The sequence below is a fragment of the Variovorax sp. GW821-FHT09D05 genome (assembly GCF_059416325.1).
The window spans coordinates 1-113927 of sequence record NZ_JBWKOZ010000001.1 but is presented as its reverse complement, the minus strand read 5'-3'; the positions used below and the strand labels follow the sequence as shown (position 1 = coordinate 113927).

The following is a 113927-nucleotide window of genomic DNA, read 5'->3' as shown; positions in this document are numbered from 1 at the left end:
CGCATGGCCCACGCCGGCGCTGAGAGCTCTCTTCCCCGACCCAAGGCAACGGAAGCCGCGAAAGCCGCAAACCCAGCAACAGATCGAGAAACACGAACGCGCATTGGCCGCGCAACGCAGCAGCAAGCCCAGGAGCTGGATCGACCCGGTGCTCGAATGGCTGGCCGTGGCGCTCGCCGCGGGCGCCACGCTGGGCACCTATGCGTTCACGCGGTCGGTCTGGCTCGCGTTGCTGGTTTTTCTCTGCGCGGCTCTGGCGCTGGGCTTCGGGGTCGCCAAGCTGCGCGGCCCGCGGTCGTGATGACGGCAAGAGAAACTATCGGGGCCCACCGCAGTCCCAGGCTGTTCAAGGAGCCCATCGACACCATGCGCAAATTCGCCGCGAGCACCCTCTTCCTTTCTCTTTTCGCTCTCGCGCACACCGGCAGCGCATCGGCCCAATCGCTGAGCTGCAACGGCTCGCTCTCGGGCGTCGGCGACTCCAAGTTCTCTGTGGTGCAGAAGTGCGGCGAGCCGATGTCGAAGGAGTTCGTCTGTGTGCCCCGCCCGCAGGTGGCGTGGGTGCTGTCGCCCTACCCCGGTGGCCCCGCGCAGCAAGTGATAACGCAGCAGTGCGTGCCGATGGAAGACTGGGTCTACCACCGCGGCCAGGGCAACTTCCTGGGCATCGTTCGCTTCTACAACGGCGCGGTGGAGTCGGTGCGCGACGGAGACCGGGTGCGGTAGCTCAGGGTGGCAGCAGCAGCGGCCCGCAGTTCTCTTCCGCCACGAACACCGCCACCAGCTTCGCAGGTTTCACCGGATCGGGGTTCTCCGCGAACAGATGCAGCGTGCGCGGCGGCTCGAAGAAGGTCTCGCCGGGCCTGTAGTCGCCTACCGGACCGCCGGCCAACTGCGAGCGCACCGTGCCTTCGAGAATGATGGCGGTCACCGAACCCGGATGCCTGTGGGCCGGCGAGTAGGCCATCGGCGGAAAGTCGACGAGGACGGTGGTGACTGACTTGCCCGGCACGTTGGGCAGCGCCTCGCAGGAGATCACCTTGGTCGAGGTCTGCGGTCGCGCCGCGGCGGCTGAGCCTTCCGGGGCCGGCGCCGATGCGAACATCGGTCGGCTCACGGCGCTGCAGATGTCGTCGATGAACTGCACGGTCGATTGCCTGCTCGCGTGCGGCAGCAATGCCCAACCCATGGCTGCAACAGTCAGCGCCGCAAGCCCGGCGCGCGCACGGTGGCGCAGGAAGAGAGACATCGCGTTCATGGCATGGCTCCTTGAGACAGCCGCGCATCGGCACGCCAGCCCAGCGTGCGCTTCGCCTTCTCGGTGCTGACCTCGGCGCCGTCTTCGGCGATGTTGAAGATGCCGCCGGTCGAACGCTGCAATGCCAGCAACGCAGCCCGCGCCGCGGCCGCGACGTGCAACGGGCTCGGGCCTTTGGGTGTATCGGTCGAAGTGTTCGGACCGTAGAGCTGCCCATAGCGCAGCACAGTGGCAGTCATGCCCTGCGCAGCCATCACGCATTTCTCCAGCGCAACCACGCCGTCGACGCTGATGCGGCGCACACCTTCCGCCTCCGTATCGAGCGGCTGCTCTTCCGTAAATGGCTTGGGGCCGGGTGCATAGGCCCAGGCGATGCTCTGCGCCACCAGCCGCTTCACACCCGAAGCCTGCGCGGCGGCCACGAGGTTGCGTGTGCCCTCGGTGCGCACACGCGCATTGAGGACCGCGGCGGCGGCCATTCGACTCGGGTCCAGGTCTTTGGGCAGGTCGGTGAGCTGATGGATCACGCCCCACGGCGCGATGCGCACCAGCGCGGCCCGCAGCGCCGCCGCATCGAACACGTCGACGACGACCGGATGCACGCCCTGCGCCTCCAGCACGCCCGCACGGTCAGCGCGACGCGTGCTGCCATGCACGGTATAGCCCGCTTCGATAAGCAACGGAACCAGCGCGGCGCCGACCGCTCCGGTGGCACCTGCCAAAAATACCTTCTCGCTCATTGCGCTTCTTCCTTCCAGGCTGTTTGGAAGGTCGATCATGGATTTACGATGCCCCATCGAAAAGAGCCAAGAATCTTGAAAATGACCAGGCCATGACGCCAAAGCTCGACCGCGCGAAAGAAACGCCACTGTTCCGCCAGATCTACGAGCGCTACCGAAGCGCCATCGAACAAGGCGCGCTGCGCCCCGGCGACCGCGTGGCATCGGCGCGCAGCCTGGCCGGTGAGCTCGGCGTGGCGCGCGGCACCGTCGAGACGGCCTACAACCAGCTGATGGGCGAAGGCTATTTTTCTTCGCGCGGGCAGGCGGGCACCGTGGTCTCGCCGTCGCTGCCGCTGCATCGGGCAGCACGGCGGGAGCCCCGGCGCACGGATGCACGGGCGTCCGGCGATGCTCTCAAACAGCCGGGCGAGCCGCCACCCATGCAGTTGGGCATTCCGGCGCTCGACGCGTTCCCGCGCAAGCTGTGGTCGCGCCTCACGGCCCGCCGTGCGCGGGCCACGAACGCGGCCGACATGTTCTACGGTGACCCTTGCGGCTACCCGCCGCTGCGCGAAGCCATCGCGGCCTATCTGCTGGTGTCGCGCGGCGTGTCGTGCCACGCCTCTCAGGTGCTGGTGACGGGCGGCTACCGCGCATCGCTCGCGCTCGTCGCGCGCACGCTGCTGAAGAAAGACGACCGCGTGTGGATCGAAGACCCGGGCTTTCCGCCGACGCAGGAAGTGCTACGCGCCGCCAGCCAGCGCACGGTGCCCGTGCCGGTGGACGAAGACGGCCTCGTCGTCGCGCGCGGCCTGCGCAAGGCACCGAAGGCACGCATGGCCGTCGTCACGCCCTCGCACCAGGCGCCGCTGGGCGTGTCGATGACGCTCGCGCGCCGGCTGCAGCTGCTCGAATGGGCCTCGCAGGCGAACGCATGGATCGTCGAGGACGATTACGACGGCGAGTACCGCTATGCCGGAGCGCCGCTGCCGGCGCTCAAGAGCCTCGACGGCCACGACCGCGTGCTGTACGCGGGCAGCTTCTCGAAGGTGCTCTACCCCGGGCTGGCGCTGGGCTACCTGGTCGTTCCCGAATCGCTGCGCGCGCGCTTCGAGGAAGCCGCGCGCACATGGTCGAACGGCAGTCCGCAGATCACGCAAGCCGTGGCGGCGGATTTCATGCGCGAGGGGCACTTCTCGCGCCACCTGAAGAAGATGCGCCTGCTCTATGCACGGCGGCGCGCAATGCTCGTGGCCGGCTTGCTGAAGGCCTTCGGCGACACGGTGCGCGTGGACCTGCGCAGTGGCGGCATGCACCTGATCGCGCGATTCGACGGGCGCCGTGAAGGCGATGTGGCGCTGGCCCGCCGCGCACAGCAGGCGGGGCTGAACTGCCAGCCGCTGTCGGCACGCGGCGTTGCGGGGCCTGCCGACCAGGGCCTGCTGATGGGCTTCACCAACATCGCCACCGCCGCTGAAGCGAACCGGCTCGCGGCGAAGCTGCGCGCGGCTTTCGGTTCTTCGGGTTGACTGGCGCTCAGGCCGTTTCGTCGTCGAGGACCGCGCTTCGATCCTTGATGCGCGTGACCTGCGACAGCACTGCGTCTGCAGGCGTCATGTCCGGCCGCTGGCCCTTGTAGACGGGCTGCTCGAACTTGCCGCCCGCATAGCGGTAGAGATAGCGCACCTCGACCAGCATGCCCACGGCCGGCAGCGCCTCGTTGGGCGGCACGGTCACGTTGCCCAGGTCGATCATCACGCCCGCCTCGTCGCGCAGCCCCACGGCCACCGAGCGCTGGGCGTTGACGCGGATCACCTCACAGGTCGCGCTCTGGTTGAACTTGAACTTCAGGCTGGTGGTGCTGCGGCCCGCGGAGAACGGCGCGTCGAGCGCCTTGAGCACGTAGCCTTCGCCATGCGCGGCCAGCAACTCGGCGGCGCGGCGGCGCTTGCCCTCGGCGGTAAGTTCGAGTTCGAGCACGGTCATCCACGAAACAAGCTCAGCGATCTTGCGTAGATGTCCGAAGCGCTCGATGAACGGCGCGGCGCGCAGGTCTTGCCCACCAAGTTCCAGCAGGTCGAAAGCCATGAAGGCATCGCCCACGTGCTCGCCGGCAACCACGGTGCGCCCCGCGGGCGCATCTGCAACGCCGATCCAGGCCTGCGGAATGTCGACGAACAGTCCGCGCCGGTTGGTGCCGCGCACCGCCTCGCCCTCGATCAGCAGGATGCGGTTCTCGCCATCGGCCTTTTCCTGCAGGCCCCAGCCCGGGTCGTCGAAGTAGCGCGCGGCCTGCTCTTCGAGGATCAGCGTGGGCAATTGCGGCAGCTCGCCGCTCATGCGGCCGGCTAGGTCGGTCGAGGTGTAGAGCGCGCCGGACTGGTCGGGCGTGTAGCCTTTCGACGTCTTTTCCCTCACGACCTTGTCGTAGATCTTCAGCGCCGCCTCGTAGGCGACCGGGCTGCTGGTCTTGGTGCCAGTGGAGAGCGTGCCGCCGCGCCGGCCGTTGCCGTAGTCGACCACCCAGCCATCGTCCTTGGGGCGCAGGTGCACCTGGTAGACCTTGTCCGAGCCCTGGCCCGTGAAGTAGAGAAAGCTCGACTGAGGGGTCTGTTCTGCATTCGGCATGAGAAAGATGTGCGGGGGTGAATCTCAGGCCGCGATGCTACACACGCGCAAATTGGCACGCATGGCCGCTAAGATGCGCAGCGAAACAAAAAGCACAAGCACCCAACCGAAGGCAGGGAGGCCTCCGCGTGAAGCGCATTCGCTCCGAGAAATTGATCCGCACGAAGCCGGGCACGACAGGCGCCGCAGGCTTCAGCACCGTGGAACTGTTCGCCCTGCCGGAAGCGCCGGGCCACGTGGTGCATGTGAGCACCAGCCGCGACGGGCTGCAGTGGAAGGAGACGGTCTACACGCCGTCGCCGCTGCCGCTGGAGGCCGCCAACGCCGCCTTCGAACGCGCCGTGGCAGCGCAGATCGCGCAGGGCTATGCGATCGAAGGGGCGGTCGCCAAGGCCGTCATCACCACCACTGCAACCGCCGTGCTCGCACACCCCGGCGACGCCGTGCTGCTGGCCAGCATCCGCCCCGATGCATGGCGCCTGCTGGCCCCTGTGCGCAGAAGCCGCGTGGTGTGGCGCATCGGCGAGCGCCGGCTGGCTGCAGCCGTGCCGCAACTTATCGACCACATCGAAACCGGCGAGCCGCTGCTCGACTACTGCATCGCCTGGGCCATCGGCCGCTGCGGCGACGGCGGTGCGTTCGAGGCGATGCGCGAACTCTCCCGGCGCGGCCGCACGCCCGTAGTCGCCCGCGCTGCGCGCTGGGCCGCGCTGAACCTTTGGCCTGCCGAACAACGCGCGGCCGAAACGGCGCGCATCGTGGACGACTGGCCCGCGCCGCTGCGCCGCGCCTGGGCCACCATGAGCGAGCTGCCCGTTGAACAAGCCATGCCGCTGCTTCGGCAGCACCTGGCCGACCCCGCGCTCTGGAATGGTCTGAAGTACGCGGCCTGGGTCGAGCAGCTGTTCGATCTCGCGCTGCTCGAAGGCCCGGCAACCGATGGACTCGCGCGCACGGCCCTGATGGAAATCGCACCGACGCTGCAACTCGCAGCCGGCAGCTTCCGCGCATGGCGCCGGCTGTACAAGGGCGCGGAGTTCGCGGGCGACTACGCCCTGCTCGGCGTGCTGCACCAGCGCCTCGAAACGCAGCGCGCGGCCTTCCGCACGGGTGGCCGCTGGGCGCAGGTCAATGGCCGCTATGTCGAGATAGCGAAGGAAATCGTGCGGCCCGACAGCCGCCTCGCCTACAGCCAGCGCACACGCGACTACCTGCGCCGCCGCACCTGGCGCAGCCTGCGCCGGCTGGCTCTGGCCGGCACGGCCGACGAGGCAAGCTGGCTGCAGCTGGCCATGGGCGTGCTGCTCGCGGCCGACGATGCCGAAGCCGGCACCGCCGGCCAGCAGCGCGAAACCCGCTGGACACCCGAGCCCCGCAGCTGGCACACCGGCCCCTACAGCCGCTGGCTGGTGCTGATGCAGCTGCTGCACCGCCATGACGCCGAATGGGAAGCCCAGCGCGGCGGCCTGCGCTGGCGCCGCAACACACCGCTGCCCGCGCAGCGCCTGAACCGCACCGAAGCCTGGCCCGCGCGCTGGGACCGCCATCCACGGGCCCTGCTGCAATTGATGCAGCAAGGCCGCTGCGGCGCAGTGCATGCCTTTGCGGCGCGCGCGCTGCAGGACAACAAGCCCTTCTGCGAGGCGCTCGAGGCGCCCGCCGTCTGGCGCCTGCTGGGCAGTACCTGGGACGACACCGCGCGCTTCGCCCTCGCCATCGCGCGCCAGCGCATCGCGACGGGTGCGCCGGCCCTGCCCTGGCTACCAGCCCTACTGAGCTCGCCGCTGGCCGAGGCCCGCGCCCTTGCGCTCGAATGCATCACGCAGGACCCGGGCCTCTACAGCCAGCAGGTCGACCTTCTGCTGATGCTGCTGACCTCGGCCGATGCCGAAGTGCGCCGCGCGTCGCGCCTGCTTCTGCAGGCCGCCGCCCCGAACCCGTCGACGCTCGATGCCCTGTGCGGCAGCCTGCTCGCATGGCTTTCGGCCTGCGATGCCGGGCAACCCGAGCTCGACGCCATCTGCGAGAACCTGCAGTGGGCCTTGCAAGGCCTGCTGCGCAACCCGGCCGCCAAGGCGCCGCTGCCCGAACTGCTCGCGCTCTTCGATCATGCAAGCCCTGACGTGGTGCGCACCGCCGCCGAATGGCTGCTGCTGCACCCGGCGTCGGTTCAGGGCCTGCCGGTGGGCGTGCTCACGCGCCTGCTGCAGTCCGACGACGAGCGTTTGCGCGGTGCCGGCGTGCGGCTGTTCACGGCCCTGCCCGACGCCACGCTGGTTACCCAGCCCGAGCTGTTCGCCGCCTTCTGCAGCAGCCCGATGCCGGCCGTGCGCGCAGCTGTCGCGCCCCGGCTCGCGCAGTTGCTGCCCACGCACCCGGACTTCGGTGCCGCGCTGATGCCGTTGCTGCGCGACGAACTGTTCCGCGCCGAAGCCGCCGAGGGCGTGTTCGATGCGCTGCTGCAATGGCTGTGCGGCCCGCTGGCCGAGCACACGCGCCGCGGCGAGCCCGCCGTCACGCTGCGCCTGCTCGAAGCGCGCAGCAAGGGCGCACAGCGCCTCGGCGCATGGCTGCTTCCCCAGCAAGACCCACAAGGCTTCGACGTACTGCAGACCGCCAGCCTCGGCCTCGTCGACACCGCCGCCGCACGCCGCTGGGCCATGGACCAGCTGGCCGCGAACCCTGAACGCACGCTGGCGCAGCTAGGCGATGCCCTGCGCATGTTCGACAGCCGCTGGGACGACGCGCGCGACTGGGCCCGCCAATGGTTCGGCGCGCAAAGCGGCGCGAGCCAGTGGACGCCGGCACTGCTGGTGCGCCTGTGCGACCACAAGGACGCAGGCGCCCAGCGCCTGGGCCGCGAACTGCTCACCACGCATTTCGACGTGACCGACGTCACCACCTACATGCTGCAGCTGAGCCAGCATCCCTCGCCCGGCATGCAGTTGTTCGTCACCAACTGGCTGGCCTCGGCCGCGAGCCAGAAGCCCGACGTGCTCGCGCGACTGGAGCCCTACTTTCTGAGCGTGCTGTCGCAGGCCAACCGGGGCCGGTTGGCCAAGGCACGAGTCATGCAGTTCCTGGCCGCGCAGGCGATGCATTCGGAAGACATCGCACGCATCGTCGCGCGCGTGTTCGCACGGCAGGCTGTCACTGGCGCCATCACCGAGCGCGCCCAGTACGTGGCCGGCCTGCGCAGCATCCAGGCCGCCTTCCCCGGGCTGGACAACCCATTGCAGACCGCTCCGGTGCGCAGCGTTGCGCCGCGCCGTGCACCGCCTGCAGCCCCCACCGGAGGGCCCGCCGCATGAGATTCCAGTACCGCTACTTCGGCCACTCGGGCGCACAGCACACCGCGAACAGCACGGCGCTGCAGTTCGCGCCCGACACGCTGCGCGCGCCGGTTCACTTCGTCGCCGACATCAACCGGCACCTGCCGTTTCGCGAAGGTATGTCGGCGCTGCACGACGTGGTGGTGGGCGACCTGCGATTCAAGCCGCGCGACAAGAGCGCGTACCTCGAATGGCTGGCCGGGCAAGAGAACGAATTGCTCGCGCAGTTCATGGCGCGCAGCGACCAGCTCAAGGCGCAGATGGCGCCCATCAGCAACGAGCTGGCCGAGCTGCGCAAGAGCAAGCGGGCCGTGCTGCAGCCCTTCATGAACGCGCAGCAGCGCTACTTCGACCACATCTACAAGGTCAACCGCGAAGCCTGGTTCGTGCTCGACCCGGTGATCACGGTGCACCCCGACCGCGTGTTCTTCGAGTGCTTCAGCCAGGACGAGTCGAGCTACGGCATGTTCTCGTGCAGCCACGACATCTTCGACCGCGTGAGCGACCATGCCTTCGGCACCACCAACGTCGACTACTCCGAATCGCTGTACGACGAGTTCCAGAAGATCCGCGACTACAAGACCACCCGCCTGGCCATCGACCCCGGCGGCTTCCAGGTGCAGAGCGACAACGACCCGGCCTTCCACGAGCCGAAGATCGACGTGCCCGACAGCTGGGTGCGCGGCTTCCTGCAGGTGAGCAGCGCGATGCTGCTGCCCGCGCAGCGGCTGCAGCTGCACCCGATGGACGTGCACAACATCTGCCTCGTGCTGCGCCGGCGCAAGGAGCGCGTGGGCCCGCGCTCCTTGCGCTTCATCCTGCGGCCGGGGCAGCCGGTGCGCATCCTGTTCGAGCCCTGGGGCCACGAGCTGGTGTGCCCGCGCTCCACGCACAGTGCCACCTCCGACATCGACATCCGCGTGTGGGGCCGGCGCCGCCTGCTGCAGCTCGAACGCCTCGTGCCGGTGGCGCAGGGCTTCACGGTGCACCTGCTGGGCACGGGCATGCCGAGCTTCTGGGTAGCGCAACTGCCCGATATGGAATTCACGCTCGGCCTCTCGGGCTGGACCGCCAACGACTGGTCGCGCAACGGCCACTTCGAGCTGCTGCAGCCGCGCCACACGGTCGACCAAGACAGCCAACTGCGCGTGTTCGCGGCGCTGGGCGAACGCTGGCGCGCCACTACGGCCGAGCTGGCAGCGGCCACCGGCCTGTCGACCCTCACGGTCGATGCAGCCCTCGGCGGCTATGTGCAGGCCGGACGCGTGGTGTACGACCTTGCGCACGGCGTGTGGCGGCTGCGCGAGCTGAGCCGCGAGCCGCTGCCCATGGACAAGCTGCGCTACGCCAGCCCCGAGGAAGAGGCAGCGGCCGAACTGGTGCAGGCGCGCCGCATCGCCAACGTGAAGACGCTGGCTCGCCCCGACGGCGGCCTCACGCTGAGCGGCAAGTGCAAGGGCGCTTCGGGGCAGCGCGAATACCTCATGAGCCTGCAGCTCGACGCCGACCAGCGCGTGGCCTCGGGCGACTGCCAGTGCTCCCACTTCATCCGCCACCGCATGACCAAGGGCCCGTGCGAGCACATGCTCGCGCTGCGACTGTCGGCCAATCCGGCAGCAACATCGACCGATCAGGAAAGGACCACCGCACACATCGGCTGATACACTGTTTTTTGCGAACGGAGCGGGAAGGCTCTTGCAATCCGGACGGCGTATCGCCGTCCTCGTACACAGCACTTCCCAAGCGTCACTGGACGTCTCTTCACTGTGCCGTATGGCCATGGTGACGCGATAACAGTGCGGCTTCCTCGAAGCTCATCGGCGTCACCATGGCCATACGGCGTCGAGTGGAGCCCTCCAGTCCCGAGGCTCTTCGACGAGATTCCCGCTTCGTTCGCAATTTTTCTGATTCATCATCAGCAGTGCATCGGCCAGTGGCGCAGCGCCATGACCATGCAGTCTCCCGCCTCCTCTTCTTCCATTCCCGACTCGGCACTCACGCGCGAGGAGCTGTACGAGCGCATCCGCAAAGGCTCCAAGCAGGAAGTCGTCCTCGAGGAAATGCAGCGCCTCGGCTTCTGGCCGCAGGACGCGGCGCAGCCGACGGTCGAAGCCCAGTTGATCCGCCGCGAAAGCGAACTGCAGACGGCGCTCTCCAAGCTCGGCGACGAACTGCGCGGCATCGAGGACCGTGACAGGGCCCTGAAGACGATGCGCCAAGAACGCATGGCCAAGGCCCGCGAACGCCGCGAGGAAACCCGCCAGCGCCTCGCACAAGGCCGCCATGCGCGAGCCGTGGCGTGGCATGAGCGGCGTCAGCGCGAGCTGCTCTACGTGGGCGACGGCGTTTCGGGCGGCCTCAACGAAGCGCACAGCGACAGCCAGGCACTGGCCCGCAACGCCCTGCCCGCGCTGGACCACGCAGGCGACCTGGCGCAGGCGATGGGCATCGGCCTCGGCGAGCTGCGTTTTCTCGCCTGGCACCGCGACGTGGCGAGCGTGAGCCACTACCAGCGCTTCACCATCGCCAAGAAGAGCGGCGGCGAGCGCCACATCTCCGCGCCCATGCCGCGCATGAAGCGTGCGCAGTACTGGGTGCTCGACAACATCCTCGCGAAGATGCCGGTTCACGAGGCCGTGCACGGCTTTCTGCCGGGTCGCTCGATCCTCACCAATGCCGCGCCGCACGTGGGCCAGGATGTGGTGATCAATCTCGATCTGAAGGACTTTTTTCCCTCCATCGGCATGCGCCGCGTGCGCGGCGTGTTCCGCCAGCTCGGCTATTCGTCGCAGGTGGCGAGCCTGCTGGCGCTGGTGTGCACCGAGGCGCCGACCGACGAAGTGCAGCTCGACGGCCGGCGCTACTTCGTCGCGCGCGGCGAACGCGTGCTACCGCAGGGCGCACCCACCAGCCCGATGCTGACCAACCTGCTGTGCCGCCGCCTCGACGCGCGGTTGGCCGCGAGTGCCGCCAAACTGGGCTTTCGCTACACACGCTATGCGGATGACCTGAGCTTCTCGGCCGACCCCGAGCACAGCCGCGACACCGGCAAGCTGCTGTGGCGCGTGAAGCAGATCGTGGCCAGCGAAGGCCTCACGGTGCACCCGGACAAGCAGCAGGTCATGCGCAAGCACCAGCAGCAGCATGTGACGGGCATCGTGGTGAACGACAAGCTCTCGATCGACCGCGACACCCTGCGGCGTTTTCGCGCCGTGCTGCACCAGGCGGAGCGGCACGGACCGCAGGGCCTGCAATGGAACGGCAACAGCGACGTGATCGGCGCGCTGCGCGGCTACGCGAACTTCATCGCGATGACCGACCCGGCGCGTGGCGAGCCGTACCTGCAGCGCGTGCGTGCGCTGGCTGCCAAGCACCAACGAAGCGGTACAGCGACACCTGCAGTCCCGCAGGCCTCTCAACGCAAGCTCCCTGCAGGTGAGTTCCGCAAGCAATCCGCCGTAGGCAAGGCGCCCTGGCCCGCATGGTGGCAGCCGACAGAGGCGCCCGCACCGGTGCTGGAAAAAACCGCCGAGCAACTGGCGGAAGAGAAAAAAGCACAGCGCGAAGCGGCACGGCCCCAGCCAGCCAAGCCCGCAACACCTGCAACGGCCCGCACGACCACCGCGGCACCGCCGCCCGGGCAAGCCGCCGCGCAGGTGCCAAGCCTCGCCTCCCAACTCGGCTGGATCTTCAGCGTGATGCTGCAGGCTCTCTACGTTGTCAGCGTCTTCCTCGCGGGCACCAGCCCGCTGATCTGGCTGCTGACGGGCGGCGTGGCGATCAGCAACTTCGTGCAGCGCAAGCCCGGCTGGCTGCGCTTCATCGCGGCCGTCTTCGTGTCTTCGTTGCTGGCGTCGATCGTGCACGGCATGAAGAACTGACGCGTTGCATGCGCCAAAACCACACGCCACTTCACAGCACGCGGCAAGCCCGCTACATTCGCTCCTTCGACAACCACACAGAAAGCGGAGGTGCGCGATGGAAGACGCTGTAATTCATGCCCCCATGCACGTGCGGTTTGTCGGGCCTCATCTGAACAGCTGATCGTTCACGCGTCTATCGCGTAGCCAGTCTGCCCCGCGCGGCCTCCCAGCCGTCGCGACGCCCCCAAGCCGCCCCGATTCAAACGCCGCCACCGGCACGCATGTGCCGGCGGCGCCCCGTTCATTTGTCGAATCAAGGCCAACGACCATGCTCGAAACCCGTGCCGCATCCGCGCGGCATACCGTGACCACTGTTTTCGATCCCCAGTGCGCGAGCGAAGCCGACTGGGGCAACTTCCTCGCGTACTGGCGCCTGCGCGCCGAAGAAGACTTTCCCGGCGACCCCATCGCTCCCGATGCCGACACCCGGTACAACGTGCAGCAGCCCAACCCGCTGTATGTCTTTCATCGCGTGCTGGCCGTCGGCGAGCACGGCGAATTCATCGGCAGCCTGAGCGCGAGTTTTCGCCGCGAAGGCACGCCGGAGTACGAGGCGTTCGTGCCGTTCCTCGAAGCCTGGGGCGGCGTGCTGCGTCCGCACCGGCGCCGCGGCGTGGCAAGCGCACTGCTTCGCACATTGCTGGCGCTGATGGAGGCGCACGGCAAGTCCGTTGCGACGATCAAGGCGCACCTGCCCGAAGGCCACGCCTTCCTGCAGGCCATCGGCGCTGTCGAGAAGCACCGCATCGTCGAGAATCGCATGGCCTTCGCCGGCCTCGACTGGCAGGCGCTCGCGCGCTGGCGTGCCGAAGGCTTCGCACCCGCCCACGGTCTGCGCGCCGAGGTGCACGCCGGCCGCGTGCCCTTCGAACGGCTCGCGACGCTGATGGCGCCGCTGTCCGTGCTGCTGAACGACGCGCCCACTACCAACCTCGAACGGCCGCCGATGCGCTACGACCTGGAAGACTTCCCTCCCTGGTACGCCGACATGGACCGCCGAGGCGGCGATCACTTTCTCGTGCTGCTGCTCGACGGCGACGAAGTGGTCGCGGTGTGCGACGCCGCCTGGAACCAGCGCTTCCCCGACCGCATGCACCAGCGGCTCACAGCCGTGGCGCGGCGCTGGCGTGGCAAGGGCCTGGCCAAGGGCGTGAAGGCCGCCATGCTGCAGCTCGTGCGCGAGCACCATCCCGAGGTCGCGATGGCCTTTACCCACAACGCCGAGGTCAACGAGCCCATGCTCTCCATCAACCATCGGCTCGGCTATGCCGCGCACAGGCATGATGGGCTCTACCAGATCGGCACGGAAAGCCTGAGAACCTTCCTCCAGGAGACACGTTCATGAAAGCACCCCAGCGACTGCAGGCACTGATCGACGAAGGCCTGATCGACACCGTGGTGCGCCAGCTCATGAGCGGCAAGGAAGCCATGGTCTACGTCGTGCGCTGCGGCGACGAGACGCGCTGCGCCAAGGTCTACAAGGAGGCCAACAAGCGCAGCTTCCGTCAGGCCGTCGATTACACCGAGAACCGCCGCGTCAAGAACACCCGCGAGGCGCGCGCCATGGCCAAGGGCACGCGCTTCGGCCGACAGGTGACCGAGGCCATCTGGCAGAGCGCCGAGGTCGATGCGCTCTACCGCCTGGCCGCCGCGGGCGTACGCGTGCCCACGCCGCACAACTTCCTCGAAGGCGTTCTGCTGATGGACCTGGTGACCGACGCCAACGGCGATGCCGCCCCGCGCCTGAACGACGTGGCCTTCTCGCCCGAAGACGCGATACGCCACCACGCCAGCCTGCTGAAGGAAGTGATGCGCATGCTGTGCGCCGGCATCGTGCACGGCGACCTCTCGGAGTTCAACGTGCTGCTGGCCGAAGACGGCCCCGTGATCATCGACCTGCCGCAGGCGGTGGACGCCGCGGGCAACAACCACGCGCGGCGCATGCTGCTGCGCGACGTCGGGAACCTGCGCGACTTCTTCGGCCAGTTCGCGCCCGCGCTGCTGCGTACGCACTACGGCGACGAGATCTGGCACCTCTACGAACGCGGCCTGCTGCGCCCCGAGACGGAGCTGACGGGCGCGTTCGTGCACGAGACCGGCCCGGTCGACCTGCGCAACGTGCTGCGCGAGGTGGACGACGCACGCGAGGAAGAAGCGGCGCGGCGCCTGCGCATGCAGACGCCGCGACAATAGCGGGCTCACGATGCCCGCCCGATGAACTCTTCCGCCCCGCGCCCGCCCCTTTCCACCACCACCGCGCGACAGATCGCCAAGGCCGCGGCCTTTGTGGCCCTGGGCCTCGGCCCGGCGGCGATGCACGCGCACGCAGCCGGCATCCGCCTCGAGGACGATCGCGGCACCACGCTCGAACTGCAGGCGCCGGCCAAACGCATCGTGTCGCTGATGCCCTCGCTGACCGAAACCGTCTGCGCACTCGAGGCCTGCGACCGGCTGGTGGGCATCGACCGCCACGCCAACTGGCCGGCGTCGGTCAAAGGGCTGCCGCAGGTGGGCGGCATCGATGACGCGAACATCGAGCGCATCGTCGCGCTCAAGCCCGACCTGGTGCTGCTGCGCCCGCGCAGCCGCGCCGCTGAGCCGCTGGAGCGCCTGGGCATCAAGGTGCTTGCGCTGGACGCCAAGACCCATGCCGACATGCGCCGCGTGATGGAAACCGTGGCCCGCGCCACCGGCCGTCCCGGGGCGGGTGAAGCCTTCTGGCGCAAGCTCGACGCGGGCTTGGACGCAGCCAAGGCGCGCGTGCCCGCCGGCTGGCAGGGCCGGCGCGTGTACTTCGAAGTGCACGGCGGCATGGCCGCGGCCAGCGAAAGCTCCTTCATCGGCGAGACGCTGGCCCGCCTGGGGCTCGGCAATGCGGTACCGGGCACGCTCGGCCCCTTCCCGAAGATGAGCCCCGAATTCGTCGTGCGCGCCAACCCCGACGTGCTGATGGTCTCGGCCCTCGGCGAAATCTCGGCCATGGCTTCGCGGCCCGGCTGGTCGGCCATGTCGGCCATCCAGCGCGGGCGCGTGTGCAGCTTTGCCTCGGCCCGCTTCGACCTGATGATGCGCCCCGGCCCGCGGCTGGACGAGGCGGCCGATGCGATCGTTGGCTGCCTGGCCTCGCTGGGCGAGCCCAGGCCTTGACTTCGCGGGCCCTGGCGTACCATTCCAGCACCTTGAACACGCCTGCCGCCCTCTTCGCGCCTGCCGCCGACGTCGACAGCGACGAGGCCATCGCGCGGGACGTGGCCGCCATCGGCCGCATCAGCGCCGTGCCCTCGCTGCTGAAGATCATCTGCCAGAACACCGGCATGGGCTTTGCCGCCGTGGCCCGCGTGACCGACGGCACCTGGACCGCCTGCGCGGTGGAAGACACCATCCAGTTCGGCCTGGAGCCCGGCGGCCAGCTCAAGGTGGAGACCACGCTGTGCAGCGAATCGCGCATGGCCCGCCAGCCCGTGGTGATCGACCACGCCAGCACCGACCCGGTCTACGCCAACCATCACACACCGCGCCTGTACAACATCGAGAGCTACATCTCGGTGCCCATCATCCACAGCAACGGCGACTACTTCGGCAACCTCTGCGCCATCGACCCGCGCCCAGCCATGGTGTCCGATGCCCGGGTGGTGACGATGTTCACCGCCTTTGCTGACCTGATCGCGCGCCAGCTCGAAACCGAAGCCCAGCAGGAGCGCACCGAAACAGCCCTGCAGTCGGCGCAGGACGCAGCCGAACTGCGCGAGCAGTTCATCGCCGTGCTGGGGCACGACCTGCGCAACCCGCTGTCATCGGTGGGCGTCGCGGCCGAACTGTTGATCCGGCGGCAGGCGGAGCCCGACCTCGTCAAGCTCGGAACCCGGCTCAAGGCCAGCACGCGCCGCATGTCGGCGCTGATCGACGACGTGCTCGACTTCGCGCGCGTGCGGCTCGGCTCGGGCATGGGCCTCGCAATCCGCGAAACCGAATTCCTGGCCTCGGGACTCAACGACGTGATCGACGAAGTGCGCGCCGCCCATCCCGCGCTCGACATCCGCGACGAACTCTCGGTCAGCGGCGTGGTGCGCTGCGACCAGGGCCGCATCCAGCAGGTGCTGTCCAACCTGCTCGGCAACGCGGTCGCGCACGGCGCGCCGGACCAGCCGATCGTGGTTCGCGCCGACGTGCGCAACGGCCAGCTCGTGCTGTCGGTGACGAACGGCGGCGACCCCATTCCTCCCTGCGACATCGCGAAGATCTTCCAGCCCTACTGGCGCCCCGAGAACAGCAAGCCCGGCGGCGGACTGGGACTCGGCCTCTACATCTGCTCGGAAATCGCCTCGGCCCACGGCGGCACGCTGGAGGTCACGTCCTGTGCGGACGAAGGCACCTGTTTCGTGGCGAAGCTGCCGATCACTTGATATCTCGACGCCCCCCATTTCCTTCTTTCCCCCATGAAGCATCGCAAGCAAACCTCGTCCACCCCTTTCGTCCGGGTGGGCCCCAGCGGCGTGCACGGCCTCGGCGCCTTTGCCACGCGCGACCTGCCGGCCGAAGCCTTTCTCGGCCTCTACGAAGGCCGCCGCTACACCAAGGCCGAAATCGCCACCAAGGTCTGGGACGACCAGCTCACCTACCTGTTCACGCTGACGAACCACGAGACCATCGACGGCTCCAAGGGCGGCAACGCCACGCGCCACCTGAATCACTCGTGCGAGCCGAACTGCGAAGCGGTGGAGGAATACGACGAGGGCGGCGAGCTGGTGCTCAAGTTCCAGACGCTGGTGGCGGTGGACGCGGGCGACGAGTTGTTCATCGACTACTCGCTGACGGCGGACGACGGCTCACCGCCGTCGAAGTACCCCTGCCATTGCGGCTCGCCGGGCTGTCGGGGGACGATGCTGGCGCCTGAAGAAACAGAGACGCCCGCTCCGTAAACGACCCGTCGTCCGAGGCGGCCCTGCCGTCAGGGCGACTCGTTCTTCAGCTTGCGCAGTTGCTCCTCGGTGCGATCGAGTTCCAGCCGAAGCGCCCGAGCCTCCTGCTCCAGCCTGTCGATGCGGGCTGCGCGGCTCTCGGCCGGCGGCGCGGTCTTGCTGCAACGCAGCTGCAGCGCGCTCAATGCCTCGGCAAGCTCTCGCCGCCGCAACATCTGGCCCCGGGAACGCGCAAGATCGATGTCGCGCTCGAGCAATGCCTCCTCCGCCTGGCAAGTCGCGCCGTCCGGCGGCACCGCGGGTTGCGCGAAAGCAGGCAGCGTCACGCTCAACGCAAGGGCCAGGAAGCAGGTTTTGACGCTCATGCCGCACGGTAACGCAACGGCGGTGCAAAAACCGCCGATCAGCCCTACACGATGAGGTAGCGCGCGTCCCACTGCGCGGCGAGCTGCTTGGCGCGATGCAGCGGCATTCGTGCCGCCTCGAAATCGATCACGCACGCAACATCGGCGGCCTCGGGCCGCAAGGGGCTTTCGCTGCTGCGGCCGTCGGTCAGCAGCCACAGCCAGCGCTGCCGCGTTTCGCTCTTGGCAAGTAACTGGCCGGAGCGCTGCACGCCCAGCGCGAGCGGCGTGCCGCCACCGGCGGCAATCGGCGCGATCCAGTCGTCGTTCCAGGCGCTGGCGCGGCGTGGCGGCAGACGCAGTTCGACCACCTCGCCGGCAAAGCACAGCAGCGCGACGTGGTCGCGACGCTGGTAGGCCTCCTGCATCAGCGCGAGCAGCAGGCCCTTCGCACGAGCGAGGTTGCCTTCATTGCGCATCGAGGCCGAGCAGTCGAGCAGGAAGCAATGGAGCGCGCCGCTGCGCGCTTCTTGCGGGCGATGGCGCAGGTGCCCGGCGCGCAGCCGGTCGGCGCCGCGTGCCACTAGAGTGCGCGGCCAGTCGAAGGCTGCGCCCTGCGGCGAGCGGCCCTGCCGTGCGTCCCTTTGCGAACCCTGCCTCCGGTCACCCTGGCGTGCGCCAGCGGGTGCGGCGTCCCGGAGGCTCAGGCTTTTTTTGAAGCGGCCTGCGTGCGGTCGATCAGCGGGCGCAGCGGCTTCACGCGCTCGATGCCGACGGGTTCAGGGGGCATGGCGCCCCAGTCTTCGTCGCCTGCGCTGTTTGCTTCATCTTTGCCGTTACTGCTCCCATCGGGCTTTGCGGCTCGGGGCGCGGGGGCCGGCGCCGCAGCCTCGGCTTCAGGCTTGCGCCGATGCAGCAGCACAGCCTCTGCCACACGCTGCACGTGGTCGGTGGTGATGGCAGCCGAGCCCTCCCATGCTGCAAGTGCCCGGGCCGAGCGCAGCATCACGAGATCGGCTCGCAAGCCATCGACGCCGGCCTCGATACACAGCGCGCCGACCGCCTCGTGCACCGCATCGCCGTACGGCAGCGCCGCTGCATCTCCCACGAGCGCCCGTGCGCGAACCAGCGCAGCAGCCAGTTCGGCCTCTTCCTGTGCGTGCTTCGCACGAAAGCCCTGCGGATCGGCATCGAAGGCCAGCCGCGCACGCACGATGGCCTGCCGCTCGGCCGCGCCCCCGATGTTGCGCAGTTGCACGCACAGGCCGAAGCGGTCGAGCAGTTGCGGGCGCAGCGTGCCCTCTTCCGGGTTCATGGTGCCGACCAGCACGAAGCGCGCGGCGTGCCGATGCGAGATTCCGTCGCGCTCCACCACGTTGACGCCGCTGGCCGCCGCGTCGAGCAGCGAGTCGATCAGCGCATCGGGCAGCAGGTTGATTTCGTCCACGTACAGCACGCCGCCATGCGCGCGCGCCAGCAGGCCGGGCGCGAACTTGAGCTCATGGCCGGCCAGCGCCTGCCCGAGGTCCAGCGTGCCGACGAGGCTTTCGAGGCTCGCGCCCAGCGGCAGCGTGACGAAGGGGGCACCCGGCAACAGCTCGGCCAGCGCACGGGCAGCCGTGGTCTTGGCAGTGCCGCGCGGCCCTTCGATCAGCACACCGCCCAGGCCGGGATCGACAGCGGCCAGCAGCAGTGCCTGGCGCAGATGCGGCTGGCCCGCTATCGCGGCAAAGGGAAAAGGCACCGGCATCGGGGCGGCAGTGGTCATCGCAGGCTTCCTTCCATCTGCTGCTCGTGGTCGAGCAGCAGGTTTTCCAATTGGTTCTTGTAGTTGCCGGGCGACTGCCACAAGCCGCGCTGCATGGCTTCGAGCAGGCGGCTGAGCATGTCGTGCAGCGCGCGCGGATTGTGTTCGCTCACGAAGTCACGCGTGGCTTCGTCGAGCACATAGGCGTCGGCCACCATCGCGTACTGGTGGTCGCCGACCACGCGCGCGGTGGCATCGAAGCCGAACAGGTAGTCGACCGTCGCGGCCATCTCGAAGGCGCCTTTGTAGCCATGCCGCTTCACGCCGTCGATCCACTTCGGATTGACCACGCGCGAGCGGATGACGCGGCTGATTTCTTCCTTCAGCGTGCGCACGCGCGGCGCCTGCGGGTTGCCATGGTCACCGTGGTACATCGCCGGCTGCCGGCCGCTCAAATGGCGCACGGCGGCGACCATGCCGCCCTGGAACTGGTAGTAGTCGTTGGAGTCGAGCAGGTCGTGCTCGCGGCTGTCCTGGTTCTGCATGACGACGTTCATGGCGCGCAGGCGGCGCACCAGCGCGTCGGCGGCGGGCACGCCGTCGCTGCCCTGGCCGTAGGCGTGGGCGCTGCCGCCGACGTAGGCCCTCGACAGGTCGTCGTCGGTCTGCCAGTCGCCATGGTCGAACAGCGGTTGCAGGCCCGAGCCGTAGCTGCCGGGCGCGGAGCCGAACACGCGCCAACCGGCCTGCTGGCGCGCTTCTTCCGGAGAAGCACCTTGCGCCTCCAGCGCGGCGGCCTCGCGGAGGATGCGTGCGCGAATCGGGTTGCGCTCGGCATCTTCGTCTTCCTGCCCGGCGACGGCCTGCACGGCTGCATCGAACATCTGCACGGCATTGGGAAAGGCGTCGCGGAAGAAGCCGGAGATGCGCAGCGTGACGTCGATGCGCGGACGGCCGAGGCCGACCGTGGGCAGCACCTCGAAGTCGACCACGCGCTGGCTGCCCGGCGCCCACTTGGGCCGCACGCCGATGAGCGCGAAGGCCTGCGCCAGATCGTCGCCGCCGGTGCGCATGGTGGCCGTGCCCCAGACCGACAGGCCCATGGCCACCGGATAGTCGCCGTGCTCCTGCATATGCCGCTCGACCAATTGCGCGGCTGACTTGAGGCCGAGCATCCAGGCGGTGGGGGTGGGAATGGCGCGCGTATCGACAGCGTAAAAGTTGCGGCCGGTAGGCAGCACGTCGGGCCGGCCGCGCGAAGGCGAACCGCTCGGGCCCGGCGGCACGAATCGGCCTTGCAAGGCGCGGGAGAGTTGCAGCAGTTCCTGCGCACCGCAGGCATCGAGCGCGGGCGCCAGGCTTTGCGCGATGCGGCCCATCACGGCGGCAGTCTTCGGCAGTTCGGACGGGCATGCGCCCTCTTCCAGCAGGCGCTGCGCCAGCAGTTCCAGCCGCTCGCGCGTGTCGCCCTGATGCCGCCACGCTTCAGTGCTCACCGATTGCAGCAGCGCGGGGCGCGCGCCCTGCCACGGCCGGGCCGCGTCGATGTCGAGCGGGTCGAAGGCATCGCCCGCCAGCAGGTCTTGCGACAGCGCGCCGAGCAGCCCGGCATTCGCGCCCGCACCATCGGCAGCCGGATAGCGCGCGAGCGCCAGCAGCGTGTCGCGCCGCAGCCGCTCGCGCGGCGATGCGCCGAACACATGCAGCCCGTCGCGGATCTGCGTTTCCTTCAGCTCGCACAGGTAGGCATCCACGCGTGCGAGCACCGCATCGTCTTCCGCGCCAGGCATGCCCAGTTCCTCGACCAGATGCTGCGCGCGCACCGCCGCGAGGATCTGCGCGCGCAGCACCTTGGCGCGGCGCGCATCGACCAGCAGTGCGTCGTAGTACTCATCGACCTGCCGTTCCAGGTCCTGCATCGGGCCGTGGTTCTCGGCGCGCGTGAGTGGCGGCATCAGGTGGTCGACGATGACCGCCTGCGTGCGCCGCTTGGCCTGCGCACCCTCGCCCGGGTCGTTGACGATGAACGGGTACACGTTGGGCAGCGGTCCGAGGATGGCGTCGGGCCAGCAAGACTGCGACAGCGCGATGCTCTTGCCCGGCAGCCATTCGAGGTTGCCGTGCTTGCCGACATGCACCACCGCGTCGATGGCGAAGGCCTCGCGCAGCCAGAAATAGAAAGCGAGATAGCTGTGCGGCGGCACCAGCTCCGCGTCGTGATAGCTCGCGTAGTCGGCTGCGCCCAGCGTGCCCAGTGCGCGCGCAGGCTGGATGCCGACGAACACGCGGCCCAGCCGCAGGCCGGCGATCATGAAGCGGCTGTTCCGCACCATCGGGTCTTGTTCGGGCGGCCCCCAGCGTGCATCGATGGCCGCCGCCATGCCATCGGGCAGCTTTGCCAGGCATGCGCGGTATTCGGCCAGCCCGTAGCTCTGCCACGCCGGCCGCGCGGCCCATTGCGCGGGATCGTTTGCGATGCCTTCCTGCAGCCTGCGCATCAGCGCATCGCCATCGGCGGGCATTGCGCCGGGCTCACCCAGCGCATAACCCTCGGCCGCCATCGCGCGCAGGATCGCCATCACCGAGGCAGGAGTGTCGAGCCCCACGCCGCTGCCGATGCGCCCCTCGCTGCCCGGGTAGTTCGCGAGGATCAGCGCGATGCGCTTGTCGCCGACACGCAGGCTGCGCAGCCGGCACCAGCGGCGCGCCAGTTCGGCGACGAAAGCTATGCGATCAGGCTCGGGCTGGTAGTTCACCACCTCGGTCTGCGTGAGTTCGCAGCGATGCGACAGGCCCTTGAAGCTCACGGCGCGCGTGATGATGCGGCCGTCCATCTCTGGCAGCGCGATCTGCATGGCAATGTCGCGCGGGCGCAGGCCCTGGCTGTCGGCCAGCCAGTCTTCGCGGTTGCCGCCGCTCACGATCACCTGCAGCACGGGTGCGTCGCCGGCCAGCGCGATGCCTTCGCCCTCTTCGTTCTGCGCGCCCTGCCCCAACGCGGCGAAAGCCGTGGTGTTGAGCACGAGCTGCACGTCATGCTCGGTGCACAGCTCGCGCAGTGTGGACAGGCAAAGCGGGTCTTTGAGTGAATCGAGCGCAACCGGCAGCGGGTTCAGCCCTTCTGCGCTCAATGCGGCGGCGAGCGCATCGAAAGCCACCGTGTTGCCCGACAGCAGATGCGAGCGATAGAACACCAGCGCCACCACCGGCGCACCCGCATGCCACCCGGCGCGCAGGTCGTCGATGCCGGCCACGGTGTGCGCAGCGTCAATGCCGCGCGGCACATGCAGCGCAACCTGCGGCAGGCTGCGTGGCGGCAGCGGCGCTTCGCCGTGGCCCAGCCCATGGAAGGCCACCGCGCGCAAAAACTGCATCGCATTGCCCGCCCCGCCGCTGCGCATGTACTGCCAGAGCTGGCGGCTCACAGCGCGCGGCGCCGTGCTGCGCGCAAGCAGGTCTTCGTCTTCCTGCAGGTCGCCGGAGAACATGGCGAGCTGCTGGCCCTTGCGCTTCGCGAGCTTTTCGAGCTGCTGGAGCCCGTAGGCCCAGGCCGATTCCGCACCCAGGTGATCGACCACCACCACGCGCGCATGCTGCAGCACTTCGTCGATGTACAGGTCGAGCGACGCAGGCTGGCGCAGGTGCATCAGGTTGGCCAGCCGCAGCGACGGATAGCCAGGGTCGGCGACCGCCAGCGCGGTGCGCGCCGCGGCGAGCAGCGCGAGCGTGGTGTCGGCCGAGCTGAGCACCACGATGTCGCCCGGCGTCTGGTCGAGCCGGGTGACGACGCTGTCGTCTTCGACGAAGCGTCCGGGCTGGGTGCTCAGCAGGTGCATGCGTTCAGGCCGTCAGGCTGCGACCACGCTCACCTCTTCCAGCGCCTTGCGCAGCACCGCCTCGTCGAGGTCTTCACCGATGAACACGAGCCGCGTGCGCTGCGCCTCGCCATCGCGCCAGCGGCGGTCGAAGTGATGGTCGAAGCGGCGGCCCACGCCCTGCACCAGCAGGCGCATCGGCTTGCCCGGAATGGCGACGAAGCCCTTCACGCGGTAGATGGTGTGCTGCTCGACCAGCCTGCCGAGCACGGCGAGCAGGCCGTCGCGATCCACGGGCGGCAACTCGATCACGAGCGAGTCGAACTCGTCGTGGTCGTGGTCTTCCTCGTGGTCGTGGTGGCTTTCGCGCAGGTGAATGGTGGCCTCGGCCGCGCGGCCCTGCCCCAGCAGCAGCGCGAGCGGCAGCCGGCCTTCGGTGGCAGCCACGATCTTGACTTCGGGCGGCAGCTCTTCGCGCACCAGCGCCTCGACCTTCGCTCGCGCGGCGTCGTCCATCAGGTCGGTCTTGTTGAGCACCACGAGGTCGGCGGCCGAGAGCTGGTCTTCGAACAGCTCGTGCAGCGGCGACTCGTGGTCGAGGTTGGGGTCGGCGCGGCGGGCTTCGTCGACAGCCTCGGGGTTCTCGGCGAACTGGCCCGAGGCGGCGGCCGGGCCGTCGACCACCGTCACCACCGAGTCCACGGTGAAGATGTTGGCGATGTCCGGCCACTGGAAGGCCTGCACCAGCGGTTTGGGCAGCGCAAGGCCCGAGGTTTCGATGATCACCGCATCGATGTCGCCGCGGCGCTCTGCCAGTTGCAACATCACGGGCAGGAACTCTTCCTGCACGGTGCAGCAGACGCAGCCGTTGGCCAGCTCGTACAGCGCGCCTTCGCGCTCGTTGCCCTCATCGTCGCAGCCGATGCCGCAGCCACGAAGAATCTCGCCGTCGATGCCGAGTTCGCCGAACTCATTGACGATCACCGCGATGCGGCGGCCTTCGGCATTGCCGAGGATGTGGCGCAGCAGCGTGGTCTTGCCGCTGCCGAGGAAGCCCGTGACGATGGTGACGGGGATCTTGGCGTTGCTTGCTTGTGTCATGGGAGATGTTCTTTCAGGCGCGCAAGCGCCCGTGCCGCTCCCCGAGGCAGCACCTCGTGAGCGCGGCGATGCATTGGTTGAATCAGATGGCGCTGTACAGGCGGCGCTCGACGAAGGCCGTGCCCTGCAGACGACGCCAGGCCTTTGCGGCGGCCAACACACCCAGGTCGACCAGCGGCTCGACAAGCACGACCGTCATGTAGGCAGCGCCGAAGCTGGCGATCTGGCTCAGGTTCTCGAGCCCGGTGCCGCGTCCGTAGAGCGCCCAGAAGCCGACCCAGACCACGATGCCGCCCTGGTAGGCCACCGACAGCTTGAATGCCTGCTGGTAGCTGATGTCCACGTAGGCCACGTTCTGGGGAATGATCCGACGTGCCAGCGCGGCCGTTGCGAACAAGGGCACCAGCAAGGTGGTGACGTTCATGCCGAACTGCGGCACATCCTGCGGTTCGAAGAACAGGCCCTGGATGAGCAACCCGCCCGCCAGGCCAATGGCCGCAGGCGCCAGGCCGAACACCAGCAGCAGGGTCGTGCCCAGAATCAGGTGCACCTCGGACACGCCCACCGGGTGATGCGGCAACACCTCGAAGAAGCAGAACACCAGCGCAACGGCAATGGCCGAGCGCAGCGCCAGGGCGGCAAGGCCGTCCTTCACGGCCGTATCGAAGGCCACCTTGCCTGTGTAGGCGAGAGCAGCTGCCGCCGTGGCGTAGCTGAGGAAGATCTTGGATCCGTCGACGAGACCTGGTTCGATGTGCATCGAGCACCTCCTGAAATGCACCGCAGTGCGAAAGTTGATTGTTGGTTCATGGGCCTGCTTGCGCAAGCCCCTTCGATATGACCAATGGTCGAGGCTTGCGCCGCAGCCGTCGCCAGCCGATCACGACGCCGCTGGCCGAGGCCACGGTGCCGACGATGGAAAGCAGCCACACCACGAGGTCCCAGGCCGGCCGGTACTGGATGAGCCAGGGAAAGTCGAGGCTGTGCGCCGCATTGAAGAGCCAGCGTCGCAGCCTCGAATTGCTGTCGTTGCTGCCGGCGACCTGCCCGCTGGCCGGGTCGATGTAGATCCAGCTGTGCGCGGGGTCGTCGAACTGCAGCCGCCACACGGGCACGGTGCGCTCGCGGTGGTGGCCGTACCAGTGGAAGTCTTCGCGGGTCTGCAGCGTGGCCTGGGTGATGGCGCCGGGCCGCAGGCGGGCGGCGGCGCGCAGGATGTCGCTCTCGCCGATGACGGCGGGGCCACCCGTGGCCGCATCGACCACCCGCACGCGCGCCTTCGCGTCGCGCAGCTGCAGCAGCGGCTTGCCGTCGAACCACAGCTGCACGGCCTCGCGCGGTGCGGCCTCGCCCTCGCCTGACGGCAACACCGCAGGCGGCCAGGGGAACGGCGACTTACCGGCACCCGTGTAGCGCGCCATCGCAGCCGCGTCGCCCGGCCCGCGCTGGAACCAGCCATTGGGGTTCATCGACAGCCAGCCGCTGATGATCCACGTCAGCACGAAGAAGCCGCCGATCAGCCCCGCGATGTGGTGCCAGGCCATCCATCCGTTGTACGGCGTGACCGCGCCATTGCGGAACCTGCGCCGCAGGCGCACCCGCAGGATGCCGATGACGATGCCCGTCACGGCCGAAACGATGCATGCCGCCGACAGCCACACCACCACGTCGTGCCACAGCGGCGGATCGGCGCGCAGCGGCGTGAAGTAGATCCAGTGCGGCACGGAGCCCAGCCAGTTCCAGAAGCGCTCCGAGCGTGTGGTGTCGCGCACCACTTCGCCGTTGCGCGAAGACACGTACAGCTCCGTGCCGGCCGCGTCGCCGACTTCGATGCGGTGCAGCGGGCGCAGCGGGTTCAGGCCCTGCGGCACGGTCCACTGGTCGCGCTCCAGTGTCTCGGCCCAGTGCGCACTCGCATGGCCCGAGAAGGCCCGTGCGATGGTTTCGGCCTGCGCGGCATCGACCGGGCCGGGCACATGGCCGTCGCGCGCCGAGACCGTGTGCCGGCCTCCGCTCGCATCGACGATGCGCCATACGGGCTCGGCGTTGATGCCGCCCTGCATCTCCAGCACCATGCGCCGCGGCTGCACGCGGGCCGCCTGCGGCAGCGCGTCGAGTGCAGCGGTTGGCGACACCGCCGCCTGCTCGAAACGCAGCGGCGCCAGCCCCGCAAGCCGCTCTTCGTCCGTGAGGTTGGGATACCCCACGTACATCATCACGACGCCCGAGACGAACCACATGACGAACAGCAGGCAGCCGCCAATGCCCAGCCACCGGTGCGTCCAGTAGAGCCAGTGCCGGATGCCCGGCCAAGCGCGGCGCCATGCGGAAGTCATGGGAGCGCCGCTCAGAAGTTGACCAGAGCCGACAGCTCGAACGAACGCGGGCGGCCCAGCAACCACTGGTTGCCGCCGTTCGAGAACGACACCGCATAGCGGCGGTCGGCCAGGTTGTAGGCGCGCAGCGCAAGCTTCAGCGAAGGATTCGCCTGCCAGCTCACGCCCGCATCGGCCACCGTGTAGGAGCCGATCTTGCGCGAGTTGGCCGAGTCGACCTGGCGCGGTCCGACGTAGCGCACGCCGAAGTCAGCCTCCCACTGCGGCAGGAAGCGCCAGTTGAGCCAGAGATTCGCGGCCTCTTCTGGCACGCCAGTGGGCGTGTTGCCCGCGCGCGAGACAAGGCGCCCGCTGACGACTTCGTTGAAGTCGTCATAGCGCGCGCGCAGCTTGGCCACGTTGGCTTCGAGCCGCAGCGTCGAGGTGAGCGCCAGGTCGAGCGTGGCCTCGATGCCTTCGGACGACTGCTTGCCGATCTGCTGGGTGGTGGTCGGATCGGTCGCGTCGCGCGAGAGCAGCTTGGTCTTCTCGATGCGATAGGCCGCCACGGTCCAGGCCCCGCGGTTGTCGGCCAGCTGGCGCTTGTAGCCAACCTCGACCTGCCGGCCGGTGCTGAGCTCGAACGGCACCTGCGTGGCCGAGGTGGAGATGAGCGAGGTCAGCGGGTCTGCCGCGCGCGCCACCTGCGCGTAGAACGACTGCGACACATCGGGCGCATACACCACGCCGAGGCGGCCGGTGGCGTACTCGAAGGTCTTGCCGAGGTTGTTGGCCGCGTTCTGCAGGTCGGTGCGCGCCACCTTGGCGTGGTCCCAGCGCAGGCTGCCCACCACCGACCACTGCTCGTTGAAGGCCAGCTTGTCTTCGGTGAAGAAGGCGTAGGTGTCGGTCTTGGTCCGGTAGCGCTGTGTGTAGGCCACCGGCGACACGTAGTAGCCGGGATTGAAGTTGAACGGGTCGACCACCGAACGACCGCCGTAGGGCGTGTCGCTCGAATTCAGGAAGTTGATGTGATTCGCGTCGAAGCCCACCAGCACCTGGTTGGCCAGGCCGAACAGGCTGTGCTTGAAGGTCGCGTCGGTGCGGTTGCCGATCTGCTCCTGGTCGTGGCCGATTTCCAGGTAGTCGCCGCGCGTCACGCGCCGCGTGGTGGCGTTGTAGGTGTAGGTCTCGCTGTCGCGCCAGTGGCGCTTGCTCTCCAGCCGGTAGAGCTGGTTGCGCACGGTGACGGCGCTGTTGGGCGTCCACTGGGCGTCGAGCCGGGTCCACTTGTCGCGGTACTTGATTTCCGAATCGTCGACGTTGTAGTTCTGGCGCAGCGTCTGGCTGCTCAGGCGGCCGTCGATCAGCGGCACGCCGAAGTAGCGCTGCGGCGACTGCCGGCCCTCGTCGTGCGACAGCGTGAACTGCAGCTGCGGCGACACGTCGAGCCGCACGGCCGCGCCCACGGCCAGGCTCTCGGCCTGCCCGCGCTGCATGAAGCCGTCGGTCTGGCGGTGGCTGATGTCGAAGCGGTAGGAGAGCTTGTCGTTGATCGCCCCGCCGCTGCCAAAGGCCACCTGGCGGGTGGCGTCGGAGCCCATCGTGACCAGCGCCTCGTTCTGGATCGGGCCGCGCGTGGGCTTCTTGGGTACCACGTTGATGGCGCCGCCGATGGCGCCCTCGCCGTACATCACCGAGGCCGCGCCGCGCAGCACCTCGATGCGGTCGACAGACCAGGTGTCGAACGGGAAGGTGACGGTGCCCGCGCCTGCGTAGAGGCGCGTGCCGTCGAACAGCTGCATCACCGAGCCGTGGCCCGAGAAGCCGCGCGCCACCATCGCGGTGCCGCCGTTGCCGGGGCCGGGCGTGCCGGTGATGCCGGTGGCGCGGGTGGCGGCATCGATCACCGAGACGTCGCCGCGTGCGCGGACGGTGTCGCCCGTCAGCACCTCGATGCTGGCCGGCGTTTCCAGCGGCGTGAGGCCGAGGCGGCTGCCGGTGTGCGAGGGCTCGTCGATGGCTAGCGGGGTATGCCGTTCGGCCTCGACCTGCACCGGCTTGAGGGTCTGGCCCGCATTCGCCACTTCACCCGACGACTGCGCGAAGACCGCGGAAGGCCCGAAAACCAGCCCCAGACCCAGTGAAAGACCCGAAAGGCGCGTCCAACGCAGCGGCGCGCCCGTGCGATCGCGCGCTGGCGATGCATGACCCATGTGACTTCTCCTCCGACCTGCGTCCCCGCAGGCTCCTGACCGATAGAGGACGCGGCGGAAGAGGCGAAGGGACTGCGACGGTACGCGCGAGCGCGAAGCGGTGGCAGGCCCGGACACGCACTCCCGCAGCGTCCGAAGGCGGTTGCGAAGGCCGGTATCCGGGCTTGCGGAGCGCCGCGGCGTGCCAATCAATCAATGAATGGATGCACACCGCGGCCGAAACCCTCGCCTTCCCACGCCGAAGCGCAGTGGCTGCCCGTGCCGTCTGGGAGGCATGAGCGTGAGGGTTTCCAGATCCGCTGACCGTTGCGGGGGCAGCGCAGGAGTTGCAGCGTCAATCAATCAAGAATGAACGACGCGGCGCACCTGCTTCCCGTTTAACCCCGTGGCCATGAGATGGCGTGCGGGGCACCTTCGAACCGTGTTGCCTGGCGGGATTAATAAGAATTAACGCACCAGAACGGCGGGATTATAGGGAGAGGCCTTCCGCCGAAGGCCTCTGATGGGCCTCAGGCAGGCCTTCCGTCGGGTCCGAACAGCCGCCGCATCACGGCCACGCCCGCCACCAGCGCGTTCGAATAGGTGGCATAGGGATCGTGGGCTGCCTCCAGCGGCACATAGACGTGGGAGGTCTCGCCAGGCGTGTCGTCGACCGCCTCCATCAGCACCCAATAGAACTCGCCCGCCTCCAGTTCATGGACGGTGAGCGCGATGTTTCTCGATGAGGGCATGTAGGTAAGAGTGGCTGACAAGGTTGTCGGTTCTTTTTTGAATGGGCGGGGTACGCACGCGGTTGACAGTGCTTTCGGGTTTCTCCTACAGAGCCCGGTGCCGGTGCGGCCTAATGTTGTAGTCAGGGACCTTTCAGAAGCCTTTCCAAGAACAGGAGGCAGCATGAAGCATTTCACTCTTGAACCGGGCATGCGATCGAGCATCGGCGGGGCCTTTTACCCGACCGGCTACTCGATGGTGATGTTTCCGAGTGCGGAAGACGCCGACCGCATCGGCCACCGCCTGATCGAAAAAGGCATGAGTGGCGACGAGGTCTATCTGCTGCCCGCGCAAACGGTGCTGGCCGAAATCGCCCCGACCGCGAAGACATCCGACAACCCCCTGCCCTCCGCCGGCACCGACGCCGCGACGGTACGCGCCTATACCGAGTTGGCGCGCGACGGCCACACGGGCCTGCTGGTGAGGACAAGAGACGGCGCTGCCGCCGAACGCCTGATGGAACTGGTGCGCACCGTGCCCTATTCCATCGCCCAGCGCTACCGCACGCTGGTCATCGAAGACCTCTGAGAAGAAGAGGAAAGCGGGCGTCTTCAAGCCGGCACGGCCATCGACACGGCGCGCTGGACCACATCACGGGCCATGGCCTGGGCGAGTTCGTGCTCGCCGAGGAACACGGTGGCAGAGGTTTCCTGCGTGAGCAGCCGGGCCTCCTGCTCGTTGTGGCTGCGGATCACGGTCTGGATGGTGGGGTTGAGCGTGCGCGCCGTCTCCATCATCTGGCGCACGTTCATGGCGTCGGGCGTGGCCACCACCAGCACGCGGGCGCGCGCGATGTGCGCCTGGATCAGCACCGCCGGGTCGGCCGCGTCGCCCCACACGGCTGGCGTGCCGGCCTCGCGCAGCTTTTCGACAAGCTCGCGGTTCTGCTCGGCCACCACGTAGGGAATGTCGTGCGCGTCGAGTTCGGCCGCAATGCGGCGCCCCACGCGGCCGTAGCCCACCAGCACCACTTGCCGCGAGAGGTACTTGGCCTCGGTGGTCATGGGCAGTTCGGCCAGCGGGTCGTCGCGCGATTCGAGCCCGCGCGCGAAGGACGAACGGGCATGGAGCCACTTCTGCATCGGCCCGATCAGGCTGAACCACAACGGGTTGGTGGCAATGGAAATCAGCGCACCCGCCAGCACCAGGCTCTGGCCCTCCACCGGCAGCAGGCCCAGCGACACGCCCAGCCCGGCCAGGATGAACGAGAACTCGCCGATCTGCGCCAGGCTGGCGCTCACCGTGAGCGCCGTGCCCAGCGGGTAGCGGAACACCAGCACCAGCGCGCAGGCCGCGAGCGACTTGCCCAGCACGATGACCAGCACCACCGCCAGTACCTGCAGCGGCCGCTCGATCAGCACCGACGGGTCGAACAGCATGCCGACCGACACGAAGAACAGCACCGCGAAGGCGTCGCGCAGCGGCAGCGACTCTTGCGCGGCGCGGTGGGCGAACTGCGACTCGCGCATGACCATGCCGGCGAAGAAAGCGCCCAGCGCAAACGACACGCCGAACAGCGCCGCCGAGGCAAAGGCGATGCTCACGGCCGCGGCCACCACGCACAGCGTGAACAGCTCGCGCGAGCCGGTCCGCGTGACCTGCCAGAGGATCCACGGGAACACGCGCCGCCCCACCACCAGCATCAGCGCCACGAAGCCGCCGACCTGCAGCAGCGTGAGGCCCAGCGTCTGCCAGAGCGGATCGGCCGGGCCGGCGTGTTCACTTTTTCCGCCCAACGTGCCCGCCAACGGCGGCAACAGCACGAGCACCAGCACCATCGCCAGGTCTTCGACCACGAGCCAGCCGACGGCGATGCGGCCAGTGAACGAATCGAGGATGCCCAGGCTTTCGAGCGCACGCAGCAGCACGACCGTGCTGGCCACCGACAGCGCGAGCCCGAACACCAATGCCGCGCCGGGGCTCCAGCCCCACCACAGGGCCAACCCACCGCCGAGCAGCGTGGCCACGCCGATCTGCGCGATCGCGCCGGGCAGTGCGATCTTGCGTACGGCCAGCAGGTCGTCGAGGGAAAAATGAAGGCCTACGCCGAACATCAGCAACATGACGCCGATTTCGGCAAGCTGGGCGGCGATTTCCGCGTCGGCCACGAAGCCCGGTGTGAACGGGCCGATGATCACGCCCGCCAACAGATAGCCGACCAGTGCGGGCAGCCGCAGCTTGGCTGCCAGGAATCCGAACACCAGCGCCAGCCCCAAGCCGGCGGCAATCGTGTTGATGAGGGAAACGCTGTGGGGCATCGCTCCATTTTGCAGGAACGATGTCTGCCCTTTTATTTCACACGGCCATCTTGTCCAGGGCCCGGCTGTCGCGCCGAGCGATCAACCAACCATCTTGCTGGTGCGAGCGGCATCCAACGTCTCAGGCTCTTGCGCCTCTACCCAAGTCTCGTTGTTGAGCCCCGCCTGCAGCCGCGTCTCGTCAAGCTCGTTGGTCCACTTGGCAACCACGATGGTGGCGACGCCATTGCCGATCAGGTTGGTGAGCGCGCGCGCCTCCGACATGAAGCGGTCGATGCCCAGGATCAGTGCAAGCCCCGCCACCGGCACGTGGCCCACCGCCGACAGCGTGGCCGCCAGCACGATGAAGCCGCTGCCGGTGACACCCGCCGCGCCCTTCGAAGTGAGCAGCAGCACGGCCAGCAGCGTGATCTCCTGCGTGAGCGTCATCGGCGTGTTGGTCGCCTGGGCGATGAACACGGCCGCCATCGTCAGGTAGATCGAGGTGCCGTCGAGGTTGAACGAATAGCCCGTGGGAATCACGAGGCCGACGCAGGTCTTGTTCGCGCCCAGGTTCTCCATCTTCTCCATCATGCGCGGCAGCACCGATTCGCTCGACGAGGTGCCCAGCACGATCAGCAGTTCTTCCTTGATGTACTTGATGAACTTCCAGATGCTGAAGCCGTGGAACCTTGCAATGAGCCCCAGCACCACGAAGATGAACAGCAGGCAGGTCAGGTAGAACGTGCCCATCAGCTTGCCGAGCGAGAACAGGCTGCCCAGGCCGTACTTGCCGATGGTGAATGCCATCGCGCCGAAGGCACCGATGGGTGCCAGCTTCATGATGTAGTTGACGATGCCGAAGAGCACGTGCGAGCCCTTCTCGATCACGTCGAACACCAGCGTGCCGCGGCCGCCGAAGCGGTGCAGCGCAAAGCCGAACAGCACCGCGATCAGCAGCACCTGCAGGATCTCGCCCTTGGCGAACGCGTCGACGAGCGTGTTGGGGATGATGTTCAGAATGAAGTCGACCGTGCCGGTCATCTTGCCGGGGCCGGTGTAGGAGGCGATCGACTTGGTGTCGAGAGTGGCCGGGTCGACGTTCATGCCCGCACCGGGCTTGAGCACGTTGACCAGCACCAGCCCGACGATGAGCGCGATGCTGCTGACGACCTCGAAGTACAGCAGCGCCAGGCCGCCGGTCTTGCCGACCTTCTTCATGTCTTCCATGCCGGCGATGCCCACCACCACCGTGCAGAAGATGATCGGCGCGATGATCATCTTGATCAGCTTGATGAAGCCGTCGCCCAGCGGCTTCATCGCCTCGCCGGCCGCGGGATAGAAGTGGCCGAGCAGCACGCCGATGATCACCGCGGTGATCACCTGCACGTAGAGCGAACGGTAGAGCGGGAGCTTTCTGGCGGGTGTGCTTGTTGTGTTTTCCATTTTTGCCTCCGGAGGGTTGGACACTGTAGGACGCGTGTTGGCGGCTTTCTATCCGTGGAACCCGCATCGATCAAATGAAAAAACCCGCCGAAGCGGGTTTTGTCGATCAGGTGCAGGTCAGCATGCTTAATGCATGTGCAGGCCGCCGTTGACCGAGAAGTCGGCCCCGGTGCTGTAGCCGCCTTCGTCGGTGGCGAGCCACGCGATGATCGAGGCGATTTCGCTCGGCTCGCCCAGGCGCTTGACCGGGATGGTGGCCACGATCTTGTCGAGCACTTCCTGGCGGATGGCCTTGACCATGTCGGTGCCGATGTAGCCCGGGCTCACGGTGTTGACCGTCACGCCCTTGTTGGCCAGCTCCTGCGCCAGCGCCATGGTGAAGCCGTGCATGCCGGCCTTGGCCGCCGAGTAGTTGGTCTGGCCCGCCTGGCCCTTGGCGCCATTGACCGAGCTGATGTTGATGATGCGGCCCCAGCCCTTTTCGACCATGTCGCCCACCACCTGCTTGGTGACGTTGAACATGCTGTTGAGGTTGGTCTCGATCACCGCGCTCCAGTCTTCGGGCGTCATCTTCAGGAACATGCGGTCCCGCGTGATGCCGGCGTTGTTGACCAGCACATCGATGGCGCCATGCGCTGCCTTGGCGGCAGAGAAGGCCTCGACGGTGGATTGCCAGTCGCCGACATTGCCGACCGACGCGTGGAACTCGAAGCCTTCGGCTTTCTGTTCGGCCAGCCACTTGGCGTAGTCGCGCGTGGGGCCGCAACCGGCGATCACGGTGAACCCGTCCTTGTGCAGACGCTGGCAGATGGCTGTTCCGATGCCACCCATGCCCCCGGTGACATATGCAACTTTCTTGCTCATAAGATTTCCTTTGTGTACGTAGCAAAAGCCTGAACGGCCGCCTTCACTCTAGCGAGTTTCAAGCCCGCGTCCTCTGAGGAAAACACTGAGCCAAGCTTGCAACCAGCTGTCACGAAGAGCGGCCTTCGTGCCCAGCCTCTATCCTCGCACTGTCTGTTCTTGTGCAAGCCCGTGCAAGCGGCAACACCCAAGGAGTTCGAAAGTATGAATTTCGGGATCATCGTCTTCCCCGACGTCGAGGAACTCGACTTCGTCGGCCCTTGGGAAATGCTCACCATGTGGAGCAAGCTGGCCGCCGGTCCCGAGCACTGCCTGATCGTGGCCGAAAAGCGCGAACCGGTGGTCTGCGCCAAGGGCCTGTCCATCAACCCGCACGTGTCCTTTGCCGATTGCCCGCCCCTCGACTGCCTGCTCGTGCCCGGCGGCATGGGCACGCGCCGCGAGGTCGACAACCCCGCCATGACGCGCTTCCTGGCCGACCAGGCGCCGGGCTGCCAGACGCTGATGTCGGTGTGCACCGGCGCTTTCGTGCTGCACGCGGCCGGGCTGCTCTCGGGCAAGACCGCGACCACGCACTGGGGATCGCTGGACCGCCTGCGCGCGCTGGGCGACGTGAAGGTGGTCGAGCAGCGCTTCGTGCGTGACGGCAATGTCTGGACGTCGGCGGGGGTATCGGCCGGTACCGACCTGATGCTGGCCTTCATCGCCCATACCGCGGGCGAGGAAGCCGCAGCCCGGGTGCAGCTGCAGGCCGAGTACTACCCGGCGGACACGATCTACGGAGACACGGCGAGCCATGAGCGCGCGCCGGCGTACGTGAAACGGCCCGGCTCCCGTTTCCAGGCGCCATGACCGCCCCCTCGCTTCCCGAACCGCTACCGGTGCTCGCCGCGCGTATCGGCGAAACGCTGCGCGCACGGGGCCAGACGGTCTCGGTCGTCGAGTCTTCGGCAGGCGGCCTCGTGTCGGCTGCGCTGCTCGCAATTCCGGGCGCGTCGGCCTACTTCCGCGGCGGCGCCGTCGTCTATTCGCGGCGCGCCGGCCGGGCGCTGCTGGGCCTGACCGCGGAAGACATGACCGGCATGCGCGGCGAAACCGAGCCCTACGCCCTCCTCGTCGCCGGCCGGATGCGCGACACCCACCACACCACCTGGGGCATCGCCGAAAGCGGCGCGGCCGGCCCGTCAGGCAGCCCGTACGGCGATGCGCCGGGGCACGTGTGCATCGCCGTGGTCGGCGCGGTGACGGTAAGCCGCACCATCGAGACCGGCGACACCGACCGGCCGGCGAACATGGACGTGTTCGCGCGGCACCTGCTCGCTCTGTTCGACGAGACGCTGCGGGCTCAGCCGGAGCCGCCGCCCGCCTGAACAATCAATCCGCCTGGACACCCGCGGCGCGGATCACCTTGCCCCACTTCGCAACCTCTGCCGCGAGGTGCGTACGCAGGCTCTCCGGCGTCTGCTTGTCCAGCGGCACGATTTCCGAGCTGAGTTCGGCAAGCCGGTGCTTGACCATGTCGTCCTGCAGCGCGGCGCGCAGGGCGGCGTTGAGCTTCTCGATCACGGCGGGCGGCGTGCCCTTGGGCGCATACATGCCGTGCCACACCCGCACGTCGAAGCCCTTGAGGCCCTGCTCGTCCAGTGTCGGGATGCTGGGCATGCTCGACAGGCGCTGCGGCGTGGTCACTCCGAACACCTTCACGCGGTTGCCGTCCTTGATGACCGGCGCGGTCTGCGTGGTCTGGTCGCACAGCAGGTCGACCTGCCCGCCCATGAGATCGTTGAGCGCCGGGCCGGCGCCCTTGTACGGCACCGTCGTCAGCTGCACGCCGATCTGGTTCATGAACAGCAGGCCGCACAGCTGCGACACCGCGCCCACGCCCGCATTGGCCAGCGTGACCTTGTCCTTGTTGGCCTTCACGTAGGCCAGCAGTTCCTGGTAGTTGTTGGCCGGGAAGTCCTTGCGCGACAGCAGCGTCATCGGCACGTCCAGCACCTGGCCGATGTACTCGAAGTCTTTCAGCGGGTCGTAGTTGAGCTTCTTGTAGAGTGCGGGCGCGGTGGCCATGCCCATGTGGTGGATGAGGATGGTGTAGCCGTTGGGCGCCGCCCTGGCCACCCGCGTGGGTGCGATGGTACCGCCCGCGCCCACGGTGTTCTCGACGATCACGGTCTGGCCCAGCGACTTGCCCATGGGAATGGCCAGCATGCGCGCCACCACGTCGGTCGGGCCGCCGGCGGAGTACGGCACGACCATGGTGATGGGCTTGTCGGGCCACGCGGCTTGCGCGATGGCGGGCGATTGCAGGGCGAACAGGCAGGCGCCGGCCGAGGCCGCGAGCAGGGTCTTGAATTTCCAGGTCGTCTTTGTTGCTGTCACTTCTTTGTCTCCTATGGTTATGGGTGTTCCGTCAGGGCGCCGGTTGGTCTTCGAGCGCCAGCAGGCGTTCGGCCAGGCGCACCACGGGCGCGTCGACCATCCGCCCGTCGAGGCTGACCACGCCGCCACCCGATGCTCGGATGGCGTCGACCACGCGACGGGCCCACGCCAGTTCGTCGGCGCTGGGGCCGAGCGCGGCATGCACCGGCGCAACCTGATCGGGGTGAATGCACAGCTTGGCGCCGAAGCCGCCGCGCCGGGCGCGTGCGGTGTCGGTGGCCAGCCGCTGGGCGTCGCGCCAGTCTGGCGTCACGCCGTCGATGGGCGCGGGAAGGTTGGCGCGGCGCGAGGCGAGCAGCAATGCGAGGCGCACTGGCATCAGCTCGGCTTCGTCCGCGTCGCAGGCCAGGCCGATATCGGCCTGGAAATCGAGATTGCCGAACGCGAGCCGCAGCACCTGCGGGCCGGCCGCGAGTTCATCGACTGCCGCCAGGCCCGCGGCCGATTCGATCAGCGGCACCAGCACGCCCCGTGGACCGACGGCCCCGGCCAGCCGGGACAGATCGGCCGCACGCTCCGCCTTGGGTAGCACGACGCCCGCAATCAGGCCTTGCGCTACCAGCGCGCCGACCTGCGCGCAGTCATCGTCATGCCATGGCGTGCCGGCGGCATTGACGCGCACCAGCAGGCGTTGCCGGTCGGCGACGGGCAGCGCGGCGAACGAGGCGGCGAGCGCCTCGCGCGCCGCCGCCTTGCGTTCGGGCGCCACCGCATCCTCCAGATCGACGATCACGCCGCCCGCCCCGGTGGCCAGCGCGCGCGCATGGCGCTCGGGCCGGTCGGCAGGCACGAAGAGAAAGGCGCGTGCCAGGGCGAGCGCGCTCACACCGCCCTCGCCTCGCGCAGCGCCGCAATGTCCGCCTCGCTGCGCCCGAGGCCGCGCAGGATCGCTTCGGTGTGCTCACCGACCGCCGGAATCGGGTCCATGCGGTAGTCGAACGCACTCTGCCGACCAGCCGGCAGCAAGGCCGGAATCTCGCCCGCCGGCGAACCCACCTGCCGCCAGCGCTCGCGCGCCTGCAACTGCGGATGCGCCCATAGGCCGGCCATGTCGTTCATTCGGGCGTTGGCGATCTGCGCCGTGTCGAGCCGCTCCAGCACCTGTGCCGTGCTCAGCGCGCCGAAGGTCTCGACGATGATCGTGCGCAGGGCCTCGCGGTTTTCATTGCGCCGTGCGTTGCTGTCGAAGCGGGCATCGGTTGCGAGCCCTGCCTGCAGCAGCACCTTCTCGCAGAAGGTGCGCCACTCGCGCTCGTTCTGCAGGCCCAGCATCACAGTGCCGCCATCGCCGGCGGGGAACGGCCCGTAGGGATAGATGGTCGCGTGCGAAGCGGCGCTGCGCGGCGGCGGCGGCGCGCCTTCGTAGGCGTAGTACATCGGGTAGCCCATCCACTCCGCGAGCGATTCGAGCATCGACACATCGATGTGCGAGCCCTTGCCGGTCTTGCCGCGCTGGAGCAGCGCCGCGAGGATGCCGGTGTATGCGTACATGCCCGCCGCAATGTCTGCGATGGAATTGCCCGACTTGCACGGATCGTCCGGCGTGCCCGTGACCGACAGAAAGCCCGCCTCGCTCTGGATCAGCAGGTCGTAGGCCTTCTTGTCGCGGTACGGTCCGTCTTCGCCGTAGCCCGAGATGTCGCAGACGATGAGCCGCGGGTGCTTCGCCTGCAGCACCTGCGCACCGAGCCCCATGCGCGCGGCGGCGCCGGGCGCGAGGTTCTGCACCAGCACGTCGGCATCGGCCACCAGCTCCTGCAGCACGGCGAGCGCGGCGGGTTGCTTCAGGTCCAGCGTGAGGCTTTCCTTCGAGCGGTTCACCCACACGAAGTGCGAGGCCTCGCCGTGCACGCGGGCGTCGTAGGCCCGCGCGAAGTCGCCCACCTCGGGGCGCTCCACCTTGATGACGCGCGCGCCGAGGTCGGCCAGCTGGCGGGTGCAGAACGGCGCGGCAATCGCGTGCTCGAGCGAGATGACGGTGATGCCGTCCAGGGGTCTTGTCATGTGTCGGTTCTCCCCTCAGGCCAGCACGGCCGTGGCCTGCATCGTGAGCCAGCCGTCGGCGTCTTCGCCCCAAAGGCTGAATGTCTTTCCGTCGGCACCGGGCTTGCCGTGCACGCGGAACGGCGCGATGTCGAAAGTCGGGCGCACCGCGCGGAATTCGAAGCGCGCGAGCTGCGCGCCCGGCACGTTGCGGCGCAGCAGGTCGACCAGCAGCGTCGCTATCAGCGGGCCGTGCACGATCAGGCCCGGATAGCCCTCGACCTGCGTCACGTAGCGGCGGTCGTAGTGGATGCGGTGACCGTTGAAGGTGAGCGCTGAATAACGGAACAGCAGCACGTCGTCGGGCACGATGTCGCGGCTGAAGGCGGCGTCCTTCGGCGCGGGCGTGGGTGGCGGGCCCGCTTCACCTGGCTGCGCGGCGGCGCGGTAGACGATGTCGTGCTCCTCGGTCAGCGCGAGGCCGCGCTCGTTGCGCACCTCGTGGCGCACGAGCACGAAGACCAGTTCGCCGGTACGGCCCGCCTTGTGCGTGACCGATGCGATGGCCGAGGTGCGCTCGATCCTGTCGCCGACCTGCAGCGGGTTGCCGGGCTCCCAGGCAAGCCGCCCCCCGGCCCACATGCGGCGCGGCAACGGCACGGGCGGCAGGAAGCCGCCGCGCTTCGCATGGCCGTCTTCGCCGATTTCGGACTGGCGGTGGTGCGGCAGGAAGTAGAGCCAATGCCACAGCTCGGGCAGGCGTGTGCCGGCTTCGGGCAGGGCATCGTCACGATCGAGCGTGGCGGAGAGCGCGCGCACGGGCGCGGCGGTGATGTCGTCGGCCAGCGTCTCGCTGCGGCCTTGCCAGGCTTGCAGCTTCGCCAGTGCTTCGCTGTCGATCACGGAGGGTGTCGTGGGAGTTTCGTTGGGCATGTCTTGCTTCATTCAGTCGACTGCGGCACCGGAGGCCTTGACGATGCGCGCCCACTTGGCGAGGTCGTCCTGCAGCAGTTTCGAAAATTGATCGGGCGTGGTGGGCGCTGCAATTTCGACGCCCTGCTGGTCGAGCTTGTCGCGCAGGTCCTTCGAGGCCAGCGCCTTGCGCGTGGCGTCCTGCAATGTCGCCAGCACATCGGCCGGCACGCCCGCAGGCGCAAACAGGCCGATCCACAGCGTGCCGTTGTAGCCGGGCACCTCCTCGGCGATGGTGGGTACGTCGGGCAGCACGGCCGAGCGCTTGTCGCCGCTCACAGCCAGCGCGCGCAGCTTGCCGGCCTTGATGTGCGAAAGAGCCGAAGGCAGGCTCGCGAACACGATCGGCAGTTGCCCGCCCAGCACGTCGTTGAGCGCTGGTGCGACACCCTTGTACGGCACGTGCTGCAGCGAGATGCCCGCCATGCTGTTGAGCATTTCGCCCAGCAGGTGGTTGAGCGTGCCGTTGCCGGCCGAGGCGTACTGGTAGTTGGCGCCCTTCTGCCGCGCGAGCTTCAGGAACTCGGCGAAGTTCTTCGCCGGGAACGTGGGGTTGACCAGCAGCACATTGGGCACCGCGCCGACGAGGCCGACGGGCTTGAAGTCTTTCACCGGGTCGAAGCCCGGGTTCTTGTACAGCGCCGGGTTGATGGCCTGGCTGCTGCTGATGGTCATGAGCAGCGTGTACCCGTCCTTCGGCCCCTTGGCCACCAGCTGCGTGCCGATGTTGCCGCCAGCGCCGGGCCGGTTGTCGACCACCACGCTGGCGTTGTTCATTACTTCGCCGAGCTTCTGGCCCACGAGGCGACCGACGATGTCGTTGGTGCCGCCGGCGGCTTGCGGCACCACCAGCGTGACGGGGCGCGAGGGATAAGCCTCGGCGCGTGCCGGGCCGGCCTGGACCAGTGCCGCGGCGGCGGCTGCGAACGCCAGCAGTGCGAAGGCGCGAAATCTCATGATGTGTTGTGTCTCCATGGCCGCATGGTCGTTCGCCCTCCCCCTGCGCGCAATCTGCGATTTCGGAACCCAGCCTTCTGGAATTCCGAAGGCTTGGGGCCTAACATCGCTCGATGCTTTTCGACCTCACCGACCTGCGGCTGTTCGTGGCCACGGCCGAACTCGGCAACCTCACGCGGGCCGCCGAGCGCCAGCACCTGTCGCTGGCCGCCGCCAGCGCACGCATCAAGGCGCTGGAAACGCAGGCCGGCCTGCAGTTGCTGCAGCGCGAGGCCCGCGGCGTACGGCTGCTGCCTCCGGGAGAAGCCTTCCTGCATCACGCTCGCCTCGTGCTGCATCAAACGGAGCAACTGCGCGACGATTTGCTCGAATACGGCGGCGGCCTGCGCGGCCACCTGCGCGTGTTCGCCAACACCACAGCGGTGACCGACTTCCTGCCCGAGATCCTGCCGGGCTTCCTGGCGCACAACCCGCGCATCAACGTCGACCTTCAGGAAAAACCGAATGCTCAGATCCCGCGCGGCGTGCTCGACGGCCGCGCCGACATCGGCATCGTCGCCGGCCGCGTCGACACGCTGGGGCTGGAGGCGATCCACTTCAGCACCGACCGGCTGGTGCTCGTCACCTCGCGCAAGCACCGCTTCGCCAAGCGCCGGAAGATTTCATTCGCCGAGACGCTCGATGAAGACGCCATCGGCATGCAGCAGGGCAGCACGCTGCAGACCTTCCTGGCGCAGATCACCGACAACCTCGGCAAGCGGCAGAAGCTGCGCATCCAGCTCGGCAGCTTCGACGCCATGTGCCGGATGATCGGCAGCGGCGTGGGCATCGGAGTGGTGCCCGAATCGGCTGCGCGGCGCAACCAGGAAAGCATGCAGCTCGCGCTGATCGACCTCAGCGATGCGTGGTGCGTGCGGGAGCGGTATCTGCTGGTGCGAGACCGGGCGGCACTGCCGATTTATGCGCAGGCGCTGGTCGAAACCTTGTGCCGGCACTACGCCGGGCAACTGGCCGAAGAGAACTGAGCGCGGTGCCCAAAAACATCGACTTGCATGCGTTTGCTGAACAAGTCGATCCAGTCCCCATTTTCCGTGGACAACTTTGGGGGTAACTCATGAGGAGCCTTGTAAAACAGATTTAAGTCATTGTTTTACAAGGGTATTCCTTAGTTTGCTCAAAATTTGAGCGGTGAACAACCTTGGCGGGCAAAACAGGCCTCACGGGGCCAAAAGCGGACGCGAAGAGAACTTTTTCGCGATTTCCGGTGGGCAGAAAACGTCATTGAATCAGCAACTTGCACGCGATTGCGAAAAGTCTGATGTCGTCCCCATTTTCTGTGCACAACTTTGGGGGTAACTCATGCGGAGCCTTGTAAAAGGCATGCAAGCTGTTGTTTTATAAAGGGATTAATCACTTTGCCCAAAAAAACAGCGGTGAACAAGCTGCGCCGCCCAACCTGCCGCGAGCGTGCAGCTCAGTACGGCGGCGCCTTGCGCGCCCGCTGCGCCCGCGCGGCCTCGGTCCACCACGCCAGGTCGTCCGCAAACCGGCCGAACGAGCGCTCCAGCGATTCGCCCGCAGGCCCCGTCGGCTTGCCCGCCGCATCCAGCGTCTGCGAGATCGGCCCGACCGCGAGCGTGCTCGACACCACGACCATGCCCATCTCCGACAGGATCGAATGCCACACCGTGCCCGAACGCACGCCAGAAAAGCGCCCTGCCGAATAGCTCGCGACTGCCGCGGGCCGCCAGAACCACTCTTCGAGGAAGTGGTCGGTCAGGTTCTTCAAGCCGGGTTGCGGGCCCCAGTTGTATTCGCCGGTGACGAAGACGAAGGCGTCTGCCGTGCGGATCTTTTCGGCCAGGGCTTCCATGGCCGCGGGCGCGGTGCCCTTCGGATATTCCTTGTACATGCGGTCGAGCATGGGCAGGTCGACAGCCTTCGCGTCGATCAGCTCCGCATCGTCGCCACGTGCGCGAAGCCCGGCGACGATGTAATCCGCCAGGCGCACGCCCATGCGATCGGAGCGGTACGAGCCGTAGAAGACCAGGATCTTGTCGCTCATCGTTGTTGCTCCTGCGCTCAGGTCGGCGTTTCGAGCTTGTCTTGTGTGCGGGTCTCGAAGTCGCTGGCGTCGTGGCGCTCGTGCAGCTGGCTGTTCGGCTGGCCCCATGCGCGATTGACCATGCGGCCGCGCTGCACCGCTGGACGCTTCGCGATTTCATCGGCCCAGCGCAGCACGTTCTTGTACTCGCTCACCTGCAGGAACTCGCCCGATTCGTAGAGCTGCCCCTTGGCGAGCGCGCCGTACCAGGGCCAGACAGCCATGTCGGCGATGGTGTAGTCGTTGCCCGCGAGGTAGCGGCTCTCGGCCAGCCGGCGGTCGAGCACGTCGAGCTGGCGCTTCGTCTCCATGGCGAAGCGGTCGATCGCATATTCGATCTTCGTGGGCGCGTAGGCATAGAAGTGGCCGAAGCCGCCGCCCAGGTACGGCGCGCTGCCCATCTGCCAGAACAGCCACGACAGGCATTCGGCGCGGGCCGCGCGCTCGGTCGGCAGGAAGGCGCCGCCAAACTTCTCGGCCAGGTACTGCAGGATCGCACCCGACTCGAACACGCGAATGGGCGTGTCGCCGCTGCGGTCCATCAGCGCGGGAATCTTGGAGTTCGGGTTCACCGCCACGAAGCCGCTGCCGAACTGGTCGCCATCGCTGATGCGGATCAGCCAGGCGTCGTATTCAGCGCCGGTATGGCCCAGCGCCAGCAGTTCTTCCAGCATCACCGTGACCTTCACGCCGTTGGGCGTCGCCAGCGAATAGAGTTGCAGCGGATGCTTCCCCACCGGCAAATCCTTCTCATGGGTGGCACCCGCGATCGGGCGATTGATGTTCGCGAAGCGGCCGCCGCTTTCCTTGTTCCAGGACCAGACGGTGGGCGGCGTGTAGGCTGTCGTGCCATTCATGCGATGAGTTCCAGGAGTTGGACGGACGATGATCATTCTCTACGACTGCGCCACAGCACCCAGCCCGCGGCGCGCGCGCATCCTGCTTGCCGAGAAGGGCATTGCCCATGAGACCGTGCAGGTAGACCTCGCCCGTGGTGAGCAAATGGGCGATGCCTACCGCGCGATCAACCCGCAATGCACGGTACCGGCACTACGCACCGATGACGGTCTGCTGCTGACCGACAACGCCGCCATCGCTGCCTGGCTGGAGGCCCGCTACCCGCAGCCGCCGCTGATGGGCAGCACGCCAAAGGAAAAAGCCGAGATCGCCAGCTGGAACTGGCGCATCGAATTCGAAGGCCTGCTGGCCATTGCCGAAACACTGCGCAACGGCTCGCCAGCCATGGCCGACCGGGCGCTGCCCGGGCCGGTGAACTACGCCCAGATTCCCGAACTGGCGCAGCGCGGACTGGCACGGGTGCATCAGTTCTTCGAGACGCTGAATGAGCGGCTGGCCGGTCGCGACTTCATCGCCGCCGACCAGTTCAGCATTGCCGACATCACCGCCGTGGTGGCGGTGGACTTCGCCCGCGTGGTGCGGGTCAAGCCCGGGGAACAGCACCCCGAGTTGCTGCGCTGGCGCGCGGCGATGGCGCAGCGGCCGTCGATGTCGCGCTGAGCGACGGGCCGTGGGGCCCGTCGGCAGAGAAGGTGTGAAGAAACCGTCGCGAGCGCCCCGAGGTCGCGTCGAGGACCGGAGCCGTACCCAGGTACGGTGAGGACCGCAGATGCGAGATCGGGGTGCGCAGCAGGTTTATTCGCGCCTTCTCAGCGCTCGATGGTCAGCGCAACGCCCATGCCGCCGCCGATGCACAGCGAGGCAATGCCCTTCTTGGCGTTCTGGCGCTGCATTTCGTGCAGCAGCGTCACCAGGATGCGGCAGCCCGACGCGCCGATCGGGTGGCCGATGGCGATGGCGCCGCCGTTGACGTTCACCTTGTTCACGTCCCAGCCCATTTCGCGGTTCACGGCGCAGGCCTGTGCTGCGAAGGCTTCATTGATCTCGAGCAGGTCGAGGTCGGCGGCCTTCCAGCCGGCGCGTTGCAGCGCCTTGGTCGATGCGGGCACCGGGCCCATGCCCATGATGGCGGGGTCGAGGCCGGCGGTGGCGTAGCTGGCGATGCGGCCAAGCGGCTTCAGGCCGAGGGCGGCGGCCTTCTTGGCCGTCATCACCATCACGGCTGCTGCGCCGTCGTTCAGGCCCGAGGCATTGCCCGCCGTCACGCCGCCGGCCTTGTCGAAGGCGGGGCGCAGGCCGGCCAGGCCTTCGGCGCTGGTCTTGCGGTTGATGAACTCGTCCTGGTTGAAGACGATGGGGTCGCCCTTCTTCTGCGGAATGCTCACGCCGACGATTTCGTCCTTGAACTTGCCGGCATCCTGAGCGGCGGCGGCCTTGGTCTGGCTGCCGAGTGCCAGTTCGTCTTGAGCCGCACGGTCGATGCCGAACTTCTTGGCCACGTTCTCGGCGGTGATGCCCATGTGGTACTGGTTGTAGACGTCCCACAGGCCGTCCACGATCATGGTGTCGACCAGCTTCCAGTCGCCCATGCGCTGGCCGTTGCGCGAGTTGGGCAGCACGTGCGGCGCGGCGCTCATGTTTTCCTGGCCGCCGGCAATGACGATTTCGCTGTCGCCCGTGGCCACGGCCTGCGCCGCCAGCATCACGGCCTTCAGGCCCGAGCCGCACACGGCATTGATGGTGAGCGCCGGGGTTTCCTTGGCGCCGCCGCTCTTGAGCCATGCCTGGCGCGCGGGGTTCTGGCCCGCGCCGGCCGCGAGCACCTGGCCCATGATGGCCTCGCCGACCTGCTCGGCCGTGAGGTTGGCGCGTGCAATCACTTCCTTGATCACGATCGCACCCAGCTCCGTGGCCGAGATGCCGGCGAGCGAGCCGCCGAACTTGCCGACCGCCGTGCGTGCTGCCGAAACGATGACGATGTCTTCCATGAGGTTCTCCGTTGAAGTGATTTGAAATCGAGGTGTAGCGAAGCGAAGGTCAGGCGCGAGCCTTGACGTAGCGTCCCGGCGCCGGTTCGATGGCTTTGTAAGCCTTGCCGTTGCCGTACGCCTTGGGCGCGGGGACCTGTTTGCCCGCGTGCCCCTTGAGCCATTGTGCCCAGTCGGTCCACCAGCTGCCGGGATGCTCCTGCGCGCCGGAGAGCCATTCGGCCTGCGTCTTCGGGAACTTGCCGTCGTCGCGGATCCAATGGCTGCGCTTGTTCTTGACCGGAGGGTTGATCACGCCGGCGATGTGGCCCGACGCGCCCATGACGAAGCGCTTCTTGCCCGGCAGCAGTTGCGTGGAGGCATACGCGCCGCCGATGGGCACGATGTGGTCCTCGCGCGAGCCGTAGATGTAGGCCGGAATGTCGATGTTGCCCAGGTCGATCTTCTCGCCACATACGGTGAGTGCATTCGGCTTGGCGAGCTTGTTCTCGTGGTACGTGTTGCGCAGGTACCAGGCGTAGAACGGACCCGGCAGGTTGGTGGCGTCGCTGTTCCAGTACAGCAGGTCGAAGGGCGGCGGGGTCTCGCCCTTGAGGTAGTTGCCGACCACGTAGTTCCACACAAGATCGTTGGGACGCAGGAAGCTGAAGGTCGAGGCCAGGTCGCCGCCGGGCAGCAGGCCGCCCTTGCCGAGCTGCATTTCGCGGTACGCCACCATCGTCTCGTCCACGAAGATGTCGAGGATGCCGGTGTCGCTGAAGTCGAGGAAGGTGGTCAGCAGCGTGACCGATGCCGCAGGCTTCTCGCCGCGCGCTGCGAGCACCGCGAGCGCGGTGCTCAGGATGGTGCCGCCCACGCAGAAGCCGAGCGTGTTGATCTGCTTGCTGCCGCTGATCTCCTGCACCGTATGAATCGCCTTGATGGCGGCGTTCTCGATGTAGTCGTCCCAGGTGGCCTTGTCCATCGATTCATCAGGGTTGCGCCAGCTCACCACGAACACGCGGTGGCCCTGGTCGTTCGCATAGCGGATCAGCGAGTTCTCCGGCTGCAGGTCGAGGATGTAGAACTTGTTGATGCACGGCGGCACCAGCAGGAACGGCCGCTCGTACACCTTGGGCGTGAGCGGCTTGTATTCGAGCAGCTGGAAGAACTCGTTCTCGAACACCACGGCGCCTTCGGTGGTGGCCACGTTGCGCCCAACTTCGAAGGCGCTCTCGTCGGTCATGCTGAGGTGGCCCTGCTTCACGTCGTGCAGCAGGTTCTGGATGCCCTTGGCAATGCTCTCGCCCTGCGTGTCGATGGCCTTCTTCTGCGCTTCGGCGTTGAAGGCCAGCGAGTTGCTGGGCGCCGAGGCGGCCATCCATTGCTCGACTGCGAAGCGCATGCGCGCCTTGGTCTTTTCGTCGGCGTCGATGGCCTCTGCCATGCCGAGCATGGTGCGGCCGTTGAGCAGGTAGACGGCCGCCGAGAAGGCCGACAGCGGGTTGTTGCCCCAGGCATCGCCGGCAAAGCGCTTGTCGCCTTCAGGCTTGGCGGCGAAGCCCTGGCGCCAGAGCTCGGTGGCTTCCGCCAGGTACTGCTGCTGGATGGACTGGAGTTTTTCGGGGTCGATGGAGAACTTGGGCAGCTCGGGCATCTTTGCGCCCTGCGGCAATTGCCATAGCGGCGTCCCGCCGACGTTGAAGGCCGAAGCCCCCGGTACGGTGCCCTGTGCGACGGACTGCTGGAACGACTCCAGCGCCTTGCTCCATCCCTCTGAAAGTGCCTGCTGAAAGGGCGCGAACGCATCGGCCCCCGTGGCTTGTTGCTTCATCATGTCTCCTGGTCCTCGCCTGAAACGATACGGATGGCTTGCGTGTTTTGAGTATCCTGCATTCACAAGGCACTCACAACGCCGCCCCCTTTGCTTACCAACTGAAACTTCTCGTGTTTATCCATCTGATCGTCATCGGTTGGTTGTATGTCGCCGTGATGATGGCGGTGGCCGAAGCCACCAACACCAACGGCACGGTGCTGGGCGCCATCTTCACATTTCTTTTGTACGGATTGGCGCCGGTGGCACTGGTGGTTTACCTGATGGGCACGCCTGCGCGGCGCCGCGCGATCAAACAGCGCGAGGTCGAAGCGCAGGAAGCCGCCCGGCGTGCCGCGGCCGAAGAGGCCGCATCGCAAGGCGCGGGCTCAGACCTTCCAGGCCAGGGCGGCGAAGCGGCCGCTGACGCCGTCGCGCCGGTGCGAAAAGAACCGTGACGGGTTGCCGACGGTGCACCAGCCGTCGCTGCCGTCATTGCCGTAGACGGCTTCGATGCCCACCGCGCGCAGCCGCTGGCGCGCCAACGCGGGCAGGTCGGCCAGCCATTTGCCGGTCGCCGGCGCAGGCCTGAAGCAGGATGCCGCTTCGGGCGCATGCGCTTCGAAGACTGCCTTGACCTCCGGGCCGACCTCGAACGCCTTGGGGCCGATGCAGGGGCCCAGCCAGGCGATGACCCGGGCCGCGCCATCCGCCTTGAAAGCCTTGGCGGTCTGTTCGAGCACCCCGCCCGCAAGCCCGCGCCACCCGGCGTGCGCAGCCGCCACGCGGCGGCCTTCTTCATCGGTGAAGAGCACGGGCAGGCAGTCGGCCACCATGATCGTGCAGGCCAGACCGGTCGCCGTAGCCGTGCAGGCATCGGCAGCAGTACCGTCGCGTACCACGTCCTGTGCGGCATCGAGTGCCACGACGCCAGTGCCGTGCACCTGCTGCAGGAATACGGGGCGCGCGCCGATGGCCATGCGCAAACGGTTCCGGTTCTCTGCCACGAGCGCGAGTTCATCGCCCACGTGATCGCCGAGATTCAGGCTCTCATAGCGCCCCCGCGAAACCCCGCCATCGCGCGTGGTGCACACGGCCCGCACGTTCGGCGGCGCAGGCCAGTCGGGCACGAGCCAGCGCTCGTTCATGAGGCTCAGGCCTCCGCGTCGGGCGCCTGCGAGGGCTGCGCGCGCTGGAAGGCGTCGAGCTCCATGCAGGCCTCGAAGGCGGCCATGGTGCGCGGCAGGCCGCTGAAGTCGCAGTCGAAGCGGCGGCCGTTGAAGATCTGCGGCACCAGGCAGCAGTCGGCCATGGTGGGGGTGTTGCCCCAGCAGTAGATGCCGGCGGGGTACTGCGCGAGCTGGCGTTCGAAGGCCAGCATGCCGTCGCGCACCCAGTGGCGGTACCAGGCGTTCTTGGCCTCGTCGTCGAGCTTCAGGTCTTTCACCAGGTACTTGAGCACGCGCAGGTTGTTGAGCGGGTGGATCTCGCAGGCGATCGACTGCGACAGCGCGCGCACGTGGGCGCGACCCACCGGGTCGCTCGGCAGCAGCGCCGGCTCGGGGTGCACTTCGTCGAGGTATTCCATGATGGCCATCGATTGCGAGAAGCGCTCGCCCTCGTCTTCGAGCAGCGGCACCAGCCTGTCGGCCGAGATGGCGGAATAAGGACCGGTGCGATGGTCGCCGCGCGCGATGTGCACGGGAACGTAATCGAAATCGAGGCCCTTCAGGTTGAGGGCGATGCGCACGCGGAACGAGGCGGAGGAGCGGAAATAGTTATGCAGCTTCATGATTTCTCAAGCATAGCGCTCCCTCAGGAGCGGGGCGTGGCCGCCAGCACGCAGCGGAAGTCGTGCAGCGTGGCCTTGGGTGATGTGGTGGAGATGACGTTGCGCCATTCGTCGAGGATGCGACGCGCGGCCGCCTCCTCGCGCGCGGCGATGCCGATGCGCCATGGCCCCAGCGTGCCCGGCTCCTCGCCAGCCGCGTGGTTGTGCTGGCCTTCGCCGAAGGGGCGGCCTTCGGAGCAGGCGCGGCAGAGCATCTGCATGCTGGTGGTCCAGTTCTCGGCGCTGGCGCCGGCGGCCTCGAAGCGCTGGACGAGCGCGTCGATGTCTTCCCTGGTCGCGTCCTCGACGGTGGCCTCGTAGGTCGAATAGTCCGACGGCGCAATCAGTTCGAGCGCGTCGAACACCGGCACCTCGCGGTCGCCGCGCAGGCGGTAGCCGTTGGCCGCGCCGTCGTGCAGCACGAGGTCGCCGTAGCGATGGCCGCAGTCCGGCGTGGGCACGTTGCGCAGGATGGCGCGAGCCGGATCGATGCGGTCGGCCCACACCACTTCGCTGGCCTCGTCGCCGTGCACGCGAATGGGCGTGAGTCCGATGAAAAGATCGACCGGGCCTTCGCCGTCCGCCACCTCGATGCCGTACTGCCGCCAGGCGCTGCGCGCCGTCGCCCAGTCGCCCAACGCCGTGGCGGCGATGCCCAGGTTCCATATCGCGCCTTCGTTGCGCGGCTCGCATTGCACGGCCCGGGCGTTGGCCTGCAGCGAGGCGGCCCAGTCGCCGCGGTACTTGTGGATGAGGCCGGCGTTGTACCAGGGGGCCGACCAGTACGGATGCACGGCGCTGGCCTGGGCATAGGCTTGCAGCGCGCCGTCCTGGTCGCCCTCCTCGTCGCGTTGGCGGCCGAGTTCGTTGAGGGCGTTGGCTTTGCCGGCTTTGCCGATTCGGATGGGCATGGTCGAAATGAACGGATGCGGGAAGGCACGGGGCCATAAGGGAGGCGCCTATTGTGAGCCTCCCGCCTCTGGCACACTGCCGGTCTCCCGCTTAGGTTTCGCTGAAAAAGGACACGTCGAAATGGCTTCCGAGTTTGTCTTCGCCCCGCCCGCCACCGTTTCGGTGCCGGTGGCCGGCCAGCCCGCCCGCTTTCCGGTGCACCGCATCTACTGCGTGGGCCGCAACTACGAAGATCACGCCAAGGAAATGGGCTTCACCGGCCGCGAGCCGCCCTTCTTCTTCATGAAGCCGGCCGATGCGCTGGTGGCGGTCGATACGGGCCAGACCGGCACCATGGCCTACCCCACGCTCACGAAGAACCTGCACCACGAGATCGAACTCGTGGTTGCCATCGGCACCGGCGGCAAGAACATTTCGGCCGCCGATGCGCACAAGCACATCTACGGCTACGCAGTCGGCCTCGACATGACACGCCGCGACCTGCAGAACGACATGAAGAAACAGGGCCGCCCCTGGGACATCGGCAAGAGCTTCGAGCAGAGCGCGCCCATCGGGCCGATCGTGCCCGTGGCGCAGGCCGGCGACGCCGAAAAGGCCGAGATCTCGCTGCAGGTGAACGGCACCGACCGCCAACGCAGCAACGTGAGCAAGCTGATCTGGAACGTGGCCGAAACCATCGAGCACCTGTCGGCCGCGTGGGAGCTGCAGCCCGGCGACCTGATCTTCACGGGCACGCCCGAAGGCGTGGCCGCCGTGGTGGCAGGCGACACGCTCGTGGGCGAAGTCGCGGGCCTGCCGACGTTGACCGTCAAGGTCGTCTGAAGACGGCGGCCGGTTTCATGCTCCTGCGCGTACCCATCAAGCACTGCAAGAACTGTGGCACCGCGGTGGTCTACCGCGTGCCGGACGACGGCGACACCAAGCAGCGCGCCGTCTGCCCGGCCTGCCACACCATCCACTACGAGAACCCGTTGAACGTGGTCGGCACCATTCCGGTCCTGGGCAACAAGGTGTTGCTGTGCAAGCGCAACATCGAGCCGCGCTGGGGCAAGTGGACGCTGCCGGCCGGCTTCATGGAACTCGAGGAAACCACCGCCCAGGGCGCGGCTCGCGAGACCGACGAAGAGGCCGGCGCCAACTACGTGATGGAGGGGCTGTTCTCCGTCATCAGCGTGGTGCGCGTGGGCCAGGTGCACCTGTTCTATCGCGCCCGCCTGCTCGACGACAAGTTCGACCCGGGCCACGAGACCATCGAGGCGAAGCTCTTCACCGAAGAAGAAATCCCCTGGGACGAGATCGCCTTTCGCACCGTGCGCGAAACGCTCGAGCACTACTTCGAGGACCGGCGGCGAGGCAGCTTCGACCGCGTCCACACGATCGACATCGTTTGAAAAAACCGCACACACCCATGACGCTTCGCTCCACCCTGCTTCGCACCGCGCTCGGCTTCGGGTTCATCCTGGCCGCGACGGCACACGCGGAGACGGTGGGCGACGTCGACACCGCATTCAAGCTCATCGGGCCCGACCACAAGATCGTGATCGAGGCCTACGACGACCCCAAGGTCACTGGCGTTACCTGCTATGTCTCGCGCGCCAAGACCGGCGGGCTGGCCGGCGCCTTCGGCGTGGCCGAGGACAAGTCCGAAGCCTCCATTGCCTGCCGCCAGGTCGGCCCAGTGAGCATCACGCAGCCGCTGCCCAAGCGCGAGGAGGTCTACAGCGAACGGCTGTCGGTGCTCTTCAAGCGCCTGCGTGTGGTGCGCATGGTCGATGCAAAGCGCAACACGCTGGTCTACCTCACCTACTCCGACCTGCTGATCGACGGTTCGCCCAAGAACAGCGTGACGGCGGTGCCCATCGACCGCGGTACGCCGATCCCGCTGAAATAGCCTCGGGGCCGGCCTTCAATGGCCACTTCGCGCCGGGTTGCTCTTCGAGCGCCGACGCATGAGTTTGCTAGCATCTGCCGCTTGGCCCGCCCGGCGAGCCAGACCGCAGGAACCCTCCGCAACGAACCCGTTCCAACAGAGCGCCATGCACCTTCAGACTTTTGTTTTACGTACCGGCGCCGCAGCGTTGCTTGCCGCGAGCCTCGCGGCCTGCTCCACGGTCGACCTCAACACCCCGTGGCCGGCCCCGGCGGTCAAGCCGCCACCGGTCCAGCAACGCCCGGCAGCCCTGTTCATCCGCCCCGCGAACGGCGCGACCATCGCCCGCTTCGACGGCGACCGCGTCAAGGGCATCGACATCGCCGGCAACCTCGGCGACCCGGTCGTCGCCTCGGCCGATGGCCGCGTGGTGTACGTGGGCGGCGAACTGCCGGCCTACGGCAACATGGTCATCGTGAAACACAACGAGACCTTCCTTACCGCTTACGCGCACGTGCAGACCATCCTCGTGAAGGAAAACGCGGTGGTGCGCCAGGGCGACAAGATCGCCGAAATGGGCCGCAGCAACGCAGACCGCGTGAAACTGCGCTTCGAGATCCGCAAGAACGGCACGGCCGTCGACCCCGAGCCGTACCTCAGCGGACGACTGCAGCAGTAGCCTCCGCGCAGCAGCCCGCCTGCTGGCGCCGTACCCATGAAAAAGCCCCCTCACGGGGGCTTTCGGCTTTGAGGGGTGCCCCCGGGGCCTCAGTTCTGGTCGCGAAGCGCCAGTTCGCGCCAGTTGGCGTCGTACGTGCTGACGTACATATTCCTGAAGACGACGGAACCCTGTGCCGGCAGATTGAACGTCTTCGAAGCCGTACCCGCAGCCGACGGCGCGACGTCGGCCCGGTCCTCCGCGCCGGCGGAAGGGCCGGACGCCAGGTTCAGGAAGAACTCAGCGGCGAAGCCGGGGTTCAGGTCCGTGGCGCTGACGGCGAAGTCGCTGCCTCCTGCGTAGGACGCGAGGGCTGGCGTGGTCGAGAAGCCCGGGTAAGTTGCGGCTGCCGCCTCCGCCAGCGTCATCGGCCGGCCATGGAAGCGGTGCTTGTAGACGATGTCGAAACCACTGAACTTGGCCACCGTCGAGCCGTCGCTTTCGTAGGCCGTGAAGGTGTACTCGGGCGTGGCGGAAATCGCTGCGATCGCGCTGTCGCTCAGGCCGGCGGTCGACAGGCCGCTGCAGTTCGACGTCAGGTAGTAATAGTTGTTGTTGGGGGAGCCCTGGATCGGCCAATCGCCGCCGCCCGAAGGACGCATGTGGCGCAAGCCGCCCACGGGCAGCCCCGGCCCGGTAACGACAACCGAGGCGACGTTGCCGCTGTTGCCGGTGTTCGTGTCCTGGATCGCGAACTGCAGCGAACTGCTCACGCACCCCGTCGCCTTCTCCTTGGTGGCGTGGATGTGCGGGTTGATGTCCAGCACGCGCCCGTCGCCGCGCAGGCGCCACGTGCCGTCCGTGCCCTTGACAATCTGCATGCCCTGGTTGTTGCTGAAGGCGACGCCGTTCTTGTCCTTGTGCGTGAATTCGACATACGCGCGCGGGCTCGTGTTGTTCGCGTCGATGGTGTAGTTGATCCGCTGGATGACCACGTCCGTGAAGCTCGCGCCCACGAGGCTGGGGTCCGACGCCGCGTCGCCGGCGAACTGCGCCGCGTTCAGGTCGGAGGACCGGAAGCCATAGGTTCCGGTGGCAGGGTTGCTGCCATCGGTCATGAGGGGCAGCAATTCGGCCGGCGCGGGCAGTCCGTTCGCGAACTTGCCCACGAAGTCCGACAGCACCTTGCGGATCAACGTGATGTCGTCCGCCGCCGTGCCCATGCCGTCGCCGCTAAGCGGCGTCGTTGAGGTCTCGGCCGCAGCCTTCACTGCCAGGTCGTCGGCAATCTGCTGCTGCGTGACGATGTTGGTGATGGTTGCCACGTTGGTGGCCGGGTCCACGCTCACGCGCAGCACGTCGAGCGCCTTGTCCAGCGCGCTCGACAGCGGCGTGAAGGCTGTGCGCAACAGGTCGATGCTCGCATCCACGCCCAGCGCCAGCAGCACCGGCAGCAGCTTGGCCTTCAGGCCGTCGGACTCGGCCTTGAGTTCATCGGCCGTGAGCGAGGCGAACTCGCCGCCGTCGAAATACTGCTCGGCCAGCCGGCCGGCGATGTTGGCCACCACGAGGTCGGTCAGCGGCGTGATGTTGATGGTGCCGTTGGCATCCGCGGCGGTCGCGGCCGAATGGATCACCGTGCGCTCGCCGCCCACCGTGCCTTCGGCGCGAAAGACGAAAGGCGCCGTCATGCCGCTCACGTCGATGTTGTAGTTGCCGTCGACCAGTGCCACGGTCTTGGTGACGCCCTTGGCGTCCTTGACGGTGACGGTACCCACCAGGGGCAGGCCGGAGGCTGCGGTGCCCGAAAACGTAACCGGCGTGGATGCGGCCGGCGGATCGCTGGCCGGCGGGTTGCCGCCGCCCGCGGCCGGGAAGCCGGCGAACCCGCCGCCACCGCCGCCCCCACCCCCGCCGCAGGCTGCGAGCGAGATCAGGAGCGCCACTGCGCATGCGGAACGCGTCGTCTTGAAGAAAAGCGGGCTGGAAGCCTCGGCGGTCGCGAAGTTTGTTTTCATGGATGGTTTTTCAGGTGAAAGGGCAAACAAAAGAATCAACTCGTAACACGAGCGTTGCGATTCTTCTGTGCCCCTCCCTTCCTCACCATCCTCTGTTTTGAGGATGCGGGCCGATGCTGGCTAGAGCAGGCTCTCGGGTACCAGCGGCGCCAGCAGTTCCAGCTTCCAGCGCGACCAGAAATCCGTTTCGGGCTCCTGGTGCAGGATGGTGTCGGCCGCGTCCCCCGAGGCCGGGCTCACCCACTCGATGGCGCCCGTCGGCCCCAGTTGCAGCTGGTAGGCGCCGTCCAGCCGGAGAAAGCCGATCAGGCTGGTGAGCTGCTGAGCAATCTGCGGGCTGAAGATGAAGATGCCGACCTCGGTGTTGTGCAGCATCGAGCGCGGGTCGAAGTTCATCGAGCCGATGAACACGATCTTGCGATCGACCACCGCCGACTTGCCATGCAGCCGCCCGCTGGCCGAGCCGTACATGCCGAAGCGTTTGGTCTGCTCCACCCGCTTGGGGCTCAGCTCGTACAGCTCCACGCCCAGGCGCAGCATTTCGGGGCGGTAGCGGCGGTAGCCGATGTGCACCAGCGACTCATCGGTGGCCGCCAGCGAATTGGTGACGATGGTGTAGGGCACGCCGTTGCCGCGCACGAGGCGGATCGTCTCCATGCCGCCGCGGCCCGGAATCAGGTAGGGCGTGGTCTGCATGACCTCGTTCTCGGCGCCGCGCACATAGCGCCGCACGTTGTAGAGCACGCTGTCCTTCGACTCGTCGGCGGGAAGGCCACGCGCTTCTTCGGTCGGCCCGAGCGCCTTGGCAGGCGGGTCGGCGTATGCCTCGGCGCGGGCCCACACCAGCTTCAGCGCGCCCGCGTCCAGGTCCTTGGCCAGCGGATTGTTGCCCAGCAGGTCGGTGGAGTCGGGCTCTTCGGGGTGCAGCTGGTCGGGGCCGGAGGTCAGCCGGTCGAAGCGCTCGCGCAGCTGCCGCGGGGTTTCGCCGGTGGGCGGCACCAGCGACTCGATGGGATACACGTACGGGCTGTTCCAGTACATGTCGAACAGCGACGACAGCCTGGGCACCACGGCGCCTGCCACCAGCGTGTCGATGTCGATGAAGTTCGAGCCTCCGTCGCGCAGGAAGTACTCGTTGGCCATGTTGCGCCCGCCCATCACGCCAATGGTGTTGTCCACCACATAGAGCTTGTTGTGCATGCGGCGGTGCACGCGGTCGAAGTCGAGGATCGACCAGGCCCAGCGCGTGCCGAAGCGGCCACGCCCCGCGGGGAACGGATTGAAGAGCCGCACCTCGACGTTCGGATGCGAGGCGAAGCTGGCGAAGAGCGGGTCGGCGCCGGCAGTGTAGAGATCGTCCACCAGCAGCCGCACGCGCACGCCGCGGTCGGCCGCGTCGCGCAGGGCGCGCAGCAGGTAGCGGCCGGTCTCGTCGTTCTGCACGAGGTAGTACTGCACGTCGATGGAGCGCTGCGCGCGGCGCGCAAGTTCGATGCGCGCGTGCAGCGAGAACTGCGGCATCGGCAGCAGCCTGAACCCGCTCAGCGGCTCGCCGGGCGGAGCAGCCGCCTTCACAAGGCGGCCGAGCGTGGTATCCGCGCCGTCATTGATTGCGACGGAGGGTTTGCGCTGCACGTCGACGGGCAGTCCGGCGCAGCCGGCCATGCACAGCGCGACGATGCCGAGCAGCAGCCACGACAGCCACCGGGCGCGCGGTCTGTCAGCAGCCCGACAAGGAGAGTTCGGCATTGGAACGACGAGGCGTGGGTTGGAGCGTGGATCGAAAGGCTCGCGGTTTCTACCACGCGCCTGCCGACCTTGCTGTGCCGCCGCACGCGTTCAGTTCAATGCTCGCGCGCCGGCCCCCATTGCCTGACGAAATGGTCCGCCCGCAGCGTTGCCCGCTCGATCGCCGCGTCCCATGTCAGCTGCTGGGTAATCACCAGGGCGCAGCGCGGAATGCCGCGCAGACTCAACTCGCAAATGCCGGCATAGGTGCCGCTCGGCGTGCGCATGAGTTCGAACCAACCCGTCCAGCCTTCTGGAACGCTGAGGGGAAGTCGAGCGCTGTCCATGATGAGCACACCGTATTCCTTTTATTGCGCAGTTTCAAGAATTGAAACCCTAAGCACTACTTATGACTGGGGAGCCGAGGCTAAGTGCAACACCGCCAAACGACATCACCCGAACATGGGAGCTCCGGCGAATTGGGCCCCAGGCGGCTTTTCGGCAAAGATCGAGGGGCATGAACTCAACGACGAGCTCCCGAAATTCCAGCAGCGGCGGATCCGCCACCCTTTCACTGTTCGACGACCCGCCGCGCGAGGCGCTTGAACGGCTCGGCCCCGGCGCCTTCGTGCTGCCCGGTTTCGCCCTGCCCTTCGTCGACGCGCTCCTGCCGGCCATCGAAGGGCTGGCGGAACGCGCGCCGTTCCGCCACCTCGTCACACCGGGCGGCTTCACCATGTCCGTGGCGCTGACCAACTGCGGGGCGCTCGGCTGGACCAGCGACCGGCGCGGCTACCGCTACAGCGCCACCGACCCCGATAGCGGCAAGCCCTGGCCCGCCATGCCCGAGCCGTTCACGCGACTGGCTCGCGAGGCAGCCTCGACGGCCGGCTTCGACGGCTTCGACGGCTTCGCACCCGATGCCTGCCTGGTCAACCGTTACGCGCCGGGCGCGCGGCTGTCGCTGCATCAGGACAAGGACGAACACGACTACGGCGCACCCATCGTCTCGGTGTCGCTCGGCATGCCCGCCGTCTTTCTGTTCGGCGGGCATGCGCGCAGCGACAAGACGGTGCGCGTACCGCTGGTGCACGGCGACGTCGTGGTCTGGGGTGGCGAAGACCGGCTGCGCTACCACGGCGTGCTGCCCCTGAAAGACGAGCCGCACCCATTGCTGGGCGCGACGCGCATCAACCTCACATTCCGCAAGGCGGGCTGACACGCATGCAGGCCAGCGACAAGACGAACAAGAAGACCGGCCCCGGCAACGCCATCCGCGAGCTCTATGCCGCCCTGTGGCACTTTGCGGAAGGCGCGCGCGGACAGCTGCTGGCGGCCACTGCGCTGCTTGCAGCTTCGCAGCTGATCCGCCTCACGCTGCCGTACCTCGCGGGGCAGGCCATCAACGCACTGCAGCGCGGCGAGCTGAACACAGCCGGCCACTGGATCGCGGCACTGGTCGGGGTGGCCGTTGGCGCATGGGTGCTGCACGGCCCGGGCCGCATTCTCGAACGCAACGTCGGCGTGAAGGTGCGCGAGACACTCGCCGACCAGCTGTACGCACGCATCGCAGCCGCACCTCTCGCCTGGCACGATGACCACCACTCCGGCGAGCTGCAACACCGCGTGCATCAAGCCGGCCGCGCGCTGTCGGACTTCGCGCAAAACCAGTTCATCTGGCTCACCAACGCCGTCAACTTCGTCGGCCCGCTGGTCGCGCTGGCGCTGCTGTCGCGCACCAGTGGCGTGACGGCGCTCGCGGGGTATGTGCTGATCGGCCTCGTCATCGTGCGCATCGACCGCGCGCTGATGAAGCTCGCGCGCGCCGAGAACGATGCCGACCGGCGCTATGTGGCTGTGCTGCTCGACTTCCTGGGCAATGCCTCGACCGTGATCGGCCTGCGCCTGCAGGGTGCTTCGCGGCTGCTGTTGCGGCGACGCATGGCCGCGATCTCGCTGCCGCTGAAGCGCACCGTGGTCCTCAACGAAGGCAAGTGGTTCGCCGTCGACCTCATGGGGCTGGCGCTGACCTGGGGGCTGGTGGTCATCTATGTGTGGCAGGCGCGCGCGCCCGGACAGGCCGTGATGCTGGGCGCGGTGTTCATGATTTATCAATACGCGCAGCAGGCGGCCGGCGTCGTGACCTCGGTGGCGGCCAACTTCAGCTTCTTCGCGCGCATGCACACGGACTACAGCAGCGCCGAGCCGATCTGGCAGGCGCCATCGGGAAACGAAGCGATGGCCACGCCGCCCGAGCAGGTGCCCGAGCGAGAGCGGATAGAGGCCGATGCGCCGTGGCGGCAGTTGAGCATCCAGGCGCTGCAATGGCGCTATGCGCCCCGCGGTGCTTCGGCCGAAGAAGAGCCCGGGGTTGCCGAACCCGTGCGGAGTGGCCTGCACGACGTGGTGCTGACACTGCGCCGCGGCGAACGCGTCGCATTGGTCGGCCCAAGCGGAGGCGGCAAGAGCACCCTGCTGCGCGTGCTGGCCGGGCTCTATCCGCCCGACAGCGGCACGCTGCTACTCGACGGTCAGCCCGTCGATTGGGCACAACTGCGCCGGCTCGCCACGCTGATCCCGCAGGAAACAGAACTGTTCGAAGCCAGCGTGCGCGAGAACCTCGCCTTCGGCCAACCGCGCGACGACACGCTCCTGCAGGCCGCGCTGCACACAAGCACTTTTGACGAAGTGCTGAAGGCGAATCACGGCGACCTCGACACCGCCGTGTCGGAGCGAGGCTTCAATCTTTCAGGCGGGCAGAGACAGCGGCTGTGCCTTGCGCGCGGCGTGCTCGCGGCGCAAGGCAGCTCGCTGCTGCTGCTCGACGAGCCGACCAGTGCGCTTGATGCCAGCACAGAAGCCCGCGTGCTCGGGCGCATTGCCGATGCGTTTCCGGATGCCTGCCTGATCGCGTCGGTCCACCGGCTGAGTTTGCTCGAGCGATTCGACACCGTGGTGCTGATGGAGGCAGGGCATGTGCTTGACCATGGGCCGTGCGAGGCGGTGTTGGCGAGGCAGCCGCTGCTGCGGCGGATGACTACGGGCAGTACCTACTAAACAGGACACCCTTCATGCGTACAGAGCAAGAGCATGCGGCAATGGCGTTGGCCCTGCCGGATTCAGACAGAGGCGCATCGCCGTCTTTTTAGATCGGCTGTCTTCGATCCGTGAGAACGCTATTCCTGCTTTGGGAAATCGTTGCTCATCACCCGCCCGACGGTGGAGAACAGTTCCTGGCGCAGGCCCTCATATGCTGCCTTGTTTTCCTTCAGCACGGTGTCATAGGAGAAATAGCTGGGACTGCCCCGATTTGACGTGATGGAGTTCCACGTGATGGGCTGCAGCTTCTCGTCGCGCAGTGCGTACTCCACGGAAATGACGGGCCGGAAGTCCGATGTCAAACTCGGCGCTCCATAGCCGGCAGTGATGCGCAGCAGCATCACCTCATAGCCTGGGGTGGCCGTCAGACCGGCGAGTTCCATCTTGCGCGCAGCGCCGGTGGCGCGCTCGCTTGGTGTGAGCTTGACCTCGCGACCCGTTGCACGCATGGCTTCGGCCAGGCGTTCGGCGTATTCCCGGTGGAGCATCAGTTCGCCCTGGCCATCCTCTACCGCCTGGTGAAAGCGTTTGCTGCGGCTCGCGACCTGGTTGATCGAGTTGCTGCGGCTGGCAGCGTCCGCACCAATCGCCACCAGCACCCCCACTGGTCCGAACAAGCCGCCGAGCCCGACCGTCGGCGTGGCACCAGTATCCAGAACCACCAGTTCGGACTTGGCGTTGTAGACGATCTCTACCCGGGGATGCGACAGTGGTTCCGGTTCTTCATTGGTCGCCTGCTTGGGCCGGCCAGCGCACGCGACGAGCATGACTGCGATGGCGCAGATGGAAATGATGCGTTTCATTGAGTTCCCATAAGGTTCTGAAATTGTCTGAGGCCGATTGGCGACTTCTCAGGTGTGTGGTCGTCTGCTCCAGGCAACCGCGATCGTTTGCCCGGTCACTGGAACTCGAAGCACTGATCCTTCACCACTTGGTACTTGCCTCAGTGGAAGTTGCATATGCGGGCGACTTCCGCGCCGGCCTTGCTCTTGGGCAAGCGGCCACTAGTGATCTTCACGACCTTCTCGCATTGCTTGGACAACGAGCACTCGACGACCTGACGCGCGTCGACTTCACCACATGTCGCATGCGGAAATCATGTGGAGCTCATGCGCACAATGCGCGGCCCGAGCTTGTTGAGCACTTCGCGCGTCATGAACGCCTTGTCATCAAGCGATGCCGGAAGTTCTCGAAGCATTTGCACGCGCAGGATGGTGAGCTTGGAGACCTGTTTCTCGTCTGCGTCCCGCTGCGCTTGGCCTGGCGGGGTGATGTAGATCGGAACAGGGATGTACCTCGTTCCAGCGACCTTTTGCAGGGTTGCCGCATGGGCACCGTCCTCACGGTTTACCGCTAGCCTGCCGAGAGGCAACTCGGGGAACGAGTCGGACCATGAAAAGACTTCGGTACCGTCCAGAATGGAGCGATCCACTTCACCTTGGACGATCCTGAAAGCGGGCGCACCGTGTTCCTCTGCAAGCTCTGCCGCGCGATAGAAGGCGAACACCCTGGCGGTCCGTGAGGTCGTTGCCGGTGATCCATAGAAGTCGATCCGGTAGATGTCTCCTTCGATGTGCATGGTGCTGTATCCATACGTGCCATCGCCTGGAGGGGCGGCGCGGTAAGGCGTTGGCGGCAGGCTGCTACATCCCGGCAGCAGGATGCCTCCAGCAACAACTACAGCGAACAAAGGTCTAGTTGAAAAAATCATCGGCATATCAGAAGCTTGCGTTGAGATTGAAGCCCAGCGTGACCTTCGCAGTGCGATAGCCCTCGGGCTTGCTGATCGGCGCACCGACGAAGAAGTCGTAGCTCAGCTTGCTCCATTGGCCGCGCAGACCGAAGACTGCGCCGGCAAGGCTGCGGCCAAGAAGGTCAACCGTCGAACGTCCGCCCACATGGCCGTAGTCCATGCCTGTGTAGAGTTCCGCCCCACTCTGCCCCATTGCCCAGCCGATGTCGTTACGGATGAGCCAGCCGCGCTCACCCAGCAGACTCGTCTCTCCATCGAAGCCGCGCACCGTGTAGCGCCCACCGATGGCGAATCGGTCCTGCGGCGTCAGTGGCGTGCGGTTCCACTGCGCACGGATCAGGCCGGAGTAGCGCAGCTTCTGCTCACCAAACTTGAACGGCGCGTTGAGGGTTACATCGGCCGTGTACAGCTTCAGGCGCGAAGTGCCCTCGCCGAACTCCTCTTCCGGTGCAACGCGGGAACCGAAGCCACCGGTGCCGCGCTTGTAGGCCAGCGTGCCTTCGAGCGTCGCTTCGCCGATGAACTCCTTGTGGTTCAGGCTGAGCTCCCACCCGCCGACCACGCGGTGCTGCACGTCGACCTCGGTATCGTCCACGAAATTGCGCGACTCGCGGCGCCAGCCCTTGATAGCCGCCGTGGTCTTGCGGCTCTGGTCGCGGTAGAGCAAGCGCGAGAGCTTGACCTCGGCGTTGTTGGACTTGCCGGCGTAGACGTAGTCCTGGTTCAGGCCGGCCACGCTCTGGTGGTACTGGCTGTTGGAGGCGGTGAAGCCCAGGAGCCAGTAGCCGTAAGGCAGCGAGTAGTGGACGGTCTGGCCTTCGGTGCCCTTGGCCGGGTCGCTGAAGACGTGGTTGTTGATGTTGTGGTTGGCGCTGACGTAGAACAGGTCGTTCAGGCCGAAGGGGTTGTCGAGGGACAGGGTGGCGCCGACCTGGTAGCGGCCTGTGGCTTCGGTGCCGCTGTCGTCCAGGCTCAGGGTGACGCGCCACTTCTTGGCCTGGATGTACTTGACCACCAGATCGCTGTCGCCAGGGCGTGCATTGGCAGCGGAGGACGGTTCGATCTGGATGTCGGCTTCGGCCGTGGGTGCGCGCTTGAGGTTCTCCAGGCCCTGCTCGATGTCGCGCAGGTTCAGGAGATCGCCGGCACGCGCGGGAACGGCCGCGGCCAGCAAGGCGGAGCTGCCGAGCAGCGTGGAAGAAGAATCGGGCGTTGTCCGAATGGCTGCGATGCGGCCAGGCACCAGCGAGAGGGTCAGTGTGCCGACAGAGAGATCCTGCGGCGCAGCCAGCACGCGGGTGGTGACGTAGCCGCGTGCGATGACGGCTTGCTGCGCACGTGCAAGAACCACGTTGACGCCAGCCGTGCCGAGGCAGCGACCGACCGGGGAATCGTTGCCATCGGGCCCCGACAGATCAGCAACAGCCCACTGGAACGATTCCGACTGCTCACCGACCAACAGCACGCGGTCGATGCGGAAGCACGGGGACTCGGATTCGGGGATGCGTTGAGCCGGTGCTGGCGGCGCGGCCTGCAGACGCTGGTCGACGGTGCGTTCGTTCTGCTCACGCAAAGCGCGTTCGCGTTCTTGCTGGCGTTGCTGCTCGACGAAGGGTTGCGGCGTACTGGGGACCTGGGCATGCGCCAACAGTGGGCCGCCCAACAGCACGCCGGCCAGCATGGCACGCGAATTCATTTTCAAGTTCTCTCCCCGGTTGTTTCTTCTATCTGGATGCATTGCGCAGGCAACGCGCCCAGCGCTGAAAATCTAGTGGCTCGACTCTGCTAAAGCCTCAAGACCCCGCAGCCCGTGCAGCAGTTGGCGGAGCCTGCGCACGAATGTTCTGCACGATCTTTTTCGCTAGAGCATTGACCGCGTAGTCATAGCTCTCAGCGATCTGCTTCGGGTGCTCGAACATTTCATTGAAACTCGACCAGTGATGGTCAGGGTTTGCGGGCACGCTCCATGACGCTTCGCCGCTTGCATCGGCGCCGTAGTAAAGCGTCTCGCTGTAAAGGCTGTCTTCCGTCTGGCCTCGCGTCAGATAGGCGCTCAGATTGACGCGAGGCACATAGTCTTTCGAGAAACGCGCGGAATACATACCGACCTCGTTGAGCGAGATGCGCAGCACAGCATCGGTTGGAGGCAGCCTGCTTTCATCGACGCTCGATCCGGCTGGTTGTCCTGCCGTGCCGTCCGCCGCCTGCGCTTCATAGCCTTGCACAATCAGTTGCCGGACCAGCGCCGCCGTCAGTTTTGGTCCCATGTCCTTGCGTGCGGTCTCCATGCGCTCGTTGAAATCCGAACTCTTGATGCGATCAGCTATCGACTGCCACAAGACCCCGAGCGGAATTCCCTTGTTTTCCGTGTGCATCTTGTCGATGGGGGCGACAGGAACCACAACGATCCGTGTTACCGGCGCTTGCGGCGTAGGTGAGACAGGAGATCGGGCGCAGCCGACTAGCAGGCCGAAGGCAAGAAGAGAGGCAAAGAAGTTGATGCGCATGGAAAAAATGATCCGAAGTCAGCGGGCGTTCAGAATGCCGTCGCCCCGGTTGGATATATTTAGAGCGAATGGGCAAGCCTCAATATGCCCACAGAAATTCTCTTCCGCTGAAGGAAAACTCATTCGCTGATGTGAGCGACGGTTTGCTCCCATTGACCGGCCAATGGCAAGCCAAGCAAGTAGCGCTGTTTCAGGATCGCAAGCTCCAGTCGAAGCATCGTGATACTCCCAGTCAGGTTGCCACCTCTATCGTCCGTCGATGGTGCGGCATAGACGGGGTTGCGGTACATGTCGAACTTTCCTTGGAAGTGCTCGCGCATCGCAGGGTCGGTCAGCACGTGTGGCGGCTCGTCGGGAATCGCCATCACGAAAGCCTTGAGCCAGTCGAAATGCTGTTGTGTGTACGCGAACTTCTTGCGCGTCTTGAACATCGCCTTGGCCTCGGCAACTTCGCCGGCAATCAACAGCAGGTTGATCGCACGCATGTAGCCACTTTGCCCTTGAATCCAATAGCTGCCTGACTCCAGCTCAGTTTGCGCGATCTCACGCGCACCTTGAGCCAGCATCGCCGTGTCAGGCTCAGCGTTGTCCCTCATCCCTCGCGCAAGCGCCAAGGCCACCAGTACCTGACCGTGATTGCCAGGAAAAATGCCATCGATCTTCCAGCCTCGCACCTTGGGGTCGTCGGTCTCGAAACGCGGGTCGACCAGTGCTTTCTCCAGGCCTTCGATCGCCCAGTTCAAGAATTTCTGAACATAGGGGTGATTGAAGTTGCCAAGGGCTATTTCAATGGCGTATTGAAAGTCGCGACTCAACCCTTCAGGCATCGCCAGCTTAGACCAGTCGCCATAGGCGTAGAAGCCATCTGCATTTTTTCTCTCAACTACTTTTACGAAACCACCTTCTCTGTTGATTTCGTTTTCGATTTGAATACGCCATGCATCTTTGAATCCCATTCAATTAACCTCCATCCTATTCTTGTTGAAACTGAATAATCCGTGCCGGCCGACTTCCCATTCGACCAATCAAAACATCATCGATCTTCGCGGCGGTCTTGGCGGCATTTGTTGGCCCAACATACAACTCAACCTGATATGTCTTATTTTCAAGCTGTGTAAGTAAGGTTATTTTTACATCACTACCTAGAGTAGAAGACTCAATACTTTCTTGGAGCTTCGCCAAATTCTTTTTCAGCGTGAGTTCGCGATTCTCCCCCAATGCACTCAGTGCAGAATCTCCTGCCTTGGCCTCACCAATAACAAGCTGAGGCTTGCCGTTAACCATCTTGGCGTAGCCAAGATCGAAGCCATTGTCCGTATTCCCAATCTTGGTAGCAAAAGACCCAATGAAGTTAGCCCCATTTTCCTCTTTCACCAACTGCAAGGCAGAAGCTTCCAGGTTCCGGCCTGTAAGCTGGAAATTCGAGTCGCGCACATAGGCATACTTCGCATCCGCTTGGAAAGTGGGCATCTTGATGCCATCAAAGTCCGCCACAGCAGAGATCGGACTCAGTATCGGCCTCGTCGCCAAGCCGGTCCAACCCATCGCATTCAGCAATGATTTTGTGCCGATAGCCCCCAACGTGCCATCGAGCACCAACTGAGCTCGAATCTCGGTAGCTTTCGTTGTATTTCCTGCGGCTTCTGCGGCGTTTGCCTCATCGAGCTTTGCGTTTACAGCGGCGGGCAGGTCCGTGACAGTAACAGCGACCTTTTCAGCAATGTCTGCCAATGCGCTCCACGCCGAAGGATCCCCTGAGGCTGCACCTATGCTGAGCATGAGGAGGAACACTGGTGCGCCAGGAAGCCCTTCAACCGTATTCACTCCGGCGGTGAGGGCACCATATGTCTTCGGATAGGCCTGCGCAAAGGCGTATTCACGCAGATCCATCTGAATGCTCTCGCCTTCCGCGCGCACGGAAACAGGGACCAAGGGATTGCCGCGCGTCGGGTCATAAGAAGCGCTTGCGTTTTGCAGATCAGCATAGAGCCCCGCACAGGCGTCCTTGGTCGCAGGATTCGTGCAGGCTGTCTTGACATCACGGTCACGTGCTCGGTCCACGGCGTTCCAGGCGTTGATCTGAGCCTGCTTCTGATCGCGGCATTCCTGAGTCTTGCAGGCAGCCTTCTCCTGCATCAGACGATCCCGCATTGCTGCTTCATCGTGATAGAGATAGTTGTTGGCCGCCGCATTGCTCCCTGCTTGGCTACCAAGGTTGATTTGCGCTGCATCGCCTCCCGTCACGGCCACGGCGAGACCGGCGATCAAGGCTGCGAACTGCGTCGTATCCACCTGACGACCGTAGGCTTCTGCCGCGAGTTCGCCGATTGCCGCCCCCAAGGCGCCAGCGCCACAGCCAGCCGCGTTGTCGGCCCGAACGGCTCCGACCATGCAACCCGCAATCGCGTGCGCCACCTTGTTGGTGAAGTCGTCGAGGACGCCGTCCTTTTTGGTCAAGTCCCCAATCGCGTAGGCGGCTTGCGCAGCCACAGTGTCGAGGATGGCATTCTTCAGACTGTCTTTCAGGTTTTTCTCGAAACTCCCCCCGTTGATCGCCGTTCCAATCACCGCCCGTGCAGCCCCCGCTGTCAGGTTCTGCTGAAGTTGATTCATGAAGGGCTGGGCACCGCCTTGTAGTGTGGGGGCGCCCGTGGGATTGAGGTCCATGGCGCCGAGAACGCCACCCGTGACGATAGCCGTCAGCAGGTTCTTCACATTGGCGCTGCTACCCAGATCGTGCAGAGCCCCGGCGATATCGCCCTGGTTGTTGATCAGTGCAATGGATGCCTGGCTTGCAAGCGCAGTGATGCCGGCCGTGACAGCACCGCCCACCGCAGTGGAAATGGTCACCCCGCCGGCCGCGATGAATCCACCTTCCCCAAGGGCGGCGACGCCTCCCGTCACCGAAGTAGCAGCCGCATCGCCAACCGCTTGCCCAAGGCCTTGCGCGGTGCCCCAGGAGAGATAGGTCACGACCAGCGACACGATGGCCGCACCTTCTGGCGTCAGCCCCTGCTTATCGTAATTCCATGTCTTGTGGATCTCATCGACCTTCTGCCAATCGATCTTTCCGCTTAGCTTGGGGTCGTTCGCAAGTTGGTTCATCCAGCTCATGCCCGGCTGCTTGGACAGCCCTTCGATGCTGTCACGAGCGCCCAAGCCGGCTTGCACATGATTCGCCGTGACGGACAGGCTCCCTGCGTTGATCTGGTTGTAGTTCGTCGTCTGGTCAGTGCGACCGTTGTCCCTCACGACCTGATACACCATGTCGCGCCCTTGACTGGTCGTGCGCGTGGTCTGCTCCGCTGTCTGTGTTCCCATCAACAACGTGTCCGCGATCAAGCTCACCTTGCCCGGGGTATTGATCGTCGTACCCGCCAACGCCAGCGTATCGGCGGCAGCGATGCTGACGTTCGCGCCGTTGATGTTGGTACGGGTCAAGGTCGTGGTATCGACCTCTGTGGCGGTGGTCTCCCGGGCTTTAATTCCCTTGCCGACATCCTTGAGGATGGCCATGCTGCCGAAGTCATACCAAGCGCTCTTACTGCTAGTTTTCCCGGTCACAGATTGCTTGTCCGTGGCAGCTTGAATGACGACGTTGCCGCCCAGGATCGAGACATCCTTTGCCGCATCGACCTGCACGCCCTGAAGGAAAACACCGTTGTTGCCTTGCAGCAGGATGCCGCCGTTGTTGCTGGTGATAGTGCTCGGTGCAGCGGTATCGGACTTGATCTCAACGCCCGTGGTCGTTGCCTTGCCGGAGGGCATCACAAACCCCATGGCGGCGCCGAGCGCGCTGATGCCTCTCTTTTGTTGATCCAGTTCAACGCTGACGTTAGAGGTATTACGGCCCTCGACAATGTTGAGGTTACGCTCGGCCATCACGGCAACACCGTCCTTGCCGCTGATGCTGGAACCGATGATGTTGATGTCGTTCTTGGCGCCAAGAGCGACAACCCCACCAGAAAACTTGCTGCCCACACTCGTCGAATTGTCGAAATTACCCGAAAGCTTGTTGTCCGTGCGGCTGAAGGTTTTCTTGTCCGACCACTGGGCGGAGTAGTTGCCTAGAACCCTGGCCTCGCCCGCCTCGATATTGATGTCACGGTCCGCGTGCACGCTCAGCAGACCATTGCCTGCATCCACGGTAGCCTGACGCGCATTGACATCCCGGTCCGCTCGGAGCACGGTGGTGCCGTTCGTGGTGATGGTGCTTCCGAGCTCTTGCGAACTAGCCATCGCCATCGACGTGCTGGAGCTGACGCCCATCATCGCTCGGGTCTCGGTCACTGTGCCCAGGTTGATGTCGTTCTTCGCTGTGATCGACGTGTAGCTACCTACCCCCTGGTTGGAGATGATCCCGCCGATCAGATTCACGTCGCGGCCAGCGCTCGCAACCAATCGACCACCTGGGTTCGTCACATAGAGGCCCGCGATGCGGTCCACGTTCGTGTTGAATCCGTTGGTCTGGGTGGTGCTGCGAATGTTGACATCGCGGCCCGCATCGATCTTCAGGCTGTCGCGGGCGTCGATGGTCCCGCCGATGTTGTTCAGATCGGCCTTGGCATTCAGCGTTACGCCGCCACCGCTGATACGGCCACCCAGGTTGTTGATGTTGTCGGCGTTGATCTCGACCAGCGTGCGCCCAGCGATGGTGCCTGTGTTGACGAGGTCGCCGCTGCCCTTGATATTGATCCTGTCGGCACTGAGCACGGCGCCGTTGCCGTTGATGTCCCCGGGGCGCACACGAACGTAGACCTGCGGAACCAGAACCTGTTGAGTCGAGCCGTCCGGCAAGGTCACTGTCTGCTCAACCAGCCAAACGATGTCGCTGGTGAGCTGTGCCATCTGCGCCGGCGTGAGAGCGATGCCAGGGCGCAGGCCGTATTCCTTAGCGAAGGTCGCGCCGGCACCCATCAGTGCCGCGTACTGTTCTTCGTCGCTGTAGTAGCCATCGAGGAAACGATAGCCCGTCAACTGGGCCACCTGTTCACGAATCAGCTTCTGCTCGTAGAAGCCGTCACCCAGTCGCTTGAGGATGTTGTTCGGATCAAGGCCCAGGCTGTTCAGGAGGTAGTCGCTGCTGAGCCACTGCCGATAGTTTGCAAAGCGCGGGTCCGTCTCGATGAGGTACCGTCCCCCTGTGTTTACGCTGAACAGGCTGGCTTGAGGAACGGTGATGTTGGGCATGCTGGTGCGAACCACCATCGGCACAGTCTGGCTGCCGGCATTGCCTGCTCCATCGGCCCCCGCCGCTGCACCAGCACTGGACCCGCTCGTCTTAACAACGCCGTTCACGTTGGAAGGAACTTCGACGACGGCCCTCTGGCGCTCGCCAGTGGCGACGCCACCTGTGCCACCGGCTGTGCCATTAACGGTGGTATAGCCCGCGACGCCAGCGTTGTATCCCCTGGTGGCGTTCAGATGCTCTTGAGGCTGGTAGTCGGTGAGCTTGTACGTGTCGGTCGTCGTTGTCGGAGGAATGATGATCGGCGCCTCGGGCGGCTTGCCGGGGCGATTGGGGTTGTAGCCAATCCATACCGCGCTCGTGGAGGTATCGCGCTTACCGGGTGTCGCCTGGTTATCGACATCGGACGCATTCAGGTCCCCACCCGCCATGATCTGGCTGTCGCGGTTATAGACATGTCCATCAAGGGTCATGTTGCCGCCAGAGACGATGCGCGATGGATCGTCGGTCCCGGGCGCTACCGAGTCTTCCTTGACGGCGATGTTGGTGACGGCGTTGGTCCAGCCTTTGCCGATGACACTGACAGTGCCATCAGCGGCCTTGTGGTAGACCAAGCGCGTACTGGGATCGCCCCACGTGATGGGGTTGCCTTGCGCATCGAAAGGCTCCCAGGATTTCCCGTCCATCGTGATGATGCTGGCGACCGATACGGTGCTGCTGTTGGTCGCAACCTTCAGATGCGTGTCGACGTTGTTGATACTGCCCATGGCGATGGACATCTCACCCAGCGATTCGATGCTGGCGCTCTCGTTGTTGAGCACGCCGCCCTTGCCGGTGGCATGGCGCTTGGAATCCAGAGCGCCGCGGATGTACATGCCGCCAGAGCTGAAGATGAGCGCATTGTCTCGGTTGTTGATCGTATTGGCGCCAATGTCGAGGTCACCGCGCGCCGCGATGGTGGCCGCCTTGGTGGCACCGCCGACCGTCTCAGCATCGTTGTTGACCGTGCCCGCCGCGATGGAAACCGTATCGCCGTATATTCGGCCGGTGCCGATGTTGGTCAGCGTTCCCGCATTGATCTGCGTGTTTCCTTGACTATCGATCAGGCCACGGTTGGTCAACGTCTCGCTGACATTGACGATGGTGTCTGTGCCCGAGATCTCCGCGTTGACTTTGTTCTCGACATCGTTGCCGCTGGCCGTGACCGTGCCACCCGCGAGCAGCTTGCCATTGTTGGTCAGATTGCCGGTGGTCGCGTAGGTCAGATTGCGCCCGGCCTTGACGTCGACGCTGTTCGTCACGTCCTGCACTAGGGCGATGCTCAGGTCATTAACGCCCACGGTCGTGCCGTCGCCACTGAAGCCCTTCGCGTCGATGTCCAGCTTTCCGAAGGCTGCAGTCTGGACCTTGCCGTCCGTGCCAAGCACGGCGGCCGTACCTGCAACCAGAGTCCCGCCTGTGTTCACGACCCTCAGCGTCTTGGCGACGGGATTTGCGCGATTCGGGTCGACGATGCCTAGCGTGTTGCCAGCGGAGATCAGACCACCTGTTGTGTTGGTCAGCGTTCCACCGCTGGTGATGGTGGCGTCAACGTTAGCGCGAATGGCTCCGGAGGCATTGTTCAGATCGCCAACGCCGATGGCAACATTCTGGCCTTCGATGCCTTTGTCTGAAATCAGCGTGTCTGTATTGACGATGCTTGCAGCATTCAGCGTGGTGGTTGCAAGCGAGCGCACGAGGCCGCTGGCGTTCTGGATATCCCCGGCGTTGATCGAGAGATCACCCACCGCCCGAGTCTTTCCGCCGTTGTTGGTGTAGCTCGCGCCGTTGGTGTTGATCGTGACGCTGGACTGGCTGAACACTTCGCCGTCGTTGTCGTTGGAAAACGCTTGGGTCTTGGCGTCCAGCGCATTTTTCGAGGCGATAAAGCCAGCCGTATTGGTCACGGCCCCTACGTTCTTCAGGGTGAGTGTGTCGGCACTGGTGATGCCGCCCTGGTTCGTGGTGTAGCCCGCAGCATTGGTGTTGGTCAGCGCCTTGCCATTCGTGTCGATAGTCATGGCACCACCGGACTGAACCAGGCCCGTGTCGTTGTTCAGGAGGCCGGACGTCACATCGACCGTTGTGGTCGCAGCCAGCGTGCCTTTGGCGCTGTTGTCCAACACGTTGCTATGCGTGTCGACTGTCAGGCTGTTGCCGAAAACCTTACCGCCTTGATTGACCAGACCGCCATTGCTCAAGGTGGTGACGCCGCCAGCTTGCAGGGCGCCACCCGTATTGGTCGTCGTGCCTGTGGTCGTGACCGTCAGATTGCCATTGACGGCGCCTGTTGTCCCCGCGCTGTTGTCCAGGCTGGCGGCGGTGATCGCGGTGTTGCCGTTGGCCGCGAGGGTGCCGCCTGCATTCGTGGCCGCGCTGGCGATGGTGGCGTTGAGGTCGCCGACCGCGGTCGCACTGCCGGCGTTGTTGTTGAAGCTGCCCGCCGCAATGGTGGTGTTGCCGCCGGCGCCGATCACGCCCTTGTTGCTGTTGTCGAGCAGACCGCCCACGTTCAGGGCGAGGCTGGACGTTTCCGCAGTGCGGATGGAACCGCCTTGGTTCAACAAACTGCCGGCTGCGATGGTCGTGTTGCCATTGCTGGCAACGACACCCGCATTGCTGTTGTCCAATGCGCCAACGACGGTGATGCGCATGGCATCGGCGCCGGTCTGGACTATCCGGCCACTGCGACTGCTCAAGGAGCCGGCGTCGATGGTGATTTGCTTGGCACTGGTTGCGGCTTTGTCACCGTCCTGGTTGAAGGCCCCTGACATGGCGACGACCAACGCGTTGTTCGTCGTGATCTGGCCGTTGGCACCATTGAAGCTGCCGCCTGCGATGGTCAGGATGCCGGGGCCGGCATGCTCGATCTTGCCTCCATTGCTGGTGATGGCCGTAGCCTGCAGCGTGAAATCCTGGCCATTGCTGGCGATGCGGCTGCCGTCATTGTTCAGCGTGCCGCTGATGGCGATGGTCGTCGCACCCGTACCGGTTTGCACGATCTCGGCATTGTTCGTGTTCGCGAGATTCGAGACATTGACTTGCAATTGGCCGGCGCTGAGCTGGCCAGCGTCGTTGACGAGGGTTTGCGCGGCGTTGCTGTTGGCGGTGATCGCCAGAGTGTCGGGGGCAACCACTGTGGCCTTGCTGGTGGTGACATTGCCCTGTGTGGCTGTGACCGCGATGTTGGCTGCGCTGGTCTGGCTGGCCGAGAGATCGACGCTCGCGCCTTGCAGAGTGGTACTGCCGGCCGCGAGATTCGTGCCGTTGGCGACCAGTGCGCCGGTGGTGGTCACGCGCAGGTCGCCAGCCCCGCCAAGCTTGCCGTCGTTCTGGATGCCCGCACCGAGCACGCTGGGCGTCCCGCTCTGCACGCTGCCGGCGGTGATCGTGGCGTTGCGGCCTGCCGTGATGCTGCCGTCGCTGGTGAGTGCACTGCCAACCGCGATGTTGGCATCGTTGCCACCGCGCAGGCTGCCACCGTTGGCAAGCGAGCCGACCTGGATGCCCAGGTCGGTGGCCGCGTTGATGCTGCCGCCGCTGCCATTGGTCAAGGCGTTGGTCACCCCGAGCTGCACGCCGGCCTGTGCGGACTGAACGCTGCCGTTGGTGTTCTCCAGCGAGCTGGTGTTCAGCGTCAGCCCTTGATTGGAAGCCAGGGTGCCGGCGCTGTTTGTGGTCGCTCCGGTGACGTTGGCGGTCAGTGCGCCCGTCGCCGAGACCGTGCCCCGCGTGTTCTCGACCTTGCCGCCCACCGTGAGGTTGGCATCGGTGGCGCTCGTGAGCGTGCCGTCTGTATTGATCAGGTCGCCGCTGGTGGCGATGGTCAGGCTGCCTGCATTGAGCTTGCCGCCCGTGTTGTCGAAGCGCTCCACCTTGGCGCTGAAGCCGTTGCTGACGTTCAGTGTTCCTCCGTGGTTGTCGAATGTCGGCTGGTTGACCGCCATGCTCGCGACGCTGAGCGTGCCGCCCTTGTTGTTGATGTTGGCGCTCTGCAGCGTGATCGGACCACCGGCGTAGATCTTGCCGCCGTCGTTCAGGATGGCACCGGTCGCTGTGATGGCGCCGGGCGATGGTGGTACATACGCCGCAGGAGCGGTCGTGCCACCGGTACCCGAACCCGTGCTGGAACCACCGCTGGCCGTGGACGTGCTCGCAGTGCCGCCCGCGCTCGTGCGGCCGCCGGCCCCAATAGAGCCGCCCGTACCCGCCGTCGAGACCGGCGCGGGTTCGAGTCCAATCACGCCGCCATTGGTATTGCTCAACGCCGGTGCCGAGATATCCAGCGACGCGCTGCTCGTCTGGCGGATCGTCCCCCCGCGGTTGTCGATGTCACCCGCAGTACTGGCAAGCTGCACGCTCTGGCCTTCCAGCGTGCCGGTGTTCTCCAGCCGCCCCGATGCCGTGACGACCAGGTTCCCAGCGCTCGCGCCGATGCTGCCGGCATTGCGCCCCCCCAGACCGGCCTCAGTCCCAATCAGCGAAATCTTGTTCGCATACATGCCACCCAACGCCGCAACGTCGAGCGCAAAGGTCGGAGCAGCACCAGTGCCTGACGTCGGCGTGATCTGGCTGTGATCGGCACTGATCTCGTTCGCACCAGTCACCACCTTGAGCTCGCTCGCCCAGATACCAGCATTGACCTGCACGGCACGCGCCAGGATGGCCGCGTAGTCTGTCTTGCTCGCATCGAGCCCCGCACCATCGACGGTGACGGTGCCGCCGCGCACGAGGAAGCTATCAAGCCCCCCGATCGCATTGAACTGCGGCGTCCCTGTGGTGAGCGTAGCCCGCGAGGCGTTGATGAAGCCACCGCCGTCCACGCTGATGCCGGCCGGGTTCGCAATGATCACTTCGGCGCGCTGGCCACCCACTTCGATGTACCCGCGAAGCTGGCTCGGCGAGCCGCCGTTGACTTCATTCAGGATGATGCGCGCCGGCCCCGTTGCGAGGTAAGGATTGCCTTGAACGAACCCGCCCAGTTGGGTCTGCACGTTCACCCGGCTGTTGTTCAGGATCGCGCCGTTCGCGCCCACGTTGAACTGGTTGTAGACGTTGCGCGAAACGCCTGCGGCCGAAGGAGTCTGGATGTTGACCAGCGGCACGCCGTTGGGCGCCACCAGCACCGTCGGGCGAAGATTGCCCGGCACATTGGGCGCGCCGACGATCTGTGCATGTGCCGACGTTGCCATCAGCACGCCGGCGATGGCCATGGCGCCCGCTGCGGTCGTCGCCTTGCTCGCACCCTTGCCGGTACTGGTGGCCGTCTCCTGGACCACCATACGCATACCTCTGGCCGCATTGAAAACAACGCGGTGCAAGTGCCGATTCATGTTTAGCGCTCCCTCAAATCTTTGTTAATCCGCAACACATTTGTGTCTAGACACGCGTTGCAGGGGCGCGATTATGGGATAGCGTTACATCTCAGCAAGGCATTTAGTCACGCTTTGTAAGATTAAGTCGAAGGTTTTTCGGGCGATGTAATGCATATGAATTACTTGGCTGCGCCGCCACCGCGTGCCGGTGAAATTGCGCCCGGATGCCCGGCGTTTGCCCCGCCTTCGCGCAGCAGCCGTCGCCGCCGACCTACAGACAAGACTCTCCCGCCGCGCCATGGTGAAACCCATGACACACCCCATCGAACTCACCATCGAAGAACCGCTGCCGGGCGCCTTTGTCTGGCAGCTGCTCGAAACCGACGACAAGGGCACGCACCCGCGCGTGCTGCGCAAAGCGTATGACGCTGTGGAGAGCTATGAACTGGCGCTCTCGGCCGGCCAGCGTGCGCTGCAGAGCGAGATTCGTCACCGCGCGCCTGTCGGGCACGGTTGATTGAATCGCTCACGGCGCCTTCAAGCCTGGCGGCTCAGGCGTGCAGTGCGAAGTCGTCGATCGTGAGCGTGATGGACCGATGCGGCTCGGCTTGGTAGCGCGCGACGGCCACGGGCTCTATGACGTGAAAGTGCTGCCTGCATGTCTCCAGCAGGCTGTCGCCGACTTCGCGCGCGCCGAATTCGTCGTGCAGGGTTTCCTCGGAAATCTGCGCGACGACACGCGGGCCGCCGGGGCCTTCGGGGTAGAAGGCAAATCGCACGCTCGCGGTGTCGAAGCAATAGATGCCTTCGAAGTTCATCTCTCTTGTCTCCTTGTGAAGCGGCGGCGATTGGACGCGCACGCAGCAACGGCAAAGAGTAGAAAAATTCGCATGCGCGTGCAGGAAATGTCCTACAGACAACAAGGAGAGAACTTGTATCCGGAAACGGCTTCGGCTTCCATTGCGCAGCGCCGATCCGGCGAAGATCGCAGCTTCCAGATTTCCTGTACCCGGAGCCTTTCCGGAGCACCCGACTCGATGACCGAAACGATCACGCGCCCTGCCCGGCTCCGCCGCCGCGCAGCCGCATCCGGCCTCGCTGCCGCACTGCTTTTGTTGGGAGCATGCAGCGGCCCCACGGAAGCCCAGCGCCTGGCAACCGCCAGCACGCCGCCGCCCACCGACTGCACCGCCTGGGTCGGCACCGACCGCAACGCCATGATGAGCGGCTACCTGCTGCCGCAGGACCAGAAGAACAGCAAGGGCACCAAGGTCTGCGTGCCGGTGCTGATGACGGCCAACCCCACGCCTTCCGGCTATGCGGGCGGCGACTATCACATCGCCGAGTTCACCGACGACAAGCTCAAGGCCCGCTGGCGCGCCTGCAAGGAAGACCCGGCGTGCTTCAAGCGCATCGACGCGCAGATGCAGCGCTGGCTGCCGCCCAACAAGGAACGCGCCACGCGATCGACAGGCGTGGTCGACCCCTCCGGCAAGATCGATCCGGACGGCCAGGTCGACCTGAAGCAGATCCGCCGGCCCGCCTTCTTCGCCAAGGCGCCGTACCGCGAAGGCATCGCCAGGGCCGACGCCCGCACCTATGTGGTCGAGTTCACCGCGCCGCGCGACACCTTCGAGCGCATCGACCTGAAGATGACCGGCGACATCAAGCTGCGCGGCTGGTACATCGAAGGTGCGGGCGTGGACGGCGGCAAGGGCAAGAAGGTGCGCGCGCTGGTCATCATGGCGCCGGGAGGCGGCGGGCAGCTCACGGCCATCCAGCACCCCGACGAGGCGTCGTACCGCATCGACGAGAAGACCGGCAAGACCATTCCCATCAACTTTCCCAACGCGACCACCGAGACCATGGGCCAGCGCTGGTGGCGCGAGAACCTGTATGCGCTCAACCAGGCCGGCTTCGACGTGCTGGCCTACGACCGGCGCGGCGAAGGCTTGTCGGGCGGTTTCAGCGACACCAACACGCTGGAGCAAGGGGAAGACGTGTTCCGCGCGCTCACGGCGCTGGAAACCGGGCGCGGGCTGCGCATCCTCACGCCCCAGGGCGAAGTGCTCGAAGGCGAAGCCACCCGGGGCAAGCTGCTCGCAGGCATGCCATCGAGCGAGATCCCGCTGGTGCTCGGCGGCTACTCGCGCGGCTCGATGTCCACCGCCTGGGCCATGACAAGAAACTACGTGGCCCAGTGCAGCTTCGACATGCCCGAGCCCAACTGCACGCCACCCAAGGGCCTGCGGAACATTCGCGGTGCGATATTGCTGTCGTCGTTCGCCAGCGGCGCGGGCTATGTGGGCGACTCGCCCGACCTGGCCGACCGCAATCTGTTCCTGGGCGGGATGGCGGCCGATCACCACATCGTGTTCTATCCGAACTCCTCCACGCTCGCGGGCATGGACCGCTGGCCCGCCGCCTTCTTCGGCAAGGGCCTGTGGGACCGCGCGGAAACGCTCGAAGGCACCGTGGCCGCCTACAACCGCATCCGCGGCTTGAAAGAGATCGTGCTGGCGCGCGGGCCGCACTCGATCGAGACCTGGCCCGCATCCGACCAGGCCTATCTGCGCGAGCGCATGGTGGTGTTCGCGAAGTCGCTGATCGTCGGCGGGCGCACCATCCCGGGCGCGCGGCCGTGGAAGGACTTCAAGTCGCTGGTGGCGACCACGCCCGACTCGTGGGAACCGTCGTCGCGGCCGAAGGCGCCCTGAGCGACGAGGCGATCAGTACTTGCGCGGGTTGTCCGGCCGGCGGTCATAGCGATCGGGCACGCCGTCGCCATCACTGTCGCGGTTGCGTTCATAGCGGTCAGGAATGCCGTTGTGGTCGCGGTCACGATTGCGGCGGTGGTTGTCGTGGCCACAGCCGGCCGCAAGGCTGGCGACTGCAAGCAGAAGAATGAGGTGCTTCAAGCTGTGTTCCCCGTGCTGTCGGTGTAGTTCTTGGGAGCCCCAGTGTCCGGGCGGCTGCTGAAGAATCGCTGAGCCTCTGCTGAAGGCTTCATGAACGCCGGGCACTGAAACGATGGCCCTGCCGGCTTCCCGTGCCCGGGTTGAAAACCTCCGGCATGCCGCCATTTCCTCTGGGATCTGGCGACTGAAAAGAGGTGCTCCATGGGCGCGCGCGACGAATTCATTCTTGACTCCTACTCGGCCACCGTCACGCAGGTGGCGCACACCGCCAGCGCGGCGGTCGCCCACATCAAGGTCCGAAAGCAGGCACAGCGCGGCGGCGCGGGCGGCCAGGGCAGCGGCTCCGGCTTCCTGTTCACGCCCGATGGCTTCACGCTCACCAATGCCCACGTGGTCGAGGGCGCGAGCGAGCTGCGCGCCGCATTCGCAGACGGCACCGAAAGCGTCGCGCGCCTGGTCGGGCTGGACGCCTCGACCGACATCGCGGTGCTGCGCATCGAGTCGCACCCGAGCACCTTCCTGCCTCTGGGCAGTTCCGCCGCGCTGCAACCCGGCCAGCTGGCCGTGGCGGTCGGCAATCCGCTGGGCTTCGACTTCACCGTGACCGCCGGCATCGTGAGCGCGCTGGGCCGCAGCCTGCCCGCGCGGGGCGGCCGGATGATCGAGGACGTGATCCAGACCGACGTGGCCCTCAACCCCGGCAATTCGGGCGGCCCGCTGCTGGACAGCGCGGCGCAGGTCATCGGCGTGAACACGGCGGTGATCCCTTCGGCGCAAGGCCTGAGCTTCGCGGTGGCCATCGACACCGCGCGCTGGGTGGCCGGCGAGTTGATGCGTCATGGCGCGGTGCGCCGCGGCAAGCTGGGCGTGCAATGCGCGGCCGTGGCATTGCCCAGGCGTTGGGTGCGCGAGAACGAATGGCCCGTGGCCACCGGGGTGCGCGTGGTCGAGGTGGTGGCCGGCTCGGCCGCCGCGCGCGACGGGCTACGCAGCGGCGACATCCTCATTGGCTGCGACGGAGTGCCGCTGGCCCAGCTGTCCGACCTGCTCAAGCGGCTGGCGGGCGAAGGGTATGGACGCCCGTTGCTGCTCAAGCTGCTGCGGCCCGTGGCCGGGACTCTGACGCCCTTTTACCTGACGGTAACGCCCGCAGGCTGACCCCCTCCTGCCGGCGCAACGACAATAGGCGGCTGCAGTGAAGCACCTGTCCAGGAGAAAACCTTGTCCACCGTCACCATCACCCCTCAAGTCAACGCCAGCAACGAAGCCCCCTTCGTCCTCTTCGGCGGCGTCAACGTTCTCGAATCGAAGGACCTAGCCCTGCGCAGCGCCGAGGAGTACGTGCGCGTCACGCAGAAACTGGGCATTCCCTACGTCTTCAAGGGAAGCTTCGACAAGGCCAACCGCTCCTCCATCCACTCCTACCGCGGTCCCGGCCTGGACGAAGGCCTGAAGATCCTGCAGGCCGTGAAAGACGCCTTCGGCGTGCCCGTGCTGACCGACGTGCACGAAACCGCGCAGGCGGCCCCGGTTGCGGAAGTGGTCGACGTGCTCCAACTGCCCGCCTTTCTCGCACGCCAGACCGACCTCGTCGTGGCGCTGGCCAAGACGGGCCGCATCATCAACATCAAGAAGCCGCAGTTCCTCAGCCCCTCGCAGATGCTCAACATCGTCGAGAAGTTCAAGGAAGCGGGCAACGACAAGCTCATCCTGTGCGACCGCGGCACCTGCTTCGGTTACGACAACCTCGTGGTCGACATGCTGGGCTTCGGCGTCATGAAGAAGGTCACGCAGAACCTGCCCATCATCTTCGACGTGACCCACGCGCTGCAGCAGCGCGAAGCCGGCGCCGCCGCATCGGGCGGCCGCCGCGAGCAGGTGGCCGACCTGGCGCGTGCCGGCATGGCCGTCGGCCTGGCCGGCCTCTTCCTCGAAGCCCACCCTGATCCGGCGCAGGCCAAGTGCGACGGCCCGAGCGCACTGCCGCTGGACAAGCTGGAACCGTTCCTGACGCAGATCAAGGCGCTGGACGATCTGGTGAAGTCGTTCGCTCCCCTGAAGATCTGAAGCAGGGGCCCGAGGGCCCGGCGCGGCTCCATCCGTGGGCCATTTACTAAAGTTTTCAATTGGACTGCCGATATCCAGCCATTCCCCTGGATTCCGGAGTCCGAATATGTTTCTGAGCAACGTTTCAATTGGCAAGCGCCTGGCCATCGTGCTGGGCGCCATCCTGGCGCTCTTTCTCGCCACCAGCGTCGCCGCGGTGTGGAAGCTGCAGCAGCTCAGCCAGGAGATCGACGCCATGATCGAGGACAACGTCAAGACCGAGCGCGCCGGCTCCGACTGGCTGCGCCACACCACGTCGGGCGTGCAGCGGGCGGCGGCCATTGCCAAGAGCAGCGACGCCAGCCTGATCGACTACTTCGCGCCAGCCACGGCCAAGTCGATCAAGGACACCAACGAGCTGCAGAAGTTCATCGAAGGCAAGCTGGTCAAGCCCGAGGAGCGTGAGCTGCTCGAGAAGGTCGGCAACCTGCGAAAGGCCTACCTCGCCTCGCGCGAGGAAGTCAGCAAGTTCAAGCTGAAGGGCGACCTCGAAGGCGCCAACCGCATCTTCGACTCCCAGTTCCAGCCCACATCGGTCAGCTACATCGCGGGCGTGCAGCAAGTGGTGGACATGCAGCGCGAGCAGCTCGACGCTGCCGCCGCCCGCGCCAACAATCTGCGCGCACAGACCAGCACACTGCTGATCGTGTGTTCCGCCGTGAGCCTGGTGCTCGGCACCCTGCTGGCCTGGCTGCTGGCACGCAGCATCACGCGCCCGCTGCGCAGCGCCGAAACCATCGCGCAGTCGATCGCCGAGATGGACCTCACTGGTGCAGTCCAGCCCAGCTATGCCAAGGACGAAACCGGCCACCTGCTGCGCGCCCTCGACCAGATGCGCACCGCCTTGCAGGGCTCGCTGACGCAGGTGCATGGCGTGGTGATGAACGTGTCCACGGCCAGCTCGCAGATCGCCACGGGCAACCAGGACCTGTCGTCGCGCACCGAAGAGCAGGCCAGCTCGCTGGAGCAGACGGCGGCCTCCCTCGAGGAGCTGACCTCCACGGTGAAGCAGAACGCGGACAACGCACGCCAGGCCAATCAGCTGGCCACCTCCGCTTCTGAAGTGGCAGTCAAGGGCGGCAGCGTCGTGTTCCAGGTGGTGGAGACGATGGGCTCGATCAATGCGTCGTCGAAGAAGATCGTGGACATCATCAGCGTGATCGACGGCATCGCGTTCCAGACCAACATCCTGGCGCTCAATGCGGCCGTCGAGGCAGCGCGCGCTGGCGACCAGGGGCGTGGCTTCGCTGTGGTCGCCTCCGAAGTGCGCAGCCTGGCGCAGCGCTCGGCCGCGGCAGCGAAAGAAATCAAGACGCTGATCGGCGACTCCGTCGACAAGGTCGAGGAAGGCAGCCGGCAGGTGGCCGATGCCGGCCGCACCATGGAAGAGATCGTTGGCAGCGTGAAGCGCGTGACGGACATCATGGGCGAGATCAGCGCGGCAAGCCAGGAGCAGACCTCGGGCATCGAGCAGATCAACCAGGCCGTCACGCAGATGGACCAGGCGACGCAGCAGAACGCGGCGCTGGTCGAAGAGGCCTCGGCCGCAGCCCAATCGCTGCAGGAACAGGCAGGGAGCCTGTCGCGGATCGTCGGCAGGTTCAAGCTGGAGCGGCAGCACACTGCTGCGGCATCCGCGAGCACATCGTTGAGCACCTACGCACCCAACGCGCCACGCGCCTACCAGGAGCTGATCGCGTCCCACTAGGCGGAAGAAGCCGACAAAGGCCCTGCACGGAGGAATGAGGCGAAACTAGGCGGCACGTATCAGTCTTTCCTCCGGAGCCTACCTTGTCATCCAAAGTCTCCCGCATTGCCCTGTCGGCATCGGCTGCCGCCATTGGCAGCATCGCGGCGTACTGGACCCTGCTTGCCACGCGCCAGGGGCACATCCTCTTCAACGCCCGCAAACTGCCCGTCGTCCATCTGTCGGACGACTTCTCCACGTACTCCCACACCGTGCCGGGCGGCATGGTCCGCGGGTATGTCTATCACCCCCAGGGTGAAGACTCGCTGCGGGACCTGTTCGTCTACTTCGCCGGCCGCGGCGAAGACGTGCGCGCCACCGCGCAGATGCTGCACTGGCTGCCCGAGGGCTTCGGCTTTGCCGCGCTCAACTACCGCGGGGTGGCCGACTCGCAGGGGCGCCCTTCCGAGATCGCATCCGTCGAAGACGCGAGCCAGTTTGCCAACCATTTGCGCCGCGCCTTTCCGCATGCACGCCTGCACGTGGTCGGCCGCAGCCTGGGGACTGGCGTAGCCATCCAGCTCGTGGCGCGACAAGACTTCGAGAGCCTGCAACTCGTCACCCCCTACGACTCGATGCTGGAAGTAGCAAAGAAGCGCTTCCCGCTCGTGCCGCTGTCGCTGCTGCTGCGGCACCAGTTCAACTCGCTGGAGCACTGCAAGGAGGTCGCCGCGAAAACCCAGGTGCTGCTGGCCGAGCACGACGACGTCGTGCTGCCCGAGCGCTCGCAAAAACTCATCGCCGCATGGCCCACCCCGGTCAGCGTGCAGACGGTTCCCGCGTCGAACCATCACAGCATCATGGGCCTGGAAGAAACCTGGCTCTATCTCGTCGACTTTGCGTTGACGGCGGTCATTCCCGAGCCGAAGGCGGCATAGCCCGCTGGCTGGGCAATGCCATGGACTCCCTGATCGCCGCCTCCGCCCGCGCCCTGGCCGCTGGCGATGCGCTAGGTGCCCTCAAGCGGGTCGCCCTGCGCGACGACCCGCCTGCGCTGGCCTTGCGCGGCATCGCCATGGCCCAGCTCGGCGAGCACCCGCGCGCACGCGAACTCCTGCGGCGCGCCGCGCGCGACTTCGGCGCGCATGAAGTGCTGTCGCGCGCCCGCTGCATCGTGGCCGAGGCCGAGGTGGCGCTGGCCATGCGCGACCTTGGCGGCTCGCCGCGCACGCTAACGGCTGCGGCAGCCACGCTGGAGGCGCACGACGATCATGCCAACGCGCTGCAGGCGCGGCTGATCGCGGCGCGCCGGCTCCTGCTGCTGGGGCGTCTCACCGAAGCCGCGGCCGCACTGGAGCGCCTCGATGCGCGCGGCCTGCCGCCATCGCTGGCGGCGGTGGCCGAGCTGAGCGCGGCCGAACTGGCGCTGCGCTCGCTGCGCATCGGCCCGGCGCAGGCAGCGCTGGCCCGTGCGCACGAAGCGGCCGTGCGTGCGCGCGTGCCGGCACTGCTGGCAGAGGTGGCGGAGGCACGCGCAGCCTTCGAGCGCCCCGCCGCACGGCGCATCTTCGCGGGCGGCGAGCAGGCGCTGCGCCTGGATGAAGTCGCGGCGCTCCTGGCCTCCGACGCACTGGTGGTCGACGCCTGCCGCCGGGGCCTGGGCGCTGGTGACACGTGGCAGCCGCTGGCGCGCCGTCCGATCCTGTTCACGCTCGCGCGCTCGCTGGCCGAGGCATGGCCCGGCGATGTCGATCGCGAAGCATTGATCGCATCCGCATTCCGCACCCGCCACCCCGACGAGACGCATCGCGCGCGCCTGCGTGTCGAAATCGGTCGCCTGCGCGCGCTCGTCACCACACTGGCGAGCATCGAGGCCACGCCGCGCGGCTTCGTGCTCAAGCCGCACGGCGAACGCACCGTCGCCCTGCTGGCACCGCCCATCGACGGCGACCAGGCCTCGCTGGTGGCGCTGCTTTCCGACGGCGCGGCTTGGTCAACCTCGGCCCTGGCGCTGGCGCTCGGGGCCAGCCAACGCACGGTGCAGCGCGCGCTGGTCGAGCTGGAGGCCGAAGGCCGGGTGCGCTCCATCGGCCAGACGCGGTCGCGCCGCTGGCTGTCGCCGCCGCTGGCGGGATTCACGACGATCTTGTTACTCCCCGCCGCGCTGCCGTTTGAATAGAGTTGTCTCCAGGCGCCGATCCGAGGCGTTTCACAAGGAGCCAACGATGAGCAGCAACAACAAGACGAGCAAGAGCAGACCCCAGCCCACCGTGCGGCCGGCCGAGATCGTGCGCGAGTACGGCCCCTTTGCCGACGCCACCCAGGTGGCGGGCGTGACCTACGACGGCCAGCGCGTCTGGGCCGCCACCGGCGCCAGGCTGGTGGCCTTCGACCCCGCCAGCGGCGAGACCACGCGCACGCTGAACACCGCCTGCGACGCCGGCACCGCCTTCGACGGCAAATACCTCTACCAGATCGCCGAGTCGCGCATCGACAAGATCGACCCGGCCACGGGCAAGGTGCTGGCGTCGATTCCCTCGCCCGGCCATGGCAACGACTCGGGCCTCACCTGGGCCGAAGGCAGCCTGTGGGTGGGGCAGCACCGCGACCGCAAGATCCACCAGATCAACCCCGAAACCGGCGCCGTCGTGCGCACCATCGAGTCGAACCGCTTCGTCACCGGCGTGACCTGGGTCGACGGCGAGCTGTGGCACGGCACCTGGGAGGCTGAAGAAAGCGACATCCGCCGCATCGACCCGCAAAGCGGCGCCGTGCTCGAGCGGCTCGAAATGCCGCATGGCATCGGCGTCAGCGGGCTCGAATCCGACGGGGCCGATCTTTTCTATGCCGGCGGCGGCAAGAGCGGAAAGGTCCGCGCCGTGCGCCGTCCCCGCAACTCAACGGAGCATTGACATGACCGAAATCAATCACGCAGCAAACCACCCCGTCGTGTCCAGCGACCAATGGCTCGCCGAGCGCAAGGCACTGCTGGCGCGCGAGAAGGAGCTGATGCACCTGCACGACCAGATTGCCCGCGAGCGCCGTGCGCTGCCATGGGAACGTGTCGAGAAGAACTACGTCTTCGACACGCCCGAAGGCAAGCGCACGCTCGCCGAGCTGTTCGAGGGACGCCGCCAGCTGATGGTGCAGCACTTCATGCTCGGCCCGGGGTGGGAACAAGGCTGCCAGAGCTGCTCTTTCATGGCCGACCACACCGACGGCATGAACGTGCATCTGGCGCATCGAGACATCACGATGGTGGCCGTCTCGCGCGCACCGCTGGTCGAGATCGCGCGCTTTCGCGAGCGCATGGGCTGGCAGTTCAAGTGGGTGTCGGCGAACGGCAGCGACTTCAACCACGACTTCCACGTCAGCTTCACACCCGAGGAGCAGGCCGCCGGCAAGGTCTACTACAACTACGCCGTGCAGCCCTTCCCCCAGGAAGAGGCGCCAGGTGTCAGCGTGTTCTACAAGGACGACGCTGGCGAGGTGTTCCACACCTACTCGACCTTCGGTCGCGGCGTGGAAGTGATGATGGGCGCCTACTACATGATGGACCTCACGCCCAAAGGCCGCGACGAGCGCGAGGTGCCCTACAAGATGGAATGGGTGCGCCACCACGATCGCTACGAGCCGCAGGCAAAGACGGCGGGCGATTCGTGCTGCTCGGCACACGGCTGAAGCGCGAAGCATCATGACGAGCCTCTGGCCCTGGCTGGCGGTCGCGGGGATCGGCGCCCTTCACGGGCTGAACCCCGCCACCGGCTGGGCCTTCGCAGCCGCCTGGGGCGTGCGCTCGCGCGACCGGTCGCAGGCGCTGCGGGCCCTGGTGCCGATCGCGGTCGGGCACGCCGCATCGGTCGCACTGGTTGCCGCTGCTGTGGCGCTGGGCCTGTCGATGGATCGGATGGCGCTGCAGGTGCCGGCGGGTGGGCTGCTTGTCGCCGTCGTCGCGTATCACCTGTGGGGCCGCAGCTCGGGCAAGACGGCCGGGCATGCCGGGCTGGCACTCTGGTCTTTCATGATGTCCACCGCGCACGGCGCGGGGCTGATGCTGGTGCCGGCGCTGATCCCGCTGTGCATGGGCGACGCACCGGCAGTACGCGAGATCACCGCATCGGGCTCGCTGATGCTGGCGCTCGCGGCCGTCGGCGTTCACACAGCGGCGATGCTCGGCGTTACCGGCGTGATCGCTACCGGCGTGTGCCGCGGCTTCGACTTCAGGCGGAAGTCGCCCGCAACGCCACATTGAAGGCGATGCCCGGCCGCATCACTGCCGCCCTTTCGGCACGTGGAAATCCGGCGACCCGGCCACCACCTTGCGGATCTCGTCCATCAAGGCCCGCGCCCCCGGCGACGGAAACGCGCCCAGTCGCTGCGTCAAACCGATCTCGCGCCGTGTTTCCTCGAGCGGAAAGTCCAGCACCACCAGGCTGCCGTCGCGAATCTCGTAGCGCAGCTGGTGCGCCGAGATCGCGGTCAGCATGTCGCTTTCCAGCAGCAGGCCGCGCAGCACGGCAAGGTCGCCTGTCTCGACCGCAGGCAGCGGCGGCGCCTGCCGCGCATCAGAGAAGAAGCGCTCCAGCAGTTCGCGCGACGGCGAGCCATGCCGAGAGAGCGTCCAGCTCGCCTCGCGCAGCATCCTGAAGTCGATGCGCTTTGCGCGCGCGAGCGGATGACCGGCACGGGCGATCACCGAGATGCGGTCTTCGAACAGCGGCTCCTGCTGCAGGTCTTTCGCTTCACCTGCACTGCGCAGCGCGCCGAGGATGAAGTCGATGTCGCCGCTGCGCAGCGACGCGGCCAGCGCGTCGTACGGACTCTCGACCGTGGTGACGTGCAGCCCCGGGTGCCGCGCGAGCAATGAGGCAATCGCCAGCGGCAGGATCTGCGTGCGCCCGAGCGGCAGCGCACCGACGTTCACGCTGCCCTGCAAGGTGCCTTCGCTGGCCGCGATGTCTGGCCCGATGTGCCGCAGCTCCGACAGCACGCGCTTGAAGTAGAAGGCCACGATCTCGCCCGCCGGCGTCGCGGTGAGCCCGCGCGCATTCCGGTTGAAGAGCGTGACGCCGAGCCCGCTTTCCAAGTCTTTCAATGCGCTGCTGATGGCCGGTTGCGTGATGCCGAACTCGCGCGCGACGGCGGGCATGTTGCGCTTCTCGGCAAGGCTCGCAATCACGGCGAGGCGTCGGCCGTTCAGGATCGAAGTGAAGAGCGAATGCACGTCGGCGAAGCTGTCGATTCCGCCGCGCGCCGCCAGCTGCGTTCGCGCCTCCTCGAACTCGCGCTCGATGCGCAGGGCACGCGCCAGCACCAGTTCTCCGTATGCATTGAGCGCCACGCCACGCGAGCGCCGGTCGAACAGCGGCCTGCCGAGCGCGGCCTCCAGATCGAGGATCGAACGCGTCACCGCCGACGCCACGCGGAACAGCGCCTCGGCAGCCGCGGCAATGCTCCCGGCAGACGCCACGGCCGAGAACGCGCGCAGGTGGCGCAGGTTGATGCCGAGCGCCACGCTGTCGGCGTGCGCAATAACTTTGTGATGCTCGTTTTTTTTGTTCACGGGTGGAGGCGTCACTCTCGATCATGCATTTTCATGCTTAAGGGTAAACCCTTTATCGATAAAAAAGAATGATGGCAGCGCAACGCTAACTCACCCCACGCAAAGCAACCGCCGCGCAGACTTCTCTTCATGCTTGAAGCACCCCCTGCACACCTTCCGGAGCGTTGCGAATGATCATCGACTGTCACGGCCACTACACGACCGCACCCAAGGCCCTCGAGGCATGGCGCAACCGGCAGATTGCCGGCATCCAGGACCCGTCGGCCAGGCCCAAAGTCTCGGAGCTGAAGATCAGCGACGACGAGCTGCGCGAGTCCATCGAAGGCAACCAGCTGCGGCTGATGAAGGAGCGCGGCAGCGACCTGACCATCTTCAGCCCGCGCGCGAGCTTCATGGCGCATCACATCGGCGACTTCGAGGTCTCGTCCACCTGGGCGGCCATCTGCAACGAGCTGTGCCATCGCGTGAGCCAGCTCTTTCCCGATCACTTCATCGGCGCGGCCATGCTGCCGCAGTCGCCGGGTGTCGACCCCGCCAGCTGCATTCCCGAGCTGGAACGCTGCGTGAACGAATACGGCTTCGTGGGCATCAACCTCAACCCCGACCCCTCGGGCGGCCACTGGACCAGCCCGCCGCTGTCCGACCGACACTGGTATCCGCTCTACGAAAAGATGGTGGAGCTGGACATTCCCGCGATGGTGCACGTGAGCACGAGCTGCAACGCCTGCTTCCACACCACGGGCGCGCACTACCTGAACGCCGACACCACGGCCTTCATGCAGTGCCTCACCTCGGACCTGTTCACCGACTTTCCGACGCTGCGCTTCGTCATTCCGCACGGCGGCGGCGCGGTGCCCTACCACTGGGGGCGTTTTCGCGGCCTGGCGCAGGAGATGAAGAAGCCGCTGCTCAAAGACCTCCTGCTGAACAACATCTTTTTCGACACCTGCGTGTACCACCAGCCGGGCATCGACCTGCTCACGCGCGTGATCCCGGTCGACAACGTGCTCTTCGCCAGCGAAATGATCGGCGCGGTGCGCGGCATCGACCCCGAGACCGGCTTCTTCTACGACGACACGCGCCGCTACATCGACGCCACGCCCATGCTCGACGACAAGGCGCGCCACCAGATCTACGAAGGCAACGCGCGCCGCGTGTACCCGCGGCTGGACCGCGCACTCAAGCAAAAAGGACTTTGAACATGTCGACCACTCCCCTCCTCCAGGAACTCGGCGTCGTGCACCGCAACGTGGTGCGCGCCGATGCGGCCGCCGTCGAGAAGCTGTCGCGCTTCGGCGTATCCACGGTGCACGAGGCGCTGGGCCGCCTGGGCCTGATGGCGCCGCGCATCCGCCCCATCCATCCTGAAGCGCGCATTTGCGGCACCGCCATCACGGTGCTGCTGCAGCCCGGCGACAACTGGATGCTGCACGTCGCGGCCGAGCAGATACAGCCCGGCGACGTGGTCGTGGCCGCCTGCACCGCCGACAGCACCGACGGCTTCTTCGGCGACCTGCTCGCAACCTCGTTCAAGGCGCGCGGCTGCAAGGGCCTGGTGATCGACGGCGGCGTGCGCGACGTGCGCGACCTCATCGCCATGGACTTCCCCGTGTTCAGCCGCGCCATCCACTCGAAAGGCACGATCAAGTCCACGCTGGGTTCGGTCAACGTGCCGGTGGTGTGCGCCGGCGCGCTGGTGCAGCCGGGAGACGTGGTGGTGGCCGACGTCGACGGCGTGGTCGTCGTGCCGGCGCAGCTGGCCGCCCGCGTAGCCGATGCCGCCGAAGCCCGCGAAGCCAACGAGGCCGGCAAGCGCGCGCGCTTCGCGGCCGGCGAGCTGGGCCTGGACATGTACGCCATGCGCGAGCCGCTCGCCAAGGCCGGCCTGCGCTACATCGACTGAGCAAGGGACCGCACTGTGGCTCGCATCATCGGCGCCGTCGCCTGCTCGCACACGCCCACCATCGGCTTCGCCTTCGACAAGAACAAGCAGCAGGACCCGGTCTGGGCGCCCATCTTCGAGGCCTTCGCGCCGGTGCAGCAGTGGCTGGCCGACAAGAAGCCCGACGTGCTCTTCTTCATCTACAACGACCACGTCAGCTCGTTCTTCTTCGACCACTACTCGGCGTTCTCCCTGGGCGTGGGCGAGCGACACGAAGTGGCCGACGAAGGCGGCGGCGCGCGCGACCTGCCGGCTCTGGCGGGCCATCCGGCACTGGCGCGGCACATCGGCCACTCGCTGGTGGCCGACGAGTTCGACATGTCTTTCTTCCAGGACCGGGCGCTGGACCACGGCGTGTTCTCGCCGATGTCGCTGCTGTGCCCGCACGAGCCCGCGTGGCCGATACCGGTGGTGCCGCTGCAGGTCGGCGTGCTGCAGTCGCCGGTGCCGTCGGCACGGCGCTGCTACAAGCTCGGCCAGGCGCTGCGGCGCGCGATCGAGAGCTATCCGGACGACATCAAGGTGGCAATCGTCGCCACCGGCGGGCTCTCGCACCAGGTGCATGGCGAGCGCGCGGGCTTCAACAACACCGCCTGGGACGCCCAGTTTCTCGACCTGATCGAGAACGACCCGGTGCGGCTCACCGAGATGACGCAGGCCGAACTGGCAACGCTCGGCGGCATGGAAGGCGCCGAAGTCATCATGTGGCTGGTGATGCGCGGCGCCCTGTCGTCCAACGTGCGCAAGACGCACCAGAGCTACTACCTGCCCTCGATGACGGGCATTGCCACCGCCATTTACGAAAACCTGGCGAGCCCGCCCGTCGCCGGTGAAGTCGAGCGGCACCGCCGCCACATCGACAAGGAACTGGCGGGCGTGGAAGCGCTGCAGGGCACCTATCCGTTCACGCTCGAGACCAGCGTGCGCGCCTACCGCCTCAACAAGTTCCTGCACGGCATGACGCGCCCGGCGCACCGCGCGGCCTTTCTTGCCGACGAGGAGGCCGCGTTCGACGCTGCCGCGCTGACGGACAAGGAGCGCGACATGGTGCGCCGCCGCGACTGGCGCGGCCTGATCCAGTACGGCGTGATCTTCTTCATGCTGGAGAAGCTGGGTGCGGTGGTGGGCGTGTCGAACCTGCACATCTATGCCGCGATGCGCGGCCAATCGCTGGAAGAGTTCCAGCAGACCCGCAATGCGCCCGGCGCCCTGTATTCGGTGGCCGGCAAGGACGCCGCGCCGCAGGCGTGGGAACGCCGCTGAGCCGCACCTGATTTTTTGATTCTGGAGACAACACAAATGAAGCCCCTTTCCCGACGTCTCGCCCTTGGCGTTGCTGCACTGGTCGCGTTCGGCCAGCTCGGCATTGCCAGCGCGGCCGACGCCTTTCCGTCGAAGCCCGTGAAGATCCTCGTGGGCTACAGCGCTGGCGGCGCGGTTGATGCGATTGCGCGCTCGGTCGGCCTGCGGATGTCGGCCATCCTCGGCCAGCCGGTCATCGTCGAGAACAAGCCCGGCGCGGGCACGAACATCGCGGTGAAGTCCGTCATCACGAGCGCGCCCGACGGCTACACCTTGCTGCTGGCCGCCAACGCGCTGGCCGTGAATCCTTCGCTGTTCCAGCCAGCGCCCTACGACCTGGAGCGCGAGCTGACGCCGGTGGCCTCGGTCGGCCGGGTGCCCGTGGTGTTCACGGTGCGCGAAGAATCGGCCATCAAGACGCTGCCTCAACTGGTCGCTGCGGCCAAGGCCAAGCCGGGCAGCGTGACCGTCGCCACGCCAGGCAACGGATCGACACCGCACCTGGCCATGGAACTGTTCCAGCACACCGCCGGCCTGCAACTGCGGCATGTGCCGTACAAGGGCGGCGCGCAGGCGCTCACCGATGTGCTCGGCGGCCATGTGGACGTGGTTGCGGTCAATGCGCTCGAGGCACTGCCGCTTGCCAAGTCCGGCAAGCTGCGCGTGCTGGCGGTGATGAGCGCCGAACGCTCCGCCGTGCTGCCGGGCGTGCCGACCGTCGCCGAGTCGGGCTACCCGGGGTTCGAGGCCAGCGTGTGGTACGGCTTCGTCGGGCCGGCCGGGCTGCCGAAGCCCATCGTCGACAAGCTGCACGACGCCGTGCAGAAGGCAATCGACTCGCCCGAGGTGCGCTCCCAGCTCGCCGCGGCCGGCGGCGTTCCGCTGCCGGGGCCGACCGAGCAGTTCGACAAGCTGCTCAAGGCCGATGTGGCGCGCTACGGCAAGCTGATCCGCGAAGCCAACATCAAGCCCGATTGATCGCCATGACCACAACAGGCATCACCCGTCGCCACGCCTGCCTCGCGGCAGCAGCCGCCGCCCTGCTGCCGGCAAGCCGCGCCGCCATGGCGCAGCAGGCCTATCCGTCCAAGCCGATCCGCATGGTCATTCCCTTCCCGCCCGGCGGCTCCACCGACGTGCTCGGGCGGGCCATCGGCATCGAGCTGGGCCGCGCGTGGCACCAGCCCGTGGTGGTCGACAACCTCCCCGGCGCCGGTGGTTCCATCGGTGCCGACAAGGTCGCCAAGTCGCCCGCCGATGGCTACACGCTGCTGATGGGGCACATCGGCACGCTGGCGATCAACCCGTCGCTGTACCCCAAGCTCGACTACGACCCCGTGCGCAGCTTTGCGCCCGTGGCCTGGGTGGCGCGCGTGCCGAACGTGCTGGTGGTGCATTCCTCCGTTCCGGCGCGCACGCTGGCCGAACTGGTCGCGCTGGCCAAGGCACGGCCGGGCCAGCTGGCCTTTGGCTCCGGCGGCAACGGCAGCGCGGCGCACATCGCTACCGAATATCTGAAGCTGCAGACGGGCGCCTCTTTGCTGCACGTGCCTTACAGGGGCACGGCGCCGGCCGTCACCGATCTGCTCGCGGGCCAGCTGCAGCTGCTCTTCACCGGCGCGCCCGCTTTGCTGCCGCACATCAAGTCCGGCAAGCTGCGTGCGCTGGCGGTGTCGAGCCCGAAGCGCATCGCGCTGCTGCCCGACGTGCCGACGGTGGCTGAAAGCGGCGTGCCCGGCACCAAGGACTTCGAGGCCGACCAGTGGTACGGCGTGGTTGCCCCGGCCGGGACTCCCGCGGACATCGTCGCCATGCTCAACCGGCAGATCAACCAGTCGCTCAACACGGCGGACGTTCACGCGCGGCTGGCAGCCGAGGGCGCCGAGCCCACGCCCACGACGCCGCAGGCCTTCGGCCAGCTGATCGCGAGCGAAATGAAACGATGGGACCGCGTGATCAAGAGCGCCCACATCACCGTCGACTGAAGTTGGACAGGAACCCACCGGCCATGAAATCGCTCGCCCGTCTGCTGCTCGCCCTTGTCGTCGCGGCACTGCTCGCCGCCTGCGCGCAATCGCCCCAATCGCCGCCCTCCACGAGTGGTGGCAAGACCGAAGTGCTCTGGCTCGGCCAGTCGGCATTCCGCATCACCACGCCGGGCGGCAAGGTGATCGTGACCGACCCGTGGCTCAAGCTGAATCCGCTGACGCCCGCGGCATACAAGAACCTCGAAGCCCTCGGCAAGGTCGACGTGCTGCTGGTCACGCATGGTCACTTCGACCACTTCGCGGATGCGCCTGCGCTGGCGCTGCTCAACCAGGTGCCGATGTACGCGCCCGGCGACATGAACCAGACGGTGGGCGTGCTCGGCATCCTGCCGCCCAACCTGGTGCCGCGCTTCAACAAGAGCGGCACGATCAACCCGGTGCCGGGCATCAAGGTGACTGCCGTGCACGCTGAGCACTCCTCGGTCATCGTGTGGAAGAACCCGGCCACCGGCAAGGACGAAGTGCACCCCGGCGGCGAGCCCGTGGGTTACATCATCGAGCTGGAGAACGGATTCCGCATCTACCACATGGGTGACACGGGCCTGTTCGCCGACATGAAGTTCATCGCCGACTACTACAAGCCCGACCTCGTGCTGATGCCGATCGGCGGCCACTTCACGATGGACCCGGTGGACGCCGCCTACGCCACGCGCGAATGGCTCAAGCCGCGCGCGGTGATTCCGATGCACTATGGCGCCAACCCGCTCGGCAAGGGCACGCCCGACGAATACATCCGCGCGCTAGGCAGCACAAGCACGCGCGTGCTGGCGTTGAAGCCCGGCGAGAAGGCCATCTTCTGACAAGGACACACACGATCATGGGAACGACACTGGGCCTCATCGGCTACGGCGAAGTGGGCGGCATCTTCGGACGCGGGTTGCGCGGGCAAGGCGGCGTGGATGCCGTCTGGGTCTGGGACAAGCGCTTCGCCGATCCCGCGACGGGCGCGGCAGCGCGTACTGCGGCAGAAAGCGACGGGATGCACGTGGCGAGCGGCATGCAGGAGCTTTGCAGCCGCGCCGACCTGCTCATATCCGCCGTTACCGCCTCCAACACGCTGGCGGTAGCCGAAGAGGCCGCGCGCCACGCGCGCACCGGCAGCCGCTTTCTCGATCTCAACTCGGCATCGCCCGGCACCAAGCAGCGCGCCGCGGCGGCGCTGGAGCCGGTGGGCGTCGCCTATGTCGAGGCCGGCGTCATGACCTCGGTGCCGCCCTACGGCATCCGCGTGCCGATGCTGCTGGGCGGCCCGCAGGCCGAAGCGCTTGCTGCAACGCTGGCCGGCTGGGGCATGGACGTTCGCGAGGTGAGCGACCAACTCGGCGTGGCCTCGGCGATCAAGATGAGCCGCAGCATCATGATCAAGGGGCTGGAGGCGCTGGTCATCGAGAGCTACACCACCGCCAGGCGCTACGGCGTCGAAGCGCATGTGCTGCCGACGCTGAAGGAAACCTTTCCGCAGATCGACTGGGACAAGCAAGGCGCCTACTTCTTCAGCCGCGTCGTGCAGCACGGCAAGCGCCGCGCGGAAGAAATGCGCGAAGCGGCGCAGACCGTGCGCGAGGCCGGCTTCGAGCCCCTGATGACGGCCGCCATCGCGGCCAAGCAGGACTGGGTTGCCGCCCAGGCGCGCGATGGTCTGTTCGAAGGGCTGGATGCCGCAAGCGACTGGCAGGCCTACGCGGATCGCCTCATCGGCCGCGCATGACCATGTCGAATTCGATACGGGGCATCTGCTCCATGGCAACGAAGGGCCTGCTGCTGGAGCTGGCCGCGGCGTACACGCGTGCGAGCGGCGTGGCGGTTTCGTTCGAGGCAGTGGGCGGTGTGGATGCCGCACGGCGCGTCTCGGCAGGAGAGCCATTCGACGTGGTGGTTCTCGCCTCGGACGCCATCGACAAGCTGGCGGCTGCCGGCAAGGTGGACGCATCGCGCAAGACCGACGTGGTGCGCTCCGGCGTTGCCGTGGCCGTTGCCGCGAACGCCGCGCGAGTCGATATCTCCACCGAAGAAGCGGTGCGGCGTGCCGTGCTGGATGCGGCCAGCGTCGCGTATTCGACCGGGCCCAGTGGCGTTGCCCTGGCCGCGCTGTTCGAGCGCTGGGGCATCGCCGACACCATCAAGAGCCGATTGGTACAGGCGCCACCCGGCGTGCCGGTGGGCTCGTTTATCGCACGCGGAGAAGCTGCGCTGGGCTTTCAGCAACTGAGCGAGCTGATCGGTGTCGAAGGCATCGCACTGCTGGGGCCGCTGCCGCCGGCAATCCAGATCACCACGGTGTTCAGCGCAGCGCCGGGCTCTTCCGCTTCGCAGCCGGACGCCGCAAGCGGGCTGCTCGCGTACCTGGCCTCCGGTGACAGCGCAGAAGCCAAGCGCCGGCACGGCATGGAGCCGGCCTAACGGGTCGCAGACTTGCGAGAGCCGTTTCCCTTGCCGGCAATGACAAGCCCCGCGCTCTCGACAAAGCCGTGAATCAGCCTCAACCGTGGCGACGCCCGCAGCCATAGCACGCCGAAGCGCCGCGTCTCCGAAGGCAGCGGCAGCGGGATCTTGGCGATGCGCTGCCCGTCGAGCAGCGGCGAAGCGATGTCGGGCACGACCGACACGCCGAGGCCTCGGTCGACCATCATCGCGATTGCCAGCAATGAACTGAGTTCAAAGCGCTCCTGCGGCACGATGCCCGCCGAACGCAGGTAGCGGTCGGCCTGCTTGCCGCCACCGAGGTTGCGGTCGTAGCGGATGAGCGGAGAGGTCCGCAGCAGCTCGTGGGGATCGCGCCGCGCAAGGCGGCTCGGCGCAAGCAACACCAGGGGTTCTTCGCGCAGCAGGGCCCAGTCGAAGGTCTTCGCAAGCGCGAACGGCGGATACAGGCACACGGCCGCATCGAGCTCGCCCTGCTGCATCGCCTTGTAGAGCGTGGCAGTGTTGCCCGACTGCAGGTACACCTTGACGCCCGGATGCGTCTTCACGAAGCGCGCGAGGATGTCCGGCAGCAGGCTGTGGATGGCCGTGTTGATGGTGCCGATGACCAGCTCGCCGCCGGCCGCCTCGCTGCCCACCAGCGCCTTGATGTCGCTCACCTCGCGCAGCAGCGTACGGGCCCGCTGCACCAGCCGGTGCCCCGCCTCGGTCGGCTGCACCGTGCGGCCGGCGCGCGCGAGCAGCGGTGCGTTGAGCTCCCGCTCCAGCGCGCGGATCTGCTGCGCCACCGCGCCGGGCGTCAGGTCGAGCCGGCGCGCGGCCTCCGACATCGAGCCCGACTCCACCACCAGAAGAAAGCTTTGCAGGTAGGCCGTTTCCATGAAGATAGATTTTCTGCGATCTGATCGCAGGGAGCAGCTGTTTTTCTCTTCTCATGAACTGCGGACACTGCATGCATGAGAAGCAAACTCTTCGTTCCCGGCACCCGTCCTGAACTGTTCGCCAAGGCACTGGCCAGTGCGGCGGACGCCATCTGCCTCGACCTGGAAGACGCGGTGTCCGAGCCGCGCAAGGACGAGGCGCGCGAGACCGTGCGCCAGCTGCTGCTTGCCAGCGGCGATGCGACCTCCTCGCAAAAGACACTGATCGTTCGCGTCAACGCCATGGACACGCCGCACTTCGAGCGCGACGTGGGGGCGGTGACGCAGCCCGGCGTGCATCTGATCAACCTGCCGAAGCCGCAAAGCCCGGCGCACGTGCGCACGGCGGTCGAAGTCATCGAGCGTGCCGAACGCGTCAACGGCGTGCAGGCGCCCATCGGCCTGCTGCTGAACATCGAGACACCCACTGCATTGCGTACGGCAGCGGAACTCGCACTGGCGCATCCGCGGGTGGCGGGGCTGCAGCTGGGGCTGGGCGACTTGTTCGAGCCGCTGGGCATCGCCCGGCGCGAACCTTCCGCCATCCGCCAGGCGATGTTCGCGGTGCGCATCGCAGCCGGCGAAGCGGGCGTGTATGCCTACGACGGCGCATTCGCGAACATCCGCGATGCCGAGGGCTACCGCGCCGAAGCCACGCTGGCGCGCGACCTCGGGTTTCTGGGCAAGACCTGCATCCACCCGAGCCAGATCGCCATTGCCAACGAGGTGTTTCGCCCCACCGACGAGGAGATTGCGCACGCCTGCAAGGTGGTCGAGGCGGCCCGCGAGGCCGATGCCAACGGCGTCGGTGCCTACGTGGTGGACGGAAAAATGATCGACATCCCTTTCGTGATTCGCGCACGCGCGATCGTCGAGAGTGCACGCAGCCTTGGGCTGCTTCCCAATTGAGCCTTGGGCTGCTGCCTGGCTGACCTGAGCTTCCCATCAATAAGAAACCGGAGACAAGACAATGCATTTCCCATCCTTCCTTCGCCCGCGCGTGCTCGCTGTTGTTGCAGCGGCAGCGCTCGCCGGCGCGGCATTCGCCCAGGGCGCCTATCCCGGCAAGGCCATCACGATCGTGGTGCCCTACCCGGCCGGCGGCTCGAACGACACCTTCGCGCGACAGGTGGCCAAGGAACTGGGCGACCAGCTCAAGCAGCCCGTGATCATCGACAACCGCCCCGGCGCGAGCGGCAACACCGGCACGGCGCAGGTGGCGCGCGCCACGCCCGACGGCTACACGCTGGTGGCGGTGTCGTCCAGCATGACGACCAACGCAGCCGTGCAATCGAAGATGCCCTTCGATCCGGTGAAAGGCCTCGCACCCGTGGCAATGTTCGCCAAGGGCCCGTTCATCGTCGCGGTCAACAACGAATTTCCCGCGAAGACGCCGGCCGAGCTGATCGCCGCCATCAAGGCCAAGCCGGGCCAGTACAACTACGCCTCGTCGGGCTCGGGCAGCGTGAACCAGTTCGGCACCGAGCTGCTCAAGGCCAAGGTGGGCGACCTGCAGATCGCGCACATTCCCTACAAGGGCATGGGCCCGGCCGTGACCGACCTGATCGGCAACCAGACGCAACTGCTGATCTCGAGCGGCCCCTCGCTGCTGCCGATGGTGCGTGCAGGCAAGCTGCGCGCCGTGGGCATCACGAGCCTGAAGCCCAGCCCCGTCGCGCCTGATCTCACGCCAATGGCCACCGCGGTGCCCGGCTACGAATTCGAACTCTGGTGGGGCTTGCTGGCCCCGGCCGGTACGCCGCCCGACGTGGTCGCCAAGCTCAATGGCGCCGTCAACCAGATCCTGGCCAGGCCCGAGATCACGGCCAACTTCCTGCGCGAAGGCGCCATCGCCACGCCGCTCACGTCGGCGCAGTTCGGCACCGTGATCGCTGACGACGTGGAGCGCTGGAAGAAGCTGGCCAAGCAACAGAACATCACAGCCGACTGAGGAAAGAAGAACCCATGAGCACTACCGCCCCCGACAACGCTGGCGACGACAAGCACCTGCCCGCGCGCCAGGGCCCCGCCGGGCCGTTGAGCGGCCTGCGCGTGCTAGACCTGAGCGCCTACATCGCGGGCCCGTACGGTTGCTCGCTGCTGGCCGACCAGGGCGCGGAAGTCATCAAGATCGAACCGCCCACGGGCGACAACCTGCGCAAGTACCCATCGACGCTGGAAGCCGAAAGCCGTGCGTTCATCGGCGTCAACCGCAGCAAGCTGGGCGTGGTGCTCGACCTCAAGAGCCCGCAGGACCTCGCCGCGCTGATGGCGCTGGTGCGCACGGCCGACGTGCTGGTGCACAACTTCCGCCCCAGCGTGCCGCCACGGCTGGGCATTGCGTACGACCAGCTGAAGGCCGTAAACCCGCGCCTGATCTACTGCGCCGTCACCGGCTATGGCGAGACCGGGCCGCTGCGCGAGAAGGCGGGCTACGACCAGGTGCTGCAGACCATGACCGGCATGTGCGCGCTGCAGGGCAAGCGCGGCGAGCCGCCTGAGATCATCTACGGCTCGGTGGTCGACTACTACGCGGCCGGGCTGGTGGCTGCCGGCGTGGCCTCTGCGCTGTACGAGCGGGAGAAAAGCGGCGAAGGCCAGTTCGTCGGCGTTTCGCTGCTGCGCTCCGCGCTCACGATGCAGTCGGCGCGCATGGTGTGGGCCGAGGGCGAGCCGAAAGACGTGGGGCGCGACATGCGCTCGGGCGGCATCACCGGTCTTCACCCCACGCGCGAGGGGCACATCTACATCTCGGCCAACACGCCGCACTTCTGGCAGGCGCTGTGCGCCAAGGTTGACCTGCCGGAGCTGGCGAGCGACGAGCGCTACGACTCGGTGCGCAAGCGCGCGCAGCACGCCGCCGAGATCGTTCCGAAGCTGCGCGCCGCGCTGGCCGCGCGCTCCGCGCTCGAATGGGAGGAACTGTTCGGCGAGGAAGTGCCCTGCGCGGCAGCACGCACCGTGGAAGACATGTTCGACAACGAACAGGTGCTGGCCGAGGACATGGTGGCGAACTTCGCGCACCCCACGCTCGGCTCGTACCGCGGCTTCACCCGGCCGGTGCGATTCGGCCGTACGCCGGGGCCCGAGCCCTTTGCAGCGCCGACGCTGGGGCAACACACAGCAGGCGTGCTGGCCGCGCAGCGCTTGGACGAATAGGACATGCCCACCGATATCGTGGTGCCCCACAGCAGCGGCACGAACAAGCCCGCCAGCACAGCGCCTGAGGGTGCATGCGACGCGCACATGCATGTGTACGACCGACGCTTCGCGCTGCACGGGCCGCCCGATGCCATGCTCGACCACGCCACGGCCGCCGACTACCGCCAGCTGCAGCAACGCATCGGCACACAGCGCACGGTGGTCGTTCAGCCGCGCGCCCACGGCACGGACAACAGCGTGACGCTGGCCGCCATTCAAGCGCTTGGCGCCGAGCACACGCGCGGCGTGGCGGTGGTACGGCCCGAGGTGAGCGATGCCGAACTCGAACGCCTGCACGCGGGCGGCATCCGCGGCATCCGGTTCACGCTGTACACACTGGCGAATGCGGCAACGGACTTCGCCATGGTCGAGCCGCTGGCGCAGCGCGTGCATGCGCTCGGCTGGCATGTGCAGTTGCACTGGAACGCCGACCAGATCGTCGAGCACGCGGCGCTGCTCGCGCGCCTGCCCTGCACGATCGTCTTCGATCACCTCGCCCGCCTGCCCTTGCCCGATGCGCTGGCGCATCCCGCATACGACGTTGTGCGCCGGCTGCTCGACAACGGCCGCACCTGGATCAAGCTGTCAGGCGCCTACCTCGATTCGCAGGTGGGCGCGGCAGGCGGCTACGCCGACACGACCGGCATCGCACAAGCCTGGGCGCAGCAGGCACCCGACCGCGTGGTGTGGGGCAGCGACTGGCCCCACCCGACCGAGCGCACCGCCAAGCCTGACGACGCTCAGCTGTTCGACCTGCTGGGCCAGTGGGTTCCCGACGAGGCCGCGCGCCGCCGCGTGCTGGTCGACAACCCGGCGCGGCTCTACGACTTTTCCTGAACTACAAGCAAACTCCGAGACATTGGCATGAAGCAACCACAGAAGCGCCTTCTGAAATCCGTCGTAGCGCTGGCCGCCTGCGCCGCTCCCCTGCTGGGCTGGGCCGCCTGGCCCGACAAGCCGATCCGCATGGTGGTGCCGTACGCCGCGGGCGGCGGCGCCGACAACACCGCGCGCATCGTCGCGCAGCAGATGAGCGCTGCGCTGGGCCAGCAGATCGTCATCGACAACAAGCCGGGCGCGGGTGGCGTGATTGGCGCCGACAACGTAGCCAAGGCGGCCGGCGACGGCTACACCGTGCTCTACGACGCATCGGCGTTCTCGGTGAATCCGTCGCTGCGCAAGCTGCCCTTCGACGCGGCGAAAGACTTCATTCCCGTGTCGCTGGTCGCCACCGCGCCGCAGATCCTCGTCGTGCCGACGAGCGCGCCGTACAAGACCGTCGCGGAGTTCATCGACTTCGCGCGCAAGAACCCCGGCAAGCTGAGCTTTGCGTCGGCGGGCGGCGGCACCGGCTCGCACCTGGCGGGCGAGGCGCTGAACGAGCAGGCGAAGATCAACCTGATGCACGTGCCCTACAAGGGCGGCGCGCCCGCACTCACCGACGTGATGGGCGAGCAGGTGTCGGCCTATTTCGGCAACGTGGCGTCGACGCTGGGGTACGTCAAGGGCGGCAAGCTGCGCGCGCTGGGCGTGAGTTCCATCAAGCGCGTGCCGGGGCTGCCCGACACGCCGACGCTCGCGGAGTCGGGCCTGCCGGGCTACAACGTGGTCGAATGGAACGGCGTGTTCCTGCCCAAGGGAACGCCGGCCGACATCGTGCAGAAACTCGGCAAGGCGGTGCAGGCTGCGGTCAACGACCCGACGGTGCGGCAGAAGCTGCTGCAGCTCGGCCTGGAGCCGGCCGGCACCACGCCCGAGGCCTTCGCGAAGTTCGTGCAGGACGAGACGGGAAGAGTGAGCGCGCTGGTGAAGGCACGCAACATCAGGGTCGATTGATCCTGCACTCGACTGGGTGTGCGTGAAACGTAGTGTGTGGGTTTCTCCCCGCGGATACAGAGGCATACGCGTTTCGCGCCACGGCAGGGTGGCCCAACGAAGAATCGGCTCCGTTCACAGACGAACGCCCGTCACTCTTCCGAAGGAACCACCATGCGCTTTCGCTCTTCCGCCCTCTTCTTCGCCGTCGCCATCGCGGCCTCGGCGGCGGCCCTCACGCTGACCTTTGCCGCACCATCGCCGCTCGGCGGTGACGTTCCGGCTGCCGAGGCGGTGCCCGCGCCTGAATTCCAGAACATCGACACCTGGCTCAACTCGCAACCGCTGAAGCTCGGTGAGCTGCGCGGCAAGGTCGTGCTGGTCGACTTCTGGACCTACACCTGCATCAACTGCCTCAACCACCTGCCTTACGTGAAGGACTGGAACGAGAAGTACAAGGACAAGGGCCTGGTGGTCGTCGGCGTGCACACGCCGGAGTTCGCGTACGAAAAGTCGACGAAGAACGTGAAGGACGCGATCCAGCGGCTGCAGATCAGGCACGCGGTGGCGCAAGACAACAGCTACGGCACCTGGAAGGCCTTCAGGAACCAATATTGGCCTGCGGTGTACCTGATCGACAAGCAGGGAAAGATCGTCTATTCGCACTTTGGCGAAGGCAGCTATGGCACCACCGAGAAGAAGATTCAGGCGCTGTTGGCTGAGCCTTCGCCGGTGGGGTCTTGAGGAATGAAGAAGCTCTGGTTCGCCCTCCTCTTCCTAGCCGGCGGCATCACGCACGAGATACGAAACCCGGTGAGCTGCCAGTGCATCACAGCACGATTCAGTCCAACGCCTCGACAGTCGAGGAAAAAACGTAACCCTCGCTGCGCACGGTCTTGATGAAGCGCGGCTCCCGCGCATCGTCTCGCAGACGTTGGCGCAGCCGGCTCACGAGCAGGTCGATCGAGCGCTCGAAAAGCTCGGCCTCGCGCCCCTGCGTGAGACTCAGCAGTTGGTCGCGGCTCAGCACCTTCTGCGGGTGGTCGAGAAATACGCGCAGCAGCCGGTACTCCGCACCGCTGAGAGCCACCATCACCCCGCTGTCGTCGATCAGGTGGCGCGCAGTGGTGTCTACCTGCCACTCGCCGAACCCCAGCTTCGAGGCCGACTCGGTCGAGCGCATGTTCGGCGGCAGCATGCGCGTGCGGCGCAGCACCGAGCGCATGCGCGCCAGCAGTTCGCGGGCGGAAAACGGCTTGGCCAGATAGTCGTCGGCGCCCATTTCCAGACCGAGGATGCGGTCTGCCTCCTCGCTGCGCGCAGTGAGCATGAGGATCGGCGTCGCCTTGTACTTGCCCGTGCGAAGGTCACGGCACAGCGTGAGCCCGTCTTCGCCCGGCAGCATCAGGTCGAGGATGATGAGATCGAACGGCCCCGATTCCTCCAGCGCCGCGCGCATGTGCCGCCCCGTGGGCACCGCGACCACGCGCAGGCCGTTCTTGACCAGGTACGTGGTGAGCAGTTCGCGGATTTCCCGGTCGTCGTCGACGATGAGGATGTGGTCGGAGGTCTTCGAGGTCGTCATGCAGGTGGCCGATACGTCGGAAGCCGCAATGTAGCCCGGCTGCGGGCCGGGACAAGCGGGTTTGTATTCCTGTGTATCCGGCGCCCCGGCCGGCCACACTACGTTGCCGACGCGAGCTTCCACACCGCATCGGCAAAGACTTGCGGCGTCTCCTGCGGCACGTTGTGGCCCGCGTTCACGACCAGGTGCGTGCGCGGCCCGGTGAACTTGGCGGCGTAGGCCTTCCCGTCCGTGGCCGGCACGACACCGTCGGAGTCGCCGTCCATCGTGATCGCTGGCACCTTGATCGTCGGAAACGCGGCCAGGCGCTTCTCGTATTCCTCGTACTGCGCGAAGCCGTCCGCAAGACCGAGGCGCCAGCGGTAGTTGTGGATGACGATCTGCACGTAGTCGGGGTTGTCGAACGATGCGGCGGTGCGCTCGAAGGTGGCGTCGTCGTATGCCCACTTCGGCGAATTCGTGGTCCACAGGATGCGCGCGATGTCGCGCCGGTTCGCTTCCAGCCCGAGGCGGCCGCGCTCGGTGGCGAAGTAGTACTGGTACCACCAGCCCAGCTCGACCTTCGCGGGCAATGGCAGCTTGTTGCCGGGGCGGTTGGTCATGATGTAGCCGTTGACCGAGAGCAGCCCGATGCAGCGCTCGGGCCAGAGCGCCGCAATGATGCAGCCGGTGCGCGCACCCCAGTCGTAGCCGACGATGACGGTGCGGTCGATCTTGAGGGCGTCGAGCAGCGCGATCTGGTCGAGCGCCACTGCCGCCTGCTGCGCGGAACGGGGGTTGGCGCTGTCGAGAAAGCGCGTGGTGCCGTGGCCGCGCAGGTGCGGCACGATCACCCGGCAACCCCGGGCCGCGAGCAGCGGCGCGACTTCGGCATAGCTGTGGATGTCGTAGGGGTAGCCGTGCATCAGCAGCACCGGAATACCGTCGGCAGGGCCGGCCTCGTAGTAGCCGACATCGAGCTCGCCTGCCTTGATCTGGCGGATGGGCTCCAGCTTGCGCGGCTTGGCAGCGGGCACGGCATCGGCCGCGTGGACGGTGCTGCTCATGAATGCCAGTTCGACGGCGGCGAGGCTGGCGGCGGCGCCACCCAGCAGAAAGCGGCGTTGACGGTTGACGGGTTCTTCGGACATGGGGTGTTCCTTCGTTTGTGTTGGCGACGGAACGATTGAATGCGCCGGATGTATGCGGCATGTGTCATGCCAGGGGTGTTCTTGTATGGCCGTGTGTACGGGCCGCGCCGGATACACGGCCATACAAAGCCGAAGCTGCGACGGCATCTGAGCCCCGGCAGGTAATGTTGTATGTCCCGTTTGCCGCCCAACACACTGCAATACAAAGAAGTGATCTGCGGCGCGAGCCCGGGTCTATAAACCAGCCCATGCCTACATCCGCAAGCCTCCCCGCACCCCTCGCCCCGGTCAACCCCGCAGGCCTGCGCCGGCTGCTGCCCCGCTCGCTGTTCTCGCGCGTGACGCTGATCATCGTCATCGGGCTAGCCATTGCGCAGCTGCTGACCTTCACGGCGATCCGCTACGAACGTGGCATCGCGATGCGCGAGCTGATGATGATCGGCATCGAGCGCGACATCGCAAGCTCGGTCGCCATCCTCGACCGGCTGCCGGCCGCCGAGCGCGAAAGCTGGCTCGCGCGGCTGGAGCGGCGCAACTACCGCTTCGTGCTGGGCGGCAGCGCACAGGGCACGCCGCCCGACACGCCGATGTCGCAACAGTTCGCCGCCGCCATCGTCGATGCGATGCGCCCATTCGAGATCGTCAAGGTCGGCCAGGTGGGCAGCCCACCGCAAAGCTTGCAGATCCAGGTGCGGCTGTCGGACGGGTCTTCCGTGATCGTGCATGCGCGGCGCGTGGACATGCCGGTGTCGAGTTGGGTGATGTGGCTGTTGTGGATACAGCTGCTGGTGCTGGCCGTGTGCGCCTGGTATGCGGTGCGGCTGGTCACGCGGCCGCTGGCGCAGCTGGCCGACGCAGCCGACGAACTGGGGCCAGACCTGAAGGGACAGCAGTTGCCCGAAGAAGGCCCGACCGAGGTGAAGCACGCGGCGCGCGCATTCAATGCAATGCAGAAGCGCATTGCGGGCTACATGGCCGAGCGCGTGGAAATCCTTGCGGCCATCTCGCACGACCTGCAGACGCCCATCACCCGCATGCGACTGCGCACCGACCTGATGGACAGCGATCAGGACCGCGACAAGTTCCGCCAGGACCTCGATGCGATGCACGCCCTGGTGCGCGAAGGCGTGACCTACGCGCGCACACTGCACGGTGCCACCGAGCCGCCTTGCCGCATCGACGCTGACGCGCTGTTCGAGAGCATGGTGGCCGACTACGAGGACTCGGGCGAGCAGGTGCTGCTCGAGGGCCGCACGGGCGAGCCCATCGTGACGCGGCCGAATGCGCTGCGGCGGATCTTGACGAACCTGATCGACAACGCGCTGAAGTTCGGCACCGACGTGCGCCTGCAGGTGCATGCCGAGGCCGACCGGCTGGTGCTGGCCGTGGTCGACAACGGACCGGGCATTCCTCCCGACCAGCTGGAGAACGTGCTCAAGCCCTTCTACCGCGTGGAAGGCTCGCGCAATCGCAACACCGGCGGCACCGGGCTGGGCCTGGCCATCGCCCACCAACTGGCGATGGCGATGGGCGCGGAGCTGGTGCTGCGCAACCGACCCGAAGGCGGGCTCGAAGCCCGGCTGACCATGAGCACGCGCGCCGCGCCGCCAAACTGAGCCGCGCCCTCATCCCTCCATTGACCAGACCCCGACCATGCTCCTCTTCATCGTTGCCTACCTGGGTGGTGTGCTCACCATCCTGAGCCCGTGCATCCTGCCCGTGCTCCCGTTCGTGTTCGCGCGCGCCGATCGGCCGTTCCGCTCGCATGGCATGCCCATGCTGCTGGGCATGGCGCTGGCGTTCTCGGCCATCGCCACGCTGGCGGCTGTGGGCGGTGGTTGGGTCGTGGCGCTCAACGAATACGGGCGCTATGCGGCGATTGCGCTGCTGGCGGTGTTCGGCGTGACGCTGCTGTTTCCATCGGTGGCCGACCGGCTGAGCCGTCCGCTGGTGGCGCTTGGCTTGCGGTTGTCGGGGCCTGCCTCGGAGAAGGCGTCGGTGTTCTCGCCGCTGTTGCTGGGGGTTGGCACGGGGCTGCTGTGGGCGCCGTGCGCGGGGCCGATCCTCGGGCTGATCCTGACTGGCGCCGCACTCAACGGCGCGAGCATCGGCACGTCGTTGTTGTTGCTGGCCTATGCGGCCGGTGCGTGTACCTCGCTGGCGGCTGCGCTGCTCTTTGGCGGGCGGTTGTTCTCGGCGATGAAGGGGTCGCTGCGCACCGGTGAATGGATGCGGCGCGTGGCCGGCGTGGCCGTTCTTGTGGGCGTCGGCGCTATTGCGCTGGGGCTGGATACCGGGCTGCTCAGCCGCCTCTCTGTCGGCACAACTTCGGCGTTGGAGAAAGCACTGGTGGAGAAGATCGACATGCCCATGCCGTCGCCGCAACCGAAGGCTTCCATCGACCCGGGCGGCCTGATGCTGACGTCGACGCAACCGGAGCCGAAGAAGCCCGCATTGGCACTGCCCGACGAAGGTGGCTTTCCTTCGCTGGCCGGCGCCACCGAGTGGCTCAACTCCGCGCCGCTGACGCCCGAGGGCCTGCGCGGCAAGGTCGTGCTGGTCGACTTCTGGACCTACTCGTGCATCAACTGCCTGCGTACCCTGCCCTACGTTCGCGCATGGGCCGAGAAATACAAGGACGCGGGGCTGGTGGTGGTCGGCGTGCATGCGCCGGAGTTCGCTTTCGAGAAGCAGCCTGCCAACGTGCGCCGCGCAACGAAGGACCTGGGCATTGGCTTCCCGGTGGCCGTCGACAGCAACTACGCGATCTGGCGCTCTTTCGGCAACCAGTACTGGCCTGCGTTCTATGTCGTCGATGCGCAGGGGCGCATCAGGCATCACCAGTTCGGCGAGGGGCAGTACGCGAAGTCGGAGCAGGTCATCCAGCAGTTGCTGGCAGAAGCCGGGCGGCCGGTTGTGCCGGCCGACGTGGTCTCGCCGGAAGGCCAGGGTACGCAGGCTGCGGCGGCTGCGTCGCCGGCCCTGTCGGGCGAGACCTACCTGGGCTACGAGCGCGCGCAGAGCTTCGCCTCGCCTGGTGGCCTCGCGAAGGATCGTGCGCGGGTCTATCCCGCGGCTTCATCACTGCGCGCCAACCAGTGGGCACTGAGCGGCGAATGGTCGGTGGAAAGCGAACGCGCGGTGCTGGTGCGGGCCAATGGGCGCATCGCCTATCGCTTCCATGCGCGCGACCTGCATCTGGTGCTCGGCCCGTCGGCCGATGGCAAGCCCGTGCGCTTCAAGGTTCTGATCGACGGCAAGCCACCGCTGGCAGACCACGGCACCGATACCGATGCGCAAGGCAATGGCACCATCGATGGACAGCGGCTGTACCAACTGGTGCGCCAGACGGCGAACGAAAAAGACCGCCTGTTCGAAATCGAATTTCTCGACGCGGGCGCGCAGGCCTACGTGTTCACCTTCGGCTGATCGCCCTTGGTGCCCCTTACAGGTGCTGCGCTACAAGCACCACGGCCCCGGCGATAGAAATGGCGCCGCCGACGAACTTCCTGAATGCCTTCATGGCGTTGTTCTCCTTCAGTGAAGCTCAATGGTGCCGCGCGGCGGGGTGTTCGTGGGTTGGGAATCCTCATGCTCGGGATAGAAAACCCCAACCCACAAGAGCAGCATCTACGACTTGGCACCCGGCAAGGAGAGCCGCTCTCTCGCGAACTGACTGGCCCGGAGCCGCACCCGCTGCAATGCAGCCTCCAGCGTGGGCTGCTGCATGAATACGACCACTCCCCGCCTGAGCCCACGAAGGCTCAACTCGGCAACGCCCGCGTAGCGGCCGCTGGTGGTCTGCTTGATATCGATGCGGCTCGACCAGCCATCGGGCAGGTTGACGAGGAGTTGTAGTTGTTGCTGTGTGACGTTCATGTTGGGGCTGAGGATAGGCCTCGAACCCGCAGCGCCCCAAGGAACTAGTTCCTTTGCATTAGCAATACTTCAAGATTGCCATCAGGGGGATATCCGGTGCGCCCTCATCCTCAATGTCTCCCAGATTGGTCGCGATCATCGGCTTGCCCGCCTCCCTCCGGCGGGCTCCTCCCTCCGACCCCATGCGCAAGAACGGGGTCCTTCAGCTCGCCTTTGTGCGAGCTTTTTTTTGGCTGCCCGCAAGAGCCGCGTCCATTTTTCTGGGCCAAAGAAAAACGGGTTACGCCTTGTGAGCGTAACCCGTCGTTCTGTCTGCTGATTTTGGTGTGAAACCGATCTAAAGATCGCCCGCAAGCCGCATCAATACTAGCCTCAGCTCGTTTTGATCCGCGTTTGTACCCCCTTTTGTACCCCCGCTTACAGGCCCACCTTGTCGTTGCGGTTACGCGACACTTCTGAAAACACCTCAACTGACCAGAGCCTTAGCCGGAACCCAGGTCCATAGCATCGTCACAGATGGCATCCATTGAATTGATCGGAGTCCGGCTGGGCAGAGTGGCGAGGATTGTTCGGCCGCTATTCGGCTCCGGGACCAAGATCTTTTTCTTGGCAGATATTCGAGTGCGCTGCTGGAGCGGAACGCAGAAACAGCGCTGCGCATCAAGACGGGTCGCGCTCTTTCGCTGCTGCCAGATGAAAGATCCCTCCGGGGACAACGGCCTGTACGACACGGGTGCGCCGTCCATGGCTAGCCGCTTTTTCCACTTTGCCGATCCGTGATTGGGTTCACGATTGCCTTGAACGGATCCCGATCAATACGAGTGCCCTGGGGGTGTCCAGCGGGCTGGTATCACGCACAGTGCATAGATCAAAGTTAGGGAATCAAGCCGGCCGCGAGAATTGAAGCTGCCTGCAACGTCAGGAGCCCTCCATGAGTTCATAGATGTTTGCAACGATCGTCGAGAGAACAAGTATTCCAACTGCTCCAGCGACAGACCACCAATATTCGCCCTCTCCAATCCTCGCTGCGGGGAGGCCCAACATGTAGCCGGCGACCACAAAAAGTGTTGGGGCAAGAAACGGCTGAAAAACACGCCGCTGGATCTCCCTGAACTTCAACTTCTGGCCGGTGAAATAGAAAAGCACTCCAACAACAAGGTAGAAAACTCCCACGTAGCCAACGAACAAAATTGTCTTGGTCCTGAGAACCAACGTGGTGAGTACATCCCCGAAAGCTCCCAGTGGCAAATGAGCGCACGCGGGCGAGTTGGCGACGACTGACAGCGTTCCAGCAAGCCCGAACGACAGGAGCAGCGGAATAAGGTTGCGAGTCCAGAGTTGAATGGCTTGTCTGTGGATGCGGCCGCGATGAGTGTTCTTCATTGTTATAAGAGAGCGAGGTGTTGATTTGGGGGTGCGGACAAAAACTTGGACTGGTTTATGCCGCAAGTCCAAGGCTCACCCGGTATTCGATAGGGCTGAGGGAGCCAAGGGAGATCTTGACCCGCTTCTCGTTGTACCAGCGGATGTACGAGTCGACCGCCTCGATGAACTGTTCGATGGTTGCGGCCTGCCAGTCTCGAGGATAGAACAGCTCGTTCTTCAGCCGACCGAAGAAGCCTTCACAAGCGGCGTTATCAGGTGAGCACGCTTTGCGAGACATCGAGCGTGTGAGGTTCGCGTCGTTCATTTTTGATAGCCAACCTGGCCAACGGTAGTGGCCGCCCCGATCGGAGTGAACCACAGGCCGGTCAGTAGTTTCGGCCACTATCTCGATGGCTGCATCCAGCATCGTGTTGACCAACTCGGCGTCCGGACTGGTCCCAATCGTCCAGCTGACGACCATTCCATCGAAGCAGTCGATGATCGGCGAGGGGTACACCTTGCCAGCCGGGATCTGGAACTCCGTGATATCCGTAAGCCATTTCTCGTTGGGGACCGCGGCCTGGAAGTCGCGGTTAAAGAGGTTCTCAGGCGCTGGACTGATCTCGCCAAGGTATGACGCATACCTGCGCTTCCTCGGCTTTGGAACAACCAGGCTTTCCTGCTTCATCAACCGCTGCACGACCTTCTCGGAGATTGCGACGTCCTGCCTGGTGAGCGAAGCTTGCAGCCTGCGGTATGGTTCAACAGCATCGTCATGTACATGGGGGAATCGTCTGCGACTGGAAAGCGTGATTATTCAGATGCCTCACCTTCCGAGGTCGCTCTGGTGGCCTCTTAGAGAAATATATCCGCGCCAGTTGCGACTTGTTTAGCGCTTTCGCTACTGAGTAGCGCCGTCATGTGCTGATAGTTTGCGTAGCATCGGGCTAGGCTTCCTGGTTTTAGGCGATGAAAGCCACGCCGATCCTCGCCTGAACTTCCCCCAAGCCTCTCGCGTTCAGCCCGGAATCACCCGTCACGATGCTCCGGGGAACCACGGCGCACTCACGCACCGGACCGCCATCGAGCTGGGCCTGGAGTCGCCTTTTCAGAAAACGTAAACTTTTGCCCATCAGGGCCTGGCAGCTGAATCCGGCGTGCGAAATTCGACCCGGCCAACCACTAGACTGCCGAGTTTTCCGCCCCGGAGGTCCATCGTGTCCCATCCCCAGCAGCTGTTCTTCGTTGGTGGCATCAAGCAATTCCTTGGCGAACTCTTCCAGCGGAAGAAGGTTCTGGAAATCGGCAGCCTGGACATCAATGGCTCCGTTCGCGCCTTTTTCGAAGAATGCGAGTACATCGGCCTGGATGTGGGCGAGGGCAAGGGCGTCGACCTCATCTGCTATGGCGAGGACTATGGCGGCCAGGCCAACGAGTTCGATGTGGTGATCTCGTGCGAGGCCATGGAGCACAACCCCGGTTGGCGCAAAACCTGGCTCAACATGCTTCGGCTGGTTAAGGATTCCGGCATGGTCGTGATGACCTGCGCCTCCACGGGGCGACGGCAGCACGGCACGGTCGAATATGCACCGACCGATTCGCCGCTTACCATGCAGAACAACCAGAACTACTACCAGAACCTGGTCGAGGAAGACTTCAAGGCGATCATTCCATGCGACGCTTGGTTCTCGGTCTGGTCGTTCTACTGCGACCACACCAGCCACGACCTCTACTTCTTCGGCCTGGGCAAGGGCGCGCCCCCAGAGACGATCCAGAAGGCAACCGAGCTCCGGGCCGCGCTCGCCGACTACTATCACAAGCGGAACATCCTGGGCCTGCAATAAGCAGTGACCGCCACCAGACCAGGCCAGTAAACGGGATGGAACCTTCGGTACCGCTGCATTTCACCTCGCTTGCGGACCGGCATATGGTCGGCAACGTGGTAGATGCCTTCGTCGTCGCCGCCAGGAAGCTGGGCTACGAGGTAAGCAGCGAACATGCTGCCCTGCGTGCTGGCGCCATCAACGTTGTCTGCTTCGCGCACCACCTGGCGCCCGAAGCCCTGCAAGGCATGGACACCAACTGCATCGTGCTGAACTTCGAGCAACTCGTCGCAGGTTCGCAGGCCAGCAACGAGTCCTACATGACGCTGCTGCGAAGCCACTACGTCTGGGACTACAGCCAGCACAATCTGGCCCGCTATGCCGAGCTGGGCATTCCCAACGGCCACTACGTTCCGCTCGGATACGAAGAAGAGGCCGGGGACAACCTCCGCACCGAAGACGTGCTCCCCGAGGCCCTGCAGGACATCGACGTGCTCTTCTTCGGTTCGCTGAATCAGCGGCGCGCGCAAGTCATCGATGCCATGCGAAGAAAGGGTCTGCACGTGGTCTGCAATGACAACGCGCTTTGGGACAGCGCGCATCGCGACCAGATGATCCGGCGCGCGAAGCTGGTGCTCAACATGCACTTCTTCGACAACTCCCGCATCGTCGAGATCCCGAGGCTTGCGATGCTTTTCAGGCAGCGCAAGGCGGTGCTGTGCGAGCTCTATGCGGACAGCGAGATCTTCTATCCGGAGCTACGGCAGGCGGTCGCGGGCGCTCCCTTCGATGGCCTGGCCGACATGGCTGTGTTGCTCGTGAGCGCCCCGCAACTGCGGCAACGGCTGGCACGCCAGGGTTTCGAGGCCTTCGGCGCACGCAGCCAGACGGCTGTGCTGGGCCCTGCGCTCGACGAGTTCTTTGCCTGGCGAGCCGGCATTCTTGGGGCCAGCATGAAGCGCACTGCGATAAACCCGCCCGATACAACGCGATAGCTCATCGGGCTTTCTGTTACTGCATTTGAAACAGAATTGCTATTCGCCCCATTCGCGGCGAGTTCAGGTCGCCTCCCCAAAACCAGGAACGCTTCTGATGTCTGAGGAATTCTTCGCGTACTTGAACATCGACGATCCGCTTGTGGCCTGGGAGGTTGCTATCGGGCGACTTCGCTCGGTAGGCGTCCCCGGGCCGGACAACCACCCCAACTTCGTCAGTCTTTTTTTTATCCAGCAAGTTGCGGGATTCCTTTGCACTTGACCGCCCGAGATGGCTCAAGCGGGAATTTGTGCTGGAAAAGGCTCGCGCCGACCGTCACCCGCAGGCGGTATCGCGGCTTGCTGGCGTTTACATGTTTACGTCGATGGAAAACGCATTGCGCGCCTTAGTTTTACTGCCACAAGAGTAGATTTACTCCTGCCCTTCCGCAGCATGGGCACTACCTGAGACGAGCGATCAGCTGGTAGCTCAGTCTCAATGCTCGGGTCACGCCGGGAGCTCTCACTGTCCACGATTCGGGTCGAAAGCCGTGGTGCCGGCCAGATGGCCGTCCGCTGTTGGCTAATTCGTCGGCACCAACCGCGCGCTGCGGCCATCTACAGCCTGTTGGAGACGGCTAAGTTGAACGGACTCGACCCCGAGGCTTACCTACGCGAGGTGCTCGTGCGAAGTCGTTGCTCGACGACGCGTAATTGAAGCCACTCGATGCAGCAGGCGTGACCGCGTCGCTCATAGGCACGCCGCTGCTGTCGAACATCCTCATGATGCTCGCCCGCTCATCGGCGCCGATCATCGCCGGCACACCTGAGCTTTGGCCATTGGCCGCCGCAATGAAGTCCCCCAACGCATTGCCAAACGTATGCAGAAACTAAGTGCTTGAGTAACGACTCATCCAGTAAATCATTGGCTACTCTTGCTTGGGAAGAAATTCCAATCCGGCTCCAAGAGTGCGTCCCAATCAATTTTTTCATACCCATACGAGGCATCAAACTTGCCGTCGCTGTTTATATGCAATCTGCATTTGGTAAACAATTGCTTCCCATTTTTTGAGAGATGCGCTTGCAGCCTCCTAAACCAAGGATCAAGATCATCTACAACAAAAAGAGGTTTTTCATTCAGCGCCCCATCTTCCTCTATCAAATAGGTGTTCACAAAGCTACTTTGGGAACCTTCCACGCAGTAGTTCAAAATTACCTCACGCCATCCGACCTCGATAACAGAAAGAGCGCGACTGGCTATCTGCTGCATAATCTGAAATTGATCTAATTCTTCCATCTCAACCTCCGGGTTGATTATTAAAGCGTCTCGTTACTGGTGGTGCATTATTAACCCTGTAGGTGATGCTAAACGCATCTGGACGCTGTGTCAAATTCCCTTCGTTAAAATTGGCGCGAAAATCCGCGTATACCCTATTTCCCGGAGTGTTGGCAAGATTTTTCAATGAATTCTCAAGCTGCTTATACGGACCTTGATTAAGATTTGGAATGCCGGGAAAGTTCGTGGCGTCTGGAATTCCATTTCCAGGGTTAACATTCAACTTTCCACCTGGAAATCCCAAGGCGTCTGCCCCACGATGAAATCCGACATCAAATTGATCTGCATCCGCCAATTTTCCGATTGAAAGATCAATTGATGGTAAGCGCTGGCCAGTGTTGCTTGTATCGATAAAGCCGCGCGTACTAACCGACCGTGCCAAAGCATCGGTTTCGAATTCATTGCCTTGAAACTCATAAATAGTGTTCGGCCGCAAATTGCCACTGCTGGTGGTCGTATATTCATTGAAATCTCGTATAACAATTCTGCTTTGAATCGGAGGCGGCTGCAGCGCCGCACGCCCCGTAACAGCAGAGTTAAATGGGTCTGCATCAGCTAAAGTCCCATCAGTTAGCGGCCCAGTGGCCTTGAAGCCGTAGCTCAACTCGGATGAAGGCGGCCTCTCGATCGTGAGAATCGGCTTCGCAGCAAGAAATGCTCCTCCAAATCCGAGAATCGCTGATGAAGTATTCATCGTTGCCGTCAAGGTGGCCACGATGCGTTGGTCGGCGGGCAACGATGGATCAGATGCGATACCAATCTGCGTGATTGCCTGCGCAGTTTGCGGTACTGCATCGAATGCCGCACTCGGAATGTTGAGCAGTCCGCGCACTGTTTCTTCTCCGGCCATCAGGGAGAACATTGCTGTCGCCCCGAGAAGGTTTGCTCCCCAGTCGACAAAGCCGCTGCTGTTGTTCATCCCAGCTACGGCTTGGTCGTAGCTGGTCCTTACAAAGCCTGGTGGCACATATAGCGCGCTACTCACGCCCGCCATCTGGTTGACATAGCCCATGGTCGATGGGGCACCGCCTGCTTGGATGGCCGCGATTAAGTCACCGCCATCACCCATGCTGAATCCGATAGACATCGCACTCTGCGTATCCACGGGCTCGCTCGGTCGGTCGCCCGGCTGAATCACAGTCGCACCGTCACTCATCCGTGTGTATGTGACTGTTCTTCCGTCGGGCATTGTTTCTGTGCGAAGCAGTTGGCCTCCGCTTATGTTGGAGCCGCCTCCCATACCGCTATACCCAGGCCCTGCGGCCAGTTGCACACCGCCTCTCATCGAAAAATTCGCATACGGATTGGCGGGAGGCAGGTTCTCTCCGATCCAGCTGAAGTCGGGTTCTTGACCACCAACGGCACGGCCCGCCGCGCCGTAGATACCGTTCGCCGAGGTCGCAGCGTTTGCCTGCCAGTTAGTGATGCCGTTGTCGGAGCCCTGATACCCATATGGGTTTGTGGAGTCAACGCCCCGAGAACTGCTGCTGTTCGCCGCCGCCAGACTGTCCCCCAACGCATTGCCAAACGCATCGGCAGCAACCTGAACAGCGCTGACCTTCCCGCCTCTCAATGCGGCGGTTGTCAACCCAGCCGCAAACCCAATGACCGTCCCGCGTGCCAGCTTTCCGCCCACGTCGCCCCACTCGCTGAACGCCGGGGGGCGCGCCGGATCCGGCAATCCAGATGCAAGCGTTCCGCCATTCAATGCCTGTCCAACACCCCAACCAACGCCCGCGCCAGCCGCAGACGCCACGACGCCCCTCCAGCTGAACTTGTCCTGCAACCCCGTCACTACCGCGACACCTTGGGTCAGGGCGTTGCCGAGGGCAGCCCGAGCGATCACGTTGGGGGCGTCGCCTACCGCGCCACCAAACGGCGTGGGCATCACATCGCCTAGCCCCGCCGAAACCCCAGCGCTTATTCCAGCCAGAGCCACCTGCTTCCAGCTGATGGTGTCTTGCATGTCCATCGCAACGCCGGCAGCCTGGCCGACCACCGAGCCCAGCATGGCACCACCAATGCCGCCGGTATAGATAGCAACCACCGCGGTAATGACCGCCACGATCAACTGCCCGACCCCGCCACACCCCTTCTCATCCTGCGGCCGCGCCAGCATCGTCGGCGTATCGTTCGCGATCTTGCTCGGGTCGTAAGGCTTGAACGTGTTGACGTTGTTCGCACTCGTCACCCGCGTGGGGATGGTGAGCACCTGGCCCGCGCGCAGATCCGCATTGCTCATCAGCCCGTTGGCGTCCGC

99 protein-coding genes, 2 pseudogenes and 1 riboswitch (1 of these 102 running past the window's edge) are annotated in these 113927 nt (G+C 66.0%); of the genes and pseudogenes, 54 read left to right on the top strand and 47 right to left on the bottom strand.

Annotation, left to right across the window (positions count from 1 at the left end):
- Together AC07O3_RS00505 and AC07O3_RS00500 are read left to right on the top strand one after the other, a co-directional pair.
- Positions 1-301, top strand: partial view of a hypothetical protein gene (locus AC07O3_RS00505; RefSeq protein WP_495338309.1) — the 3' end only. It extends 578 nt beyond the left edge of the window; only the last 301 of its 879 coding nucleotides appear in the window; its start codon lies beyond the left edge, outside the window; its stop codon occupies positions 299-301.
- A gap of 65 nt (positions 302-366) precedes the next feature.
- Complete coding sequence (locus AC07O3_RS00500) at positions 367-726, top strand: DUF2845 domain-containing protein (protein ID WP_354338346.1); 360 nt, start codon at positions 367-369, stop codon at positions 724-726.
- A gap of 1 nt (position 727) precedes the next feature.
- Here AC07O3_RS00500 and AC07O3_RS00495 read toward each other — a convergent pair whose 3' ends face one another.
- The gene (locus AC07O3_RS00495; RefSeq protein ID WP_440534113.1) at positions 728-1258 is read right to left on the bottom strand and encodes a cupin domain-containing protein; all 531 of its coding nucleotides are present in this window, start codon (positions 1256-1258) and stop codon (positions 728-730) included.
- On the bottom strand, positions 1255-1998 hold the full coding sequence (locus AC07O3_RS00490) for an NAD-dependent epimerase/dehydratase family protein (RefSeq protein WP_495338308.1): 744 nt from the start codon (positions 1996-1998) through the stop codon (positions 1255-1257). Before AC07O3_RS00490 ends, AC07O3_RS00495 begins: the two co-directional genes overlap by 4 nt.
- 92 nt (positions 1999-2090) lie before the next feature.
- On the opposite strand from AC07O3_RS00490, the gene pdxR reads away from it, so the two are divergent.
- Positions 2091-3509, top strand: coding sequence for a MocR-like pyridoxine biosynthesis transcription factor PdxR (pdxR, locus tag AC07O3_RS00485; protein ID WP_495338307.1), 1419 nt, complete (start codon positions 2091-2093; stop codon positions 3507-3509).
- A gap of 7 nt (positions 3510-3516) precedes the next feature.
- Here pdxR and AC07O3_RS00480 read toward each other — a convergent pair whose 3' ends face one another.
- Positions 3517-4608 (bottom strand): hypothetical protein, encoded by a 1092-nt coding sequence (locus AC07O3_RS00480; RefSeq protein WP_495338306.1) that lies wholly within the window; start codon positions 4606-4608, stop codon positions 3517-3519.
- A gap of 128 nt (positions 4609-4736) precedes the next feature.
- On the opposite strand from AC07O3_RS00480, the gene AC07O3_RS00475 reads away from it, so the two are divergent.
- The 8 genes from AC07O3_RS00475 to AC07O3_RS00440 all read left to right on the top strand — a co-directional run bounded on the left by AC07O3_RS00475 (position 4737) and on the right by AC07O3_RS00440 (position 16782).
- Positions 4737-7919 (top strand): hypothetical protein, encoded by a 3183-nt coding sequence (locus AC07O3_RS00475; protein WP_495338305.1) that lies wholly within the window; start codon positions 4737-4739, stop codon positions 7917-7919.
- On the top strand, positions 7916-9601 hold the full coding sequence (locus tag AC07O3_RS00470) for a hypothetical protein (RefSeq protein WP_093176531.1): 1686 nt from the start codon (positions 7916-7918) through the stop codon (positions 9599-9601). The genes AC07O3_RS00475 and AC07O3_RS00470 overlap by 4 nt, the downstream gene beginning before the upstream one ends.
- Before the next feature lie 285 nt (positions 9602-9886).
- Positions 9887-11821 carry a reverse transcriptase family protein gene (locus AC07O3_RS00465; RefSeq protein WP_495338304.1) on the top strand — a complete coding sequence of 645 codons (1935 nt, stop codon included), beginning with the start codon at positions 9887-9889 and terminating at the stop codon, positions 11819-11821.
- 310 nt (positions 11822-12131) lie between these two features.
- Complete coding sequence (locus AC07O3_RS00460; protein WP_495338303.1) at positions 12132-13208, top strand: GNAT family N-acetyltransferase; 1077 nt, start codon at positions 12132-12134, stop codon at positions 13206-13208.
- The gene (locus tag AC07O3_RS00455) at positions 13205-14056 is read left to right on the top strand and encodes a PA4780 family RIO1-like protein kinase (protein ID WP_495338302.1); all 852 of its coding nucleotides are present in this window, start codon (positions 13205-13207) and stop codon (positions 14054-14056) included. Before AC07O3_RS00460 ends, AC07O3_RS00455 begins: the two co-directional genes overlap by 4 nt.
- Before the next feature lie 21 nt (positions 14057-14077).
- Positions 14078-15010, top strand: coding sequence for an ABC transporter substrate-binding protein (locus tag AC07O3_RS00450; RefSeq protein WP_495338301.1), 933 nt, complete (start codon positions 14078-14080; stop codon positions 15008-15010).
- Positions 15011-15042: 32 nt separating this feature from the next.
- On the top strand, positions 15043-16266 hold the full coding sequence (locus AC07O3_RS00445) for a GAF domain-containing sensor histidine kinase (protein ID WP_495338300.1): 1224 nt from the start codon (positions 15043-15045) through the stop codon (positions 16264-16266).
- Positions 16267-16299: 33 nt separating this feature from the next.
- The gene (locus tag AC07O3_RS00440; RefSeq protein WP_093052567.1) at positions 16300-16782 is read left to right on the top strand and encodes an SET domain-containing protein; all 483 of its coding nucleotides are present in this window, start codon (positions 16300-16302) and stop codon (positions 16780-16782) included.
- Between the two features lie 29 nt (positions 16783-16811).
- Here AC07O3_RS00440 and AC07O3_RS00435 read toward each other — a convergent pair whose 3' ends face one another.
- From AC07O3_RS00435 to AC07O3_RS00395, 9 genes are all read right to left on the bottom strand, one after another.
- Positions 16812-17147, bottom strand: coding sequence for a DUF1090 family protein (locus AC07O3_RS00435; protein ID WP_093080326.1), 336 nt, complete (start codon positions 17145-17147; stop codon positions 16812-16814).
- Between the two features lie 44 nt (positions 17148-17191).
- Positions 17192-17710 (bottom strand): vWA domain-containing protein, encoded by a 519-nt coding sequence (locus AC07O3_RS00430; RefSeq protein ID WP_495338299.1) that lies wholly within the window; start codon positions 17708-17710, stop codon positions 17192-17194.
- Between the two features lie 119 nt (positions 17711-17829).
- Complete coding sequence (locus AC07O3_RS00425) at positions 17830-18894, bottom strand: magnesium chelatase ATPase subunit I (protein WP_495338298.1); 1065 nt, start codon at positions 18892-18894, stop codon at positions 17830-17832.
- Complete coding sequence (gene cobN, locus AC07O3_RS00420; RefSeq protein WP_495338297.1) at positions 18891-22709, bottom strand: cobaltochelatase subunit CobN; 3819 nt, start codon at positions 22707-22709, stop codon at positions 18891-18893. Before cobN ends, AC07O3_RS00425 begins: the two co-directional genes overlap by 4 nt.
- Positions 22710-22721: 12 nt before the next feature.
- Entirely contained in the window at positions 22722-23789 is a 1068-nt protein-coding gene (gene cobW, locus AC07O3_RS00415; RefSeq protein WP_495338296.1) for a cobalamin biosynthesis protein CobW, read from the bottom strand.
- Between the two features lie 82 nt (positions 23790-23871).
- Positions 23872-24549 (bottom strand): energy-coupling factor ABC transporter permease, encoded by a 678-nt coding sequence (locus AC07O3_RS00410; protein WP_495338295.1) that lies wholly within the window; start codon positions 24547-24549, stop codon positions 23872-23874.
- A gap of 46 nt (positions 24550-24595) precedes the next feature.
- On the bottom strand, positions 24596-26125 hold the full coding sequence (locus AC07O3_RS00405) for a PepSY domain-containing protein (RefSeq protein ID WP_495338294.1): 1530 nt from the start codon (positions 26123-26125) through the stop codon (positions 24596-24598).
- 11 nt (positions 26126-26136) lie between these two features.
- Positions 26137-28320: a TonB-dependent receptor gene (locus AC07O3_RS00400; RefSeq protein WP_495338293.1), complete on the bottom strand. Its 2184-nt coding sequence runs from the start codon at positions 28318-28320 to the stop codon at positions 26137-26139.
- 132 nt (positions 28321-28452) lie between these two features.
- A riboswitch (cobalamin riboswitch) is annotated at positions 28453-28750 on the bottom strand.
- A 79-nt stretch (positions 28751-28829) separates the two neighbouring features.
- Entirely contained in the window at positions 28830-29072 is a 243-nt protein-coding gene (locus tag AC07O3_RS00395; protein WP_307614444.1) for a hypothetical protein, read from the bottom strand.
- Between the two features lie 142 nt (positions 29073-29214).
- On the opposite strand from AC07O3_RS00395, the gene AC07O3_RS00390 reads away from it, so the two are divergent.
- Complete coding sequence (locus AC07O3_RS00390) at positions 29215-29619, top strand: hypothetical protein (protein WP_093052597.1); 405 nt, start codon at positions 29215-29217, stop codon at positions 29617-29619.
- A gap of 23 nt (positions 29620-29642) precedes the next feature.
- Here AC07O3_RS00390 and AC07O3_RS00385 read toward each other — a convergent pair whose 3' ends face one another.
- The 3 genes from AC07O3_RS00385 to phbB form a co-directional block, all read right to left on the bottom strand.
- Complete coding sequence (locus AC07O3_RS00385; protein ID WP_093080307.1) at positions 29643-31349, bottom strand: cation:proton antiporter domain-containing protein; 1707 nt, start codon at positions 31347-31349, stop codon at positions 29643-29645.
- Between the two features lie 81 nt (positions 31350-31430).
- The gene (locus tag AC07O3_RS00380; protein WP_093176514.1) at positions 31431-32774 is read right to left on the bottom strand and encodes a dicarboxylate/amino acid:cation symporter; all 1344 of its coding nucleotides are present in this window, start codon (positions 32772-32774) and stop codon (positions 31431-31433) included.
- 126 nt (positions 32775-32900) lie between these two features.
- Entirely contained in the window at positions 32901-33638 is a 738-nt protein-coding gene (gene phbB / locus AC07O3_RS00375) for an acetoacetyl-CoA reductase (protein ID WP_093052606.1), read from the bottom strand.
- Between the two features lie 204 nt (positions 33639-33842).
- Between phbB and AC07O3_RS00370 the strand changes: the two genes are divergently transcribed.
- Entirely contained in the window at positions 33843-34490 is a 648-nt protein-coding gene (locus AC07O3_RS00370) for a DJ-1/PfpI family protein (protein ID WP_093080302.1), read from the top strand.
- Positions 34487-35008 carry a CinA family protein gene (locus AC07O3_RS00365; RefSeq protein ID WP_495338292.1) on the top strand — a complete coding sequence of 174 codons (522 nt, stop codon included), beginning with the start codon at positions 34487-34489 and terminating at the stop codon, positions 35006-35008. The genes AC07O3_RS00370 and AC07O3_RS00365 overlap by 4 nt, the downstream gene beginning before the upstream one ends.
- Before the next feature lie 4 nt (positions 35009-35012).
- On the opposite strand, the gene AC07O3_RS00360 is transcribed toward AC07O3_RS00365, so the two are convergent.
- Genes AC07O3_RS00360 through AC07O3_RS00340 form a run of 5 tightly spaced genes read right to left on the bottom strand, consistent with a single transcriptional unit; the run spans position 35013 to position 39992 of the window.
- On the bottom strand, positions 35013-36020 hold the full coding sequence (locus AC07O3_RS00360) for a tripartite tricarboxylate transporter substrate binding protein BugD (protein ID WP_495338291.1): 1008 nt from the start codon (positions 36018-36020) through the stop codon (positions 35013-35015).
- Positions 36021-36051: 31 nt separating this feature from the next.
- Positions 36052-36906: an HpcH/HpaI aldolase/citrate lyase family protein gene (locus AC07O3_RS00355; protein WP_495338290.1), complete on the bottom strand. Its 855-nt coding sequence runs from the start codon at positions 36904-36906 to the stop codon at positions 36052-36054.
- Entirely contained in the window at positions 36903-38084 is a 1182-nt protein-coding gene (locus tag AC07O3_RS00350; RefSeq protein ID WP_307614439.1) for a CaiB/BaiF CoA transferase family protein, read from the bottom strand. Before AC07O3_RS00350 ends, AC07O3_RS00355 begins: the two co-directional genes overlap by 4 nt.
- 15 nt (positions 38085-38099) lie before the next feature.
- Complete coding sequence (locus tag AC07O3_RS00345) at positions 38100-38996, bottom strand: HTD2 family dehydratase (protein WP_495338289.1); 897 nt, start codon at positions 38994-38996, stop codon at positions 38100-38102.
- Between the two features lie 12 nt (positions 38997-39008).
- Positions 39009-39992 (bottom strand): tripartite tricarboxylate transporter substrate binding protein, encoded by a 984-nt coding sequence (locus AC07O3_RS00340; RefSeq protein WP_489017913.1) that lies wholly within the window; start codon positions 39990-39992, stop codon positions 39009-39011.
- Between the two features lie 113 nt (positions 39993-40105).
- Between AC07O3_RS00340 and AC07O3_RS00335 the strand changes: the two genes are divergently transcribed.
- Entirely contained in the window at positions 40106-41017 is a 912-nt protein-coding gene (locus AC07O3_RS00335; protein WP_093052624.1) for a LysR family transcriptional regulator, read from the top strand.
- A 449-nt stretch (positions 41018-41466) separates the two neighbouring features.
- Here AC07O3_RS00335 and AC07O3_RS00330 read toward each other — a convergent pair whose 3' ends face one another.
- Both AC07O3_RS00330 and yghU read right to left on the bottom strand, forming a co-directional pair.
- Positions 41467-42057 carry an NADPH-dependent FMN reductase gene (locus AC07O3_RS00330; protein ID WP_093080283.1) on the bottom strand — a complete coding sequence of 197 codons (591 nt, stop codon included), beginning with the start codon at positions 42055-42057 and terminating at the stop codon, positions 41467-41469.
- Positions 42058-42074: 17 nt separating this feature from the next.
- On the bottom strand, positions 42075-42953 hold the full coding sequence (gene yghU / locus AC07O3_RS00325; RefSeq protein WP_093052630.1) for a glutathione-dependent disulfide-bond oxidoreductase: 879 nt from the start codon (positions 42951-42953) through the stop codon (positions 42075-42077).
- A 28-nt stretch (positions 42954-42981) separates the two neighbouring features.
- Between yghU and AC07O3_RS00320 the strand changes: the two genes are divergently transcribed.
- Positions 42982-43614: a glutathione S-transferase family protein gene (locus AC07O3_RS00320; protein WP_495338288.1), complete on the top strand. Its 633-nt coding sequence runs from the start codon at positions 42982-42984 to the stop codon at positions 43612-43614.
- A 149-nt stretch (positions 43615-43763) separates the two neighbouring features.
- Here the strand turns inward: AC07O3_RS00320 and AC07O3_RS00315 are convergent, their stop codons facing one another.
- Both AC07O3_RS00315 and phaC read right to left on the bottom strand, forming a co-directional pair.
- Positions 43764-44942, bottom strand: a complete 1179-nt coding sequence (locus AC07O3_RS00315; RefSeq protein ID WP_093052636.1) for an acetyl-CoA C-acetyltransferase — start codon at positions 44940-44942, stop codon at positions 43764-43766.
- 49 nt (positions 44943-44991) lie between these two features.
- Positions 44992-46755: a class I poly(R)-hydroxyalkanoic acid synthase gene (gene phaC, locus AC07O3_RS00310; RefSeq protein WP_354338305.1), complete on the bottom strand. Its 1764-nt coding sequence runs from the start codon at positions 46753-46755 to the stop codon at positions 44992-44994.
- 113 nt (positions 46756-46868) lie between these two features.
- On the opposite strand from phaC, the gene AC07O3_RS00305 reads away from it, so the two are divergent.
- Positions 46869-47192, top strand: a complete 324-nt coding sequence (locus AC07O3_RS00305) for a hypothetical protein (protein ID WP_093176501.1) — start codon at positions 46869-46871, stop codon at positions 47190-47192.
- On the opposite strand, the gene pgeF is transcribed toward AC07O3_RS00305, so the two are convergent.
- From pgeF to AC07O3_RS00290, 3 genes are read right to left on the bottom strand one after another with little or no spacing between them, the layout of a single operon-like run.
- A complete protein-coding gene (pgeF, locus tag AC07O3_RS00300; RefSeq protein WP_495338287.1) occupies positions 47124-47882 on the bottom strand; it encodes a peptidoglycan editing factor PgeF in 759 nt (252 codons plus the stop codon). The two genes, AC07O3_RS00305 and pgeF, sit on opposite strands and share 69 nt — an antisense overlap.
- Positions 47883-47887: 5 nt before the next feature.
- Complete coding sequence (gene maiA / locus AC07O3_RS00295) at positions 47888-48526, bottom strand: maleylacetoacetate isomerase (protein ID WP_093080273.1); 639 nt, start codon at positions 48524-48526, stop codon at positions 47888-47890.
- Between the two features lie 23 nt (positions 48527-48549).
- Positions 48550-49476, bottom strand: coding sequence for a tetratricopeptide repeat protein (locus AC07O3_RS00290; protein ID WP_495338286.1), 927 nt, complete (start codon positions 49474-49476; stop codon positions 48550-48552).
- 121 nt (positions 49477-49597) lie between these two features.
- Here AC07O3_RS00290 and AC07O3_RS00285 point away from each other — a divergent pair, with 121 nt between their 5' ends.
- From AC07O3_RS00285 to AC07O3_RS00270, 4 genes are all read left to right on the top strand, one after another.
- Entirely contained in the window at positions 49598-50299 is a 702-nt protein-coding gene (locus AC07O3_RS00285; protein ID WP_307614432.1) for a fumarylacetoacetate hydrolase family protein, read from the top strand.
- 17 nt (positions 50300-50316) lie between these two features.
- Positions 50317-50868 carry an NUDIX hydrolase gene (locus AC07O3_RS00280; RefSeq protein WP_495338285.1) on the top strand — a complete coding sequence of 184 codons (552 nt, stop codon included), beginning with the start codon at positions 50317-50319 and terminating at the stop codon, positions 50866-50868.
- A gap of 17 nt (positions 50869-50885) precedes the next feature.
- Positions 50886-51368, top strand: coding sequence for a CreA family protein (locus AC07O3_RS00275; protein ID WP_093176495.1), 483 nt, complete (start codon positions 50886-50888; stop codon positions 51366-51368).
- 145 nt (positions 51369-51513) lie between these two features.
- A complete protein-coding gene (locus AC07O3_RS00270; protein ID WP_093052663.1) occupies positions 51514-52026 on the top strand; it encodes a murein hydrolase activator EnvC family protein in 513 nt (170 codons plus the stop codon).
- 89 nt (positions 52027-52115) lie between these two features.
- Here AC07O3_RS00270 and AC07O3_RS00265 read toward each other — a convergent pair whose 3' ends face one another.
- The 3 genes from AC07O3_RS00265 to AC07O3_RS00255 form a co-directional block, all read right to left on the bottom strand.
- Positions 52116-54023, bottom strand: a complete 1908-nt coding sequence (locus tag AC07O3_RS00265) for a hypothetical protein (protein WP_495338284.1) — start codon at positions 54021-54023, stop codon at positions 52116-52118.
- A 120-nt stretch (positions 54024-54143) separates the two neighbouring features.
- Positions 54144-55772 carry a phospholipase D family protein gene (locus AC07O3_RS00260; RefSeq protein ID WP_495338283.1) on the bottom strand — a complete coding sequence of 543 codons (1629 nt, stop codon included), beginning with the start codon at positions 55770-55772 and terminating at the stop codon, positions 54144-54146.
- A gap of 95 nt (positions 55773-55867) precedes the next feature.
- Positions 55868-56098, bottom strand: a complete 231-nt coding sequence (locus AC07O3_RS00255) for a hypothetical protein (protein ID WP_093080462.1) — start codon at positions 56096-56098, stop codon at positions 55868-55870.
- Between the two features lie 170 nt (positions 56099-56268).
- On the opposite strand from AC07O3_RS00255, the gene alkB reads away from it, so the two are divergent.
- Both alkB and AC07O3_RS00245 read left to right on the top strand, forming a co-directional pair.
- Positions 56269-56970 carry a DNA oxidative demethylase AlkB gene (gene alkB, locus AC07O3_RS00250; protein WP_495338282.1) on the top strand — a complete coding sequence of 234 codons (702 nt, stop codon included), beginning with the start codon at positions 56269-56271 and terminating at the stop codon, positions 56968-56970.
- 5 nt (positions 56971-56975) lie between these two features.
- Positions 56976-58808 (top strand): ABC transporter ATP-binding protein, encoded by a 1833-nt coding sequence (locus AC07O3_RS00245; protein ID WP_495338281.1) that lies wholly within the window; start codon positions 56976-56978, stop codon positions 58806-58808.
- Between the two features lie 119 nt (positions 58809-58927).
- Here AC07O3_RS00245 and AC07O3_RS00240 read toward each other — a convergent pair whose 3' ends face one another.
- From AC07O3_RS00240 to AC07O3_RS00215, 6 genes are all read right to left on the bottom strand, one after another.
- Positions 58928-59653, bottom strand: a complete 726-nt coding sequence (locus AC07O3_RS00240) for a hypothetical protein (RefSeq protein WP_426392461.1) — start codon at positions 59651-59653, stop codon at positions 58928-58930.
- Positions 59654-59946: 293 nt separating this feature from the next.
- The gene (locus AC07O3_RS00235; RefSeq protein ID WP_495338683.1) at positions 59947-60561 is read right to left on the bottom strand and encodes a CC0125/CC1285 family lipoprotein; all 615 of its coding nucleotides are present in this window, start codon (positions 60559-60561) and stop codon (positions 59947-59949) included.
- Between the two features lie 7 nt (positions 60562-60568).
- Positions 60569-62284 (bottom strand): ShlB/FhaC/HecB family hemolysin secretion/activation protein, encoded by a 1716-nt coding sequence (locus AC07O3_RS00230; RefSeq protein ID WP_495338682.1) that lies wholly within the window; start codon positions 62282-62284, stop codon positions 60569-60571.
- A gap of 112 nt (positions 62285-62396) precedes the next feature.
- The gene (locus AC07O3_RS00225) at positions 62397-63110 is read right to left on the bottom strand and encodes a YajG family lipoprotein (protein WP_495338280.1); all 714 of its coding nucleotides are present in this window, start codon (positions 63108-63110) and stop codon (positions 62397-62399) included.
- A gap of 119 nt (positions 63111-63229) precedes the next feature.
- Positions 63230-64066 (bottom strand): hypothetical protein, encoded by an 837-nt coding sequence (locus AC07O3_RS00220; protein WP_495338279.1) that lies wholly within the window; start codon positions 64064-64066, stop codon positions 63230-63232.
- 16 nt (positions 64067-64082) lie between these two features.
- A complete protein-coding gene (locus tag AC07O3_RS00215) occupies positions 64083-73670 on the bottom strand; it encodes a two-partner secretion domain-containing protein (protein ID WP_495338278.1) in 9588 nt (3195 codons plus the stop codon).
- A 292-nt stretch (positions 73671-73962) separates the two neighbouring features.
- Here AC07O3_RS00215 and AC07O3_RS00210 point away from each other — a divergent pair, with 292 nt between their 5' ends.
- Entirely contained in the window at positions 73963-74169 is a 207-nt protein-coding gene (locus AC07O3_RS00210; RefSeq protein WP_177142348.1) for a hypothetical protein, read from the top strand.
- A 34-nt stretch (positions 74170-74203) separates the two neighbouring features.
- Here AC07O3_RS00210 and AC07O3_RS00205 read toward each other — a convergent pair whose 3' ends face one another.
- Positions 74204-74470 (bottom strand): hypothetical protein, encoded by a 267-nt coding sequence (locus AC07O3_RS00205; RefSeq protein ID WP_093052692.1) that lies wholly within the window; start codon positions 74468-74470, stop codon positions 74204-74206.
- Positions 74471-74689: 219 nt separating this feature from the next.
- Between AC07O3_RS00205 and AC07O3_RS00200 the strand changes: the two genes are divergently transcribed.
- A complete protein-coding gene (locus AC07O3_RS00200; RefSeq protein ID WP_495338277.1) occupies positions 74690-76369 on the top strand; it encodes an alpha/beta fold hydrolase in 1680 nt (559 codons plus the stop codon).
- A gap of 12 nt (positions 76370-76381) precedes the next feature.
- On the opposite strand, the gene AC07O3_RS00195 is transcribed toward AC07O3_RS00200, so the two are convergent.
- Positions 76382-76570 (bottom strand): hypothetical protein, encoded by a 189-nt coding sequence (locus AC07O3_RS00195; protein WP_093052698.1) that lies wholly within the window; start codon positions 76568-76570, stop codon positions 76382-76384.
- A 201-nt stretch (positions 76571-76771) separates the two neighbouring features.
- Here AC07O3_RS00195 and AC07O3_RS00190 point away from each other — a divergent pair, with 201 nt between their 5' ends.
- The 8 genes from AC07O3_RS00190 to AC07O3_RS00155 all read left to right on the top strand — a co-directional run bounded on the left by AC07O3_RS00190 (position 76772) and on the right by AC07O3_RS00155 (position 84615).
- A complete protein-coding gene (locus AC07O3_RS00190) occupies positions 76772-77728 on the top strand; it encodes a S1C family serine protease (protein ID WP_093081601.1) in 957 nt (318 codons plus the stop codon).
- A gap of 63 nt (positions 77729-77791) precedes the next feature.
- On the top strand, positions 77792-78637 hold the full coding sequence (gene kdsA / locus AC07O3_RS00185) for a 3-deoxy-8-phosphooctulonate synthase (RefSeq protein WP_093052704.1): 846 nt from the start codon (positions 77792-77794) through the stop codon (positions 78635-78637).
- Positions 78638-78743: 106 nt separating this feature from the next.
- Entirely contained in the window at positions 78744-80384 is a 1641-nt protein-coding gene (locus tag AC07O3_RS00180) for a methyl-accepting chemotaxis protein (RefSeq protein WP_495338276.1), read from the top strand.
- Between the two features lie 83 nt (positions 80385-80467).
- Positions 80468-81301: an alpha/beta hydrolase gene (locus tag AC07O3_RS00175; RefSeq protein ID WP_093052709.1), complete on the top strand. Its 834-nt coding sequence runs from the start codon at positions 80468-80470 to the stop codon at positions 81299-81301.
- A gap of 20 nt (positions 81302-81321) precedes the next feature.
- On the top strand, positions 81322-82542 hold the full coding sequence (locus AC07O3_RS00170; protein WP_495338275.1) for a helix-turn-helix domain-containing protein: 1221 nt from the start codon (positions 81322-81324) through the stop codon (positions 82540-82542).
- 46 nt (positions 82543-82588) lie between these two features.
- Entirely contained in the window at positions 82589-83275 is a 687-nt protein-coding gene (locus AC07O3_RS00165) for a Vgb family protein (protein ID WP_093176481.1), read from the top strand.
- 1 nt (position 83276) lies between these two features.
- Positions 83277-84044 (top strand): DUF899 domain-containing protein, encoded by a 768-nt coding sequence (locus AC07O3_RS00160; RefSeq protein WP_495338274.1) that lies wholly within the window; start codon positions 83277-83279, stop codon positions 84042-84044.
- A 13-nt stretch (positions 84045-84057) separates the two neighbouring features.
- Positions 84058-84615, top strand: coding sequence for a hypothetical protein (locus AC07O3_RS00155; protein WP_495338273.1), 558 nt, complete (start codon positions 84058-84060; stop codon positions 84613-84615).
- Between the two features lie 18 nt (positions 84616-84633).
- Here the strand turns inward: AC07O3_RS00155 and AC07O3_RS00150 are convergent, their stop codons facing one another.
- The gene (locus AC07O3_RS00150) at positions 84634-85926 is read right to left on the bottom strand and encodes a LysR family transcriptional regulator (protein WP_495338272.1); all 1293 of its coding nucleotides are present in this window, start codon (positions 85924-85926) and stop codon (positions 84634-84636) included.
- Positions 85927-86096: 170 nt separating this feature from the next.
- On the opposite strand from AC07O3_RS00150, the gene AC07O3_RS00145 reads away from it, so the two are divergent.
- Genes AC07O3_RS00145 through AC07O3_RS00110 form a run of 8 tightly spaced genes read left to right on the top strand, consistent with a single transcriptional unit; the run spans position 86097 to position 93618 of the window.
- Positions 86097-87125 (top strand): amidohydrolase family protein, encoded by a 1029-nt coding sequence (locus AC07O3_RS00145; protein WP_495338271.1) that lies wholly within the window; start codon positions 86097-86099, stop codon positions 87123-87125.
- A gap of 2 nt (positions 87126-87127) precedes the next feature.
- Positions 87128-87829 (top strand): 4-carboxy-4-hydroxy-2-oxoadipate aldolase/oxaloacetate decarboxylase, encoded by a 702-nt coding sequence (gene ligK / locus AC07O3_RS00140; RefSeq protein ID WP_177142347.1) that lies wholly within the window; start codon positions 87128-87130, stop codon positions 87827-87829.
- A gap of 15 nt (positions 87830-87844) precedes the next feature.
- Positions 87845-89131 carry a gallate dioxygenase gene (locus AC07O3_RS00135; RefSeq protein ID WP_495338270.1) on the top strand — a complete coding sequence of 429 codons (1287 nt, stop codon included), beginning with the start codon at positions 87845-87847 and terminating at the stop codon, positions 89129-89131.
- Between the two features lie 36 nt (positions 89132-89167).
- Positions 89168-90148, top strand: a complete 981-nt coding sequence (locus tag AC07O3_RS00130; protein ID WP_495338269.1) for a Bug family tripartite tricarboxylate transporter substrate binding protein — start codon at positions 89168-89170, stop codon at positions 90146-90148.
- A gap of 5 nt (positions 90149-90153) precedes the next feature.
- Positions 90154-91155 (top strand): Bug family tripartite tricarboxylate transporter substrate binding protein, encoded by a 1002-nt coding sequence (locus tag AC07O3_RS00125; RefSeq protein ID WP_093053207.1) that lies wholly within the window; start codon positions 90154-90156, stop codon positions 91153-91155.
- A gap of 23 nt (positions 91156-91178) precedes the next feature.
- Positions 91179-92018, top strand: a complete 840-nt coding sequence (locus AC07O3_RS00120) for a metal-dependent hydrolase (protein WP_093176469.1) — start codon at positions 91179-91181, stop codon at positions 92016-92018.
- Between the two features lie 17 nt (positions 92019-92035).
- The gene (locus AC07O3_RS00115) at positions 92036-92926 is read left to right on the top strand and encodes a DUF1932 domain-containing protein (protein ID WP_495338268.1); all 891 of its coding nucleotides are present in this window, start codon (positions 92036-92038) and stop codon (positions 92924-92926) included.
- A gap of 2 nt (positions 92927-92928) precedes the next feature.
- On the top strand, positions 92929-93618 hold the full coding sequence (locus tag AC07O3_RS00110; RefSeq protein WP_495338267.1) for a substrate-binding domain-containing protein: 690 nt from the start codon (positions 92929-92931) through the stop codon (positions 93616-93618).
- Here the strand turns inward: AC07O3_RS00110 and AC07O3_RS00105 are convergent.
- The gene (locus AC07O3_RS00105) at positions 93615-94520 is read right to left on the bottom strand and encodes a LysR family transcriptional regulator (protein WP_093081631.1); all 906 of its coding nucleotides are present in this window, start codon (positions 94518-94520) and stop codon (positions 93615-93617) included. The genes AC07O3_RS00110 and AC07O3_RS00105 overlap by 4 nt on opposite strands.
- Positions 94521-94595: 75 nt before the next feature.
- On the opposite strand from AC07O3_RS00105, the gene AC07O3_RS00100 reads away from it, so the two are divergent.
- From AC07O3_RS00100 to AC07O3_RS00075, 6 genes are all read left to right on the top strand, one after another.
- Positions 94596-95468 (top strand): HpcH/HpaI aldolase/citrate lyase family protein, encoded by an 873-nt coding sequence (locus tag AC07O3_RS00100; protein ID WP_495338266.1) that lies wholly within the window; start codon positions 94596-94598, stop codon positions 95466-95468.
- A gap of 61 nt (positions 95469-95529) precedes the next feature.
- Positions 95530-96510 carry a tripartite tricarboxylate transporter substrate binding protein gene (locus tag AC07O3_RS00095; RefSeq protein WP_495338265.1) on the top strand — a complete coding sequence of 327 codons (981 nt, stop codon included), beginning with the start codon at positions 95530-95532 and terminating at the stop codon, positions 96508-96510.
- A 14-nt stretch (positions 96511-96524) separates the two neighbouring features.
- A complete protein-coding gene (locus AC07O3_RS00090) occupies positions 96525-97718 on the top strand; it encodes a CaiB/BaiF CoA transferase family protein (RefSeq protein ID WP_495338264.1) in 1194 nt (397 codons plus the stop codon).
- A gap of 3 nt (positions 97719-97721) precedes the next feature.
- Entirely contained in the window at positions 97722-98597 is an 876-nt protein-coding gene (locus AC07O3_RS00085) for an amidohydrolase family protein (protein ID WP_495338263.1), read from the top strand.
- Between the two features lie 27 nt (positions 98598-98624).
- Positions 98625-99596 (top strand): tripartite tricarboxylate transporter substrate binding protein, encoded by a 972-nt coding sequence (locus AC07O3_RS00080; RefSeq protein ID WP_093176461.1) that lies wholly within the window; start codon positions 98625-98627, stop codon positions 99594-99596.
- Positions 99597-99749: 153 nt separating this feature from the next.
- The gene (locus tag AC07O3_RS00075; RefSeq protein ID WP_495338262.1) at positions 99750-100319 is read left to right on the top strand and encodes a thioredoxin family protein; all 570 of its coding nucleotides are present in this window, start codon (positions 99750-99752) and stop codon (positions 100317-100319) included.
- A gap of 97 nt (positions 100320-100416) precedes the next feature.
- On the opposite strand, the gene AC07O3_RS00070 is transcribed toward AC07O3_RS00075, so the two are convergent.
- On the bottom strand, positions 100417-101160 hold the full coding sequence (locus AC07O3_RS00070) for a response regulator (protein ID WP_093052769.1): 744 nt from the start codon (positions 101158-101160) through the stop codon (positions 100417-100419).
- A gap of 98 nt (positions 101161-101258) precedes the next feature.
- A complete protein-coding gene (locus tag AC07O3_RS00065) occupies positions 101259-102290 on the bottom strand; it encodes an alpha/beta fold hydrolase (RefSeq protein ID WP_495338261.1) in 1032 nt (343 codons plus the stop codon).
- A 248-nt stretch (positions 102291-102538) separates the two neighbouring features.
- On the opposite strand from AC07O3_RS00065, the gene AC07O3_RS00060 reads away from it, so the two are divergent.
- A complete protein-coding gene (locus AC07O3_RS00060) occupies positions 102539-103906 on the top strand; it encodes an ATP-binding protein (protein WP_495338260.1) in 1368 nt (455 codons plus the stop codon).
- Positions 103907-103943: 37 nt separating this feature from the next.
- Positions 103944-105719, top strand: a complete 1776-nt coding sequence (locus AC07O3_RS00055; protein ID WP_495338259.1) for a cytochrome c biogenesis protein DipZ — start codon at positions 103944-103946, stop codon at positions 105717-105719.
- A 201-nt stretch (positions 105720-105920) separates the two neighbouring features.
- On the opposite strand, the gene AC07O3_RS00050 is transcribed toward AC07O3_RS00055, so the two are convergent.
- On the bottom strand, positions 105921-106169 hold the full coding sequence (locus tag AC07O3_RS00050; RefSeq protein ID WP_093176451.1) for a hypothetical protein: 249 nt from the start codon (positions 106167-106169) through the stop codon (positions 105921-105923).
- Positions 106170-106685: 516 nt separating this feature from the next.
- Between AC07O3_RS00050 and AC07O3_RS00045 the strand changes: the two genes are divergently transcribed.
- Positions 106686-106949: a hypothetical protein gene (locus tag AC07O3_RS00045; protein ID WP_495338258.1), complete on the top strand. Its 264-nt coding sequence runs from the start codon at positions 106686-106688 to the stop codon at positions 106947-106949.
- A gap of 138 nt (positions 106950-107087) precedes the next feature.
- On the opposite strand, the gene AC07O3_RS00040 is transcribed toward AC07O3_RS00045, so the two are convergent.
- Together AC07O3_RS00040 and AC07O3_RS00035 are read right to left on the bottom strand one after the other, a co-directional pair.
- The gene (locus AC07O3_RS00040; RefSeq protein ID WP_495338257.1) at positions 107088-107381 is read right to left on the bottom strand and encodes a hypothetical protein; all 294 of its coding nucleotides are present in this window, start codon (positions 107379-107381) and stop codon (positions 107088-107090) included.
- 226 nt (positions 107382-107607) lie between these two features.
- Positions 107608-108291: pseudogene (locus AC07O3_RS00035) on the bottom strand (IS3 family transposase); the annotation flags it as partial.
- A 460-nt stretch (positions 108292-108751) separates the two neighbouring features.
- Here AC07O3_RS00035 and AC07O3_RS00030 point away from each other — a divergent pair.
- From AC07O3_RS00030 to AC07O3_RS00015, 4 genes and pseudogenes are all read left to right on the top strand, one after another.
- A complete protein-coding gene (locus AC07O3_RS00030) occupies positions 108752-109378 on the top strand; it encodes a class I SAM-dependent methyltransferase (RefSeq protein ID WP_495338256.1) in 627 nt (208 codons plus the stop codon).
- Between the two features lie 35 nt (positions 109379-109413).
- Positions 109414-110352 carry a hypothetical protein gene (locus tag AC07O3_RS00025; protein ID WP_495338255.1) on the top strand — a complete coding sequence of 313 codons (939 nt, stop codon included), beginning with the start codon at positions 109414-109416 and terminating at the stop codon, positions 110350-110352.
- Positions 110353-110935: 583 nt separating this feature from the next.
- Positions 110936-111022 (top strand): annotated as a pseudogene (locus AC07O3_RS00020) (transposase domain-containing protein); the annotation flags it as partial.
- 23 nt (positions 111023-111045) lie between these two features.
- On the top strand, positions 111046-111225 hold the full coding sequence (locus AC07O3_RS00015; protein ID WP_495338254.1) for a hypothetical protein: 180 nt from the start codon (positions 111046-111048) through the stop codon (positions 111223-111225).
- A 28-nt stretch (positions 111226-111253) separates the two neighbouring features.
- On the opposite strand, the gene AC07O3_RS00010 is transcribed toward AC07O3_RS00015, so the two are convergent.
- Together AC07O3_RS00010 and AC07O3_RS00005 are read right to left on the bottom strand one after the other, a co-directional pair.
- Complete coding sequence (locus AC07O3_RS00010) at positions 111254-111628, bottom strand: antitoxin YezG family protein (protein WP_495338253.1); 375 nt, start codon at positions 111626-111628, stop codon at positions 111254-111256.
- Position 111629: 1 nt separating this feature from the next.
- Positions 111630-113927 (bottom strand): DNA/RNA non-specific endonuclease (locus tag AC07O3_RS00005; RefSeq protein ID WP_495338252.1); only part of this gene is annotated, 2298 nt, incomplete at its 5' end.

What these genes read in the sequence shown, in the direction of transcription:
- cobW (WP_495338296.1), bottom strand. Translation starts at nt 23,789, where the DNA reads ATGACACAAGCAAGCAACGCCAAGATCCCCGTCACCATCGTCACGGGC.
- AC07O3_RS00160 (WP_495338274.1), top strand. Translation starts at nt 83,277, where the DNA reads ATGACCGAAATCAATCACGCAGCAAACCACCCCGTCGTGTCCAGCGAC.
- AC07O3_RS00280 (WP_495338285.1), top strand. Translation starts at nt 50,317, where the DNA reads ATGCTCCTGCGCGTACCCATCAAGCACTGCAAGAACTGTGGCACCGCG.
- AC07O3_RS00225 (WP_495338280.1), bottom strand. Translation starts at nt 63,110, where the DNA reads ATGCGCATCAACTTCTTTGCCTCTCTTCTTGCCTTCGGCCTGCTAGTC.
- AC07O3_RS00060 (WP_495338260.1), top strand. Translation starts at nt 102,539, where the DNA reads ATGCCTACATCCGCAAGCCTCCCCGCACCCCTCGCCCCGGTCAACCCC.
- AC07O3_RS00500 (WP_354338346.1), top strand. Translation starts at nt 367, where the DNA reads ATGCGCAAATTCGCCGCGAGCACCCTCTTCCTTTCTCTTTTCGCTCTC.
- AC07O3_RS00105 (WP_093081631.1), bottom strand. Translation starts at nt 94,520, where the DNA reads ATGGAAACGGCCTACCTGCAAAGCTTTCTTCTGGTGGTGGAGTCGGGC.
- AC07O3_RS00125 (WP_093053207.1), top strand. Translation starts at nt 90,154, where the DNA reads ATGACCACAACAGGCATCACCCGTCGCCACGCCTGCCTCGCGGCAGCA.
- maiA (WP_093080273.1), bottom strand. Translation starts at nt 48,526, where the DNA reads ATGAAGCTGCATAACTATTTCCGCTCCTCCGCCTCGTTCCGCGTGCGC.
- cobN (WP_495338297.1), bottom strand. Translation starts at nt 22,709, where the DNA reads ATGCACCTGCTGAGCACCCAGCCCGGACGCTTCGTCGAAGACGACAGC.
- AC07O3_RS00450 (WP_495338301.1), top strand. Translation starts at nt 14,078, where the DNA reads ATGAACTCTTCCGCCCCGCGCCCGCCCCTTTCCACCACCACCGCGCGA.
- AC07O3_RS00335 (WP_093052624.1), top strand. Translation starts at nt 40,106, where the DNA reads ATGCTTTTCGACCTCACCGACCTGCGGCTGTTCGTGGCCACGGCCGAA.
- AC07O3_RS00055 (WP_495338259.1), top strand. Translation starts at nt 103,944, where the DNA reads ATGCTCCTCTTCATCGTTGCCTACCTGGGTGGTGTGCTCACCATCCTG.
- AC07O3_RS00290 (WP_495338286.1), bottom strand. Translation starts at nt 49,476, where the DNA reads ATGCCCATCCGAATCGGCAAAGCCGGCAAAGCCAACGCCCTCAACGAA.
- phbB (WP_093052606.1), bottom strand. Translation starts at nt 33,638, where the DNA reads ATGAGCAAGAAAGTTGCATATGTCACCGGGGGCATGGGTGGCATCGGA.
- AC07O3_RS00080 (WP_093176461.1), top strand. Translation starts at nt 98,625, where the DNA reads ATGAAGCAACCACAGAAGCGCCTTCTGAAATCCGTCGTAGCGCTGGCC.
- AC07O3_RS00075 (WP_495338262.1), top strand. Translation starts at nt 99,750, where the DNA reads ATGCGCTTTCGCTCTTCCGCCCTCTTCTTCGCCGTCGCCATCGCGGCC.
- AC07O3_RS00145 (WP_495338271.1), top strand. Translation starts at nt 86,097, where the DNA reads ATGATCATCGACTGTCACGGCCACTACACGACCGCACCCAAGGCCCTC.
- AC07O3_RS00050 (WP_093176451.1), bottom strand. Translation starts at nt 106,169, where the DNA reads ATGAACGTCACACAGCAACAACTACAACTCCTCGTCAACCTGCCCGAT.
- AC07O3_RS00480 (WP_495338306.1), bottom strand. Translation starts at nt 4,608, where the DNA reads ATGCCGAATGCAGAACAGACCCCTCAGTCGAGCTTTCTCTACTTCACG.
- AC07O3_RS00115 (WP_495338268.1), top strand. Translation starts at nt 92,036, where the DNA reads ATGGGAACGACACTGGGCCTCATCGGCTACGGCGAAGTGGGCGGCATC.
- AC07O3_RS00285 (WP_307614432.1), top strand. Translation starts at nt 49,598, where the DNA reads ATGGCTTCCGAGTTTGTCTTCGCCCCGCCCGCCACCGTTTCGGTGCCG.
- AC07O3_RS00460 (WP_495338303.1), top strand. Translation starts at nt 12,132, where the DNA reads ATGCTCGAAACCCGTGCCGCATCCGCGCGGCATACCGTGACCACTGTT.
- AC07O3_RS00440 (WP_093052567.1), top strand. Translation starts at nt 16,300, where the DNA reads ATGAAGCATCGCAAGCAAACCTCGTCCACCCCTTTCGTCCGGGTGGGC.
- AC07O3_RS00010 (WP_495338253.1), bottom strand. Translation starts at nt 111,628, where the DNA reads ATGGAAGAATTAGATCAATTTCAGATTATGCAGCAGATAGCCAGTCGC.
- AC07O3_RS00410 (WP_495338295.1), bottom strand. Translation starts at nt 24,549, where the DNA reads ATGCACATCGAACCAGGTCTCGTCGACGGATCCAAGATCTTCCTCAGC.
- AC07O3_RS00465 (WP_495338304.1), top strand. Translation starts at nt 9,887, where the DNA reads ATGACCATGCAGTCTCCCGCCTCCTCTTCTTCCATTCCCGACTCGGCA.
- AC07O3_RS00385 (WP_093080307.1), bottom strand. Translation starts at nt 31,349, where the DNA reads ATGCCCCACAGCGTTTCCCTCATCAACACGATTGCCGCCGGCTTGGGG.
- phaC (WP_354338305.1), bottom strand. Translation starts at nt 46,755, where the DNA reads ATGAAGCAACAAGCCACGGGGGCCGATGCGTTCGCGCCCTTTCAGCAG.
- AC07O3_RS00495 (WP_440534113.1), bottom strand. Translation starts at nt 1,258, where the DNA reads ATGAACGCGATGTCTCTCTTCCTGCGCCACCGTGCGCGCGCCGGGCTT.
- AC07O3_RS00255 (WP_093080462.1), bottom strand. Translation starts at nt 56,098, where the DNA reads ATGGACAGCGCTCGACTTCCCCTCAGCGTTCCAGAAGGCTGGACGGGT.
- AC07O3_RS00235 (WP_495338683.1), bottom strand. Translation starts at nt 60,561, where the DNA reads ATGATTTTTTCAACTAGACCTTTGTTCGCTGTAGTTGTTGCTGGAGGC.
- AC07O3_RS00405 (WP_495338294.1), bottom strand. Translation starts at nt 26,125, where the DNA reads ATGACTTCCGCATGGCGCCGCGCTTGGCCGGGCATCCGGCACTGGCTC.
- yghU (WP_093052630.1), bottom strand. Translation starts at nt 42,953, where the DNA reads ATGAATGGCACGACAGCCTACACGCCGCCCACCGTCTGGTCCTGGAAC.
- AC07O3_RS00165 (WP_093176481.1), top strand. Translation starts at nt 82,589, where the DNA reads ATGAGCAGCAACAACAAGACGAGCAAGAGCAGACCCCAGCCCACCGTG.
- AC07O3_RS00320 (WP_495338288.1), top strand. Translation starts at nt 42,982, where the DNA reads ATGATCATTCTCTACGACTGCGCCACAGCACCCAGCCCGCGGCGCGCG.
- AC07O3_RS00220 (WP_495338279.1), bottom strand. Translation starts at nt 64,066, where the DNA reads ATGGGATTCAAAGATGCATGGCGTATTCAAATCGAAAACGAAATCAAC.
- AC07O3_RS00215 (WP_495338278.1), bottom strand. Translation starts at nt 73,670, where the DNA reads ATGAATCGGCACTTGCACCGCGTTGTTTTCAATGCGGCCAGAGGTATG.
- AC07O3_RS00270 (WP_093052663.1), top strand. Translation starts at nt 51,514, where the DNA reads ATGCACCTTCAGACTTTTGTTTTACGTACCGGCGCCGCAGCGTTGCTT.
- AC07O3_RS00260 (WP_495338283.1), bottom strand. Translation starts at nt 55,772, where the DNA reads ATGCCGAACTCTCCTTGTCGGGCTGCTGACAGACCGCGCGCCCGGTGG.
- AC07O3_RS00210 (WP_177142348.1), top strand. Translation starts at nt 73,963, where the DNA reads ATGACACACCCCATCGAACTCACCATCGAAGAACCGCTGCCGGGCGCC.
- AC07O3_RS00155 (WP_495338273.1), top strand. Translation starts at nt 84,058, where the DNA reads ATGACGAGCCTCTGGCCCTGGCTGGCGGTCGCGGGGATCGGCGCCCTT.
- AC07O3_RS00120 (WP_093176469.1), top strand. Translation starts at nt 91,179, where the DNA reads ATGAAATCGCTCGCCCGTCTGCTGCTCGCCCTTGTCGTCGCGGCACTG.
- AC07O3_RS00390 (WP_093052597.1), top strand. Translation starts at nt 29,215, where the DNA reads ATGAAGCATTTCACTCTTGAACCGGGCATGCGATCGAGCATCGGCGGG.
- AC07O3_RS00345 (WP_495338289.1), bottom strand. Translation starts at nt 38,996, where the DNA reads ATGCCCAACGAAACTCCCACGACACCCTCCGTGATCGACAGCGAAGCA.
- AC07O3_RS00435 (WP_093080326.1), bottom strand. Translation starts at nt 17,147, where the DNA reads ATGAGCGTCAAAACCTGCTTCCTGGCCCTTGCGTTGAGCGTGACGCTG.
- AC07O3_RS00265 (WP_495338284.1), bottom strand. Translation starts at nt 54,023, where the DNA reads ATGAAAACAAACTTCGCGACCGCCGAGGCTTCCAGCCCGCTTTTCTTC.
- AC07O3_RS00400 (WP_495338293.1), bottom strand. Translation starts at nt 28,320, where the DNA reads ATGGGTCATGCATCGCCAGCGCGCGATCGCACGGGCGCGCCGCTGCGT.
- AC07O3_RS00350 (WP_307614439.1), bottom strand. Translation starts at nt 38,084, where the DNA reads ATGACAAGACCCCTGGACGGCATCACCGTCATCTCGCTCGAGCACGCG.
- AC07O3_RS00470 (WP_093176531.1), top strand. Translation starts at nt 7,916, where the DNA reads ATGAGATTCCAGTACCGCTACTTCGGCCACTCGGGCGCACAGCACACC.
- AC07O3_RS00370 (WP_093080302.1), top strand. Translation starts at nt 33,843, where the DNA reads ATGAATTTCGGGATCATCGTCTTCCCCGACGTCGAGGAACTCGACTTC.
- AC07O3_RS00380 (WP_093176514.1), bottom strand. Translation starts at nt 32,774, where the DNA reads ATGGAAAACACAACAAGCACACCCGCCAGAAAGCTCCCGCTCTACCGT.
- pgeF (WP_495338287.1), bottom strand. Translation starts at nt 47,882, where the DNA reads ATGAACGAGCGCTGGCTCGTGCCCGACTGGCCTGCGCCGCCGAACGTG.
- AC07O3_RS00045 (WP_495338258.1), top strand. Translation starts at nt 106,686, where the DNA reads ATGGCATCCATTGAATTGATCGGAGTCCGGCTGGGCAGAGTGGCGAGG.
- AC07O3_RS00230 (WP_495338682.1), bottom strand. Translation starts at nt 62,284, where the DNA reads ATGCTGGCCGGCGTGCTGTTGGGCGGCCCACTGTTGGCGCATGCCCAG.
- AC07O3_RS00190 (WP_093081601.1), top strand. Translation starts at nt 76,772, where the DNA reads ATGGGCGCGCGCGACGAATTCATTCTTGACTCCTACTCGGCCACCGTC.
- AC07O3_RS00180 (WP_495338276.1), top strand. Translation starts at nt 78,744, where the DNA reads ATGTTTCTGAGCAACGTTTCAATTGGCAAGCGCCTGGCCATCGTGCTG.
- AC07O3_RS00240 (WP_426392461.1), bottom strand. Translation starts at nt 59,653, where the DNA reads ATGAAACGCATCATTTCCATCTGCGCCATCGCAGTCATGCTCGTCGCG.
- AC07O3_RS00455 (WP_495338302.1), top strand. Translation starts at nt 13,205, where the DNA reads ATGAAAGCACCCCAGCGACTGCAGGCACTGATCGACGAAGGCCTGATC.
- AC07O3_RS00070 (WP_093052769.1), bottom strand. Translation starts at nt 101,160, where the DNA reads ATGACGACCTCGAAGACCTCCGACCACATCCTCATCGTCGACGACGAC.
- AC07O3_RS00090 (WP_495338264.1), top strand. Translation starts at nt 96,525, where the DNA reads ATGAGCACTACCGCCCCCGACAACGCTGGCGACGACAAGCACCTGCCC.
- AC07O3_RS00425 (WP_495338298.1), bottom strand. Translation starts at nt 18,894, where the DNA reads ATGACCACTGCCGCCCCGATGCCGGTGCCTTTTCCCTTTGCCGCGATA.
- AC07O3_RS00275 (WP_093176495.1), top strand. Translation starts at nt 50,886, where the DNA reads ATGACGCTTCGCTCCACCCTGCTTCGCACCGCGCTCGGCTTCGGGTTC.
- AC07O3_RS00130 (WP_495338269.1), top strand. Translation starts at nt 89,168, where the DNA reads ATGAAGCCCCTTTCCCGACGTCTCGCCCTTGGCGTTGCTGCACTGGTC.
- AC07O3_RS00200 (WP_495338277.1), top strand. Translation starts at nt 74,690, where the DNA reads ATGACCGAAACGATCACGCGCCCTGCCCGGCTCCGCCGCCGCGCAGCC.
- AC07O3_RS00025 (WP_495338255.1), top strand. Translation starts at nt 109,414, where the DNA reads ATGGAACCTTCGGTACCGCTGCATTTCACCTCGCTTGCGGACCGGCAT.
- AC07O3_RS00170 (WP_495338275.1), top strand. Translation starts at nt 81,322, where the DNA reads ATGGACTCCCTGATCGCCGCCTCCGCCCGCGCCCTGGCCGCTGGCGAT.
- AC07O3_RS00100 (WP_495338266.1), top strand. Translation starts at nt 94,596, where the DNA reads ATGAGAAGCAAACTCTTCGTTCCCGGCACCCGTCCTGAACTGTTCGCC.
- pdxR (WP_495338307.1), top strand. Translation starts at nt 2,091, where the DNA reads ATGACGCCAAAGCTCGACCGCGCGAAAGAAACGCCACTGTTCCGCCAG.
- ligK (WP_177142347.1), top strand. Translation starts at nt 87,128, where the DNA reads ATGTCGACCACTCCCCTCCTCCAGGAACTCGGCGTCGTGCACCGCAAC.
- AC07O3_RS00245 (WP_495338281.1), top strand. Translation starts at nt 56,976, where the DNA reads ATGCAGGCCAGCGACAAGACGAACAAGAAGACCGGCCCCGGCAACGCC.
- alkB (WP_495338282.1), top strand. Translation starts at nt 56,269, where the DNA reads ATGAACTCAACGACGAGCTCCCGAAATTCCAGCAGCGGCGGATCCGCC.
- AC07O3_RS00315 (WP_093052636.1), bottom strand. Translation starts at nt 44,942, where the DNA reads ATGGAAGACATCGTCATCGTTTCGGCAGCACGCACGGCGGTCGGCAAG.
- AC07O3_RS00340 (WP_489017913.1), bottom strand. Translation starts at nt 39,992, where the DNA reads ATGAGATTTCGCGCCTTCGCACTGCTGGCGTTCGCAGCCGCCGCCGCG.
- AC07O3_RS00205 (WP_093052692.1), bottom strand. Translation starts at nt 74,470, where the DNA reads ATGAACTTCGAAGGCATCTATTGCTTCGACACCGCGAGCGTGCGATTT.
- AC07O3_RS00365 (WP_495338292.1), top strand. Translation starts at nt 34,487, where the DNA reads ATGACCGCCCCCTCGCTTCCCGAACCGCTACCGGTGCTCGCCGCGCGT.
- AC07O3_RS00110 (WP_495338267.1), top strand. Translation starts at nt 92,929, where the DNA reads ATGTCGAATTCGATACGGGGCATCTGCTCCATGGCAACGAAGGGCCTG.
- AC07O3_RS00490 (WP_495338308.1), bottom strand. Translation starts at nt 1,998, where the DNA reads ATGAGCGAGAAGGTATTTTTGGCAGGTGCCACCGGAGCGGTCGGCGCC.
- AC07O3_RS00330 (WP_093080283.1), bottom strand. Translation starts at nt 42,057, where the DNA reads ATGAGCGACAAGATCCTGGTCTTCTACGGCTCGTACCGCTCCGATCGC.
- AC07O3_RS00095 (WP_495338265.1), top strand. Translation starts at nt 95,530, where the DNA reads ATGCATTTCCCATCCTTCCTTCGCCCGCGCGTGCTCGCTGTTGTTGCA.
- AC07O3_RS00065 (WP_495338261.1), bottom strand. Translation starts at nt 102,290, where the DNA reads ATGTCCGAAGAACCCGTCAACCGTCAACGCCGCTTTCTGCTGGGTGGC.
- AC07O3_RS00085 (WP_495338263.1), top strand. Translation starts at nt 97,722, where the DNA reads ATGCCCACCGATATCGTGGTGCCCCACAGCAGCGGCACGAACAAGCCC.